The organism is Shinella sp. 20P9.1.1 (assembly GCF_057798995.1).
In genome coordinates, this window is sequence record NZ_JBYOLC010000016.1 from 1 (window position 1) to 82833 (window position 82833).

The 82833-nt window shown below is 63.5% G+C and carries 81 protein-coding genes and 1 riboswitch; of the genes, 55 read left to right on the top strand and 26 right to left on the bottom strand.

Annotation, left to right across the window (positions count from 1 at the left end):
• The 6 genes from AC27VQ_RS22460 to AC27VQ_RS22485 form a co-directional block, all read right to left on the bottom strand.
• A partial coding sequence (locus AC27VQ_RS22460; RefSeq protein ID WP_488718058.1) for a methyltetrahydrofolate cobalamin methyltransferase occupies window positions 1-873 on the bottom strand: 873 nt, incomplete at its 3' end.
• A 91-nt stretch (window positions 874-964) separates the two neighbouring features.
• Window positions 965-2059, bottom strand: coding sequence for a methylenetetrahydrofolate reductase (locus AC27VQ_RS22465; RefSeq protein ID WP_488718059.1), 1095 nt, complete (start codon window positions 2057-2059; stop codon window positions 965-967).
• Window positions 2060-2062: 3 nt separating this feature from the next.
• The gene (locus AC27VQ_RS22470) at window positions 2063-2656 is read right to left on the bottom strand and encodes a methylenetetrahydrofolate reductase C-terminal domain-containing protein (RefSeq protein WP_488718060.1); all 594 of its coding nucleotides are present in this window, start codon (window positions 2654-2656) and stop codon (window positions 2063-2065) included.
• Window positions 2649-2951, bottom strand: a complete 303-nt coding sequence (locus AC27VQ_RS22475) for a virulence factor (RefSeq protein ID WP_488718061.1) — start codon at window positions 2949-2951, stop codon at window positions 2649-2651. The genes AC27VQ_RS22470 and AC27VQ_RS22475 overlap by 8 nt, the downstream gene beginning before the upstream one ends.
• Window positions 2952-3059: 108 nt before the next feature.
• The gene (locus AC27VQ_RS22480; RefSeq protein ID WP_488718062.1) at window positions 3060-3842 is read right to left on the bottom strand and encodes a formyl transferase; all 783 of its coding nucleotides are present in this window, start codon (window positions 3840-3842) and stop codon (window positions 3060-3062) included.
• Between the two features lie 107 nt (window positions 3843-3949).
• Window positions 3950-4585, bottom strand: coding sequence for a DUF1638 domain-containing protein (locus AC27VQ_RS22485; protein WP_488718116.1), 636 nt, complete (start codon window positions 4583-4585; stop codon window positions 3950-3952).
• 23 nt (window positions 4586-4608) lie between these two features.
• On the opposite strand from AC27VQ_RS22485, the gene AC27VQ_RS22490 reads away from it, so the two are divergent.
• Window positions 4609-4767 (top strand): entericidin domain-containing protein, encoded by a 159-nt coding sequence (locus AC27VQ_RS22490; RefSeq protein ID WP_313529611.1) that lies wholly within the window; start codon window positions 4609-4611, stop codon window positions 4765-4767.
• Window positions 4768-4819: 52 nt separating this feature from the next.
• On the opposite strand, the gene AC27VQ_RS22495 is transcribed toward AC27VQ_RS22490, so the two are convergent.
• Window positions 4820-5515 (bottom strand): corrinoid protein, encoded by a 696-nt coding sequence (locus AC27VQ_RS22495; protein ID WP_069058441.1) that lies wholly within the window; start codon window positions 5513-5515, stop codon window positions 4820-4822.
• 370 nt (window positions 5516-5885) lie between these two features.
• On the opposite strand from AC27VQ_RS22495, the gene AC27VQ_RS22500 reads away from it, so the two are divergent.
• The 5 genes from AC27VQ_RS22500 (at window position 5886) to AC27VQ_RS22520 (ending at window position 11750) form a co-directional block, all read left to right on the top strand.
• Window positions 5886-7469, top strand: coding sequence for a trimethylamine methyltransferase family protein (locus tag AC27VQ_RS22500; protein ID WP_488718063.1), 1584 nt, complete (start codon window positions 5886-5888; stop codon window positions 7467-7469).
• A 107-nt stretch (window positions 7470-7576) separates the two neighbouring features.
• Entirely contained in the window at window positions 7577-8269 is a 693-nt protein-coding gene (locus tag AC27VQ_RS22505) for a ferredoxin (RefSeq protein ID WP_488718064.1), read from the top strand.
• A 48-nt stretch (window positions 8270-8317) separates the two neighbouring features.
• Window positions 8318-9070: a phosphodiester glycosidase family protein gene (locus AC27VQ_RS22510; protein ID WP_488718065.1), complete on the top strand. Its 753-nt coding sequence runs from the start codon at window positions 8318-8320 to the stop codon at window positions 9068-9070.
• Between the two features lie 80 nt (window positions 9071-9150).
• Entirely contained in the window at window positions 9151-9672 is a 522-nt protein-coding gene (locus AC27VQ_RS22515) for an RNA polymerase sigma factor (RefSeq protein WP_488718066.1), read from the top strand.
• Between the two features lie 14 nt (window positions 9673-9686).
• Window positions 9687-11750 (top strand): vWA domain-containing protein, encoded by a 2064-nt coding sequence (locus tag AC27VQ_RS22520; protein ID WP_488718067.1) that lies wholly within the window; start codon window positions 9687-9689, stop codon window positions 11748-11750.
• 14 nt (window positions 11751-11764) lie between these two features.
• Here the strand turns inward: AC27VQ_RS22520 and AC27VQ_RS22525 are convergent, their stop codons facing one another.
• Window positions 11765-12046, bottom strand: a complete 282-nt coding sequence (locus AC27VQ_RS22525) for a hypothetical protein (protein ID WP_488718068.1) — start codon at window positions 12044-12046, stop codon at window positions 11765-11767.
• A gap of 67 nt (window positions 12047-12113) precedes the next feature.
• On the opposite strand from AC27VQ_RS22525, the gene AC27VQ_RS22530 reads away from it, so the two are divergent.
• A complete protein-coding gene (locus AC27VQ_RS22530) occupies window positions 12114-13028 on the top strand; it encodes a LysR family transcriptional regulator (protein ID WP_488718069.1) in 915 nt (304 codons plus the stop codon).
• Here AC27VQ_RS22530 and AC27VQ_RS22535 read toward each other — a convergent pair.
• The gene (locus AC27VQ_RS22535; RefSeq protein WP_488718070.1) at window positions 13013-13360 is read right to left on the bottom strand and encodes a hypothetical protein; all 348 of its coding nucleotides are present in this window, start codon (window positions 13358-13360) and stop codon (window positions 13013-13015) included. The two genes, AC27VQ_RS22530 and AC27VQ_RS22535, sit on opposite strands and share 16 nt — an antisense overlap.
• Window positions 13361-13486: 126 nt before the next feature.
• On the opposite strand from AC27VQ_RS22535, the gene AC27VQ_RS22540 reads away from it, so the two are divergent.
• Together AC27VQ_RS22540 and AC27VQ_RS22545 are read left to right on the top strand one after the other, a co-directional pair.
• A complete protein-coding gene (locus tag AC27VQ_RS22540; protein WP_488718071.1) occupies window positions 13487-14134 on the top strand; it encodes a helix-turn-helix transcriptional regulator in 648 nt (215 codons plus the stop codon).
• Window positions 14131-15264: an aminotransferase class I/II-fold pyridoxal phosphate-dependent enzyme gene (locus AC27VQ_RS22545; protein ID WP_488718072.1), complete on the top strand. Its 1134-nt coding sequence runs from the start codon at window positions 14131-14133 to the stop codon at window positions 15262-15264. Before AC27VQ_RS22540 ends, AC27VQ_RS22545 begins: the two co-directional genes overlap by 4 nt.
• A gap of 51 nt (window positions 15265-15315) precedes the next feature.
• Here AC27VQ_RS22545 and bmt read toward each other — a convergent pair whose 3' ends face one another.
• From bmt to AC27VQ_RS22570, 5 genes are all read right to left on the bottom strand, one after another.
• Window positions 15316-16332, bottom strand: coding sequence for a betaine--homocysteine S-methyltransferase (gene bmt, locus AC27VQ_RS22550; RefSeq protein ID WP_488718073.1), 1017 nt, complete (start codon window positions 16330-16332; stop codon window positions 15316-15318).
• A 122-nt stretch (window positions 16333-16454) separates the two neighbouring features.
• Window positions 16455-17498 (bottom strand): quaternary amine ABC transporter ATP-binding protein, encoded by a 1044-nt coding sequence (locus AC27VQ_RS22555; protein ID WP_313529650.1) that lies wholly within the window; start codon window positions 17496-17498, stop codon window positions 16455-16457.
• A complete protein-coding gene (locus AC27VQ_RS22560; RefSeq protein ID WP_313529652.1) occupies window positions 17491-18402 on the bottom strand; it encodes an ABC transporter permease in 912 nt (303 codons plus the stop codon). The genes AC27VQ_RS22555 and AC27VQ_RS22560 overlap by 8 nt, the downstream gene beginning before the upstream one ends.
• A gap of 243 nt (window positions 18403-18645) precedes the next feature.
• Window positions 18646-19644: an ABC transporter substrate-binding protein gene (locus tag AC27VQ_RS22565; protein ID WP_313529655.1), complete on the bottom strand. Its 999-nt coding sequence runs from the start codon at window positions 19642-19644 to the stop codon at window positions 18646-18648.
• A 784-nt stretch (window positions 19645-20428) separates the two neighbouring features.
• Entirely contained in the window at window positions 20429-20572 is a 144-nt protein-coding gene (locus tag AC27VQ_RS22570) for a hypothetical protein (RefSeq protein ID WP_257948558.1), read from the bottom strand.
• A 245-nt stretch (window positions 20573-20817) separates the two neighbouring features.
• On the opposite strand from AC27VQ_RS22570, the gene AC27VQ_RS22575 reads away from it, so the two are divergent.
• From AC27VQ_RS22575 to cobO, 8 genes are all read left to right on the top strand, one after another.
• Complete coding sequence (locus AC27VQ_RS22575) at window positions 20818-22281, top strand: cobyric acid synthase (RefSeq protein WP_488718074.1); 1464 nt, start codon at window positions 20818-20820, stop codon at window positions 22279-22281.
• 162 nt (window positions 22282-22443) lie between these two features.
• Window positions 22444-24378 carry a peptidoglycan-binding domain-containing protein gene (locus tag AC27VQ_RS22580; RefSeq protein WP_488718075.1) on the top strand — a complete coding sequence of 645 codons (1935 nt, stop codon included), beginning with the start codon at window positions 22444-22446 and terminating at the stop codon, window positions 24376-24378.
• Between the two features lie 79 nt (window positions 24379-24457).
• Window positions 24458-24823, top strand: a riboswitch (cobalamin riboswitch).
• A gap of 45 nt (window positions 24824-24868) precedes the next feature.
• The gene (locus tag AC27VQ_RS22585; protein WP_313529664.1) at window positions 24869-25045 is read left to right on the top strand and encodes a CbtB domain-containing protein; all 177 of its coding nucleotides are present in this window, start codon (window positions 24869-24871) and stop codon (window positions 25043-25045) included.
• Window positions 25046-25057: 12 nt separating this feature from the next.
• Window positions 25058-25843 carry a CbtA family protein gene (locus AC27VQ_RS22590; RefSeq protein WP_488718076.1) on the top strand — a complete coding sequence of 262 codons (786 nt, stop codon included), beginning with the start codon at window positions 25058-25060 and terminating at the stop codon, window positions 25841-25843.
• Between the two features lies 1 nt (window position 25844).
• A complete protein-coding gene (gene cobU, locus AC27VQ_RS22595; protein ID WP_488718077.1) occupies window positions 25845-26369 on the top strand; it encodes a bifunctional adenosylcobinamide kinase/adenosylcobinamide-phosphate guanylyltransferase in 525 nt (174 codons plus the stop codon).
• Window positions 26370-26373: 4 nt separating this feature from the next.
• Window positions 26374-27423 (top strand): cobalamin biosynthesis protein CobW, encoded by a 1050-nt coding sequence (gene cobW / locus AC27VQ_RS22600; RefSeq protein ID WP_488718078.1) that lies wholly within the window; start codon window positions 26374-26376, stop codon window positions 27421-27423.
• A gap of 253 nt (window positions 27424-27676) precedes the next feature.
• Window positions 27677-31441 carry a cobaltochelatase subunit CobN gene (cobN, locus tag AC27VQ_RS22605; protein WP_488718079.1) on the top strand — a complete coding sequence of 1255 codons (3765 nt, stop codon included), beginning with the start codon at window positions 27677-27679 and terminating at the stop codon, window positions 31439-31441.
• Between the two features lie 76 nt (window positions 31442-31517).
• Window positions 31518-32159, top strand: coding sequence for a cob(I)yrinic acid a,c-diamide adenosyltransferase (gene cobO / locus AC27VQ_RS22610; RefSeq protein WP_313529676.1), 642 nt, complete (start codon window positions 31518-31520; stop codon window positions 32157-32159).
• Between the two features lie 6 nt (window positions 32160-32165).
• On the opposite strand, the gene AC27VQ_RS22615 is transcribed toward cobO, so the two are convergent.
• Entirely contained in the window at window positions 32166-32969 is an 804-nt protein-coding gene (locus AC27VQ_RS22615) for a TSUP family transporter (protein ID WP_488718080.1), read from the bottom strand.
• A gap of 148 nt (window positions 32970-33117) precedes the next feature.
• On the opposite strand from AC27VQ_RS22615, the gene AC27VQ_RS22620 reads away from it, so the two are divergent.
• From AC27VQ_RS22620 to AC27VQ_RS22650, 7 genes are all read left to right on the top strand, one after another.
• Window positions 33118-34167 (top strand): serine hydrolase domain-containing protein, encoded by a 1050-nt coding sequence (locus tag AC27VQ_RS22620; protein ID WP_488718081.1) that lies wholly within the window; start codon window positions 33118-33120, stop codon window positions 34165-34167.
• A gap of 200 nt (window positions 34168-34367) precedes the next feature.
• Complete coding sequence (locus AC27VQ_RS22625) at window positions 34368-34853, top strand: cobalamin biosynthesis protein (protein ID WP_488718082.1); 486 nt, start codon at window positions 34368-34370, stop codon at window positions 34851-34853.
• Window positions 34853-35695 carry a uroporphyrinogen-III C-methyltransferase gene (cobA, locus tag AC27VQ_RS22630; RefSeq protein WP_488718083.1) on the top strand — a complete coding sequence of 281 codons (843 nt, stop codon included), beginning with the start codon at window positions 34853-34855 and terminating at the stop codon, window positions 35693-35695. The genes AC27VQ_RS22625 and cobA overlap by 1 nt, the downstream gene beginning before the upstream one ends.
• Window positions 35692-36996, top strand: coding sequence for a cobyrinic acid a,c-diamide synthase CobB (locus tag AC27VQ_RS22635; protein ID WP_488718084.1), 1305 nt, complete (start codon window positions 35692-35694; stop codon window positions 36994-36996). Before cobA ends, AC27VQ_RS22635 begins: the two co-directional genes overlap by 4 nt.
• Window positions 36993-38000, top strand: a complete 1008-nt coding sequence (gene cobD / locus AC27VQ_RS22640) for a threonine-phosphate decarboxylase CobD (RefSeq protein WP_488718085.1) — start codon at window positions 36993-36995, stop codon at window positions 37998-38000. The genes AC27VQ_RS22635 and cobD overlap by 4 nt, the downstream gene beginning before the upstream one ends.
• A 3-nt stretch (window positions 38001-38003) precedes the next feature.
• Window positions 38004-38984, top strand: coding sequence for an adenosylcobinamide-phosphate synthase CbiB (gene cbiB / locus AC27VQ_RS22645; protein ID WP_488718086.1), 981 nt, complete (start codon window positions 38004-38006; stop codon window positions 38982-38984).
• A 152-nt stretch (window positions 38985-39136) separates the two neighbouring features.
• Window positions 39137-39565 (top strand): L,D-transpeptidase, encoded by a 429-nt coding sequence (locus AC27VQ_RS22650; RefSeq protein ID WP_488718087.1) that lies wholly within the window; start codon window positions 39137-39139, stop codon window positions 39563-39565.
• A 10-nt stretch (window positions 39566-39575) separates the two neighbouring features.
• Here AC27VQ_RS22650 and AC27VQ_RS22655 read toward each other — a convergent pair whose 3' ends face one another.
• The gene (locus AC27VQ_RS22655; RefSeq protein WP_488718088.1) at window positions 39576-40301 is read right to left on the bottom strand and encodes a Crp/Fnr family transcriptional regulator; all 726 of its coding nucleotides are present in this window, start codon (window positions 40299-40301) and stop codon (window positions 39576-39578) included.
• Between the two features lie 211 nt (window positions 40302-40512).
• Here AC27VQ_RS22655 and hemN point away from each other — a divergent pair, with 211 nt between their 5' ends.
• From hemN to AC27VQ_RS22695, 8 genes are all read left to right on the top strand, one after another.
• Window positions 40513-41862 (top strand): oxygen-independent coproporphyrinogen III oxidase, encoded by a 1350-nt coding sequence (gene hemN, locus AC27VQ_RS22660; protein ID WP_488718089.1) that lies wholly within the window; start codon window positions 40513-40515, stop codon window positions 41860-41862.
• A gap of 130 nt (window positions 41863-41992) precedes the next feature.
• Complete coding sequence (locus tag AC27VQ_RS22665) at window positions 41993-42271, top strand: acyl carrier protein (protein WP_117366351.1); 279 nt, start codon at window positions 41993-41995, stop codon at window positions 42269-42271.
• Window positions 42272-42392: 121 nt separating this feature from the next.
• Window positions 42393-42875, top strand: a complete 483-nt coding sequence (locus tag AC27VQ_RS22670) for a 3-hydroxyacyl-ACP dehydratase FabZ family protein (protein ID WP_313532471.1) — start codon at window positions 42393-42395, stop codon at window positions 42873-42875.
• A 1-nt stretch (window position 42876) separates the two neighbouring features.
• On the top strand, window positions 42877-44067 hold the full coding sequence (locus AC27VQ_RS22675; RefSeq protein WP_488718090.1) for a beta-ketoacyl-ACP synthase: 1191 nt from the start codon (window positions 42877-42879) through the stop codon (window positions 44065-44067).
• Window positions 44068-44077: 10 nt separating this feature from the next.
• On the top strand, window positions 44078-45364 hold the full coding sequence (locus AC27VQ_RS22680) for a beta-ketoacyl-ACP synthase (RefSeq protein WP_488718091.1): 1287 nt from the start codon (window positions 44078-44080) through the stop codon (window positions 45362-45364).
• Window positions 45365-45377: 13 nt separating this feature from the next.
• A complete protein-coding gene (locus AC27VQ_RS22685; RefSeq protein WP_313531889.1) occupies window positions 45378-46406 on the top strand; it encodes a zinc-binding dehydrogenase in 1029 nt (342 codons plus the stop codon).
• Between the two features lie 10 nt (window positions 46407-46416).
• Complete coding sequence (locus AC27VQ_RS22690) at window positions 46417-47346, top strand: lipid A biosynthesis lauroyl acyltransferase (protein ID WP_488718117.1); 930 nt, start codon at window positions 46417-46419, stop codon at window positions 47344-47346.
• Between the two features lie 238 nt (window positions 47347-47584).
• Entirely contained in the window at window positions 47585-48295 is a 711-nt protein-coding gene (locus tag AC27VQ_RS22695) for a PAS domain-containing protein (RefSeq protein WP_488718092.1), read from the top strand.
• 3 nt (window positions 48296-48298) lie between these two features.
• Here the strand turns inward: AC27VQ_RS22695 and AC27VQ_RS22700 are convergent, their stop codons facing one another.
• On the bottom strand, window positions 48299-48781 hold the full coding sequence (locus AC27VQ_RS22700) for a hemerythrin domain-containing protein (protein WP_313531885.1): 483 nt from the start codon (window positions 48779-48781) through the stop codon (window positions 48299-48301).
• Between the two features lie 175 nt (window positions 48782-48956).
• Here AC27VQ_RS22700 and ccoN point away from each other — a divergent pair, with 175 nt between their 5' ends.
• The 4 genes from ccoN to ccoP are packed head-to-tail and all read left to right on the top strand — an operon-like array spanning window position 48957 to window position 52381.
• Window positions 48957-50609, top strand: a complete 1653-nt coding sequence (ccoN, locus tag AC27VQ_RS22705) for a cytochrome-c oxidase, cbb3-type subunit I (protein WP_488718093.1) — start codon at window positions 48957-48959, stop codon at window positions 50607-50609.
• Between the two features lie 11 nt (window positions 50610-50620).
• The gene (gene ccoO / locus AC27VQ_RS22710; RefSeq protein ID WP_488718094.1) at window positions 50621-51352 is read left to right on the top strand and encodes a cytochrome-c oxidase, cbb3-type subunit II; all 732 of its coding nucleotides are present in this window, start codon (window positions 50621-50623) and stop codon (window positions 51350-51352) included.
• 10 nt (window positions 51353-51362) lie between these two features.
• Window positions 51363-51515: a cbb3-type cytochrome c oxidase subunit 3 gene (locus tag AC27VQ_RS22715; RefSeq protein WP_117366343.1), complete on the top strand. Its 153-nt coding sequence runs from the start codon at window positions 51363-51365 to the stop codon at window positions 51513-51515.
• Window positions 51516-51517: 2 nt separating this feature from the next.
• The gene (gene ccoP, locus AC27VQ_RS22720) at window positions 51518-52381 is read left to right on the top strand and encodes a cytochrome-c oxidase, cbb3-type subunit III (protein WP_488718095.1); all 864 of its coding nucleotides are present in this window, start codon (window positions 51518-51520) and stop codon (window positions 52379-52381) included.
• 248 nt (window positions 52382-52629) lie between these two features.
• Here ccoP and AC27VQ_RS22725 read toward each other — a convergent pair whose 3' ends face one another.
• The 4 genes from AC27VQ_RS22725 to AC27VQ_RS22740 form a co-directional block, all read right to left on the bottom strand.
• Complete coding sequence (locus AC27VQ_RS22725; RefSeq protein WP_488718096.1) at window positions 52630-53367, bottom strand: GGDEF domain-containing protein; 738 nt, start codon at window positions 53365-53367, stop codon at window positions 52630-52632.
• Window positions 53368-53484: 117 nt separating this feature from the next.
• The gene (locus AC27VQ_RS22730; RefSeq protein WP_488718097.1) at window positions 53485-53841 is read right to left on the bottom strand and encodes a VOC family protein; all 357 of its coding nucleotides are present in this window, start codon (window positions 53839-53841) and stop codon (window positions 53485-53487) included.
• The gene (locus AC27VQ_RS22735) at window positions 53838-54254 is read right to left on the bottom strand and encodes an SRPBCC family protein (protein ID WP_488718098.1); all 417 of its coding nucleotides are present in this window, start codon (window positions 54252-54254) and stop codon (window positions 53838-53840) included. The genes AC27VQ_RS22730 and AC27VQ_RS22735 overlap by 4 nt, the downstream gene beginning before the upstream one ends.
• Before the next feature lie 64 nt (window positions 54255-54318).
• Window positions 54319-55074, bottom strand: coding sequence for a helix-turn-helix domain-containing protein (locus AC27VQ_RS22740; RefSeq protein WP_488718099.1), 756 nt, complete (start codon window positions 55072-55074; stop codon window positions 54319-54321).
• Between the two features lie 121 nt (window positions 55075-55195).
• Between AC27VQ_RS22740 and ccoG the strand changes: the two genes are divergently transcribed.
• The 5 genes from ccoG to gndA all read left to right on the top strand — a co-directional run bounded on the left by ccoG (window position 55196) and on the right by gndA (window position 61312).
• Window positions 55196-56767, top strand: a complete 1572-nt coding sequence (gene ccoG / locus AC27VQ_RS22745) for a cytochrome c oxidase accessory protein CcoG (RefSeq protein WP_488718100.1) — start codon at window positions 55196-55198, stop codon at window positions 56765-56767.
• Window positions 56767-57267 carry a FixH family protein gene (locus AC27VQ_RS22750; RefSeq protein WP_421593444.1) on the top strand — a complete coding sequence of 167 codons (501 nt, stop codon included), beginning with the start codon at window positions 56767-56769 and terminating at the stop codon, window positions 57265-57267. The genes ccoG and AC27VQ_RS22750 overlap by 1 nt, the downstream gene beginning before the upstream one ends.
• A complete protein-coding gene (locus AC27VQ_RS22755) occupies window positions 57264-59558 on the top strand; it encodes a cation-translocating P-type ATPase (protein ID WP_488718101.1) in 2295 nt (764 codons plus the stop codon). Before AC27VQ_RS22750 ends, AC27VQ_RS22755 begins: the two co-directional genes overlap by 4 nt.
• Complete coding sequence (gene ccoS, locus AC27VQ_RS22760; RefSeq protein WP_244759221.1) at window positions 59555-59710, top strand: cbb3-type cytochrome oxidase assembly protein CcoS; 156 nt, start codon at window positions 59555-59557, stop codon at window positions 59708-59710. Before AC27VQ_RS22755 ends, ccoS begins: the two co-directional genes overlap by 4 nt.
• A 171-nt stretch (window positions 59711-59881) precedes the next feature.
• Window positions 59882-61312, top strand: coding sequence for an NADP-dependent phosphogluconate dehydrogenase (gndA, locus tag AC27VQ_RS22765; protein WP_488718102.1), 1431 nt, complete (start codon window positions 59882-59884; stop codon window positions 61310-61312).
• Window positions 61313-61351: 39 nt separating this feature from the next.
• Here the strand turns inward: gndA and AC27VQ_RS22770 are convergent, their stop codons facing one another.
• Window positions 61352-62395, bottom strand: coding sequence for a LacI family transcriptional regulator (locus AC27VQ_RS22770; RefSeq protein WP_313528432.1), 1044 nt, complete (start codon window positions 62393-62395; stop codon window positions 61352-61354).
• Between the two features lie 412 nt (window positions 62396-62807).
• Here AC27VQ_RS22770 and AC27VQ_RS22775 point away from each other — a divergent pair, with 412 nt between their 5' ends.
• From AC27VQ_RS22775 to AC27VQ_RS22815, 9 genes are all read left to right on the top strand, one after another.
• Window positions 62808-64043 carry an ABC transporter substrate-binding protein gene (locus AC27VQ_RS22775; RefSeq protein WP_313528430.1) on the top strand — a complete coding sequence of 412 codons (1236 nt, stop codon included), beginning with the start codon at window positions 62808-62810 and terminating at the stop codon, window positions 64041-64043.
• A gap of 103 nt (window positions 64044-64146) precedes the next feature.
• Window positions 64147-65049 (top strand): carbohydrate ABC transporter permease, encoded by a 903-nt coding sequence (locus tag AC27VQ_RS22780; protein ID WP_488718103.1) that lies wholly within the window; start codon window positions 64147-64149, stop codon window positions 65047-65049.
• Window positions 65050-65152: 103 nt separating this feature from the next.
• Window positions 65153-65980, top strand: coding sequence for a carbohydrate ABC transporter permease (locus tag AC27VQ_RS22785; RefSeq protein WP_409530378.1), 828 nt, complete (start codon window positions 65153-65155; stop codon window positions 65978-65980).
• A gap of 3 nt (window positions 65981-65983) precedes the next feature.
• Complete coding sequence (locus AC27VQ_RS22790; protein ID WP_488718104.1) at window positions 65984-67072, top strand: ABC transporter ATP-binding protein; 1089 nt, start codon at window positions 65984-65986, stop codon at window positions 67070-67072.
• Window positions 67073-67156: 84 nt separating this feature from the next.
• Window positions 67157-69616 carry a beta-mannosidase gene (locus tag AC27VQ_RS22795; RefSeq protein ID WP_488718105.1) on the top strand — a complete coding sequence of 820 codons (2460 nt, stop codon included), beginning with the start codon at window positions 67157-67159 and terminating at the stop codon, window positions 69614-69616.
• Window positions 69617-69631: 15 nt separating this feature from the next.
• On the top strand, window positions 69632-70393 hold the full coding sequence (locus AC27VQ_RS22800; protein WP_488718106.1) for a sugar phosphate isomerase/epimerase family protein: 762 nt from the start codon (window positions 69632-69634) through the stop codon (window positions 70391-70393).
• A 12-nt stretch (window positions 70394-70405) separates the two neighbouring features.
• Entirely contained in the window at window positions 70406-71539 is a 1134-nt protein-coding gene (locus AC27VQ_RS22805) for a Gfo/Idh/MocA family protein (protein WP_488718107.1), read from the top strand.
• Window positions 71540-71635: 96 nt separating this feature from the next.
• Complete coding sequence (mgrA, locus tag AC27VQ_RS22810) at window positions 71636-72667, top strand: L-glyceraldehyde 3-phosphate reductase (protein ID WP_488718108.1); 1032 nt, start codon at window positions 71636-71638, stop codon at window positions 72665-72667.
• Between the two features lie 78 nt (window positions 72668-72745).
• Window positions 72746-74356: a glycoside hydrolase family 43 protein gene (locus AC27VQ_RS22815; RefSeq protein ID WP_488718109.1), complete on the top strand. Its 1611-nt coding sequence runs from the start codon at window positions 72746-72748 to the stop codon at window positions 74354-74356.
• On the opposite strand, the gene AC27VQ_RS22820 is transcribed toward AC27VQ_RS22815, so the two are convergent.
• Together AC27VQ_RS22820 and znuA are read right to left on the bottom strand one after the other, a co-directional pair.
• Window positions 74357-75562 (bottom strand): GTP-binding protein, encoded by a 1206-nt coding sequence (locus AC27VQ_RS22820; protein ID WP_488718110.1) that lies wholly within the window; start codon window positions 75560-75562, stop codon window positions 74357-74359.
• A gap of 377 nt (window positions 75563-75939) precedes the next feature.
• Entirely contained in the window at window positions 75940-76962 is a 1023-nt protein-coding gene (gene znuA / locus AC27VQ_RS22825) for a zinc ABC transporter substrate-binding protein ZnuA (RefSeq protein ID WP_488718111.1), read from the bottom strand.
• Window positions 76963-77061: 99 nt separating this feature from the next.
• Between znuA and AC27VQ_RS22830 the strand changes: the two genes are divergently transcribed.
• Genes AC27VQ_RS22830 through AC27VQ_RS22840 form a run of 3 tightly spaced genes read left to right on the top strand, consistent with a single transcriptional unit; the run spans window position 77062 to window position 79224 of the window.
• Window positions 77062-78009, top strand: a complete 948-nt coding sequence (locus AC27VQ_RS22830; protein ID WP_488718112.1) for an ATP-binding cassette domain-containing protein — start codon at window positions 77062-77064, stop codon at window positions 78007-78009.
• Window positions 78002-78832: a metal ABC transporter permease gene (locus tag AC27VQ_RS22835; protein WP_244759205.1), complete on the top strand. Its 831-nt coding sequence runs from the start codon at window positions 78002-78004 to the stop codon at window positions 78830-78832. The genes AC27VQ_RS22830 and AC27VQ_RS22835 overlap by 8 nt, the downstream gene beginning before the upstream one ends.
• Complete coding sequence (locus AC27VQ_RS22840) at window positions 78829-79224, top strand: Fur family transcriptional regulator (protein WP_421593426.1); 396 nt, start codon at window positions 78829-78831, stop codon at window positions 79222-79224. The genes AC27VQ_RS22835 and AC27VQ_RS22840 overlap by 4 nt, the downstream gene beginning before the upstream one ends.
• Window positions 79225-79230: 6 nt before the next feature.
• On the opposite strand, the gene AC27VQ_RS22845 is transcribed toward AC27VQ_RS22840, so the two are convergent.
• Complete coding sequence (locus tag AC27VQ_RS22845) at window positions 79231-79761, bottom strand: gamma carbonic anhydrase family protein (protein ID WP_488718113.1); 531 nt, start codon at window positions 79759-79761, stop codon at window positions 79231-79233.
• Between the two features lie 109 nt (window positions 79762-79870).
• Here AC27VQ_RS22845 and dusA point away from each other — a divergent pair, with 109 nt between their 5' ends.
• Both dusA and AC27VQ_RS22855 read left to right on the top strand, forming a co-directional pair.
• Window positions 79871-80947: a tRNA dihydrouridine(20/20a) synthase DusA gene (gene dusA, locus AC27VQ_RS22850; RefSeq protein ID WP_488718114.1), complete on the top strand. Its 1077-nt coding sequence runs from the start codon at window positions 79871-79873 to the stop codon at window positions 80945-80947.
• A 123-nt stretch (window positions 80948-81070) separates the two neighbouring features.
• On the top strand, window positions 81071-81652 hold the full coding sequence (locus tag AC27VQ_RS22855) for a J domain-containing protein (protein WP_488718118.1): 582 nt from the start codon (window positions 81071-81073) through the stop codon (window positions 81650-81652).
• Window positions 81653-81659: 7 nt separating this feature from the next.
• Here the strand turns inward: AC27VQ_RS22855 and AC27VQ_RS22860 are convergent, their stop codons facing one another.
• A complete protein-coding gene (locus AC27VQ_RS22860; protein WP_488718115.1) occupies window positions 81660-82082 on the bottom strand; it encodes a hypothetical protein in 423 nt (140 codons plus the stop codon).
• Window positions 82083-82833 lie beyond the last annotated feature (751 nt).

Below are 82833 nucleotides of genomic sequence, written 5' to 3' on the forward strand. Positions count from 1 at the left end.
GCCGCCTTCGGCGGGCTTGTGGTCGCGGTAGGTCATGATCCAGTTGGTGCAGTTCTGGTCCGTGCCGTTCAGCACGTTGGCGGCGCGCACGGCTTCCATTTCCTGCGGGCGGCAGGGGTTCATGATGGCGGACGTCATGCCGGCGCCAATGACCATCGGAATGAAGCCGGCATTGATGCCGTGGCGGTGCGGCAGGCCGAAGGAGATGTTGGAGAGGCCGCAGGTCGTGTTGACCTTCAGCTCGTTGCGCAGGCGATAGAGCAGCTGGAAGACCTGGCGGCCGGCATCGCCAAGCGCGCCGATCGGCATGACGAGCGGATCGACGACGATGTCATGGGCGGGAATACCGTAGTCGGCGGCGCGCTCGACGATCTTCTTGGCGACGGCGAAGCGTACGTCCGGGTCCATCGAAATGCCGGTTTCGTCGTTAGAGATGGCGACGACGGGCACGTTGTACTTCTTGACGAGCGGGAGGATCGCTTCGAGCTTTTCCTCTTCACCCGTGACGGAGTTGACCAGCGGGCGGCCCTTGGCGACCTTCAGGCCTGCTTCGATGGCGGCCGTCACCGAACTATCGATCGCAAGCGGGATATCGACGAGGCCCTGGACGATTTCCAGCGTCTGGACGAGCAGGCCCGGTTCGGTCTCGTTCGGGTTGACGGAGGTCACGCCCGCATTGATGTCGAGCATCGTCGCACCGGCGGCAACCTGTTCCAGCGCGTCCTTGATGACGGTGTCGAAATTGCCGGCCTGCATTTCCGCGGCCAGCTTCTTGCGGCCGGTCGGGTTGATGCGTTCGCCGATGACGCAGAAGGGCTGGTCGAAACCGATAACGATTTCGCGGGTGGCCGAGGCGATGATGGTGCGGGTCATATAAAGTCCTCTGGGGCGGGGCGCCGGATCAGGTCTAGCGCGCGATTTCCGGTGTTACAAGCTGCCTGCCGGCGGGTGGCCGGCACGCGGATCAATGGGGGTGGTGAGAGGCGATTTCCGCCATCTGCTGCTGGTTCTGCTCGACGCCCTCGCGGGTTCGCTCAATGCGCTCGGCAACCATCTGGTCGACGGGGTTCGGCTCGCGCTTCCAGGGCTGGCGGCCCTTCAGCACGCCGGAATCATGCACCATCTCTGCGACATATTCCTCCTGGCGGTAAGCCATGACGTGAACGCCGGAAACACCCTCGATCTCCTTCACCTCGTTGATGATGTCGATGCAGAGCTGCTTGCCTTCCTTCTTCTGATCCTGCGCGCCTTCGAGGCGCGCGATGATGGAGTCGGGAATGTGGATGCCCGGCACGTTGGAGCGGATCCATTTCGCCGTCTTGGCGGATGCCATCGGGCCGACGCCGACGAGGATATAGCATTTCTCGTGAAGGCCGAGATCGCGCACCTTCTTCATATATTCGCGGAACATCGGCACGTCGAAGCAATACTGGCTCTGCACGAACTGCGCGCCGGCCTCGATCTTCTTGGCAAGGCGGTAGGGGCGGAAGTCGTAAGGCGGCGCAAAGGGGTTGATCGCAGCACCCAGAAAAACCTTCGGCGGCGTCGTCAGCTTGCGGCCGGACAGGAACTTCGCGTTGTCGCGCATGATGCGCACGGTTTCGAGCAGCGACATGCAGTCGAAGTCGAACACGGGCTTGGCGCCCGGCTGGTCGCCCGCCTGCACGCCGTCACCGGTGAGGCACATGACGTTGCACACGCCCATGGCGGCCGCACCGAGGACGTCGCCCTGGATGGCGATGCGGTTCTTGTCGCGGCAGGCGATCTGCATGATCGGCGCATAGCCCATGCGGGTGAGCAGCGCGCAGATGCCGACGGAGGACATGTGGCAGTTGGCGCCGGACGCATCGACCGCGTTGATGCCGTCCACCCAGCCGTCGAAGATCGCTGCGCGCTCGTAGACGTCTTCCGGGTTTGCGCTGTCGGGCGGGTTCAGTTCCGTCGTGACGGCGAATTCGCCGCGGCGCAGCACGCGTTCCAGCCGGCCCATGGAGGAGTGGCCGGGCAGGGGATCGAGCGGCAGGTGCGGGCCGAGCGGGTTTTCATCGATATGCGCCATGGATCAGGCGTCCTTTCCGGCGGCAGCAGCAGCGGCAGCTTCACGGGCCGCGGCGGCTTCGGCCGTCACGCGCAGCCAGGAGGAGGTTTCGCGCAGCGACTGGTTCACCGGCTTCTGCACGTTCATGATCGCATCTCCCTTGGCCATGTTCTGGGAGCCCTTCCAGGCCTGAACCCAGACGCAGGGCATATCCGGTTCGACTTCGCAATTGCCGTTGGCGCGAACGCCGCCGCAGGGGCCGTTGCGCAGCTGCTTGGGACAGTTCATCGGGCAGGACATGCCTGTGGACGACAGCGCGCACTGGCCGCACATGCGACAGTCGAAGAGAAAGCCCTTCACATGCTTTTCGACAAAGGTGATGGGACGCTCGACGCGCTGGTAGCCGAAGAGCTTCCAGACGGGATGGAGGAGAAGAAAGACTTCGGCGAAGCGGTGGTAGAACCACTCGAAGAAGCGGGAGTTGCGCACGGCCCACAGGCGGATCGTGTATTTGTGGCGCGAGCGGCGGTTGGGCGACACACCGGCCGGGGTGAAGGCGCCGGTGGCGGCCTTCTTGGCGGGCGCGGCATTGCCGGGCTTCTGGACGCCGTCAGCCATTGTCGCGGCCTCCGGCTTTCACGAGGGCGACCAGCCGTTCGCGGTCATAGGCCGCTTCGATTTCGGCCGCGGCCTTGTCGGCCTCGGCTTCCAGATCGTCGGAAACCGGCGTCGGCTCGGCCTTGCGCCATTCGGCGAGATAGTCGTCCGTTTCGGCAGCACCCGTGCGCATGGCGCACATGTCGATCGCCTCGGTGAAGCGCAGCGAGAGTTCCCGCTTGGCGTTCGTGCGGCCCTTCTTGATGATGACCTGGGCGGGGATGTCGCGCCAGTAGACGATGATGCGGTCTGCCATGTCAAAATTCTCCTCGCGCTGACAATGCGATCTTGCTGCGTCGCGGGCTTCACCCGCCACGACTGCCCCATGCTTAAAAACGACGCGGGATTTGACTGTCCAGAGGATTTACCAGATGCCGCGGGTCACGCCGTTCCAGAGCCACGTCCAGATCGGCGGATGATACCATTGTCGCGAGGGGGCGGCTATTTTCAAGGGCTTGAGGTTGCCGGTGACGGCATCTTCCATGGCTTTGACGATGATGCCGGTCGAAGCGGCCACCTGAAGCAGCGGATAGGTGTGCATGGTGTCGCGTTTGGAAGGTTTGAGACGCTGCTGGTAGAGCGTGTCGCCGGTATCGACGCCGGCATCGACGAGATGCACCGTGCCGCCGAAATTCTCCTCGTCGCGCTCGATGCGTGACCAGTAGCCGCCTTGCAGGCCGCGATATTGCGGGATGATGCCGGCGTGGAAATTCAGGACGGGGCAGGTGATTCGTGCAAGCGTCTCCGCCTTCACCATGCGGCAGCTGAAGAGCAGCAGTGCCGTGGGGCGGATGTCATCGAGCGCCTTGAACAGCTCGGGGCTGTTGGCCGAGGAAATGTCGATCCGGGGAATTGTCGAGTCGATTATAGCACTTACGCCGAATTCCTCACGGATTTCCGCAGCGCGTTTGGTGGTGAAGCGCTTGCCGTATCGCGAGACGATCATGGTCCCAAGCTGGCCGATCGCCTGCACCCAGCCGAGCTTCTTCGCTCGCCTGCGGATGAACAGCTTTTTCGATTCGGGCTGCTCCACGATGACGACGAGGTTCGGGAAGGTGGCTTTCACGGCGTTGACGATGATTTCCGGATTGTGGCCGGACTGGATCAGCATCGCCACCGGTTCCGTCCGCGTCTTCAAGTCAGTCATTTCTATATAGGCCCCCGCCATTCTTTGGCGCGCATCATGGCGGCGAGGGCTTAGGAAGCCGTAACCGAGGGCAGGGATTTTTCGCGCAAGGCTAAGGATTGGGTAAGTCAGCCCGCCCGCAGCAGTTCGCCCGTCAGGTCGCCATAGCCGGTGAAACGGTATTCATAGGCGAGGCCGAGATAGTCGGCGGCTTCCTTCGCCTTCCGCTGCAGGGCGTCGTCCTCGATCTGCGAGAGATAGACGACCTTGGTATAATTGCCGAAATACATGTCCTTCAGCTGCGGATGCCGGTCGAGGCCGAGCGGTTCGATGACGAAGGCACGGAACTGGCGGGCAAGGAAATCGGTAAGGAAGAAGGAGGTGACGTCGTCGTCCTTTGCCGCAAACGCTTCGTTGCCTGCAAAGAAGGAATAACAGTGCGGCCCGGCAATGCGCTCGACGCCTTCGCGTTCGCAGACCTTGTCGAGCAGGCCGCCCGTGCCGCAATCCGCATAGCCGACGAAGATGCGGGAAAACCCGTCCGCCCGTGCCTCGGCGATCGCCTGCTCGACGCCGGGCGCGATCTTTTCGGGATGGGCGTGCCAGATGGCGGGCAGACACTGGAGATCGATATGGGAAAGGCCGTTCGTGTCGCGGATGGCCAGGACCTCGCGGGCAATGGCGCCGCAGGCGATCACGCGAACTTTTTCGGCTTTCGCGCGTTCAGTGCTTGGACTTCCAAGCCGAAGTTCTGCGTCAACCATATCCATGAAGAGGGACTCCGACCATGACTGGGACACACCTGACCAAGATCAGCATCGTTCTCGCAGCGCTTGTCGCGCTCAGCGCCTGCGGCAATACCATTCGTGGCGTGGGTCGCGATACGGCCAATGCCGTGGATGCGACGCAGGATGCCGGCCGCAGCGTCGAAAAGGCTGCAAACTAAAGGTCGTAAGCCGACGGCGCCGATTCAAGACCGGCGCCGTCGAATGTCATGATCAGCCGGCAAGCATGTTGTGCTTGCGCTTCATGAATTCCTTGGCGGTTTCCACGGCGACGGCCGCGTCGCGGCAGTAGGCGTCGGCGCCGACGGCCTTGCCGAATTCCTCGTTCAGCGGCGCGCCGCCGACCAGAACGACGTAATCGTCGCGCAGGCCCTTTTCCTTCATCGTGTCGATGACGACCTTCATATAGGGCATGGTGGTCGTGAGCAGGGCTGACATGCCGAGGATATCAGGCTGCTCGCGCTCGATGGCTTCCAGGTAGTTTTCGACCGGGTTGTTGATGCCGAGGTCGATGACGTCGAAGCCCGCACCTTCCATCATCATGCCGACGAGGTTCTTGCCGATGTCGTGGATGTCGCCCTTGACGGTGCCGATGACCATCTTGCCCTGCTTCGGCGCGCCGGTGGCGGCGAGCAGCGGACGCAGGATGAACATGCCGGCCTTCATGGCATTGGCCGAGAGCAGAACTTCCGGAACGAAGAGAATGCCGTCGCGGAAGTCGACGCCGACGATGCGCATGCCTTCGACGAGGGCCTGCGTCAGCACGTCATAGGGAGCCCAGCCGCGCTCGAGCAGGATATTGGTGCCCTCTTCGATCTCTTCCTTGAGGCCGTCGTAGAGGTCGTCGTGCATCTGCTGCACAAGCTCTTCGTCGGAGAGATCGGCGAGAATGATTTCGTCGTCAGACATATTGGTTCCTCGTCTCCAGTGGCGCTGCGGCGGCAGGCTCTCACCACAAGGAATAGCCTTCCTCTTGCGCGAACCTGATTTTGAAAGCGACGTCGCATATGGCGAAAAGCGACCCGCTTCCCGCTTCTTGCATCCATAGCCCGTAAAGCCGTGAATTGACAGTGCAAACAAGACAATGCCGTTATGATGTCCGTCGCAATCCCGCTATAGTCTCGGCCACGCCGGTATCCAGCGTGCGCCACCGCTTGGCGCATTGAGAACCGCCCCGTTTCGGCGGCTTGCTAGCATAGAACAAGAGGCGCGGTTCGGGCGCCGCAATAACAAGGCCAAGGGTGTCTTCGGGCACCGGAATAACAAGGAAAGACGGATCATGAGCGACGATATTCAGCAGGTGGCAGGCGAGGGCGCCGGTGAAGGCGGTGGTCGCCGTACACGTGAAGGGCGTGGCGCTGCTGCACGGCGCGCATCGCGCACCGGCGGCGGTCCGGGTCCGTCGCTGCCCTACATCACGCGCAAGATCAGGGAATACGAGGTTCTCGACGAAGAGGGCCTGCAGCTCATCGAAAACAATGCCGACCGCATTCTGGAAGAGATCGGCATCGAATTCCGTGAAGATCCCGAAGCGCTTCAGCTGTGGCGGGAAGCCGGCGCGGATGTGCGCGGCGAACGCGTGCATTTCCCCAAAGGCCTCTGCCGCGAACTCCTGAAGACCGCGCCGTCGCAGTTCACCTGGCATGCGCGCAATCCCGAGCGCAGCGTCCAGATCGGCGGCAAGGCCACCGTCTTCGTGCCGGTCTACGGCCCGCCCTTCGTGCGCGACCTCGAAGGCAACCGCCGCTATGCGACGATCGAGGACTTCCGCAATTTCGTGAAGCTCGCCTATATGGCGCCGTCCATGCATTCGTCCGGCGGCACGGTCTGCGAGCCGGTCGACGTTCCGGTGAACAAGCGTCACCTGGACATGGTCTACAGCCACCTCAAATATTCCGACAAGCCGTTCATGGGCTCCGTCACCGCGCCGGAGCGCGCTGAGGACTCCATCGCCATGGCCAAGCTCGTCTTCGGCGATGAGTTCGTCGAAAACAACACCGTCATGATGAACCTCATCAACGCCAACTCGCCGATGGTCTTCGACGAGACCATGGTGGGCGCGCTGAAGGTCTATGCCCGCCATAACCAGGCCTGCGTCGTCTCTCCGTTCATCCTGTCGGGCGCCATGAGCCCGGTCACGGTCGCCGGCACGCTGACGCAGATCCTCGCTGAAGTTCTCGCCGGTGCCTCCTTCACCCAGCTTATCCGCAAGGGGGCGCCGGTGCTGTTCGGCACGTTCGCCGCCTCGATCTCGATGCAGTCGGGCGCGCCGACCTTCGGTTCGCCGGAGCCGTCGCTCGTCTCCTATGGTGCGGCCCAGCTTGCCCGCCGCCTTGGCATTCCGTTCCGTACCGGCGGTTCGCTCTGCGGCTCGAAGATCCCGGATGCGCAGGCCGCTCATGAATCGGCCAACACGCTGAACATGACGCTGCTTGCCGGCACCAACTTCGTGCTGCACGCCGCCGGCTGGCTCGAAGGCGGCCTCGTCGCCTCCTACGAGAAGTTCATGATCGACCAGGACCAGCTCGGCATGCAGCAGAAGTTCGCCGAGGGCATCGACCTCTCGGAGAACGCGCAGGCGCTGGACGCCATCCGCGAAGTCGGTCCGGGCAGCCACTATCTCGGCTGCGCCCACACCCAGGCCAACTTCCAGACCGCCTTCTACCGCTCGCCGCTTGCCGACAACAACTCGTTCGAGCAGTGGGAAATCGAGGGCCAGAAGCGTATCGAAGACCGCGCCAACGCGCTCTGCCGCACCTGGCTGGAAAGCTACGAGGCGCCTTATCTCGACCCCGCCATCGACGACGCCCTGCTTGCCTATATCAAGGAGCGCAAGGACTCGATGCCGGACGCTTTCACCTGAAAGGGTCCCGATCGCGCCAGGGAGCAAGGCGGAGCAACGCGGGTGGCGGACATGATCCAGAAGGAAGTCTGGCGTCCGCACTATGAACTCAAAGGGGACGTGACCAAGTGAGGCCGCGTCCTCCCGATCTCGAAACGATCCGTGCGGCTCTCCAGCCGCACGGTCTTTTTTTGCGCGGGTTTTTGAATTTTGCGGAAGGCGAGGCGGCTCCGCAACTGACCGGCGGGGTTCCTGCCAAGAGCGTCGCCCTCATCGGCAATATCGGCAGTTCCCTCTGGCCGGCCTTTTCCCGCTGGCGGGACACCGCGCCGGATCGCGGCGGCCGCGACCCGCTCGACACCTGGTCGAAAGCTGTCATTCACCCCATTGCTACGATGGCCGATGCGACAGCGTGGTTTCCTTCCGATCCGCCCTGGCAGCCCTTCCAGCAATGGGCCATGCGCGCCGAGGGCCTGAAGGCCTCGCCGCTCGGCATCCTCATCCACCCGGTCTATGGTCTTTGGCACGGCTACCGGGGGGCTCTCGGTTTCGCGGAACCGATTATGGACGCTCCGCTGGTGCGCGCCGCGCATCCCTGCGACCACTGTCCGGACAAGCCTTGTCGTGCGGCCTGTCCGGTTGACGCGGTGCGGCTGGAAATATTCGATGTGCCTGCCTGCCGTTCGCATTTGCGCACACCGGAGGGGCAGGGCGGCTGCGTGACCGGCGGCTGCCTCGCCCGCGCGGCCTGTCCGGTTGGCCGAGACGTCCGCTACAACGAGGCGCAACTCCGCTTCCACATGGCGGCGCTGTCGCTTTGATGGCTGTCCGTCGCTAAATCCGCCGCATTGCCCCTTGAGCCAGGAGACATGCGCGTACTCCTGTTCTTTTTCATCCTGTCCGTCACCCTCGCCCTTCGGAGCGTTGCCATGGCCGAACCGCCCCATTGCGCCGCGATCGAGCATCTCTCCGGCCGCTACACCGTCTGCACCTTCGATCCCGCCAAGGATGCGATCCGGCTTTTTGGCGCGGGAACGCTGGAGACGCGAGGCGCGACCTACGACCAGCTCAACACCCATCTCCTGCGCAACGGCCAGCATATGAGTTTCGCCATGAACGGCGGCATGTATCATCCGGGTTATGGACCGGTCGGCCTGTTGGTCGAGCAGGGACGGGAGACGGGCAAGCTCAACCATGCCGACGCCTTCGGCAATTTCTTCATGAAGCCGAACGGCGTGTTCTGGGTGGGGGATGGAAAGGCAGGGGTGATGGAGACGGACGCGTTTGTGAAAGCTGGCATCACACCACGCGAGGCGACACAATCGGGGCCGATGCTGGTCATCGATGGACAGATCCATCCGCGTTTCCTGCCCGATGCGACAAGCCTGCAGATCCGCAACGGCGTCGGCATTTTGCCCGATGGACGCGTTGCCTTTGCGATTTCGAAAAATCCGGTGCGCTTCCACGATTTCGCGACGCTCTTCCGCGACCGGCTTCGGAGCAAGAATGCGCTGTTTCTCGACGGCAGCATTTCCAGCCTCTATGCCCCGGAAATCCGGCGGCCTGACCGCGATGCGGTGATGGGCACGATCATCGCCGTCGTAAAAAATCTGCCCTGGTGAGATTTTTTTTCGCGGAGCCACCCAAGGATCGCCATGTGACGCACGTCTGAGAGGATAGTGCACGCAATCGGGATGGACCCGTGGAAACAGACCTCGTCGAAAAGGCGGCTTTGGGAGACAGGCAGGCCTTCGCCGCCCTGATCGAAAGCCGCTATGATTTCATTCATGCCGTCGCCTGGCGATGGTGCGGCGACCGGCAGGATGCCGAGGATGTGGCGCAGGAGGTCTGCGTCCGCCTCGCCAATGCCATCCGCGGCTTCAAGGGCACGAGCCGCTTCGGCACCTGGCTCTATACAGTGACGTTGAATGCCGCGCGCGACCAGATGCGCAAGCGCCGCCGCGCCGAATGGCGCGATGCGGCCTATCTGCGCGAACAGGCGGTGCTGGACGGTGGTCCGACGGACGAGGGCAGCGAGGAGCTTTGGCAGGCTGTGCGGCAACTGCCGGACAAGCAGCGCGATGCCGTGTTGCTGATCTATGGCGAGGGCCTGAGCCACGCTGCGGCGGCCGATGTGCTCGGCTGCGCCGAAACGACGATTTCCTGGCATGTGCACGAAGCCCGCAAGCGCCTGAAGGTGCTTTTGCGCGATGCCGCCGCGTGACGGAAGGATAGGATATGACCGATCTCGACCTCGAAAAACTCGCCCGCCGCACGCCACCGGCCGCCGATGCTTCGGCCCGTGCCGCAGCGCTTGCCGTTGCCATGCAGGCTTTCGACGATGCGGAAAAAAATGCAGGTGCCGCCCAAGGATCGACTGCGGGTGAGCGTCCAAGCTCCATCTTCAACCGGATATGGAGCCCCATCATGAACCGCAAATTTCTGGCCGGCTCGGCACTCGCCACCTTGCTCGTCGTGCCCGTCGCAGGCCTTGTCAGCTATGAAATGGTGCGCAACGGCACGGTGCCGCTGACGACAGAGACGGAGATTGCCGCAAAGCCTGCTGAGGATACTCGCCAATCAAGCGTTGATAAAAAAAAGGCGGAGGAGTTCGACCCTGACGAGATCCAGAAGCTTGTACAAGGCTTGGAAGGGCAGGGTTTGGGCGGTGCCAAGCGCTCGTCATCGCAAGTAGATAAAAAGGCGATCACTGCCGAACCGGCACCCCTTGCCGAAAGCCGTGACGAGGAAATGGCTGAGGTGATGCCGGAATCACTTGCCGTCGGCGGGGCCGCCAATATGCCGGCGCTCAGCCGCACGGTGACGCAGCCCTCGGCCGTCGCGGATTCCATCGCCATGCCCATGCCGGAAGAGAACCGCGAGCGCTTCGCTTCCGCCGATCCGAATCCGGTGAAGAGCGTCGCCACCGATCCGGTCTCGACCTTCTCGGCGGATGTCGATACGGCCTCCTATTCCTATATGCGCGGCGCGCTGCTCGGCGGCAGCCTGCCGGAGCCGGATTCGGTGCGTGTCGAGGAACTGGTCAACTACTTCCCCTATGACTGGAAGGGGCCGGAGACGGCAGAAAGGCCGTTCAATGCCACCGTCACCGTCATGCCGACGCCGTGGAACAAGGACACCGAGCTCCTGCATATCGGCATCAAGGGCTTCGAGACGGTGGCAACGGAGCAGCCTTCGGCCAATCTCGTCTTCCTCATCGATGTCTCCGGCTCGATGGATGAGGACGACAAGCTGCCGCTCCTGAAAAGCGCCTTCCGCCTGCTGGTCGGCAAGCTGAAGGAGACGGATACGGTATCGATCGTCACCTATGCCGGCGATGCCGGCGTGGTGCTGGAACCGACGGCGGCCAGGGAACGTCAGAAGATTCTCGACGCTATCGACAATCTCCAGCCCGGCGGTTCGACGGCCGGTGCACAGGGTATCGAGGCGGCCTACAAGCTGGCGGAAAAGGCCTTCAAGAAGGACGGCGTCAACCGCGTCATGCTGGCGACGGACGGCGATTTCAATGTCGGCCCGGCAAGCGACGAGGACCTGAAGCGCATCATCGAGGAACGCCGCAAGAGTGGCATCTTCCTCTCCGTGCTCGGCTTCGGCCGCGGCAACTACAATGACAACATGATGCAGACGCTGGCGCAGAACGGCAATGGCACGGCCGCCTATATCGACACGCTGGCCGAGGCGCAGAAGACGCTGGTGGAGGAGGCGGGGTCGTCGCTCTTCCCCATCGCCAAGGATGTCAAATTCCAGATCGAGTTCAATCCGGAGCGCGTCGCCGAGTATCGCCTGATCGGCTACGATACCCGCATTCTCAACCGCGAGGATTTCAACAACGACAAGGTCGATGCCGGCGATATCGGCTCCGGCCACCGGGTGACCGCGATTTACGAGGTGACGCCGAAGGGTAGCCCCGCCGTGCTGAACGATCCCCTGCGCTACGGCAAGGCGGACGCCGCCACGACGCAGGCCGCTGGCAGCGGCGAACTCGCCTTCCTGAAGATGCGCTGGAAGAAGCCGGATGGCGACAAGAGCGAACTCGTGACGATGCCGGTGACGGATGCCAATGCGGTTGCCGACGTGAACGCGGCCTCGACGGACATCCGCTTCTCCGTCGCGGTGGCGGCCTTCGGGCAGAAGCTGAAGGGCGTTTCCGCTCTGCAGGACTATGCCTACGGCTCGATCCTCGGCCTTGCCGAAGCCGCCAGGGGCAACGATCCGTTCGGCTACCGCGCGGAATTCGTCAAGCTGGTGCAACTCGCGCAAGGCCTTTCCGGCGGGAAATGAGCGGAGAACACTCCCTACGCGGCCGGTCTGTTGCTTGAGGAAGCCGCCGCACCATCCCCCTCGCTCCGCTTGCGGAGAGAAGGGGCCGGCAGACGGATGAGGGGCGCCGTCCAACGCCTCTCTTTCGTTTGCGGCAAGGGTTCGCAGCTCGGCCGGCCGCCCTCGACAAGATCGAGGCCCACATCGCGCAACAATCGTCGATCGCCGCGCGCGATGAGCATGCGCAACGCCTCCCGCTCCGTCCGTTTCTGGCGATAACGCTCCCAGATACCGTGCAATGTCTCGAGAATATTCATGCCATGCGCCTTTCCTTCTGCGCAGAGCCAAGCAAAGCCATAGACATTTCACAAACGAATAGCGATTATGGCTGACATCAGAAAAAGCGATGGCAGCATGTATCCACCTCTCGAAAGCGATCTGCTCAGGATTTTCGTCGCCGTCGCCCAAGCGGGCAATGTCACCCATGCGGCCGACAAGCTCGCGCGCACGCAATCGGCGATCAGCATGCAGGTGCGCAAGCTGGAGGAGTCGGTCGGGGTGAAACTCTTCGAACGCGGGCCGCGCGGCGTCGGGCTAACGATGGAGGGGCAGCGGCTGCTGCCTTACGCCAAGCGCATTGTCGGACTGGTCGACGAGACGACGGCGGCGATGCGCACGCTGCCGCTGAACGGACCGGTGCGCGTCGGCATCCCCGAGGAATACAACCAGACGGTCCTGCCCAATGCGCTGGCCGGTTTTGCGGAAGCCCATCCCGGCACGGAGGTGACGGTGTTTTGCGGCTATACCGCCCAGCAGATGGAGGCACTGGAGGCGGACGAGCTCGATCTGGCTGTCATCTTCGAATGGGACGGCGGTATTTCCGGTGAGCTTCTGGCGATCGACCCCACGGTCTGGGTCGCGTCAGTCGCGCATAATCTGCACTTGGAGCGGCCGGTACCCGTCGCGTTCTACCGGCGCTCGGTCTGGTGCCGGGAGTTTGCGCAACGCTCTCTGGAGCGCCATGCGATCCCCTACCGCGTTGCCTATACCAGCGACACGAGCAGCGGCCTGCGTTCCGCCATTGAAAGCGGGCTTGCCATCGCCCCGCTCGCCCGCAGCAACATTCCGCCGGGTGCGCGGGAACTGACATCGGCAGACGGCTTTCCGGCGGTCGATTCGTCACGTGTCGTGCTGAAGCGCAATCCACGCAGGGGCGGGCCAGCCATCGACGGCATGGCCAACCTGATCCGCAAATCCTTCGCGCCGCTGGCGGCCAGTGCCGATCAGGCTTTCGGATAAGCCTTTTCAAGGCCGCCGGAACGGGTGAGGCCGGTGCGGAAGGCGGCATAGGCGGCGTGCTGGCTCGAGCGGGCGGTTTCCATCAGGCGAATCTGTAGCCGCACGGGCGCGGTTTCACCGAGCCATTCCCCGAGCTTTTCCAGCTTCAGCGAATTGAGGAAAGAGGCCGCTGCCGCACGGTTCAGACAAACATTAAGACCTGCCAGCAGGTTTTCGTCTTGCTGGGCGTTTTCCATGAGAAGGCGCAGATAGGCTTTCTCGCCATCGTCAAGGACGGCAAGCTTGTCGGCCACGGTGTCCCGGTCTGGAAAAGCGGCAAGATCGGCGCTCATGGTCATCCCCTCAGAATCGTCTTTCCCTTGGATAGGACGCTGCAAAAGACCTCGCAAGCGGATGAATTGGATTTAGACGTAAAATCCAATATTGACAAAATATCCATTTTTGGATTGTGTGTCGCCATGTTCGATTCATCAAACGCCGATCTGCTGCTCCGCCAGCACGCCGCGACGGCCGCGGCCATCTCGACGCTGCTCTATCCCCATGCCGAGGTTGTGCTGCACGATCTCGAAACGGGCCTGATTGCCGGTATCTGGAACGCCTTTTCCGGCCGCAAGCCGGGCATGGCATCGCTGGTCGGCGAGACGCTTTCGGATGTGGGCGAGGGCGGTGTCTACGGTCCCTATGAAAAGATCGGCGAGGATGGCCGGCGCCTGAAATCCGTGACGTCGGTGCTGAAGGACGAGTTTGGCCAGGCGCTGGGCCTGCTCTGCATCAATATGGATGTCTCGCATTTCGAGGCGGCGGCGAAGCTGCTCGCCGCCTTCACCGGTGCCGCCGCGCCGCGCCCGCCGTCGCTGTTTGTCGGCGACTGGCGCGAGGAAATCAACACGGCGCTGCACGACTGGCTCCGCAGCCACGGCCTTGCGCTGTCCGCCCTCAAGAAGGGCGACCGCGTGGCGCTGGTCGCAAGCCTCGATGCGCGCGGCCTCTTCCAGACCCGCAACGCCGTCGATCACCTTGCCGGCCTCATCGGCACTTCGCGCGCCTCGATCTACAACTATCTCGCCGATGCCCGGCGCCAGAGCCACAAGGATATGACGTCATGACCACCCTGCCGGATTTCCGCCTCGAAACCCATTTTTCGCGCTGGGAGTTCAAGGCACGCCATCACATGACGGCAAGCGATGCCGAGACCATGACGATGTCGGACCTCTTGGCGCTGGCCGGTCCCGAGGATCGCGAGGCCTGGGAGCGCTTGTCGCTCGGCTATACCGAGACCTGGGGCGCGCCGGCCCTTCGAGAGACAATCGCCTCGACCTATGAAACGCTCTCGGGCGCTGACATCCTCACCTTCGCGGGCGCGGAGGAGGGGCTTTACTGCGCCATGCTCGCTCTGCTCGGACCTGGCGACCACGCCATCGTCACGGTGCCGAACTATCAGTCGATGGAAACCATGCCGGTCACCATTGCCGGCAAGGTCACCGGTATCGCGCTGCGGCCGGAAAATCGCTGGCAGCTCGATCTCGATGATGTGCGCGCCGCCCTCCGCCCGGAAACCAAGCTCATCGCCGTCAATTTCCCGAACAATCCGACCGGCGTGATCGCCGATCAGGCGATTTTCCGTGATCTCGTCGCGCTTTGCGCCGAGCGCGGCATCCATCTCTTTTCCGACGAGGTCTATCGCGGGCTGGAAATCGAAGATGCCAAGCGCCTGCCGCAGGCGGCCGATCTCTTCGACAAGGGCATTTCGCTCAATGTCATGTCCAAGGCCTATGGCCTGCCGGGCCTGCGCATCGGCTGGATCGCCTGCAGGGACCATGCGCTTCTCGAGCGCATGGAGAAGATGAAGCACTATCTCTCCATCTGCAACGCGCGTCCCTCCGAGGTGCTGGCGGGCATCGCCATCAAGGCGCGCGAGACGATCTTCGCCCGCAACCGCGCGCTCTGCGCGGAAAACATTGCCAAGATCGGTGCCTTCTTCGCCGACTATCCCGATCTCTATGAGTGGACGGCACCCGACGGCGGCTGCGTCGCCTTCACGCGCTATCTCGGTAAGGACGGTGTGGAAGAGCATTGCCGCCGGCTGGTCGAGGAGAAAGGCGTCTTGCTCCTGCCCTCCAGCCTCTTCGTCTCCACTCTTCTGCCTGTGCCGATGGATCGTTTCCGCGTCGGCGTGGGGCGCAAGAACATCGATGCGGGCCTTGCGGCCTGGCGGGCATTTATCGAGCGGGCATGAAAAAGCCGCCCGCGGCGAAGGCCGGGGCGGCGCATCGTTCCAGGCTGGAAGTCAGCTGCGGCGGCGGCTGCCGCGCTCGCGTGTCGGCTGGGCGGCGCTTTCGTCGGCAGTCTTGTTGCGCAGCGGGCCGATCTTTTCGACGATGGCTTCGAGGGTGGGGCGCTCACGCGTCTCGTGGGCATCGAGCGCCACGCGCATGGCGGCGAGGTGTTCGCAGGAGGTGCCGCAGCAGCCGCCGATGATGCGCGCGCCGGCATCGCGGGCGAGGCGGGCATATTCGGCCATCAGCGGCGGCGTGCCGGAATAGTAGATTTCCGAGCCGCGGAATTCCGGGATGCCGCAATTGCCCTTGACGACGACGGTCGCGGACGGATCGGCGCTGGTGATGTCGAGCAGCGAGGAGAGAATATCGGACGCGCCGACGCCGCAGTTCGCGCCAACGGCGAGCGGACCCGCACCGATATCGCCGGCAACGCCGTGGATATCGCGGGGATGCAGGCCCATCATCGTCTTGCCGGCCGTGTCGAAGGAGCCGGTATAGACGAAGGGCATACCGACCTTGGTGGCTCCCTCCGCGGCGGCGCGGATTTCCTCGGGCGAAGACATGGTCTCGATCCAGGCGACATCGGCGCCACCGGCCTTGAGACCCTCGATCTGCTCGACGAAGGCGGAAACGGCGTCGTCATAGGTCAGAGCTCCGAGCGGCACGAGCAACTCGCCCGTCGGGCCGACGGAGCCGGCGACGATCACCTTGCGGTCTGCCTTGTCGGCAACGGTGCGGGCGATCTCGGCAGCCTTCTTGTTGAGGTCGAAGACGCGGTCCTGCGCATGGTGCAGCTTCAGGCGATGGCGCGTGCCACCGAAGGTGTTGGTGAGGATGATATCGGCGCCGGCATCGACGAAATCCTGGTGCAGCTTCGTGATGTTTTCCGGCTTCGCCTCGTTCCACAGTTCCGGTGCTTCACCGGCTTCCAGGCCCATGGCGAAGAGCGAGGTGCCGGTCGCACCGTCGGCGAGCAGGAAGGGCTTTTCGGCAAGCAGGGCGGCAAGCGGGTTCGTGGCGGTCATGGGACGATCCTTCTGTTTGTCGCATCATATAAAGATTTCTTTATGTGATTGCAACGATGCATTGCCGGCAAAAGAAAGGGGCGCCCGAAGGACGCCCCAAAAGATGCAGGTTAAGGATTGGCTCAGGCCGCTTTCGCCTCATGGCTTGTCGGCGTCACCATCGAGGAGATGATCGCGCTGAGGCTGATGGCTCCGACCGGACGGTTGTTCTCGTCCACCACATGGGCGAGCGTCTGGTTGGCTGACGTCATGGCGCGGGCGGCGACTTCCAGCACCGTGCCCTTGGCGATCGGCATGCCCTCGGCATTGCCCGAGAGCGGCGCCATGATCGTCTCGACATTCACCACGCGGCCGCGGTTCACTTCCTTGACGAAGGCCGTGATGTACTCGTCCGCGGGGTTGAGCACGATTTCCTGGCCGGTGCCCTGCTGCACGACCATGCCGTCGCGCAGGATGGCGATCTTGTCGCCGAGGCGCAGCGCCTCGTCGAGATCGTGCGTGATGAAGACGACGGTCTTCTTCAACTCCTTCTGGAGATCAAGAAGCACGGTTTGCATGTCGACGCGGATGAGCGGGTCGAGCGCCGAATAGGCTTCGTCCATCAGGAGAATGTCGGCATCGTTGGTCAAGGCGCGGGCGAGGCCCACACGTTGCTGCATGCCGCCCGACAGCTGGTTCGGATAGTGGTTCTCGAAGCCGGACAGGCCGACACGGGCGATCCACTGCGTTGCGCGCTTCTCGCGTTCCGCCTGACCCACGCCCTGGATTTCCAGACCGTAGACGGTGTTTTCGAGAACGGTGCGATGCGGCAGCAGCGCGAACTTCTGGAACACCATCGCCGTCTTGTGGCGGCGGAATTCGCGAAGGTCGTTCTCGTTCATCTTGCAGACGTCGACGCCGTCATAGAGCACCTCGCCAGCCGTCGGGTCGATCAGCCGGTTGATATGGCGGATCAGCGTCGACTTGCCCGAGCCCGAAAGCCCCATCACCACCATGATGCCGCCGGCGGGCATGGAGATGTTGATATCGCGCAGGCCGAGCACATGGCCGTATTTCTGGTTCAGTTCGGCTTTGCCGAGACCGTTTTTCACGGCATCGACATAGTCGCCACCACGGGGTCCGAAGATCTTGTAGAGATTGCGGACCTCGATTGCATGACTAACCATGAATTACCTCCGAATGCTTCTGCAGCCGCTTGCCATAGGCCTGGCTTGTGCGGTCGAAAATGATGGCGATGGCCACGAGCGCGAACCCGTTGAGGAACCCGACCGTGAAGAACTGGTTGTTGATGGCCTGAAGCACGTTCTTGCCGAGACCGCCGACACCGACCATCGAGGCGACGACGACCATGGCGAGCGACATCATGATGGTCTGGTTGATGCCGGCCATGATGGTGGGCAGTGCGAGCGGCATCTGCACGTTCTTCAGCTTCTGCCAGCCGGAGGAACCAAAGGCGTCAGCCGCCTCCAGAACTTCCTTGTCGACGAGCCGGATGCCGAGATTGGTGAGCCGGATCATCGGCGGCACGGCATAGATGACGACGGCGATGAGGCCCGGCACCTTGCCGATGCCGAAGATCATAACGACGGGGATGAGATAGACGAAGCTCGGCATCGTCTGCATCACGTCGAGGACCGGGTTGATGAAGCCCTGCACCCTGTCGGACCGGGCCATGAGAATGCCGATCGGAATGCCGACCAGGATCGCGATGAAGGTACAGACCGTTACCATCGCAAGGGTCACCATCGTGTCGTTCCAAAGACCGAGCAACCCGATGGCTAGCATCGAGAGGGCAGTGCCGATGGTGATCCTGATGTTGCGACTGCCGAAATAGACGATGCCCAGCATGATCAAAAGGATGATCGGCCAGGGCGAGCTGACGAACAGCCGCTCGAGATAGTTCAGAAACCATTGCAGTGGCTGCACCATCGCGTCGATGGCGTTCACATAGCTTCGAACGAGCGACTTGAAGCCATCGTCGACACTTTTTCGGACTGCACGGATGCTGACGTCACTGAAGGCCGGAAATTTACAAAGAAAGTCTGGCAACGATTCGCATAGACCTGCCATTCCTGTTCCCTCTCTACCGGAATTTATTGTCTCGCAACGCAATGTATTTTTGTTGCATTTGCGAACGAGACGGTGCGCACAGGGATATTCTTGTTCTGTTTCCCGGCTTGCAGTTCGTCATGACACGAACCACTGCATGATACTGTGCTGTTTGCGACCTCTGCCGTTTCTTGATGCGCGACGGATGCCGCTTGTTAAGGTCGTGGAAATGGCCGGCAGCCGGAAAGGCTGCCGGCGATCGGTTTAGAGAGCGGCCTTGACCTTCTCGGCGACCTCGGGGGAAACCCACTTGGTCCACATGTCGGGATAGGTTTCGAGGAAGTACTTCGCAGCATCCTCGTTCGTGCCCTGGTTGGCGTCCATCCAGGCGAGAACCTTGCCGACCGTGCCGTTGTCCCACTGGCGGGTCTTCATATAGTCCATGGCGACGCCGGCCTTTTCGGAGAAGGCCTTGGTCACGACGGTAAAGACGTCTGAGGTCGGGTAGGAGTTGACCTTTGGGTTCGCGCAATCCGGCACGGCGGTGCAGGCATCCCAGTCGGCCTTGTCGTGGTCGACGCCGAAGGAGAGCTTGGTCATCTCGTACTTGCCGAGGATGGCGGTCGGTGCCCAGTAGTAGCCCAGCCAGCCGGACTTCTTTTCGAAGGCATTGGCAATCGAGCCGTCGAGGCCGGCAGCCGAACCCGTGTCGACGAGCGTGAAGCCGTCCTTGTCCGCATCGAGCGCGCGATAGAGATTGTCCGTGGAGACCTGGCAGTTCCAGCCCGACGGGCAATTGTGCACGGCGCCCTTCGACGGGTCTTCCGGCGCCGGGAACAGTTCCGGATGCTTCAGAGCGTCCTGAACCGTCTTGATGTCGGGATGTTCGTCGGCGAGGAATTTCGGGATCCACCAGCCTTCCACGCCGCCTTCCGAGAGAAGGGGAGCGAGCTGGATGAGACGGCCTTCCTTGATGGCGGCGTCGAGCGGCGTGCGCACGGCGTTCACCCACATTTCGGGCGCGACGTCAGGCTCGCCCTTCTCGTTCATGGAGGTGAAGGTCGGCATGGTGTCGCCCGTGACCAGCGTCACGGTGCAGCCGTAGCCGCTTTCGAGAATGATCTTGTCGACATGCGCGGCAACGCCAGCCGATGCCCAGTTCATTTCGGCCATGGAAACTTCGCCGCATTCTGCCGCCTGGGCAGAACCGGCAAAGCCATAAAGGCCGGCAGCGATGATGGTGGAAGCAAGGAGCTTCTTCATTAGGTTAAGACCTCCCAGTCTTGGATGCAGCAATCAACCCGGAAGGCAGCGCAGGCTACTGCGTTGTCCCGTCTGCCCGAAAGTCTATCGACAGCCATGGAGGTTCGATGCCAGTGAGGCGAGCCAATCCCCCTGCTGCAAAAGCGCCGATCCCTGTTTTTTGTTCACCGGAGGAACCCTGTCATCCGAGACGTCTTATCGTGCGCTACAGGGGTAGCCTACGGGTTCTCATTGAGAAATCAACCTCCTGCGCGCCGTCTCGTGACGCGGATAAGCCTTCCGGCTCGTCGAGACGCTGGAAATCCGGCAACCGGACGGTGGAAAATTTGGGCGTTTGCTCGCATTCGGGCAAATGTTCGAGAGGTGCTTGCAGAGGTGATGCGGGATGGTCGTTGAATGCGGACATATCCTGTCTTGTCTGCGCCGCTTTGCCGTCCAAAAAAATATTTCGAATTTTTTCAAAAATAGCTGCGATTCATCTTTGCTTAAGCTCCCGATAACGGTCCGGTAAGGATGTGCCGCTATTGGTTTCCTCACGGCGGGGGACATCGCCGCCCGCTCCGGAAAGGTATTGCGTACCGGGGTGACTGGGCTTCGACGCGTATTTGTCGAAAGCCGCCATGCGTATTTTGGCAAGCCGTGTATCACCGCAAGGGATGCACGGCTTTCGCCGTTTCAGGGCGCTGTTTTCCGATGACGGCCCCGACAACAGGCAAAGAAAAACGCCGCCTCCCGGAGAGAGGCGACGTCGTATGCGAGCGGACCTGACGTCGCGCTCGAAGGATCAGCCGACGTTGCGCGTGCGGATGAAGCCGAGCGGGCCGAACGGCGCGTCCATGACGACGTTGCGCACGCGGGACTGGCTCTGGGGAACGATGCCGTTCCAGGCGATCTGTACGAAGTTCGGCTTGCTGAAGATGAACAGCATGGTCTTTGTCCTAAAAATCCGAAGCCACGCGCCTCGGCTGTCTGATGACGTGGATATAGGCGCAATCAGGCCCGATGTCACGATCGTTCACGGCGCAAAATGTCGCAGAATGAACAGCAGATCAGTCCTGCGGATTTTGCATGACGGGCTGTTGCTGAAATACATCGGATCACGGTGATCGATTGCGGCAAGATTGCGGTAAATCAGGGCTTTTCGGCGGCGGGGCCGAATGCTAGGAGGGCGTCATGGTGAGAACGATCATGCTTCAGGGCACCGGCTCGGATGTCGGAAAAACGGTATTGGTGGCAGGGCTCTGCCGCATCGCCGCCAATCGCGGGCTGAAGGTGCGTCCCTTCAAGCCGCAAAACATGTCCAACAACGCCGCCGTTTCGGCCGATGGCGGCGAGATCGGCCGTGCGCAGTGGCTGCAATCGCTTGCCGCCCGCGTGCCGTCCTCCGTGCATATGAACCCGGTGCTTTTGAAGCCGCAGTCGGATGTCGGCAGCCAGATCATTCTGCAGGGCAACGTATTCGGCCAGGCGAAGGGGCGCGACTACCAGGCGCTGAAGCCGAAGCTGATGGGCGCGGTCTTGGAAAGTTTCGGGATTATCAGCGAAGGTGCGGATCTCGTCGTCGTGGAAGGGGCGGGCTCGCCGGCGGAAATCAACCTGCGTGCCGGCGACATCGCCAATATGGGCTTTGCGACGCGGGCGAATGTGCCGGTCGTGCTGGTCGGCGACATCGATCGCGGCGGCGTCATCGCCTCGCTGGTCGGCACCCATGCGATCCTGCCGGAGGAAGACCGGCGCATGGTGACGGGCTATCTCATCAACAAGTTCCGCGGTGACGTGACGCTGTTCGACAGCGGCATTTCCGAAATCGCCCGCTTCACCGGTTGGCCCTGCTTCGGCGTCGTGCCGTGGCTGAAGCAGGCGGCGCATCTGCCGGCGGAGGATTCCGTCGTGCTGGAGCGGCTTGCCAAGGGCGGAGCAGGGGCGCTGAAGGTGGCCGTGCCCGTCCTGCCGCGCATTGCCAATTTCGACGATCTCGATCCGCTCAAGGCCGAGCCGCAGGTCGATCTGGTCTTCGTGCGGCCGGGCGAGCGGCTTCCGGCCGATGCCGGCCTCGTCGTGCTGCCCGGCTCGAAATCCACCATTTCCGACCTTCGCGACTTCCGCGCTGCCGGCTGGGACAAGGACCTCCAGCTTCATATGCGCCGCGGCGGCCGCGTCATCGGCATCTGCGGCGGCTACCAGATGCTCGGGCAGCGCGTCACCGACCCGCTCGGCATCGAGGGCAGCGAGCGCGAAGTCCAAGGGTTGGGCCTTTTGGCTGTCGAAACCGAGATGGCGCCGGAAAAGACCGTGCGCAACAGCAGTGCCCGCTCCCTGCAATATGATGTGCCGCTGGAGGGCTACGAGATCCATCTCGGCCGTACCACAGGCCCTGACGTCCTTCGTCCGTCCGTCAGCATCAACGGGCGGCCGGATGGCGCGGTCTCCGCCGATGGGCGGGTCATGGGCACTTATCTGCACGGGCTTCTGTCCAGCGACGCGTATCGCGCCCGGCTTCTCGCCGATTTCGGCATCGAGGGTGGTGGCTTCGATTATCGTGCAAGTGTCGATGCCGCGCTCGACGGTGTCGCGGCGGAGCTGGAATCCGTTCTCGATCCCGCCTGGCTCGATAGTCTCCTACAGCCAATCCGATGAAACGGGGCTGATTAAATCAGCGCTCTCAAACGTACAGCCATCAGGTTCCCTGCTGCCGCTCTGCCGCACCAAAGTTGCGCCAGAATTCGGTGCGAGGAGTGATGGAAATCCGCCCGGACGACCGGGCGCAGGCGCCCCGCGCGATCCAAAAGGGTGAGATATATGGGTTCTGGACCTCTCGCACGCTCCGTTCTGGCCGGCCTTCTCGGGCTGTCGCTGGCCGGCATGCCCGCCGTTGCCTTCGCGCAGGCCGCCACCGGCAAGGAAGCCGGCAGCGCCGGCAAGCGCTGGGAGGAGGAGTTTTCGCTCTGGCAGAAGGTCTCGTCCGGCAGCGATGTCGCCCAGTACGAGGGTTATCTGAAGCAATATCCCAACGGCACCTTCGCCTCCATGGCCCGCCTTCGCATCGCCGAATTGCAGGCCGCCGCCAAGGAGAGGCCTGCCAAGAGCGTGACCGCAGAGGCGGAAGCCAAGGCCAAGGCCGAGGAAGCCGCCGCTGCCGAGAAGGCGAAGGCGGACGAAGAAGCGAAGAAGGCGGCCGAGGCCAAGCAGGCGGAAGAGGCGCAGAAAGCCGCTGAGGCTGAAAAGACCAAGGCTGAAGAGGAGACCCGTAAAGCCGCCGAAGCGAAGAAGGCCGCAGACGAAGCCCAGAAGGCGGCCGAAGCCAAAAAAGCCGAAGAGGAAGCCCTGAAGGCGGCCGAGGCGAAGAAGGCTGCGGAAGCGGCGCAGAAGGCTGCCGAGGCGGAAAAGGCCAAGGTCGAGCAGGAGGCCGCGCGCCTGAGGGCTGAAGCCGAGGCCAAGCAGGCCGAGGAAGCCGCCGCCGCCCGCAAGCTTGCCGATGAAAAGGCTGCGGCGGAAGAGAAGGCGAAGACCGAAGCCGCCGCTGCTGAAAAGGCCAAGGCGGAAGCCGCTGCGGCGGAAAAGGCAAAGGCTGAAGAGGCCGCCCGCCTGAAGGCGGAAGCCGAGCAAAAGGAAGCGGAAGCCCGCGCGGTTGTCGAAAAGCAGGCCGCTGAAGCCGAGCGCCTGAAGGCGGAGGCGGATGCCGCCGCTGAGAAGGCCAAGGCTGAAGAGGCCGCACGCTTGAAGGCCGAGGCGGATCGCCAGAAGGCCGAAGAAGCTGCTGCGGCGGAAAAGGCCCGTGCCGAAGAGGAAGCGGCCGCCCGCCAGGAAGCCGAGGCCAAGCGCATCGAGGCGGAAAAGGTTGCCGCCGCCGAGAAGGCCAAGATCGAGGAGGAGGCCGCCGCTGCCCGCAAGCTCGCCGAAGAGAAGGCTGCGGAAGTCGAACGCCTGAAGGCCGAGGCCGCCAAGGCGGCGGCCGATGCCGAAGCCAAGGCCGCGGAAGCCGCGCGTCTTGCCGATGAGGCAGAGAAGCGCGCCGAAGAGGCCGCCGCTGCCCAGAAGCCCGCGGATAGCCAGGAACCGGCCGATAGCGCAGATGATGCGACGGCTGCGCGTGAAAACGCGCCGCAGGACGCCGACAGCGACAATGGCGCGCGCGCCGTCGAAGAGGCGGCGGCCGCAAAACGTGCGGAAGACAAGACGTTCCAAGGCGCTGTCGCCGATGGTTCGGAGAAGGCTTACAAGGACTATCTCTACCAATATCCCCAGGGTCGCTATGTCGATGACGCCCGCAAGCGCATCGCCGCCCTGAGCGCCAAGCCGGAAACGCAGATGGACGAGGACGCGGCAACCGCCGACGCTACGCGCAAGGCCGAGCCGGTCGTCGATCCGCGCGAGACCTATATGGACCGCTCCGTTCGCGCCCAGGCCCAGCGCTACCTGAGCCTGCTCGGCTACAACACCTATGGTGCCGACGGCGTCTTCGGCCCGCGCTCTCGCGCGGCGATCGCCGCCTGGCAGGGCGCGTCCGGCTATCGCGCAGACGGTTACCTGCCGCGCCAGCAATTCCGCGCGCTGCGCGAGGCCGCGCAATATGCCGAGACCCGGCAGGCACGGCAGAATCGCCAGCGCCGCTACCAGCAGCGCGACTACGACGTGCTGGAAGGCCCCGTCGATGGCTACTATGACGGCCCCTATTACCGCGACGACGGCTATTACAACGATGGCGGCGGCGTGGTGATCATCCCCGGCTATTGAGTTTGCGACGGCCGGACGGCGGTTTTGGCACAGGCCATGCCGCTGCCGGTCGATTGACTTCCCGGGGCGGGAAGCATAATCATCAGCGATATTGGATGGTTCCTTGGTCCGGAAACGGACCGGGGAGTAAATGGGAATGTGACGCGGTGGACCCAATCAGGGCGCTGCAATCACGGCCGACCCCGCGACTGTAGAGTAGCGAGGGACGCCCATCCGGAGGGGAGGATGTTCGCGGCGAAGGGCAATGGTGCCTGAAATCGCGAAACGAGAACCAGCCGGAAAAGCCACTGGGTGGCATCACGATAGCCGGGGTTGGACGCCTCTTTTTCTACGAATCGTCCGCCTCTCGTGATTGCCGGAAAACCTGGGAAGGCGAGGGTGACCCGGAGGCGCTGACGCGCCGGACGCTGCGAGCCAGGAGACCTGCCAGACAATGAGGGCATATCGCCCGCCCAGGGGAATTTTCCCCGCTGCCTGCACGGAGGTTGTCATGGCTGTTTCTACCACGTCTTCTGTTGTTCTTTCCGCAAACGATCGTCTCGTTGCCGGCGTTTTCGCCCTGCTGCTCGGCGCCTTCCTCGTCTTCGGCGCCGGCCTTGCGAATTCGGCCGTGCTGCACGACACGGCACACGACACGCGTCACTCCTACGGCTTTCCCTGCCACTAAGGAGTTCTCGACATGATCGTTCGTTATCTCCTGGCTGCCCTGGTGGCCGGGTTGTTCTCCGGCGTGCTCATGACGGCCGCCCAGGAGGCCCGAGTCGTGCCGTTGATTCTGCACGCCGAAGAGTTCGAGGGTGAAGCCGCCCCGGCCGGCGACGGCACCACGCCCGCGACATCAGATGGTGCTGCCACGACGCAGGAGCATTCCTCGCTCGGTGCCGTGATCCTCGATGTCGCCTCGGCGCTCTCGCCTATCTCGGTCGCCTATGCCCATGAGGGCGAGGACCACGAGGACGGCGGCATCATGTTCGGCATGAGCCGCTTCTCCGGCACGCTTCTGGCAAACCTCGTCACGGGCACCGGCTTTGCTCTGCTGCTCGCCGGCTTCAGCCTCGTTTCCGGCAATCCCATCACCGTTGCCAACGGTGCGCTGTGGGGGGCTGCCGGCTGGCTTGCCGTGCATATGCTGCCGGCCATAGGCCTGCCGCCGGAGCTTCCGGGCTTCCCGGCTGCCGATCTGACCCAGCGCCAGATCTGGTGGGTTGCGACGGTCGCGCTTTCGGCGGCGGGTCTCTACCTGCTGTTCCTGAAGCCGGGCATCGTCTCCAAGGTTGCCGGTGTCGTGCTTCTAGCCGCCCCGCAGGTCTATGGCGCGCCGCAGCCGTCCGACATTTCCAGCAACGTTCCGGCCGTTCTCGGCGCGGAATTTGCCGTCGCGGCGCTCGCTACTACGCTGTTCTTCTGGATCGTGCTCGGCCTCTCGCTCGGCTTTGCCAACGAGAAGATCGCCAGGGCAGCCTGACATGAAACAGACATCGCCCGGAGCCGTCCTGGTTCTGGGCGGTGCGCGTTCCGGAAAATCCGCTTTTGCCGAAAGGCTGGTCGCCGAGACCGGCCTTTCGCGTCATTATATCGCCACCGGCCGCGCCTGGGATGACGAGATGCGCGAACGCATCGCCAAACACCGGGAAGATCGCGGAAAAGGCTGGGAAACACACGAGGAGCCGATTGCGCTCGCGGCCTGCATCAAGGATGTGGCGCGCGAGGACCGGACGGTCCTCATCGATTGCCTGACGCTCTGGCTCACCAATCTAATGCTGGAGGAGCGGGATATCACACAGGAATTCGCCGGCCTTTTGTCGGCCATCAACGACGCGCCGGGTCGTCTTGTCTTCGTATCGAACGAAGTCGGCCTTGGCATCGTGCCGGAAAATCGCATGGCGCGTGACTTTCGCGACCATGCCGGGCGGCTGCACCAGCAGGTCGCGGCCCTCGTACCGGAAGTCTATTTTATCGCGGCCGGACTGCCGCTGAAAATGAAGGGTTGAGCCTATGCTGCAACAGAAGATCCCCGCCACCGTCATCACCGGCTTCCTCGGGGCTGGCAAGACCACGATGATCCGCAACCTGCTGCAGAATGCCGGCGGCAAGCGCATCGCGCTCATCATCAACGAGTTCGGCGATCTCGGCGTCGATGGCGACGTGCTGAAGGGCTGCGGCGCTGAGGCCTGCACCGAGGACGACATCATCGAACTCACCAACGGCTGCATCTGCTGCACCGTCGCCGATGACTTCATCCCCACCATGACGAAGCTCCTGGAGCGCGAAAACCGTCCCGATCATATCGTCATCGAGACCTCGGGCCTTGCGCTGCCGCAGCCGCTGATCGCCGCCTTCAACTGGCCGGAAATCAAGACGCAGGTGACGGTCGATGGCGTCATTACCGTGGTCGACAGCGCTGCCGTCGCCGCCGGCCGTTTTGCCGACGACCATGACAAAGTGGACGCGCTGCGTGTCGAGGACGACAATCTCGACCACGAAAGCCCGCTGGAAGAACTCTTCGAAGACCAGCTCACCGCCGCCGATCTCATCGTCCTCAACAAGACGGATCTTCTCGACGCCGCCGGTGTGCTTGCCGTGCGTGACGAGGTCGCCTCGCGTATCGCCCGCAAGCCGTCGATGATCGAGGCGAAGAACGGCGAAGTCGCCGCCGCTGTCCTGCTCGGCCTCGGCGTCGGCACGGAAGACGATATCGCCAACCGAAAGTCGCACCACGAGCTGGAGCACGAGAACGGCGAGGAGCACGATCACGACGAGTTCGACAGTTTTGTTGTGGAATTGCCGGCGATTGCCGAGCCTGCCGCCTTCATCGAGCGCCTGAAGGGCGTGATCGCCGAACATGACGTGCTGCGCGTCAAGGGTTTTGCCGATGTTCCCGGCAAGCCGCTGCGCCTGCTCATCCAGGCCGTCGGCACGCGTATCGACAATTACTTCGAACGCGCGTGGGCCGCCGGTGAGACCCGCGGCACCCGCCTCGTCGTGATCGGCCTGCATGACATGGACGAGCAAGCCGTGCGCGCTGCCATCGCCGCGGCGGTGTGATTTTCGACATGAGCGTGCAGCAGTCCCCTTCGTCCTCGTTTCCGGTGCGGCCCGGCTATGTCTGGCTTGCCGTGCCGGTGGGTCCTCGGGTCAAGCCCGAGGATGACGGTGGGGAGGGGAGGTTTCGGTCTGCATCGATCGGTGCAGCAGAGGTAACCGTCGCTGCTGTGCGTCGTCCTCCTCTTCTTTCGTTGTGTCAGGGCTTGACCCGAGGATCCACCCGCACGGCACGCCGGCAAAGGGGAGGCACCGCATGCATCTCCTGCTAGCCCAGAAGGGCACCATCGCCGATGGCAAGGAGGCGATCGACCTTGGCCAGACGCCGGGCGATATCCTTTTCCTCACCGCCGCCGATACCGAACTCGCCGCTATCGCCGCAGCCCACCGAGCGCGCGGCACGGATACGCGCCTGCGCCTCGCCAGCCTCGCGACGCTGTCGCATCCGATGTCGGTCGATACCTATATCGAGCGCACGGCGCGTCACGCCAAGCTCATCGTCATCCGCGCCCTCGGCGGCGCCAGCTATTTTCGCTACGTGCTGGAGGCCTTGCTGGCGACATCCGTCGCCAACGATATCAAGCTCGTGGCATTGCCCGGCGATGACCGGCCGGACGACGGCCTGGTTCCCTTCAACCGCATCGACGACACCGACCGCCAGAACCTCTGGGCCTATCTCAACGAGGGCGGTGCCGACAATGCGGATCGTTTCCTTGCCTATGCGGAGGCCGTTGCCTTCGGTGGCGATAAGCCGGAGCCTGCGATGCCGCTCGAAAAGGCCGGCATCTGGTGGCCGGGGCGGGGTGTTGTGGATGTGGAGATGTGGCGGGAAGAGGCCACGGGTAGAATGGTAGCGGGGGAGGGATTCGAACCGCCGACGGCCGCGATCTCTTTCTACCGCGCCTATATCCAAAGCGGCGAAACCCGCCCGGTTGAAATGCTGATCGAGGCGCTGGCGGCCGAGGGCATCCGCGCCCTGCCGCTTTTCGTCTCCAGCCTCAAGGAACCCGTTTCCATCGAAACGGTCCGCGCAGCCTTCGCGGAGATCCGGCCCGAAGTCGTGCTCAATGCCACGAGCTTCGCCGTCTCCGCCCCCGGCGCCGGCCGCAAGCCGACGGTGCTGGACGAGACCGGTGCGCCGGTGTTGCAGGTCGTGTTCTCCGGTTCCTCGCGCGAGGCGTGGGAAGCATCCGGACAGGGGCTGACGGCGCGCGATCTCGGCATGAACGTCTCGCTGCCGGAGGTCGATGGCCGCGTGCTCTCCCGTGCCGTCTCCTTCAAGGCCGCCGCGCGTTACGACGAGCGCGTCGAAACCAACATCGTCAGCCTCGACCCCGTCGAGGACCGCATCCGCTTCGTGGCGAAACTTGCCGCCGGCTGGGCGCGGCTCAGGCGGGCAAAGCCGGCCGAACGCCGCATCGCGCTGGTCATGGCGAACTATCCGAACCGCGACGGCCGGCTTGGAAACGGCGTCGGCCTCGATACGCCGGCCGGTACGATGGAAGTGCTGCGCGCTATGGCTGCGGAAGGCTATGCGATCGCCGATCTGCCGGAGGATGGCGACGCGCTGATCGCCCACCTGATGGCAGGCCCGACCAATGCGGCAAACGACGGCCGTGAAATCCGCGAAACGCTTTCGCTGAATCATTACAAGGCGTTCTTCGCGTCGCTTCCGAAGTCGATTCAGGACGAGATGACCGCCCGCTGGGGTGCGCCGGAAGATGATCCCTTCGTCACCGGAGACGTCTTTGCCCTGCCGCTCGCTCGTTTCGGCGAGACGCTGGTCGGTATCCAGCCGGCGCGTGGCTACAATATCGATCCGAAGGACACCTATCACTCGCCGGATCTCGTGCCGCCGCATGGCTATCTTGCCTTCTATGCCTTCCTGCGCCAGCACTATGGCGCGCATGCCATCGTGCATATGGGTAAACACGGCAATCTCGAATGGCTGCCCGGCAAGGCGCTGGCACTGTCGGAGGCCTGTTATCCGGAGGCCGTGCTCGGCCCCGTGCCGCATCTCTATCCCTTCATCGTCAACGATCCCGGCGAGGGCACCCAGGCCAAGCGCCGCTCCGCCGCCGTCATCATCGACCACCTGACGCCGCCCTTGACACGCGCCGAGACCTACGGCCCGCTGAAGGACCTCGAAGCGCTCGTCGACGAATATTACGATGCCTCCGGTGGCGACCCGCGGCGCATCAAGCTCCTGACGAAGCAGATCCTCGATCTGGTGCGCGATATCGGCCTCGACAGCGATGCCGGCATCGGCAAGTCGGACGGCGAAGAGGCGGCGCTGCAAAAGCTCGACGCCTATCTCTGCGACCTGAAGGAAATGCAGATCCGCGACGGCCTGCATGTCTTCGGCGTGTCGCCGGAGGGGCGGCTTCTCACCGATCTGACGGTGGCGCTCGCCCGCGTGCCGCGTGGTCTGGGCGAGGGCGGCGAGGCGAGCCTGCAGCGGGCGATCGCGTTGGATGCTTTGGGCGGCACGACGTTCGATCCGCTCGACTGCATCAGTTCCGATGCGTGGAGTGGGCCGCGCCCCGATATGCTTGCTGAGCAGCTCGATGCGCCGTGGCGTAGCAATGGCGACACGGTGGAACGCATCGAGTTTCTCGCCGCAAAGCTGGTGGAGGGCACGTTGGCCTGCCCGGATGAGTGGGCGGCCACCCGCGCCGTGCTCGACACGATCGAGACGTCCATCCGCCCCGCCATCGCCGCCTGCGGCCCGGCCGAAATCTCGGCGCTGATGCGCGGCCTCGATGGCCGCTTCATCGAGCCCGGTCCCTCCGGCGCGCCGACGCGCGGCCGGCCGGATGTGCTGCCCACGGGCCGTAATTTCTACTCCGTCGACAGCCGCGCCGTGCCGACGCCGGCCGCCTGGGAACTCGGCAGGAAATCCGCGGAACTCATCGTCACGCGCTATGCGCAGGACCACGGCGAATGGCCGACCTCCTTCGGCATCACCGCCTGGGGCACCTCCAACATGCGCACCGGCGGCGATGATATCGCGCAGGCCATGGCGCTGATCGGCGTCAAGCCGGCCTGGGACATGGCATCGCGCCGCGTCACCGGCTTCGAGATCATCCCGCCCGCCATGCTGCGCCATCCGCGCGTCGACGTGACGCTGCGCATTTCCGGCTTCTTTCGCGATGCCTTCCCCGAGCAGATTGCGCTCTTCGACCGCGCCGTGCGTACCGTCGGAGCCCTCGATGAGGACGACGCGGACAATCCCATCGCCGCCCGCATGCGGGCCGAAGCGGCAGCGCTTGCGGCAAGGGGGGCTTCCGAAGCGGACGCCGCCAAACAGGCCGGCTTCCGCATCTTCGGCGCGAAGACCGGTGGCTATGGCGCCGGCTTGCAAACCATGATGGACGAGGGGCTTTGGACGGATCGTGGGGATCTCGCTGAAGCCTGGCTCGAATGGGGGGCGCACGCCTATGACGGCGAGGGCGACAGCGTGCCGATGCGCGAGCGACTGGAGGCGCGCATGAAGAGCCTGCAAGCCGTGATCCAGAACCAGGACAGCCGCGAGCACGACCTGCTCGACAGCGACGAATATTACCAGTTCGAGGGCGGCATGGCGGCCGCCGTGCAGCATCTCTCCGGCCAGCAGCCGGTCATCTATCATAACGACCTGTCGCGCCCGGAAAAGCCTGTCGTGCGCACGCTGGAAGACGAGATCGGCCGCGTCGTGCGCGCCCGCGTCGTCAATCCCAAATGGATCGATGGCGTCATGCGCCATGGCTACAAGGGTGCCTTCGAGATCGCCGCGACGGTCGATTTCATGTTTGCCTTCGCCGCCACGACGGGCGCGGTGAAGGACCATCATTTCGAAGCCGCCTATCAGGCCTATGTGCTGGATGAGCGCGTGCGCGATTTCCTGATGCAGAAGAACCCGGCGGCGCTTGCCGAAATGGCGGCGCGTTTTGCCGAGGCGATCGACCGGGGCCTGTGGACGCCGCGCTCCAATTCCGCGCGTTTCGAACTGGACATGCTGGGCGCCCGCAAGGCGTCCTAAAGCAATCCCAGCAAAAATGCGAAGCGGTTTTGCGTCCGGAATTGCGCCCACAAAAAGAGTAGGGAAGGAAACTAAAATGACCGAGAACCACGACGAAACCGCCGGTATGACCGAGGCCGAGCTCGCCCGCCATTCGGAGAAGATGGCGAAGAAGAAGAACGCCCGGGAAAAGATCATGGCGACGAAGACCGACGAAAAGGGTCTCATCGTCGTCCACACCGGCAAGGGCAAGGGCAAGTCGACCGCCGGCTTCGGCATGATCTTTCGCCACATCGCCCACAAGATGCCCTGCGCCGTCGTGCAGTTCATCAAGGGGGCGTGGGCCACAGGAGAACGCGACCTGATCGAGGCGCATTTTGCAGATATCTGCCAGTTCTATACGCTCGGCGAAGGTTTTACCTGGGAAACGCAGGACCGCGCCCGCGACGTCGCGATGGCGGAAAAGGCCTGGGAAAAGGCCAAGGAACTGATCCGCGACGAGCGCAATTCCATGGTGCTGCTCGACGAGATCAACATCGCCCTGCGCTACGACTATCTCGACGTCAACGCGGTCATCGACTTCCTGAAAACGGAAAAGCCCTACATGACCCATGTCGTGCTGACGGGCCGCAACGCCAAGGAAGAGCTGATCGAGATTGCCGATCTCGCCACCGAGATGGAACTGCTCAAGCACCCGTTCCGCTCGGGCATCAAGGCCCAGCAGGGCGTTGAGTTCTGATGCCTTTTACCAGTCGAGCCAGACGCGCAGCGGGTGGCTCGGATCGGCCATCAGGCGGATGGCGAGCGCAATCGAGGTAACGACGAGCAGCGGCTTGATGATTTTCGCGCCGCTTCTCATCGCGACACGCGAGCCCGCCTGCGCGCCGAGGAACTGCCCGGCGCCCATGACGAGGCCGACCTTCCACAGGATGACGCCGTAGAACAGGAAGACGGCGAAGGCGCCGACATTCGAGCCGAAATTCAGGAGCTTGGTGTGCGCCGTCGCCTTGAGCACGCCGAAGCCGGCGAGCGTCACGAAGGCCAGCATGAAGAACGAGCCGGTACCGGGGCCGAACACGCCGTCATAGAAGCCGATGGCCGGCACGATGGTGACGGTGAAGAGGAAGACACTCATGCGGCGGTGTTTGTCGACATCGCCGATATTCGGCTTCAGGCCGAAATAGACGGCGATCGCCACCAGCAGGAAGGGCAGGATCGCCTTCAGCACATCGCCGGGGACGATGGTGGCGAGCAGCGCGCCGAAGACGGCGCCGAGCGCCGAAAGGGCCGCCATCGGCAATTGCTCCGACAGCCGCACATGGCCGGCGCGCGCATAGGCAAGCGTCGCCGAGCCCGAGCCGAACAGCGATTGCAGCTTGTTGGTGCCCAACGTTTCCAGTGGCGGGATGCCGGCGATCAGCATGGCGGGAATGGTGATCATGCCGCCGCCGCCGGCGATGGAATCGATGAAGCCCGCGAGAAAGGCCGCGAGAAACAGGAAGACGAGGATGTGGAGGGCGATATCGGCCAAGGCGGGACTCGGGGACATTGGGAAACGGTGTTTCCCGATTTCTGTCAGACTGCGGGGGTAAAAGCAAAGCCCGCCTGCTTCAACACTCTTGTGCTCCATGCGCAACGCGGATCAAACGGAAGGCGAGCGGCATTGTAGGGTGATCCTGCAACGAAGAGGTGAGGCGATGGTGGAAACGGAGTGGACGAAGGGTGCGGCGGAGGCGGCGGGCTTCGATGCCGGTCTTGAACGCAAGCTGCTCGCCGGCATCGAATCGGGCCTGATCCGCGATGTGCATGCGGTGTTGATCAACCGCGGCGACAGGCTGGTGCTGGAGCATTATCGCGCCGGGCCGGATGAGAGCTGGGGCAGGTCGCTCGGCACCGTCGCCTTCGATGCGCAGACGCTGCACGATCTCCGCTCGATGACGAAGAGCGTCACCAGCCTGCTTTACGGCATTGCGCTCGACCGTGGCCTGGTTCCGCCCCCCGAAGCGCCGCTTCTGGCGCAATTCCCCGAATATGCCGATCTCGCCGCCGATCCGGCCCGTGCGGGCCAGACGATCGGCCATGCGCTTTCCATGACGCTCGGCCTCGCCTGGGACGAGTACCGGTCCTATGCCGATCCCCTCAACAGCGAGATCGCCATGGAGAATGCTCCGGATCGTTATCGCTTCGCGCTCGAACAGGCGGTCTTGCACGCGCCTGGCACGCATTGGACCTATTCGGGCGGTGCGACGGCGCTTGTCGGGGCGATCATCGAACGTGGTACGGGGCAGCGTATCGATGACTTTGCCCGAGAGGCGCTGTTTGCGCCGCTCGGTATCACGCATTTCGAGTGGCTAAGCGGGGCGGATGGTATTGCCTCGCCGGCATCGGGCCTACGCCTCACGGCCCGTGATCTCCTGCGCATCGGCCGCCTCGTGCTGGACGGCGGGTGTGTCGGCGAGCGGCAAGTCGTGTCGCGAGCATGGATCGAAACTTCGCTGGCGCCGAAAGCCACGACGGATGACGGTCTCGGCTACGGCTATTTCTGGTTTCTCGGCGAGGCGCCGGTTCTGGGTGTGCCAAAACCCTGGATGGCCGGTTTCGGCAATGGCGGCCAGCGGCTCTGGCTGATGCCGGAGGCGGATATCGCCTGCGTCATCTTCTCCGGCAATTACAATGCGCCGGATGCCTGGGTGTCGCCGACACGTCTCTGGCGAGAAATCATTCTCGCCAATCTGACGAACCTCTAGCGCATGCCGTTTCCGGCGTCCCGGATGCCGCAAACCGGTTTGACCGAGCTTACGCCCTCCGGTACTAAGAAAGCTGCGACGGTGCCCGCTGGGCGGGCCGAGCGGTGTCCGGTGCGGCCGACCCAGACGGGGCCAGAACCGGAACTGTCGGAAGACGGCGAGGCCGGGCTCTTTCGCGTGGAATTTTGCGAGAGACCGCCATGCGCGCTGAGGCCCCATCCACCGGAACCGGACGTTTCCTCGTCCTCGGCCTCGGCTGCGAACGCGGCACCCCGCCATCGGAACTTCTCGACCTTTCTCTTGCGACGCTCGCGCGCCTTGGCGCCGCCCCGGAAACGGTCGCCTTCGTCGCCTCGCTGGATGTGCGGGCGGAAGAGCCTGCCATGCATGCAGTCGCCCGGCATTTTTCCGTGCCGCTGGTGACATTCTCGGCAGCACGCCTCGAAGCCGAGACGCCACGTCTCGCCAATCCCTCGGATATCGTCTTTGCCCATACCGGTTGCCACGGCGTTGCCGAGGCGGCGGCACTTGCGCAGGCGGGGCGTGGTGGGCGGCTGGTTGTGGAGAAAACCAAGTCAGCGCATGCGACCGTCGCAATCGCCGAATCTTTCCAGTCGCTTGCCGTCCTTTCTTCGGTAAGCGATTCCGCTCCTTCGCATAGTGATTCAAGCCGGGAGCATGCGTGATGCAGACCCTTTTCTCCGCCCTCCCGTCGATGGAAAAAGGCAGCGTCTGGCTCGTCGGCGCCGGCCCCGGCGATCCCGGCCTCTTGACGCTGCATGCGGCCAATGCCCTGCAACAGGCCGATATCATCGTGCATGACGCACTGGTCAATGCCGAGTGCCTGTCGCTTGCGCGCCCCGGTGTCCAGCTTGAATTTGCCGGAAAACGCGGCGGCAAACCCTCGCATAAGCAACGGGATATTTCGCTGCGGCTCGTGGAGCTGGCGCGCGCCGGACATCGCGTGCTGCGCCTCAAGGGCGGCGATCCCTTCGTCTTCGGGCGTGGCGGTGAAGAAGCCCTGACATTGATCGAGCACGGCGTTCCCTTCCGCATCGTGCCGGGCATCACCGCCGGCATCGGGGGCCTGGCCTATGCCGGCATTCCGGTAACGCATCGGGAGGTCAACCACGCCGTCACCTTCCTCACCGGCCACGATTCGTCCGGCCTTGTGCCCGACCGCATCAACTGGGAGGGCATCGCCAAGGGCTCGCCGGTCATCGTCATGTATATGGCGATGAAACATATCGGTCAGATCGCGCAAAACCTCATCGCCAGCGGGCGCTCGGCGGAGGAGCCGGTCGCGTTCGTCTGCAATGCCGCGACACCCGAACAGCAGGTGCTGGAAACCACGCTCGGCCGCGCCGAGGCCGATGTCGAGGCCGCCGGAATTGAGCCGCCGGCCATCGTCGTCGTCGGCGAGGTGGTGCGGCTTCGGGCCTCGCTCGATTGGCTCGGCGCGCTTACCGAGGGCCGCAAGCTTGCGCCGGACCCCTTCGGTTCGCGTGACTTCAAGGATCAGGCATGAGTGGTCTGCTCATTGCCGCGCCCGCGTCCGGCTCCGGCAAGACGACGGTGACGCTCGGGCTGGCGCGGGCGCTGGCCGATGCCGGTGTGCCGCTTGTTTCCGGCAAGGCCGGGCCTGACTATATCGATCCCGCCTTCCACGCGGCCGCCAGCCGCCGCGCCTGCCTGAACTACGATCCCTGGGCCATGCGGCCCGAACTCATCCGCGCCAATGCCGCGATGCAGGCGGGTGCTGGGGATTTCCTGCTGGTCGAGGCGATGATGGGGCTGTTCGACGGCGCGGCCGACGGGACCGGCTCGCCGGCCGATCTTGCCGCGACACTCGGCCTGCCGGTCGTCCTCGTTGTCGATTGCAGCCGCCTGTCGCAGTCGGTCGCGGCCATGGTGAAGGGCTATGCCGATTTCCGCAGCGATATCCGCGTGGCGGGCGTCATCCTCAACAAGGTCGGCAGCCCGAAACACGAAATGATGTTGCGTGGCGCGCTGGATGCCAGCGGTATCGAGATTTTCGGCGTGCTGGAAAGGGATGCCGGGCTTGCATTACCGGAGCGTCATCTCGGTCTCGTGCAGGCTGCCGAACATGGCGGCCTGGAAAGTTTTATCGCCCGCGCGGCGGAGGCTGTTGCGGCGCGCTGCAACATCGAGCGCCTTATTGCCGTGGCTGCACGCCATGCCTTGCCGTCCCTGCCGGCCATCTCGCTTCTGCCGCCGCTCGGCCAGCATATCGCGATTGCACGCGATACCGCCTTCGCTTTCGCCTACGAGCATCTGCTGCTGGGCTGGCGTGCGGCGGGTGCCAGCCTCTCCTTCTTCTCGCCGCTCGCCGACGAGGCGCCGGCTGCGGATGCCGATGCCGTCTATCTGCCCGGCGGCTATCCCGAACTGCATGCGGAGACCCTTGCCAATGCCGGCCGTTTCCGCCTAGGCATGCAGGATGCGGCGCGCGGGAACGCGCGCATCTATGGCGAATGCGGGGGCTACATGACGCTGGGGGAAGGACTGGTTGCCGCCGATGGCTCGCGCTACGGCATGCTCGGCCTTTTGCCGCTTGTAACGAGCTTTGCCGAACGCCGCCGCCATCTCGGCTATCGTTTGGTCGCCCCGCTCGCCGGCTCCGGCTTTTCGAAGCCCATGACGGCGCATGAATTCCACTATTCGACGGTGGCGCATGAAGGTGAGGCGGATCGCCTCTTCGCCGTCACCGATGCCATAGGCGACGATCTCGGCACGGCCGGCCTGCGCAGAGGCACCGTCAGCGGCTCCTATATGCATCTCATCGACCTTGCGCCGGAGGCGGCATGACCGCACCGCGCATCGTCCATGGCGGCGGCATCGCGGCGGCCGCCGCACGTTTCGGTGGCCGTCCCGAGGATTGGCTGGACCTCTCCACCGGCATCAACCCGACCCCCGTCGCGCTTCCTGAAATCGACGTCGCCGCGTGGCACCGTCTGCCGGATCGCCACCGGCAGAATGAGGCACGCGCCGCCGCCGCCCGCTATTACGGAACGCCGAATGCCTTGCCGCTGCCCGTGCCCGGCACGCAATCGGTCATCCAACTCCTGCCGCGTCTCATGCCCGACGACCGCCGCGCCGCGGTGCTGTCGCCGACCTACGGCGAATATGCCCGCGTGCTGGACAATGCCGGTATTGCCGTGGATCGCGTCGATAGCCTCGATGCCGTCACCGACGCCCATGGCCTCGTCGTCGTCGTCAATCCGAACAATCCCACCGGCCGCCTGTTCGATCGGGAAACGCTGCTCGCTCTTCATGCGCGCGTCTCGGCCGGAGGCGGCCTGCTTATCGTGGACGAGGCCTTCGGCGACATGCGGCCGGAAACCTGCATCGCGCCGCTTGCCGGCAATGCAATGTCCGGCCTTCTAGTCTTCCGCTCCTTCGGCAAATTCTTCGGCCTCGCCGGCCTGCGCCTCGGTTTCGTTATTGGCGAAAGCGCCGTGCTTGATCGCATCGAGGATGGGCTTGGTCCCTGGTCGGTCTCGGGACCAGCACTGACCATCGCGACGAAGCTGATGGCATCGGATACCGGCGCCATCCACGAAACGATCGTGGCACGCAAGGCCGCGCTCGATGCCGCGCTTGCCGAGGGCGGCCTTAATGTCATCGGTGGCACCGGCCTCTTCTCGCTGGTCGAGCACCCGGAGGCCGCGGCCATCCACCGCCATCTCTGCCGCAATCACATCCTCGTGCGTCCCTTCGATTACAATCCGCACTGGCTGCGCTTCGGTCTGGCACCCGACAGTGCCGGCGACGAGCGCCTTGCCGAAACCCTTGCCGACGGGGCAGGGTAGGCGATGACCGCGACGCTGCTCATCCTGTTCCTGGCGCTGATTCTCGACCGCCTCGTCGGCGATCCGGACAAGCTGTGGCGGCGCGTGCCGCATCCGGTCGTGCTGTTCGGGCGGGCGATCGGCTTGATCGACAAGCTGTTCAACGGCAAGCGGCTTTCGGCCGATACGAAACGTTTCAACGGCGCCGCCGGCATCGCCGCGCTGCTGGCAGCCAGCCTGTTCTTCGGCTTCGCCCTGCATGCCTTGCTGGGGCGTCTGGGTCCGCTCGGCTTCGTGCTGGAAGTGATCATCGTCGCGATCTTTCTCGCCCAGAAGAGCCTGCACGATCACGTGCGTGCTGTCTCCCGAGGCCTCAAGCGCGGCGGCCTCGATGGTGGGCGCCAGGCGGTGTCGATGATCGTCGGGCGCGATCCGGCAACGCTCGACGAGCCGGCAATCTGTCGCGCCGGTATCGAAAGCCTTGCGGAGAATTTTTCCGATGGCGTCATGGCGCCGGCACTCTGGTATGCCTTGCTCGGTCTGCCGGGCCTCTTCGCCTACAAGATGCTGAACACCGCCGATTCCATGATCGGTCACAAGAACGCGAAATATCTCGATTTCGGCTGGGCCTCCGCGCGTCTGGACGACCTCGCCAACTGGCCCGCCGCGCGCCTGTCCATCCTCTTCATCGCGGCCGGCGCCTGGGTGCATAAAAGCAAGGCGGCGGCGCGGGCGGCCATCGGCACGGCGCTGCGTGATGCAGGCCTTCACCGTTCACCCAATTCCGGCTGGCCCGAAGCGGCCATGGCGGGCGCCGTCGGCATCGGTCTTGCCGGCCCGCGCATTTATGGCGGCGTGCGGGTCGACGAACCCATGATGAATGCCAGCGGCCGCACGGTCGCAACCGTCGCCGATATCGATCTTTCCTTGCGGATTTTCTACGGCGCCTGCGCCGCACTGGTCGTTTTTGTATTGCTCGCAGCACTGCTGGCAGCTTTGCTTTGAACCTCGCCGCTGCCGATCGATAAAATTTTACGCCTTAACTTCGTTTTCTTTTCCCCACTTCCGTCAATATTGCGGAAGGTTGAAACGTCTATATTCTGTCTCGTCGTGAGACATGGCGTGCAAGCCATGCAAAAACGTTTTGAGGGGAAGTCATGCGTACCTTGTTTGCGACTGCTGTCGCGTTCCTTCTTGTCTTGTTCCAGGCCGAGGCTGCCCTTTCTGCCAATCTCGTCGCGCAGGTCAGTCTTTCTTCGCAAACCATGGTCGTTACTCAGAACGGCATGGTGAAATATCGCTGGCGCGTCTCGACGGGCCGCAAGGGTTACGGCACGCCGACGGGCAGCTGGTCGGCGAAATGGGCCTCGCGCAACCACCGTTCGCGCAAATACAATATGGCGCCGATGCCGTTCGCGGTGTTCTTTAAGGGCGGTTATGCCGTGCATGCGACCTATGAGACGAAGCGCCTGGGGCGCCCCGCCTCGCATGGCTGCGTGCGCCTGCATCCGGACAATGCGGCGACCTTCTTCCAGATGGCCAACCGCAACGGGCTGTCCAACACGAAGATCGTGATTACCCGTTGAGACGAAGGCGTTAGTCGTTGCCGGCGTAGCGCATCAGCCGATCCATGTCGGGAACGGTGACATGCCGGTTGTTCTCGATGCGGATGACGTTTTCCTTGCGCAGCTTGGTAAACTGGCGGCTGACCGTCTCGATGGTCAGCCCGAGGAAATCGGCGATATCGGCGCGGGACAGCGGCAGGTCGAAGGACGACATGTCGACGCTTTCGGGATCGATATGGGTGGCGATCAGGTAGAGGAAGCTTGCGACCTTCTCCTGCGCCGTCTTGCGGCCCAGCGTCAGCATCCAGTCGCGCGCCTCGTCCAGCTCCTTCAGGGCCTGCTGGTGCAGCATATGCTCCAGCTCCGGCGTCCTCTTGACGAGCCGGTCGAGCACGTTGCGCGGGAAGTTGCAGACTTCGCTGTCGGTGGCTGCTTCCGCCGTGATTGCGCTTTCTGTGAGGAAGGGGCGGCCGAGGAAATCGGGCGCGAACTGCAGGCCGACGATCTGCTGGCGGCCATCCGCCATCACCTTGGTCAGCTTCACCACGCCGCGCATGATGTTGGAATAGTTCACCACCGTCTCGCCCTGGCCGATCACTTCGGCGCCCGTTTCCAGGCGGTGGCGGAAGGAGTGCTTGTTAAGTTCGGTCAGCTGCTCGGTCGTCAATGCGCCGCACACACCGCCGTGGCGCGCCTCGCAGGCCCGGCAGACGACGGGAATATCGGAATTGTGAATATCCTGGCGGCGAACTTCCATAGCGGCTTTTCCTTTCGCCCGGCGGCTAAGCGGCGCAATATTGCCGTGCTACCGCACGCAGCCATGAACATAAAGCGTACCGTCTCGCGGCAAAATAGCGCTTCCTGACTATTGTCAAATCCTAGCGCAACCAATCCGGTTTGCACTTGATCAAAATCAAATGGCACGCGGGTTCTTCGGGTTATTTGCCTTGCGAGCAAGGAGAGACCCCATGCAGGATGCCCTCGTCGAACGCCTTTCATCGCCGGTTCCGCGCTATACAAGCTATCCGACCGCACCGCATTTCAACGAAAGTATCGGGCCGGAGGTCTATGCCGACTGGCTGTCGTCCCTGACGGTGGCGAATCGCCTCTCGCTCTATGCGCATATCCCCTATTGCGACCGTCTCTGCTGGTTCTGTGCCTGCCACACCAAGCAGACGCTTCGTTATGAGCCGGTGGAAGCCTATCTCAGGGGTCTTCATGCCGAGATCGCGGCCATCGGCGCGCGTGTCGACCGCGCAACTCTCGTCACCGCACTGCATTTCGGCGGCGGTTCCCCGACGCTTCTGCGGCCGGATGACATGCGGGCGCTGAAAACCTGTCTCGAGGCAAATTTCACCTTTGCCGACGATGCGGAAATTTCCGTCGAGATGGATCCGAACGATCTCGATGACGAAAGACATGACGCGCTTGCCGCAATCGGCATAACGCGCGCCAGCCTCGGCATTCAGGATTTTGATCCCAGAGTGCAGAAGGCGATCAACCGTATCCAGACCTTCGAGCAGACGCGCGGCGTGGTGGAGGCGGCGCGGGCGCGGGGCGTGCGCTCGGTCAATTGCGACATTCTTTATGGGCTGCCGTTCCAGACGATGGAAACGCTCGCCGAAACCGTCCGTGCCGTCATCTCGCTGGCGCCCGATCGTATCGCCCTCTTCGGCTATGCGCATGTGCCGTGGATGAAGAAGCACCAGACGATGATCGACGAGGCGGCTTTGCCTGGCATTCTCGCGCGGTTCGAGCAGATGCGGATGGCGGGGGAGATGCTAGTGGCGGCGGGCTACGAGGCTGTTGGGATCGACCATTTCGCTTTGCTCGCCGACCGCTTAGCGGTTGCAGCCCGCAATGGCACGCTGCGCCGCAATTTCCAGGGCTATACGGATGACCAGGCCGATGCCCTGATCGGGCTCGGCGCGTCGGCCATCGGCCAGCTGCCGCAGGGCTATATCCAGAACATGCCGGCGACGGGCGAATATCTGCGCCGGGCGGAGGAGGGCGGCATCGCCGCCGTACGCGGCTATGCCCTGACTGACGAAGACCGCGCCCGCGCCTATGTCATCGAGCGTGTCATGTGCGATTTCGGCTTTTCCTTCGCGGATGTCGCCGATCGATTTCCGGCATTTGCTGGGGTCATCGGGGGCGAGGCGAAGGCCTTCGCCGCGTCCGACAAAGATGGTCTTTGCCGCATCGAGGAGGGGCGCTTCCGGTTGACGGCAGCTGGACGGCCCTTTGCCCGTACCGTGGCTGCGGTCTTCGATGCGCATCTGGCAAGCGGTCGCGGTCGGCATTCCGTCGCCGTTTGAGGCCGGAAGCGGCCATGTTGTTTGCGCAACACAGCCGTGTGCACTACGCTGGTCCCTCATCAACCCCATTGGCAATCGCGTCTGTTTTCCCTATAGGATCGGCCCAACTATAGATTCATGAGGTACGGGCGTGACTGCTACATTCGACAAGGTTGCCGACATCATTGCTGAGACGAGCGAGATCGATCGCGAGACGATCACGCCCGAGAGCCACACCATCGACGATCTCGGCATCGACAGCCTTGACTTCCTCGACATCGTTTTTGCGATCGACAAGGAATTCGGCATCAAGATCCCGCTGGAAAAATGGACGCAGGACGTCAACGAAGGCAAGGTCGCGACGGAAGAGTATTTCGTCCTGAAGAACCTCTGCGCGAAGATCGACGAACTGCGGGCCGCCAAGGCCTGAGGCGAGACCGCCCGGCCGCGCTAAGCGGCTCTGTTCCGGACGATCCCGGTGCACAGGACACATGGCCTGCCGTTTTCGGCAGGCCTTTCGATTTCCGGAGCCCGCCAGGGACGACAATCCGATGTTGCTTGAATATTTCCAGATGATCGACCGCGTGGAGGCCGTTGACGGCGCGCGCCGCGTGCTGAAAGCCCGCTCGGTCGTTCCTTCCAAGAGCCCTGTCTTCGAAGGGCATTTTCCCGGCATGCCGCTCGTTCCGGGCGTGCTGCTCATCGAAACGATGGCGCAGGCCTCCGGCTTCCTCGTGCTCGCCGCCACCGATTTCGCGGCCATGCCCTTCCTGATGAGCGTCGACGGCGCCAAGATGCGCACGTTCGTCGAGCCGGATGCCGTGCTCGACATCGAGGCCGTGCTGGAGCATGACGGTTCGGGGTATGCCGTGACCAAGACGCGGATTACATCGGCCGGCAAGAAGGTCTGCGATGCGCAATTGAAGCTGCGCACCATGCCCTTTGCCGAAGTGCCGCTGGCGGACATCGTTCGCAAGCGGGCGGGCGAGGTGGGTTTGTTCGAGGCGCTCGCAGCGTCGGCGGAAGGAAAGTAAGATGGCCAACAACGATGTGGTGATCACGGGCGTCGGCATCGTCACCTGTCAGGGTGTCGGGGCGCAGGCGCATGTGGCGATCCTCGGTGCCGCGAACGCGCCGGACACTAAGATCGAGACGGAGCGCTTCGCGCCCTATCCGGTGCATCCGATGCCGGAAATCGACTGGAACCAGCAGATCGCCAAGCGCGGCGACCAGCGCCAGATGGAAAACTGGCAGCGCCTCGGCGTCTTCACCGCCGGTCTGGCACTCGACGATGCCGGTTTCAAGGACAATGCCGAAGCCTGCGGTACCATGGACATGATCGTCGCGGCCGGCGGCGGCGAGCGCGATATCACGGTCGACTCGCTGATCGTCGACGAGGGCCTGAAGCGCAACGACCGCGAACGCCTGCTCAACGAGAAGCTGACGACGGAATTGCGCCCGACGCTCTTCCTCGCCCAGCTCTCCAATCTGCTCGCCGGCAACATTTCCATCGTGCACAAGGTCACCGGTTCCTCGCGCACCTTCATGGGCGAGGAAGCGGCCGGCATCAGCGCCGTCGAGACCGCTTTCCACCGCATCCGTGCCGGCCAGTCGACGCACACACTTGTCGGCAGCGCGCTGGTGGCCGAGCGGCAGGACGTCATCCTGCTTTATGAGGCCATCGGCGCCCATGCGACCGGCGGCTGGACGCCGCTCTGGTCGCGGGATGAAAACGCCGGTGGCGGCATCATTACCGGAACGGCCTCGGCCTTCCTCATCCTCGAATCCCGCGAACATGCGCAAGCCCGCAACGCGCGCATCTATGCGACGATCGACGCCATCGGCGGCGACCGTGGTTCGCGCGACGAAGGCCGGCTGGAAGCCCGGCTCGATCGTCTCGCCGAAGGTGCAGATACCGAGGGAACCGTCGTGTTCTCCGGTGCATCGGGCGCGCATGAGACGACGGCCCGTGAAAGGGCATGGCTTGGCCAGCGTTTTGCCGGCAGCGCGGTGCGCGGTTACAGTGCCGTGACGGGGCAGGCGCTCGAAGCGCAGTTCCCGCTGGGTCTTGCGCTCGCGGCGTTGACCCTTGGTGCGGGTGTGAAGGTCGCGCCGTTCGATGCCAAGGCCGAGACCGCCATGGCGGGGGCCGCGAAGACGGCCGTCGTCACGACGGTCGGCCATTCGCGCGGCGAGGGCGTCGCAATTCTTAGCGCAGAGAAGTGAGGGTCCGGCCATGACGAACGCCGCTTACAGGGATCATCTGGGTCGCCCCATCGTCGCCGTCACCGGCATGGGTGTCGTCACCTCGCTCGGGCAAGGTCTCAAGGACAACTGGACCGCGCTGACGGGCGGCGTCTCCGGCATCCACGGCATCACCCGCTTCCCGGTCGATGGGCTGAACACCCGCATTTCCGGCACGGTCGATTTCATCACGGTGCCGACCGAAAACCCGGTCGAGCGCTCCTATGCCTATGCTCGCGAGACGACGGATGAAGCCCTGGCGCAAGCCGGCATCTCCGGCGACTTCGGCGGCCCGCTGTTTCTCGCCGCCCCGCCGATCGAGCCCGATTGGCGCGACCGCTTCGCGCTCGCCGACCGTGCGCCGGCCTCGCAGCGTCCGGGCGATGCCTATGACCGCTTCCTCGCCGTTCTGCGCGACAAGCCGGAACCGGCGCTGCACGAAGCCTGGGCCTTCGGCTCGATCTCCGAGCGCCTTTCCGACCGCTACGGCACGAGCGGCCTGCCGGTGACGCTCTCGACCGCCTGCGCCTCGGGCGCCACGGCCATCCAGCTCGGTGTCGAGGCGATCCGCCAGGGCCGCACCGACCGTGCGCTGACCGTCGGCACCGATGGTTCTGTGACGGCCGAGGCTCTCATCCGCTTCGCGTTGCTCTCCGCGCTTTCGACCCAGAATGACCCGCCGACCAAGGCCTCCAAGCCGTTCAGCAAGGACCGCGACGGCTTCGTCATCGCCGAGGGTGCGGCGACGCTCGTGCTGGAATCGCTGGAATCAGCCGTTGCCCGCGGCGCCAAGGTGCTCGGCATCCTCAAGGGCTGCGGCGAGAAGGCCGACCATTTCCACCGCACGCGCTCCTCGCCGGACGGTGGCCCGGCGATTGCGACGATCCGTGCAGCTTTGGAAGACGCCGGCATCGATGAAAGCGGCATCGGCTATATCAATGCCCATGGCACCTCGACGCCCGAGAACGACAAGATGGAGTATCTCTCCATGTCGACCGTCTTCGGCGACAAGCTCGCCGGCATTGCAGTCTCGTCCAACAAGTCGATGATCGGCCACACGCTGACGGCGGCTGGTGCGGTCGAGGCGGTGTTCTCGATCCAGACCATGCTGACCGGGACGCTCCCGCCGACGATCAACTACACGAACCCCGACCCGACGATCCAGCTGGATGTGGTGCCGAACGTGAAGCGCGACAAGCAGGTTTCGGCGGTTCTCTCCAACTCCTTCGGCTTTGGCGGCCAGAACGCCAGCCTCGTGATGACGGCCGAGCCGGCCTGATAGGAACAAGACAATGCGTGCCCTCCAGCTTCTCGACGACCGCAAGCTCGAACTGACCGACATCCCGGAACCCGAGGCCCCCGGCCCGGGTGAAGTGACCTTGCGCGTCAAGGCCGTCGCGCTCAACCATATCGACGTCTGGGGCTGGCGCGGCATGGCCTTCGCCAAGCGCAAGATGCCGCTGGTCATCGGCGCGGAAGCCGCCGGCGTCGTCGAAACGCTCGGTCCGGGCGTCTCCAGCGTGCTGCCCGGCCAGCTCGTCTCGATTTATGGCGCGCGCACCTGCGGTCTTTGCAAGCCTTGCCGTGAGAAGCGCGATAATCTCTGCGAACATGTCGGCGGCGTGCACGGTTTCCATCTCGATGGTTTCGCGCAGGAGAAGGTGAACCTTCCTGCCCGCCTGCTGGTGCCGGCACCGCCCGGCGTGGATGCAGTCGCCGCGGCACTTGCACCCGTCACCTTCGGCACGGTCGAGCACATGCTGTTCGACAATGCCAAGCTTCAGCCCGGTGAAACGATCCTCGTCCACGCTGGCGGCTCCGGCATCGGCTCGGCGGCGATCCAGCTCGCCAAGAAGACCGGCTGCACCGTCATCACCACCGTCGGCTCGAACGACAAGATCGAGAAGGCCAAGGCGTTGGGCGCCGACCACGTCATCAATTATCGCGAAGACCGTTTCGAGGGTGTGGTGCGCAAGCTGACCAAGAAGAAGGGCGTCGACGTCGTCTTCGAACATGTCGGCAAGGACACCTGGGCGGGTTCCATGCTCTGCATGAAGCGCGGCGGCCGCCTCGTCACCTGCGGCTCCACCTCGGGCGTCTCGACCGACATGAACCTGATGATGCTGTTCCAGCAGCAGCTGAAGCTGCTCGGCTCCTTCGGCTGCCGCATGGAGAACATGGCGGATGCCATGCAGAAGATGGCGCGCGGCGTCGTGCATCCGGTCATCGATACGGAAGTGACCTTCGATGGGATCGCCACCGCGCTGGAGCGCATGGAATCGCGCCAGATCTTCGGCAAGATCGTCCTCAGACTGGATTGATCCTATGAAGATGCTCGTCACACGCCTCGTCCTGGCGCTGCGCAACACCAAGGACTGGCTGGTGGCGCAGTTCGCCTTCGGCCTGCTCAATCTTCTCAAACTGTTTCCGGCTGACGGGGCGATCAATTTCGCCGACCGTCTGGTGCGCTGGATCGGGCCGAAGACGAGCCGGCACAAGCTGACGCTGACCAACCTGCGCAACGCCTTCCCGGAAAAATCCGAGGCGGAAATTCAGGCGATCGCGCTCGACGCCTGGGGCAATATGGGGCGTCTGGCCGCCGAATATGTCTTCCTCGACAAGCTGTTCGACTTCGACCCGGAAAGGACGACGCCGGGCCGCATCGAAGTGTCGGGCATCCCGCTCTTCGTGGACCTGCGCGACAATCCGCGCCCGTTCATCGTCTTCACCGCTCATAGCGGTAATTTCGAGCTGCTGCCGGTCGCCGGCGCCGCTTTCGGGCTGGATGTGACGGTGCTCTTCCGCCCGCCGAACAACCCATATGTCGCCGACAAGGTGTTCGAATTCCGCCGTGCACGCATGGGCCATCTCGTGCCGTCGCATGCCGGGTCCTCCTTCACGCTGGCGCGCAAGCTCGATGCCGGCGGGCCGGTCGGCGTGCTCGTCGACCAGAAGTTCACCAGAGGCCTGCCGACGAAATTCTTTGGGCGCGACGTGCAGACCAACCCGCTGCTGGCCAAGCTTGTGCGCCAGTTCAATTGCGAGGTCTATCCGGCGCGCTGCATCCGCCTGCCTGATAATCGCTACCGGCTGGAACTGGAGCCGGCAATGGACATCCCGCGCAAGGAAAACGGCGCCGTGGATGTCGAGGCGACGGCGCAGATGCTGAATGACAAGGTCGAGCAATGGGTGCGTGAATATCCCGGCCAATGGCTTTGGTATCACGACCGCTGGAATATCAAGCGCACCCTTATTACTTGAGTGCTTATGATTTCTTTCTTTGCGCTCATTTTTGAACGCGTTCATTATTCGCAAAACACGTCATTTTATCAAATATGGGTTTGACATCCTCCCCCGCGCTGTTACCATTTTGCTAATGTAAGCGCTTTGGACAGCGGAATTCGGGAGGTGACGGTCAAAATCCTATCTTATTTCCGGACAGATTAAATAATGTAAGTGATCAAATTGCTGTAGATTTCAGCAATTCAGGGAGCATGAATTGAAAGCTCTTGTAGAGTTGTTCTGGTTTAAGTATTCGCAACTCCAGCATGCCGTAAAGATTGGAAATGAGAGACTCATTTCCATGCTGGACAGGGAAATCGAACCGGCTCTGGCAGCCGTGCTGCACAAGGAGGCCGCAGACGCTTCCGAACTCAAGATCCAGTTCCAGTTCGTGGTGGATTTGCTTCGCGAAGAGGCGGAGGACAAGGCCTGCGTGCTCCGGCAGGCGCATAATTTTAAACTTCTGCTGGACCGCTATTTCGGCACCGAGGAGGCCGCGCAGCCCTTCCGCATGGAATTGCCTGAAACGGGCCGCCCCGTCATGTCACCGCGTGTGGTGGAAGACGGCCTGATCAACGAGGCGATCCTTGACAGTCTGCCGGACCGCGTGGCGGTCATCACGACGGACTACCGTTATCTCTACTCCAACCCGCTCAATGCGGGGAGTTTCAGTGAGAAGCCCATCGATCTCGTCGGCCGGCACATCGTCGAATTTATCGGCGTGCAGCGTTTCGAGGGCCGTGTGAAGCGGCATCTGGACCGTTGCTTTGCCGGCGAGATCGTCGAATACGATTATCTGTCCCCGCGGCGTGGCTCTGCGATCACGCGTTGCCGCATGACGCCGTGCATGTCGGCTGCTGGAAACGTGTTGGGCGCCATCCTTGTGCTGCAGGAAGTGCTTGAGGCGCGCGGGCCGATCGCGGCCTGAGCGCTATGAGGCCAGCCGGTCGGCGCGCAGCATGAACTGCTGTTCGAAGGCGATATGACGCCGGATCGATTCGAAGAAGCCGCGGAGCATATAGCCCGCGGCTTCTGCGTTGACGGTGCCGTCGCCGCTGCCGAGTCGCGTCAGCGTGTCGGTCAACTCTTCCGCGAAGCACTCGTCCTCGACATGCTCGAACTTCAGCCGGGCAATGGAGGAGGCGAGTTCGTTGTTGCCGGAAGCCTGCCGTTCCAGCAACGGAAACACGGCTTCCTCCTCATAGCGATGCACGCCGTTGACCAGGGGAATCAGTGACTTGGCCGCATACATGCATTTCTGCCGGTTGATGTTGGCCGGCAGGCTGTCGGCGATCTCCTCGAGCGCCGTGCAGAGCGTCAATTGCGCGTCATGGGCCTTTTTCAGCCAGTCCAGCGAAGCGGCGTCTGTCGGGCGATCCGAAAGCAACCGGGCAATACCGTTGTAATCCGTCATCTCTTTTCCCTCGTTGGGGGAGGGCCGCGGCATCCGACGACGCGCGGCTGCGTCAACCTGTCCTTTGATGCCGCCGGCTTCCTTTCTCCGCCTTGATCCATGTCAAGGATGCTTCCTTGCGCATCTGCGAAGGCTCAATCGAGCGCAAAGGCCGATTCCGCTCGGGAGCCGGTCGATGCGGGACCTTGACGAGTTGGGGGATGCCAACGTGAAATACATGACCGAAACGATTGTCCTGGCCGTCGGCGCGTTTCTCGCGCTGCTCGGTGCCGCCTTTGCCCAGGACAGGCTCTTCGAGGCCCATATGTGGGTCCTCTTCTTTGTGCTGCTCGCCAGCACGCTCGTGATGGTGCGGCGCGTCTCTTTCGCGCCCGCCGTCGCCGCTTCGTCCAACGCGGATGACGGCTATTTCGACGACGTCATCAAATACGGCGTCATCGCCACGGTGTTCTGGGGCGTCGTCGGCTTCCTGGTCGGCGTCGTTATCGCGCTCCAGCTGGCCTTTCCCGATCTTAATATCGAGCCGTGGCTGAATTTCGGCCGTGTGCGCCCGTTGCACACGTCTGCCGTCATCTTCGCCTTCGGCGGCAACGCGCTGATCGCCACCTCGTTCTATGTCGTACAGCGCACCTCGCGCGCCCGCCTGTTCGGCGGCAATCTCGGCTGGTTCGTGTTCTGGGGCTATCAGCTCTTCATCATCATGGCCGCCACCGGCTATCTGCTCGGCATCACGCAGGGCAGGGAATATGCCGAGCCGGAATGGTATGTCGACCTCTGGCTGACCGTCGTCTGGGTCGCCTACCTGATCGCCTTCCTCGGCACGATCATGACGCGCAAGGAACCCCACATCTATGTGGCCAACTGGTTCTATCTCGGCTTCATCGTCACCGTCGCCATGCTGCACATCGTCAACAACCTGGCCATTCCCGTCTCGTTCCTCGGCGTGAAGAGCTATTCGGCCTTCTCCGGCGTGCAGGATGCGCTGACCCAGTGGTGGTACGGCCACAATGCCGTGGGCTTCTTCCTGACGGCCGGCTTCCTCGGCATGATGTACTATTTCGTACCCAAGCAGGTGAACCGTCCGGTCTATTCCTACCGCCTGTCGATCATCCACTTCTGGGCCCTTATCTTCATGTATATCTGGGCCGGCCCGCACCACCTGCACTACACGGCGCTACCGGACTGGGCGCAGACGCTCGGCATGGTCTTCTCCATCATGCTCTGGATGCCCTCGTGGGGCGGCATGATCAACGGCCTGATGACGCTTCAGGGCGCCTGGGACAAGATCCGCACCGACCCGATCGTGCGCATGATGGTCATGGCCATCGCCTTCTACGGCATGGCGACCTTTGAAGGCCCGATGATGTCGATCAAGTCGGTCAATTCGCTCAGCCACTATACGGACTGGACGATCGGTCACGTTCACTCGGGTGCGCTCGGCTGGAACGGCCTCATCACCTTCGGCGCGATCTACTTCCTCGTTCCGAAACTCTGGAAGCGCGAGCGGCTCTATTCGATCCGCATGGTCAACTGGCACTTCTGGCTCGCCACGCTCGGCATCGTCGTCTACGCGGCCGTCATGTGGGTCGCCGGCATCCAGCAGGGCCTGATGTGGCGCGAATACGACGAGCAGGGCTTCCTGGTCTACTCTTTCGCCGAAACGGTGGCCGCCATGTTCCCCTACTACGTGCTGCGTGCCGTCGGCGGTGGGCTGTTCCTCCTGGGGGCGCTCATCATGGCCTACAACGTGACCATGACAATCCTCGGCTATCAGCGTGATGAGGCCCCGATTCCGGGTGCTGTGCCCGCGCTTCAGCCGGCCGAATAGGAGGGGACACGATGTCCATTCTTGATAAACACGCCATCCTCGAACGCAACGCGACGCTCCTTCTCGTCGGCTCGCTCCTCGTGGTCTCCATCGGCGGCATCGTCGAGATCGCCCCGCTGTTCTACCTGGAAAACACCATCGAGAAGGTGGAGGGCATGCGGCCTTACTCGCCGCTTGAACTCGCCGGCCGCGATATCTATGTCCGCGAGGGCTGCTACGTCTGTCATAGCCAAATGATCCGCCCCTTCCGCGACGAGGTGGAGCGCTACGGGCATTATTCGCTGGCGGCGGAGTCGATGTACGACCATCCGTTCCAGTGGGGCTCGAAGCGCACGGGGCCGGATCTCGCCCGCGTCGGCGACCGCTACTCGAACGAATGGCACGTCCAGCACCTGGTCGAGCCGCGATCGGTCGTGCCGGAATCGGTGATGCCGAGCTACGCTTTCCTCAAGGAGACGCCGCTCGAGGTGAAGAACGTCTCGATGCACCTGTCGGCCAGCCGCGCCGTCGGCGTGCCCTATACGGACGAAATGCTCGAAAACGCCGAGGCCGACATGAAGGCGCAGGCCGATCCGAATGCCGATACGTCAGGCATCGAGGGCCGCTACCCGAAGGCCAAGCTCGGCGATTTCGACGGCGATCTGGCGAAGCTCACCGAAATGGATGCGCTCGTCGCCTATCTGCAAATGCTCGGCACGCTGGTGGATTTCTCCACCTATGACGATGCCGCCGGTTATCGCTGAGGAGGACCCCATGGAAACCTATACCGCCATGCGCCACTTCGCCGACAGCTGGGGCCTTCTCGGCATGACGCTGTTCTTCCTGGCCGTCGTCGTCTTCACCCTTCGCCCCGGTGGCCGCAAGGCCGCCGAACGGGCCGCTGAAATCCCTCTCAAGGAGGACTGATCATGGCCGAGAAACATATTGACGATATCTCGGGCGTCGAAACCACCGGCCACGAATGGGACGGCATCCGCGAACTGAACAACCCTATGCCGCGCTGGTGGGTCTGGACGTTCTACATGACGATCCTCTGGGCCATCGGCTACACCATCGCCTTTCCGGCCTGGCCGCTGATCTCGGATACCACGAAGGGCATGCTCGGCTGGTCGAGCCGTGCCAACATCGCGACGGAACTCGCCGAGGCCAAGCAGGCGCAATCGGCCTTCACTGACCGCATCGCCAAATCCTCGTTGCAGGAGATCATGGCCGATGCGCAGCTCTCGCAGTTCGCGATCTCGGGCGGCGCCTCGGCCTTCAAGGTCAACTGTGCGCAGTGCCATGGCTCGGGTGCGGCCGGCGGTCCAGGCTTCCCGAACCTTAACGACGACGACTGGGTCTGGGGCGGCACGGTGGATGACATCTACCAGACCATCGCGCACGGCATCCGTCATCCCGGCGACGACGAGACCCGCACCTCGGAAATGCCGGCCTTCGGCGACATCCTCGAGCCCGACCAGATCAAGCAGGTCGCCGCCTATGTCGTCAGCCTGACCGGCACGCCGTCGGATGTCGCCCTCGTCGAGCCCGGCAAACAGGTCTTCGCCGACAATTGCGCGGCCTGCCATGGCGAGGATGCCAAGGGCAACCGCGAGATGGGCGCACCCGACCTTGCCGATGCCATCTGGCTGAAGGGCGAGGGCGAGGCCGCCATCGCCGCGCAGGTCCGCTCGCCCAAACACGGCGTCATGCCCGCCTGGCTGCCCCGCCTCGGCGACCGCGCCGTCAAACAGCTCGCCGTCTTCGTCCACTCGCTGGGTGGCGGCGAGTAAGGGCTGTCGCAAGGCGCAAGTTTAGAGAGGCCGCGGGTAACCGCGGCCTTTTGCGTTTTGGGAGAGTGTTCGTTTATGCACGGGCTCTCCTCCGTTATCCTCGGGCTTGACCCGAGGATCCATACATCCGCACTGCCTCACTTGTGGCGTGGATCCTCGGGTCAAGCCCGAGGATGACGGAGGAGAGTGGGGAGAGGAAGACGCGAAACGTGAGGGCGGACAAGAGAAGAGAGGGAGCCGTAGGGTGGCTAAGCAACCACCATGTTCCTGCCCGCCGACTTCGCCCGGTAGAGATTGCGGTCGGAGGCGGCGAGGGCTTCTGCGGGATTGAAGCGGGGTGCGCAATGGAAGGCACCGATGCTGATGCCGAGGGGGATGCGCTGGCCGGAAGGCGCGAACAGGTCGATGGCCTCCACCGCCTCGCGCACCATCTGGGAATGGTCGAGCATGCGGTCGAGCGAGGCGGCATGCAGGAAGATCGCAAACTCCTCCCCGCCAAGCCGCCCAACAATGTCACCGTCTTGCGCAAGTTCCGAGAGCAGGGCGCCGACAAGGCCAAGCGCCTCGTCACCCGTCGCATGGCCGAACCGGTCGTTGACCGACTTGAAATGATCGACGTCGAGGAACAGCAGGCCGCCATGCGTGCCGGCCTGGCTCAGCGCCTCCAGTTCGGCCATGAAGGTCGCGCGGTTGAGAAGGCCGGTGAGCGCATCGCGCCGTGCCTGATGTTGCAGGCGGGCATAGGCGTCGGCCAGTTCGTCGCGGGCGGCCGCGAGCGCCCGATTGGCCGAGCGCAGTTTGTCGCCGAGATAGAAATGCGCGAAGGAGGCGGGGATGGAAATGACGATCGGGCAGACGATCGTCATGACGAGCCCGGCGCCGGCGACCTGGCCGCCCATCAACGGCACGAAGGCGAAGCTGATGACGAGCGACGCCAATGTGGAGAGTACGGCGACCGCCAGGGTCTTGCCGATGATTGTGTACATGAAACAGGCCCGCGTTCGGTTGATCGCAGGCCTGCCATAGGAGTGTCCGATTGAAAAAGCCTGAATTCCTTCGTTAAAAGGCGTCAGGGCGATCACATTGACGTTAGGAGAGGCGACTTACCGGTCGGACCAGACCGCGAGTTCGTAGCCATCGGGGTCGGCGAACTGGAAACGCCGGCCGCCGGGGAAGGAGAAGATCGGCTTTTCGATCGTCCCGCCAGCCTGTTCGACGCGGCTAAGCGCGTCTTCCAGATCATCGGCAAACAGGATGACGAGCGGTCCACCCTTGGCGGAAACGGGCGCCAGCGTCGTGAACCCACCGGTGAGCCGGCCGTCCTGGAATTCGCAGTATTCGGGGCCGTAGTCCGTGAAGGTCCAGCCGAAGGCGCTGCCGTAGAAGGCCTTGCTCCTGGCGATATCAGTGACGTTGAATTCGATATAGTCGATCTTGCGATCGGCATCCTTGCCACTCATCGCGGGCTCTCCTTGTCTTCCATCACTCTTTTCAGCGTCTCGAGGTCGCGGGCGATATGCGCCGCATCCGACTCGAAGGCTGTATCGTCCATATCCGGCTGGCGCAGCAGCGTGAACATCACTTCCGCCCCGTCGCCGTTCGGCACGACGCGCAGTGCGTTGTCGACCACGCGGCCATCCGGCAGCGTCACCCGGTGATCGATGACGCCGAAATCATTCGGCGGCGCAAACCGCACGCGCACATTACCGATCGGGCCGCCATCGGCGATCCAGTCCTCGCCGTCGCGCGTCAGGCCGGCAGCAAGGCCGGAGGCCCAGAGCGACATGTTTTCCGGCCGGGCGGCAAAGGCATAGACCGCGCGCCAGTCGCGCTCGATGGTCCGGTGGATGATGCGGGCGGTGGAGGTGGTCATTGATCGTCTCCTGTTGGCGTGATCCTACGCGATCGGGAGCCGAAGTCTTGAACGAAACGGACAATCAGCCGCGCATCTGCCGCAGAATTTCGCCGGGCGTCAGGCTGGTCAGGGAAAGCACGTCGCGGTTCATATGCGCTTGGTCGGCGAAGCCGGTCTCGGCCGCAAGATCGGCAAGCGTGGTATCGTGCCTGCCCATCCGGCCTAGCAGTTTTTGAAGCCTTAGGATGCGTGCCAGCGTCTTGGGGCCATAGCCGAATTCGGCGGTGCTGATGCGCCGCAGGGTGCGTTCGGTTACGGCGAGGGCTGCGGCAAGGCCTTCCGCCGGCAGGCGCATGCACAGCGCTTCCAGCGCGGCGGCATCGTGGCGCATCGCCGGCAGATCGCCCATCTCCGCCACGAAAATGTCTTGCAGCAGCCGAAGCCGCTTCATCGGACCGTCCGTGCCCAGCAGACGGCCATGGTGGGCGTTGAAACCACCCGGCCGCAGATCGTCGAAAGCCACGACCTTGTCGGTGAGGGCATCGAGATCGCAGCGCAGCAGGTGGCGCGCAATGCCCGACTTGAAGCGCAGGCCGAGGATGGTCGCGCCGGGGTGCATCGGTGGAAAGGCGGCCGTGCGGTCCGGCCCGGCGATCATGAAGCCATTTTCCGTCCACAGCAGATCGACGCAGCCATCCGGCACCACGGCGACGCGCGCGGCAAAGCCATCGACCGGTGCGCTGTGCAGCCAGGCACAGCGAACGGCGCCGGAAAGGGCACCGCCGACCGCGAATTCGCGGTAGTCACCGTAGCGTTTGGCCAGGATCGTGCCCGTCATCCGTGTCCTTCCGTGCGGCAACCCGCCACGCCGCTCCCTGCTTAAAACTTGACGTAGATCAACGATAGCGCGGGCCGTTGGCGTCATTGTGGTGGCATAACGACAGGTGCGGCCGAATCCCATGCAGAAAAACACCACCACGATCTACAATTCCATCGAACGCCACGATGCCGAGCCCGTCAACTCGGCAAAGGTGAGGAAGCCGCTTTACGAGAAGCGCAAGAAGATCTTTCCCAAGCGTGCGGAGGGCCGTTTCCGGCAGTTCAAGTGGCTGGTGATGCTGGTCACGCTCGGCATCTACTATCTCACGCCGTGGATCCGCTGGGATCGCGGCCCGCATGCGCCGGATCAGGCCGTGCTCGTCGATCTCGCCGGCCGTCGCTTCTATTTCTTCTTCATCGAGATATGGCCGCAGGAGTTCTTCTTCGTCGCGGGCCTGCTCGTCATGGCGGGCTTCGGGCTCTTTCTCGTCACCTCGGCGGTCGGCCGCGCCTGGTGCGGTTATGCCTGTCCGCAAACCGTCTGGGTCGATCTCTTCCTCGTCGTCGAGCGTGCCATCGAGGGCGATCGCAATGCCCGCATCAAACTCGATGCCAGCCCGTGGACGGTCGACAAGGTCTGGAAGCGGGTCAGCAAACATGTCATCTGGCTGGCCATCGCGGTCGCGACCGGCGGCGCGTGGATATTCTATTTCGCCGATGCCCCGACGCTGCTCGTCAATTTCGTGACCCTCAAGGCGCCGCCCGTCGCCTATATCACCGTCGCCATCCTGACCGCGACGACCTATGTGCTTGGCGGCCTGATGCGCGAGCAGGTCTGCACCTATATGTGCCCCTGGCCGCGCATCCAGGCGGCGATGCTCGATGAAAGCTCGCTCGTCGTCACCTATAACGACTGGCGCGGCGAACCGCGCACCCGCCATGCCAAGAAGGCCGTGGCGTCAGGCGAAAGCGTCGGCGATTGCGTGGATTGCAATGCCTGCGTCGTCGTCTGTCCCATGGGCATCGACATCCGCGATGGCCAGCAGATGGAATGCATCACCTGCGCGCTCTGCATCGATGCCTGCGATAATGTCATGGACAAGATCGGCAAGGAGCGCGGCCTGATCGCCTATGCGACCCTGTCGGATTATGCCGCCAACATGGCGCTGGCGACATCGGGCGGCAGCGCGCCGATCGACCCCAGGCGCGTGCGCGATGCCGAAGGCAGGTTCAGCGAGAGGATCAAGCATTTCGATTGGCGCATCATCTTCCGGCCGCGCACGCTGCTCTATTTCGGCATCTGGTCGCTGGCCGGTCTTGCCCTGCTCTTCGCGCTTCTGTCGCGCGATCGGCTGGACCTCAACGTCATCCATGACCGCAACCCGCAATTCGTCGTCGAATCGGACGGTTCGATCCGCAACGGTTATGCCGTGAAGCTGCTCAACATGATCCCCGAGCCGCGCGTCATCACCGTCTCGATCGAAGGCATGCCCGGCGCTACCATGAAAATCGTCGGCCACGACGGCGCCGACGCTCGCAGCGTCGACGTGCCCGTCGATCCGGACAAGGTGACGGCGCTGCGCGTCTTCGTCACCCTGCCGAAGGAGAAGCTTGCCGAGGCCGCGGAAGGGTTCCAGATCATCGCCGAGGACCGTCAGGGCCACGAGCGCGACGTCTATTCCGCCAATTTCAACACGCCGGGAGCAAAGTGATGGCCACGCAGCAGAAACAACAGCAGGGCTTCGTCTTCACCGGCTGGCACATGCTCGGCGTCATGGCGCTGTTCTTCGGAACGATCATCACCGTCAACCTCATCATGGCCTGGAACGCCTCGCACAGCTGGAGCGGCCTTGTCGTGCAGAACACCTATGTCGCCAGCCAGCAGTTCAACGGCAAGGTCGCCGAGGCCAAGGCTTTTGCCGCAAGCGGCATCGAGGGCAATCTGGTGATCGAGGGTGGGCACATCACCTATCACGTCGCCGATGCCAAGGGCGAACCCGTCGTCGCCAACGACATCGCCGCGACCTTCAAGCGCCCGGTCGATGAGCGCGAGGACTTCACGCTGGCACTTACGCCGAAAGGGCCGGGGCTGTTCGTCGCCGAACGCGACATCATGCCCGGCCAGTGGATCGTCGATATCAGCACGAAGCGCGACGGCACGAAGGTCTTTCACCAGACCGTGCGCACTCTCGTTGCGGGAGGCGTGAAATGAGCTGCTGCGCGCCCGGCACGGAAGGCATTCTGGAGGCGGAGCGCGCCAATCATGCGCTACCGTCGTCCGAGGAACTGATGCTGGCCAGCCGCCCGCTTGGCGAGGGGCTGCGCCAGAGCGATCTCAGCGTGCCCGGCGTGCATTGCGGCACCTGCATCATGACCGTCGAGGGCGCGGTGAATGCGCTGCCGGAAGTGGTTCGTTCACGCGTCAACCTCTCCACGCGCCGCGTTTCGGTGGTCTGGAAGGAAGAGGTCGCGGGGCGTCGCACCGATCCGCAGGCCATCGCCGCCGCCATCGCCGCAACGGGCTATGACACGCATCTCTTCGCGCTCGGCGCAGAAGGCGACGACCGCCTGCGCAACCAGCTGATCCGTGCCGTCGCCGTCGCCGGCTTCGCGGCGACCAATATCATGCTGCTCTCGGTCTCCGTCTGGTCGGGCGCCGAGGATGCGACGCGCGACCTCTTCCACTGGATTTCCGCCTTCATCGCCGGCCCGACGCTGATCTATTCCGGCCGCTTCTTCTACCAGTCGGCCTGGAATGCGCTGCGCCACGGCCGCACCAATATGGACGTGCCGATCGCGCTCGCCATCACGCTGTCCTATGCCGTCTCGCTGTGGGAGACGCTGCACAGTGCCGAACATGTCTGGTTCGACGCCACCGTCAGCCTGCTGTTCTTCCTGCTCATCGGTCGTACGCTCGATCACGTCATGCGCGATCGCGCCCGTTCAGCCATAACGGGCCTTGCCCGCCTTTCGCCGCGCGGCGCCATGGTCGTGCGTCCGGATGGCAGCCGCGATTATCGCCCCGTCGAGGAGATCGCCGTCGGCGAGCACCTTTCAATCGCCGCAGGCGAGCGTATCCCCGTCGATTGCCGCGTGCTCTCGGGCGTCAGCGATGTCGATCGCTCCATCGTCAATGGTGAGAGCGATCCGCTGGCCGCGCAGCCCGGCACGCGTCTGGAGGCCGGGGCGATGAACCTCACCGGCTCGCTGCTGGTGGAGGCGGTCGCGACCGCGCGCAATTCCTTCCTGTCGGAGGTCATCGGCCTGATGGAGGCTGCCGAAGGGGGCAGGGCACGTTACCGACGCATCGCCGACCGCGCCGCCCAGATCTATTCACCGGCTGTGCATCTGCTCGCGCTCGTCTCCTTCCTCGGCTGGGGCTTTTATGACGGCGACTGGAAGCATGCCATGCTGGTCGCCATCGCAGTCCTCATCATCACCTGCCCCTGCGCGCTCGGCCTTGCCGTGCCCGTCGTGCAGGTCGTGGCGGCCGGCCGGCTGTTTGCCGGCGGCGTGATGGTGAAGGACGGCTCGGCCATGGAGCGCCTTGCCGAAATCGACACCGCCGTCTTCGACAAGACCGGCACGCTGACCCTCGGCAAGCCGCGCCTCGTCGATCGCGACAAGGTCAATCGCGCCAACCTCGCGTTGGCCGCTGCCCTTGCCGCCCATTCGCGCCACCCGCTCTCGCTTGCTTTGGCCGGTGCCGTCAGTGGCCCGACGCCGGTCATCGACGCCGTCAGGGAAGTCGCCGGCGGCGGCCTTGAGGCGGAGACCCCGCAGGGCCTGCTGCGCCTCGGCAACCGCGCCTTCGCCGCCGGCAAGGCCGTGGAAGGCGAGGAGGGGCATGGGCTTTCGGAAGTCGTCCTGTCGCGCGACGACGTGGTGCTGGAAACCTTCCGTTTCGAGGACGCCGTGCGCACCGGAGCAGGTGAGGCGATCGACGCGCTCAAGCAGCAGGGTATCGCCATGGCGATCCTCTCCGGCGACCGTGCACCTGCCGTCGGCCGCATTGCCGGCGCGCTCGGCATCGCCCGCTGGCGTGCTGCGCTCTCGCCGCGGGAAAAGACCGAGGCCGTTGCCGAGCGCGCCGCCAGCGGTCACCGCGTCCTGATGGTCGGCGACGGCATCAACGATGCGCCGGCGCTGGCTGTCGCCCATGTCTCGATGGCACCCGCGACGGCTGCGGATGTCGGCCGGCAGGCCGCCGATTTTGTCTTCCTGCATGAAAGCCTGGAGGCCATACCCTTCGCCTATGAGACCGCGCGCCGGGCCGGTAATCTCATCCGCCAGAATTTCGCGCTCGCCGTCGGTTACAATGTCATCGCCGTGCCGATCGCCATTCTCGGCCATGCCACGCCGCTGATCGCCGCCATCGCCATGTCCACATCGTCGATCATCGTGGTGGTCAACTCGCTTCGCCTGCGCGGCCGGCTGCCGGCCTTCGCAGCACGCGCGGCGGACGAGGCCCGTCCGGTCAAACCCCTGGTGCAAGCCGCATGAATACGCTGATCTTCCTCATCCCCATCGCGCTCTTTCTCGGCGCGCTTGGCCTCGGGGCTTTTCTCTGGTCGCTGAAGAGCGGCCAGTACGACGATGTCGAAGGGGCAGCATGGCGGGTGCTCGACGATGGTGACGACCGGCCCGGCCGGTGATTTCAAACCATTCTAAAAACGCTGTTTCACCAAACATTTGCTTGTCGTAAATCGATTTGAATGCCAAAACACCAGCGCTGGAGCACAGCTCCCAAATGCTCTTTTAGCGCGGCGTTTTCGGCATTGAGCCGGAAAACTTCCCCCGCCGCGCCATCCTACGGAGGTATGAACGTGGCACAGGCGGAAATCGGGCTTATCGGTCTCGGTGTTATGGGATCGAACCTTGCGCTCAACATTGCCGAGAAAGGCAACAAGATCGCGGTCTTCAACCGCACGGTCGCGCGCACCAAGGAATTCTACGAGGAGGCCGGCGACCTCAAGGGCCAGATCGTGCCCTGCGAGACGATCGAAGAGTTCGTCGCCGCCATCCGCCCGCCGCGCCCGATCATCATCATGATCCAGGCCGGTGCGGCCGTGGACCAGCAGATGGAACTGCTGCGCCCCTATCTCGAAGACAACGACATCATGATCGATGCCGGCAATGCCAATTTCCGCGACACGATGCGCCGCTTCGACGCGCTGAAGGATTCGGGCCTGACCTTCATCGGCATGGGTGTTTCCGGCGGTGAAGAGGGCGCGCGCCACGGCCCGTCCATCATGGTCGGCGGCACGGAAGCCTCCTGGAAACGCGTCGAAAAGGTGCTGACCTCGATCTCCGCCAAGTACAACGACGACCCGTGCGTCGCCTGGCTCGGCGAAAACGGCGCCGGCCATTTCGTCAAGACGATCCACAACGGCATCGAATATGCCGACATGCAGATGATCGCCGAAATCTACGGCATCCTGCGCGACGGCCTGAAGATGAGCGCGCCCGAGATTGCCGATGTCTTTGCCGCGTGGAACAAGGGCCGCCTCGAATCCTACCTCATCGAGATTTCTGCAAAGGTGCTGGCCGCCAAGGACCCGATCGCCGGTGGCCCGATGGTCGACATGATCCTCGACAAGGCCGGCCAGAAGGGCACGGGAAAATGGTCCGCTATCGAAGCCCAGAACATGGGCGTGCCGGCCACCGGCATCGAGGCCGCCGTCGCCGCCCGCTCCATCTCCTCCTTCAAGAGCGAGCGTGAAGCCGCCGAAAAGATCCTTGGCCTGCCGGATGTGCCGGCGCTCTCGGTTGCTGACAAGGCCGCCTTCATCAAGGACCTTGAAAGCGCGCTTCTCGCCGGCAAGATCGGCGCCTATGCGCAGGGCTTTGCCGTGATGGCCGCCGCTTCGAAGGAATACAACTGGAATCTGCCGATGCCGACGATTGCTAAAATCTGGCGCGCCGGCTGCATCATCCGTTCGCAGTTCCTCGACGAGATCACCAGCGCCTTCACCAAGGCACCGGACGCAGCAAACCTCATCGTCACCCCGGCCTTCGCTACGATGGTCAAGGACACGGACGCGGCGCTGCGCCGCGTCGTCTCGGCCGCCGCGCTGCATGGCCTGCCGGTCCCGGCACTCGCCTCGGCGCTCGGCTATTTCGACAGCTACCGCCGCGGCCGTGGCACCGCGAACATCATCCAGGCCCAGCGCGACTTCTTCGGCGCCCACGGCTTCGACCGTCTCGACAGTGCCGACAGCCATCATGGCCCGTGGGGCTCCGGCCTTAACGGCTGAGAATGAAAAGGCCCGGTCGAGAGACCGGGCCTTTTGCTATCAAATGTGCTCCGTCGGGATCGGGTAGCTCAGCGTCTGAAGCTCTTCGGGAGGGATGCCCTCGATGCGGGCGATGACGGCTTTTGCCAGTTCCCGGCCGGCGAGGCGGATATCCTCGCGCATGGTCGCGACCTCGGGCCTCAGCCATTGCAGGAACATGTGCGGTTCCTTGGAGACCATGTCGACGTCGTGGCCGAGCTTTTTGCCCGTTGCCTCCAGCGCCGCGATGAGCGCCACCGCGCCGCCACCGCTGCCGGCGACGATGCCGTCAGGGGCATCCGGACCGCTGAACAGGGTTTCGGCGGCCTTGCGGATATCGACGAGATTGTTGTCGAGATTGACGGTGTTGAACGGAATGGCCGTCGCGCCGAAATCGCGAACGCCGCGTTCGAAGCCGCCGTGCATGTGCAGGTAGAAGGTCAGGTAGGGCGGCGGCTGAAGTAGCACGAGCCGTTTGCGGCCCATTTCGGTGAGCTTGCGCACGGCCTCATAGGCAAAACGCTCGTTGTCGAAGTCGTGATAGGGGTGGATGAGCCCCATTTCCGTGCGGCCATGCGTCACGAAGGGGAAGTTGCGCTCCATCATCAGCGCGACGCGCGGATCCTTCGGCTCTGTGCGGGAGATGATCACGCCGTCAGCGGCGCCCGTCTCCAGCACGTAGCGCACGGGATCGAGGGCATTACCCTGGGTGCGGTAGGGCGTCACGACCAGATGATACTGCGTCGAGGCGAGGATTTCCGAGATGCCGATCACCATCGGGCTCGTCAGGCCCATGATCTCTTCCTCGAGGCTGAGGATCAGGCTGATGACATTGGTCTTGCCGGTGCGAAGACGCACGCCGGCGCGGTTCGGCTGATAGCCGATCTGGCGGGCGACGAGGCGCACGCGCTCCTTCGTCTCGGCGCTGATGTCTGATGCATCTTTCAGGGCACGGGAGACGGTGGTGATGCCGAGGCCGGTCATGAAGGCGATCGTCTTCAGCGTCGGCCGTTCATTGGGGTGCGGAAGCGCTGCCGCCTGGCCCTCGCTCTTCTTGTTGTCCATCCCCTGCCTGCACCTCTCCATATGAGCGGCCGGTTATACATCTTTTAACCCGGGCCGCTACTCCCTCCCGAAGGTTGCTACAAATCTGTAACGATACAGATGTTTTGTCGAGGTGAAATTTCCTGAAATTTGCAGGTGTGGATGTTTGAGCAAAGTGTTGCGCCGCAAACCGATAATTTATGCGGCTGCGAAGGTTGCGTCGTTGGTCTGGTTAGTGATCATGAATTATTTCGTTGAAATTCAGTTATTTAAGTGTAATGCCTTGCGCTTTCGGAGGTCGAGTTTCGGTTGGTAAATTGCTTTTAAAATAGGCGTTTGAAAGAAATCTCGCATTTATTGTCCGGGCCTGTTGCACGATTAAATCGATTGGACTAGGTTTTTCCGGCAACGTTTCAGTGAGGGAGGAGAACTCATGAAAATTCGCTCTATGGCTGCTGTTCTGGCAGCGACCGTGGTCCTGCCGTTCGCCGCAGCCAATGCGACCGATCTGGAAGTGACCCATTGGTGGACGTCCGGCGGGGAGGCCGCGGCGGTCGCAGAACTCGCAAAGGCATTCGACGCGACGGGCAACAAGTGGGTCGACGGCGCTATCGCCGGCTCCGGCGGTACGGCCCGGCCGATCATGGTCAGCCGCATCACCGGCGGCGACCCGATGGGAGCCACGCAGTTCAACCACGGCCGTCAGGCCGAGGAACTGGTCGAGGCCGGCCTGATGCGCGACCTCACCGATGTCGCGACCAAGGAAAAGTGGAAAGAGATCATCAAGCCGGCGAGCCTGCTCGACAGCTGCACGATCGACGGCAAGATCTATTGCGCGCCGGTCAACATTCATTCCTGGCAGTGGCTGTGGCTGTCCAACGCCGCCTTCGAGAAGGCGGGCGTGGCGGTTCCGAAGAACTGGGACGAGTTCGTCGCGGCCTCTCCGGCGCTGGAAAAGGCCGGCATCGTTCCGCTCGCCGTCGGTGGCCAGCCCTGGCAGGCGGCCGGTGCGTTCGATGTGCTGATGGTCGCCATCGCCGGCAAGGACACCTACTACAAGGTCTTCAAGGACAAGGACGAGGAGGTCGCCGCCGGCGCCGATATCGGCAAGGTCTTCAAGGCCGCCGACGATGCCCGCCGCATGTCCAAGGGCACCAATGTGCAGGACTGGAACCAGGCGACCAACATGGTCATCACCGGCAAAGCCGGCGGCCAGATCATGGGCGACTGGGCGCAGGGCGAGTTCGCACTGGCCGGCCAGACCGCCGGCAAGGACTATACCTGCCTTCCCGGGCTGGGCGTGAACGAGGTCATCTCGACGGGCGGCGATGCCTTCTACTTCCCGCTGCTCAAGGATGAAGAGAAGTCCAAGGCCCAGGAAGTGCTGGCCTCGACGCTCCTGGCGCCGGCCACCCAGGTCGCCTTCAACCTGAAGAAGGGCTCGCTGCCGGTGCGCGGCGACGTCGACCTCGCCGCCGCCAACGACTGCATGAAGAAGGGCCTCGACATCCTTGCCAAGGGCAATGTGATCGAAGGCACCGACCAACTGCTTTCGGCCGATAGCCAGAAGCAGAAGGAAGACCTGTTCTCCGAATTCTTCGCCAACCCGTCCATGACGCCGGAAGACGCCCAGAAGCGTTTCGCCGACATCATCGCTTCGGCGGAGTGATCAGACTTCAGTGACATCGGCCGGCAGTGATCTGCCGGCCGGTTCCGGCGCCCGATGAGGAGCGGCGTCGCCATCTCTGATCGAGACCAAGGAGGAGTGACCCATGACGGGCCAGGCACACACCGGTCGCCCCAGTAAATTGCTGCGCAATCTCAGTTCGAAGATTGCGTCCATTCCCATGATGCTGACCGCCGTCGTCATTTTTCTCGGCGGCACGGTCTGGACGGTCGTTTACTCGTTCACCAATTCAAAACTGCTGCCGCGTGCGAAATTCGTCGGTCTCGACCAGTACGAACGTCTGTGGAGCGCGCCGCGCTGGATCATCTCGATCGAGAATCTGGCGATCTACGGCTTCTTCACGCTGGTTTTCAGCCTGGTGATGGGCTTCCTGCTGGCGGCGCTGATGGACCAGAAGATCCGCTTCGAAAACACCTTCCGGACGATCTTCCTCTATCCATTCGCGCTGTCCTTCATCGTCACCGGCCTCGTCTGGCAATGGATTCTCAATCCGGAATTCGGCGTGCAGTCCGTCGTGCGCTCGCTCGGCTGGACGAGCTTCACCTTCGATCCGCTCTACAATTCCGACATCGTCATCTACGGCGTGCTGATCGCAGGGCTATGGCAGGGCACCGGGCTCGTCATGTGCTTGTTGCTCGCGGGTCTGCGCGGCATCGACGAGGACATCTGGAAGGCCTCGCGCGTCGACGGCATCCCGATGTGGAAGACCTATCTCTTCATCGTCATCCCCATGATGCGCCCGGTCTTCATCACGACGCTGGTCATCATCGCGAGCGGCATCGTCAAGGTCTATGACCTCGTGGTGGCGCAGACGAGCGGCGGCCCGGGCATCTCGTCCGAAGTGCCGGCGAAATATGTCTATGACTACATGTTCCAGGCCCAGAACCTCGGCCAGGGCTTTGCCGCCTCCACCATGATGCTCGTCACCGTCGCCATCATCATCGTGCCATGGGCCTATCTCGAATTCGGAGGACGCAAGCGTGGCTGAGACCGTTTCCATCAAGCCCGGCCCGGCGCTCGCCGCCGCCACCAGAGCCGGCATCGAGCCGCGTGGCGCCAAACCGCGCCGCACCTTTTCCGGCCGCAACATCATGCTCTACGGCACGCTCACTGTCGCCGCGCTCTATTACCTGCTGCCGCTCTACGTGATGGTGGTGACCTCGCTCAAGGGCATGCCGGAAATCCGGCTTGGCAACATCTTCTCGCCGCCGCTGGAAGTGACCTTCGAGCCCTGGGCCAAGGCCTGGGCAACGGCCTGTACCGGCCTCAACTGCGACGGCCTGTCGCGCGGCTTCTGGAACTCGGTGCGCATCACCGTGCCCTCGACGCTGATCTCGATCCTCGTCGCCTCGGTCAACGGCTATGCGCTCGCCAACTGGAAGTTCAAGGGCGCGGACCTGTTCTTCACCATCCTCATCGTCGGCGCCTTCATTCCCTATCAGGTGATGATCTATCCGATCGTCATCGTGCTCAGGGAACTCGGCATCTACGGCACGCTGACCGGCCTCGTCATCGTGCACACCATCTTCGGCATGCCGATCCTGACGCTGCTCTTCCGCAACTACTTCTCGTCCCTGCCGGAAGAGCTGTTCAAGGCGGCGCGCATCGATGGCGCCGGGTTCTGGCAGATCTATTTCCGCATCATGCTGCCCATGTCGCTGCCGATCTTCGTCGTGGCGATGATCCTGCAGATCACCGGCATCTGGAACGACTTCCTGTTCGGCGTCGTGTTCACGCGGCCGGAATATTACCCGATGACCGTGCAGCTCAACAACATCGTCAACTCCGTGCAGGGGGTGAAGGAATACAACGTCAACATGGCCGCGACTTTGCTCACTGGCGCGGTTCCGCTCTTCGTTTACTTTGTGTCGGGACGCTTGTTCGTCCGCGGCATCGCCGCCGGCGCAGTCAAGGGTTAAGCCATGCAGAAATCCGTCTCCATCAAGGACCTTTCGTTGAGCTTCGGTGCGGTCAACGTGCTGGAAAACCTCAATCTCGATATCGGGGAGGGCGAGTTCCTCGTGCTTCTCGGCTCGTCCGGCTGCGGTAAGTCGACCCTTCTGAACTGCATTGCCGGCCTGCTCGAGCCGACCGGTGGGCAGATCTTCATCAAGAACAAGAACGTCACCTGGGAAGAGCCCAAGGACCGCGGCATCGGCATGGTGTTCCAGTCCTATGCCCTCTATCCGCAGATGACGGTCGAGAAGAACCTCTCCTTCGGCCTGCAGGTCGCCAAAATGCCGAAGGCGGAAATCGACAAGCGTGTCGCCCGCGCGTCCGAAATCCTGCAGATCGGCCCGCTCCTGAAGCGCAAGCCGTCGGAGCTTTCCGGCGGCCAGCGCCAGCGCGTGGCGATCGGCCGAGCGCTGGTGCGCGACGTCGATGTCTTCCTGTTCGATGAGCCGCTGTCCAACCTCGACGCGAAACTGCGCTCGGAGTTGCGCGTGGAAATCAAGCGGCTGCACCAGTCGCTGAAGAACACGATGATCTATGTCACGCATGACCAGATCGAGGCGCTGACGCTTGCCGATCGCATCGCCATCATGAAGAGCGGCGTTATCCAGCAGCTCGCCGATCCGAATACGATCTACAATGCGCCGAGAAACATGTTCGTCGCCGGCTTCATCGGGTCGCCGTCGATGAATTTTCTGCGTGGCGAGATCGTCGAGAAGGCTGGCAAGCCGGCTCTTTCGGCGAACGGCGTCGAATTCTCGCTCGACGGCTATGTGGCCTCCGAACCTCTCCAGGCCGGCCGCAAGGTCGTGCTCGGCGTGCGTCCGGAGCATGTGAAGGTCGATGAGGGCAGTCCGGGTGCCGAGACCCATCAGGCGACCGTCGATATCGAAGAGCCGATGGGCGCCGATAATCTGCTCTGGCTGAAACATGCCGGTCACACCCTATCCGTCCGCGTTGCCGGCGCCCGGCGCTTCAAGCCCGGCACGGCGGTGGCGCTCTCCTTCGACATGGGGCTGGCGTCGCTGTTCGATGCGGGCACGGAGGAGCGGATCTAAGCCTGACTTCTGCGAAAAACCCTCTGGCGATGCGGCTGGAGGGGCATATTTTCCCGCGGCTAGAGAAACCGCCGAGACACTGCCATGACCCACACATCCGACATCACCTCCATCGATCTTTCCGGCCTCTGGACCGTCACCAGCACTGATGCGGAGAAGACCGCGCCGATGCGGGTGCCCGGCGACGTGCACAGCGCGCTTCTCGCCGCCGGCCTCATTCCCGATCCCTATGCCGGCCGCAATGAGCGCGATATCCAATGGGTGGCGGAGAAGGACTGGGCGATCGAGCGGACCTTCGAGATCGCGCCCGAAATGCTGGAGGGCGATTGGTATCTCGATATCGGCAGCGTTGACACGGTCGCCTCTGTCTATGTCAACGGCGTGCTGGTGCTTGACACCGACAATTGCTTCCGCCGCTATCGGCCCGATGTCACCGATGCGCTGAAGATCGGTGAAAACACGCTGAAGGTGCTGATCCATTCGAGTGTCACGGCTGGCGCGCTGCGGCAGTCGGAACAGCCCTTCTTCATCCCGTGGTCCACAGGTAACTCGCCGATCCCGAACGGCAACATGCTGCGCAAGCCGCAGTGCCATTTCGGCTGGGACTGGAACATCGCGATTGCGCCGCTCGGCATCTATGGCGAGATCGTCCTGCGCAAGCTGGAGGCCGCGCGCATCGAGCATGTCACGACGCGGCAGTTCCACCATGCGGATGGTGCCGTCGATCTCTATGTCACCGCCACCTTCCATGCCGAACAGCCGGGCATCCTGCCGGTGCATTTCGCGCTCGGCGAGGAGCGGGTGCGGCTCGATATCGGCGTCAATGCCGGCGAGACGCAGCTCACCCACATGTTCCGCATCGAGAAGCCGGCGCTCTGGTGGCCGAAGGGCCATGGCGAGCAGGCGATCTATGCCGTGCGCGTCGAAACGCCGACGGAGACGGTGGTGCGCCGGATCGGCCTGCGTCAGGTCGAACTCCTGATCGACAAGGATGAGCCGGGCAGCCGCTTTGCGCTCAAGGTCAACGGCCGCGAAATCTTCTGCCGTGGCGCGAACTGGATCCCCGCCGATGCGCTTCCGTCGCGCATCAACCCCGTCGCGGTGCGCGATCTGCTGCAATCGGCCGTCGACGCCAACATGAATATGCTGCGCGTCTGGGGCGGCGGTTTCTACGAGCCGGACTGGTTCTACGATCTCTGCGACGAGCTCGGCCTGATGGTTTGGCAAGACTTCATGTTCGCCTGCAACCTCTATCCCTCGACCGTCGATTTCCTCGACAATGTCACCGCCGAGGTCGAGTATCAGGTCAAGCGCCTCGCCTCGCATCCCTCTATCGTTCTGTGGTGCGGCGACAACGAGTTGGTCGGCGCGCTGACCTGGTTTGACGTCAGCCGCGAGAACCGCGACCGTTACCTCGTTTCTTACGATCGTCTCAACCGCACCATCGAAGTTGCGATGAAGAAGGCCGCACCGGGTGCGATCTGGTGGCCGTCGAGCCCGGCCTCCGGTTATCTCGATTTCGGTGACGCCTGGCATGCCGATGGATCCGGCGATATGCACTACTGGTCCGTCTGGCACGAGAACAAATCGTTCGACAACTATCGCACGGTGCGCCCACGCTTCTGCTCGGAATTCGGCTTCCAGTCCTACACCTCCATGCCGGTCATGAAGACCTTCGCGGACACGAAGGACATGAACATCGCGTCGCCGGTGATGGAGAGCCACCAGAAGAATGCCGGCGGCAACGAGCGCATTGCCGGCACGATGTTCCGCTATTTCCGCTTTCCCAAGGATTTTCCGAGCTTCGTTTATCTCAGCCAGATCCAGCAGGGCCTCGCCATCCGCACCGCCGTCGAATACTGGCGTTCGCTGAAGCCCCATTGCATGGGCACGCTCTATTGGCAGCTCAACGACACTTGGCCGGTCGCCTCTTGGTCGAGCCTCGATTACGGCGGCAACTGGAAGGCCATGCACTATATGGTGCGCCGCTTCTTCCAGCCCGTCGCCGTTGCCGCGATCCCGTCGAAGGACGGCGAGACCATCGGCTTCTCCGTCGTCAACGACACGGCCGAGGCCGTCACGGTGAAGCTCGACACCTGGCTCGTCTCGCTTACCGGTGAACGGCGCCCGCACCGCAGCGCCGAGGGTGTCTGCGGCCCGGACAAGGCGGAAATGCTGTTTTCCGTCTTCGCCGCCGATCTTCCCGAGGACACGCTGTTGTTCTGGTCCTTCGAGGCTTCGAACGGCATGAAAGGTGAGGGGCACCATGTCTCCGGCACCTACAAGGCGCTCGATCTCGAGGCTTCCGGTCTGACGCTTGATGTTCCGCCGCGCGACGATGGCCGCTTTGCCGTCACCGCCGCGGCAAGCGGTCTTGCGCTGCATGTCATGCTGGAGGCCGACATCGCCGGCCGCTGGTCGGACAACGCCTTCGACCTCACCGCCGGAGAGCGCAGGACCGTGATCTTCACGCCCGCCGAAAGCGGTGCCGTTCCGAAATTCCATTGGCTCGACCTTCATTCCTGCCAGACTTCCCAAGACTGATACGAGGAGACAACAATGCAGACCGTCAGCTTCCAGCTTTACAGCGCCCGCAATTTTCAGCCCTTCGCCGAAGTTTTCCGCATCCTCGGCGATGCCGGTTATAAGGAAGTCGAGGGCTATGGCGCGCTCTATGCCGCGCTCGATGATGCCGCGATCCAGCAAGTGAAGGCCGATCTCGATAAGAACGGCCTCACTATGCCGACGGCCCATTTCGGCCTCGACATGATCGAGGGCGAGCCGGACCGCGTCATCGAGATTTGCCGCACGCTCGGCATCGAGGCGGTCTATTGCCCCTATCTTCTGCCCGAACACCGTCCAACGGATGCCGCCGGCTGGCACGCGTTTGGCGCACGCCTCCAGAAGGCCGGCGAGCCGCTGCGCAAGGCGGGTCTGACCTTCGGCTGGCACAACCACGATTTCGAATTCTTCGCCCTGCCGGACGGGTCCATGCCGCAGGATCACATCTTTGCCGGTGGCCCGGACCTTACCTGGGAAGCGGATATCGCCTGGGTCATCCGCGGCGGCGCCGATCCTTTCGCCTGGATCCAGAAATACGGCAGCCGCATCACCGCCGTGCATGTCAAGGACATCGCACCGAAGGGCGAGGCCACGGACGAGGACGGCTGGGCGGATGTCGGCCACGGCACCGTCGCCTGGGGCGATCTGGCCAAGGCGCTCGCCGGCACGCCGGCAAAACACTTCATCGTCGAGCATGACAATCCCAAGGACATCACGCGCCTTGCCACCCGCTCGATTGCAACCATCAAGGCATTCTGAGGACTGACCGCCATGAGCAAGGAATACGGAGTCGGCATCATCGGCTGCGGCAACATTTCGGGCGCTTATTTCAAGCTGATCCCGATGTTCAGGAACCTGAAGCTTGTCGCCTGCGCCGATATCAACCCCGCGGCCTCGAAGGCCCGGTCGGAAGAGTTCGGCGTCGCGGCGCAGGAGATCGATGCGCTGCTCGCCAATCCGGCGGTCGACGTCGTCGTCAACCTGACGATCCCTGAGGCGCACTATCCCGTCTCGAAGGCGGCGCTTGAGGCGGGCAAACACGTCTATTCGGAAAAGCCGTTCGTTCTCTCCATCGAACAGGGCGAGGACCTGCGCCGCATCGCCGACGCCAAGGGTCTCAAGGTCGGTTCGGCGCCGGATACCTATCTCGGCGGCTCGCACCAGTTCGCACGCCATCTGATCGATAGTGGCAAGGTCGGCAAGATCATGTCGGGCACGGCGCATGTGCTTTCGCCCGGCATGGAGAGCTGGCATCCGAACCCGGACTTCTTCTTCGCGCCGGGCGGCGGGCCGATCCTCGATCTCGGTCCCTACTACGTCAACAATCTCGTCAACCTCGTCGGCCCGGTGAAGCGCGTCGTGGCGCTCGCCAACAAGGCGCGCGAGCAGCGCATCATCGGCAATGGTCCGCGGCTTGGCCAGGCCGTGCCGGTCATCGTCGCCACCAATATCCATGCCATCCTCGAATTCGAGAACGGCGCACAGATCGCGCTGATGGCGAGCTGGGACGTCTGGGCGCATCGCCACCAGAACATGGAGCTCTACGGCACCGACGGCGCGCTCTTCGTGCCGGACCCGAACTTCTTCGGCGGCAAGGTGGAAGTGGCCGGCAATGACCGCGAGCCCAAGGAAGTGGAGGTCTGGGATCATCCGCTGACGGCGCAGAACTACCAGTTCGACTGGGGCACGCAGGCCAACTACCGCGGCATCGGCCTTGCCGACATGATGGAAGCGGTGACGACCGGCCGCGACTACCGCTGCTCGCTCGACCGTTCGCTGCACACGATCGACGTCCTGACCGCGATCCTGCGCTCGGCGGAGGAGCGCAAGGCCGTCGATATCGTGACGACCTGCACCCAGCCGGAAGCGCTCGGCATCGAGGAAGCGCGTTCACTGCTGCGCTAGCTTGCGAACAAGCGGCCGGCGAGGGCGGATGTCCCTTGCCGGCTGGCATATCGGGGCTGTACGAAACACATCCTGATTCAGATAAGGAATTTGACCATGGCCTGGCAGCCGGCGGACAACCGTTACGACAAGATGATCTACAACCGCGTTGGGCGCTCCGGCCTGAAGCTGCCGGCGGTTTCGCTCGGCCTGTGGCACAATTTCGGCGGTGACACGCCGCATGACCGCAAGGTTGACATGTGCCGCACCGCCTTCGACCTCGGTATCACGCATTTCGATCTCGCCAACAATTACGGCCCGCCGCCCGGTTCGGCCGAAACCGCCTTCGGCGAAATCCTGCGCACCGATTTCAAGCACCTGCGCGACGAGCTGATCGTCTCCTCCAAGGCGGGCTACGACATGTGGCCGGGTCCCTATGGCGAGTGGGGCAGCCGCAAGTACCTGATCGCTTCCTGCGACCAGAGCCTGAAGCGCATGGGCCTCGACTATGTCGATATCTTCTATTCGCACCGCTTCGACCCCGATACGCCGCTGGAAGAGACCTGCGGAGCGCTCGACCACATCGTGCGCTCCGGCCGCGCACTCTATGTCGGCATCTCCTCCTACAATTCGCAGCGCACCCGCGAGGCCGCCGCGATCCTTAAGGCGCTTGGCACGCCCTGCATCATCCACCAGCCGAGCTATTCCATGCTCAACCGCTGGATCGAAGAGGACGGTCTCGTCGACACGCTCGACGAACTCGGCATGGGCTCCATCGTCTTCACGCCGCTGGCGCAGGGCCTTTTGACGGCAAAGTATCTCGGCGGCATCCCGAGCGACAGCCGCGCGGCGCTGAACCACTTCCTGAAGTCGGATTCCATCCGCCCTGAAATCCTCGACAATATCCGCAAGCTCAACGGCATTGCCGAAAAGCGCGGCCAGACGCTGGCGCAGATGGCGATCGCCTGGGTACTGCGCGGTGGACGCATCACCTCCGCGCTGATCGGCGCGAGCCGCTCGTCGCAGATCGTCGATTGCGTCAAGGCGCTGGACAATCTCGACTTCTCGGCCGCCGAACTGGCCGAGATCGAGACCCTTTCGAATGGCGCCGACGTCAATCTCTGGAAGAGCTCCGCCGAGATCGACTGACCTTACGGGCCGCCCGGCAAAACCGGGCGGCCTTTTTCGACTGCGATATGACGTACGTGCATCATCTGGGAGGAAACGATGATCCGCAACCCGATCCTGCCGGGCTTCAACCCGGACCCCTCGATCTGCCGCGTGGGGGAGGACTATTACATCGCGACATCCACCTTCGAATGGTATCCGGGCGTGCAGATCCATCATTCGCGCGACCTCGTGAACTGGACCCTGGTCAGGCGGCCGCTGGAGCGCAAGAGCCAGCTCGACATGCGCGGCAATCCCGACAGCTGCGGCGTCTGGGCGCCGTGCCTGTCCTATGCCGACGGGCTGTTCTGGCTTGTTTATACCGACGTCAAACGTTTCGACGGCAGCTTCAAGGATGCGCACAACTACATCGTCAAGGCTTCGTGCGTGGAGGGGGAGTGGTCCGATCCGGCCTATGTCAATTCGTCCGGCTTCGACCCCTCGCTGTTCCATGACGAGGACGGGCGGAAATGGTTCGTCAACATGCAGTGGAACCACCGGCCGGAAAACCATACGGGCGCGGCACACAACGCTTTCGACGGCATTCTGCTTCAGGAATGGGATGCCGGGACGAAGCGCCTGGTCGGGCCGGTGAAGAACATCTTTCCCGGCACAAGGCAGGGCCTGGTGGAGGCGCCGCATCTCTTCCGGCGCAACGGCTGGTATTATCTCACGACGGCGGAAGGCGGCACGGGCTATGACCACACCGTCACCATGGCGCGATCCCGGACGATCGACGGACCCTATGTGATGCATCCGGATCTTTACCTGATTACCGCGAAGGATTATCCCGAGGCGCCGCTCCAGCGGGCCGGGCATGGGCAATATGTCGAGACGCCCGATGGGCAGGCCTATCACACCCATCTCTGCGGTCGCCCTCTCGCACCGCAACGTCGCTGCACGCTGGGGCGCGAGACGGCGCTGCAGAAATGCGTCTGGCGCGACGATGACTGGTTGTATCTGGAGCATGGCGGACCTGTGCCGGCCGTCGAGGTGCCGGCGCCCCATGAAGCCGTCGCAATCGAGAAGCCAGCGAGCGTTTCCTATGATTTTTCCGAAGGCGCCTTGCCGGCGGATTTCCAGTGGCTGCGCACGCCTGAACCGGAGCGGATCTTCTCGCTGTCCGCGCGACCGGGGCATCTGCGGCTGTTCGGGCGTGAAAGCATCGGCAGCTGGTTCGAGCAGGCGCTGGTGGCGCGCCGGCAGGAGCATCACGACTTTCATGCCGAGACGGTGATCGAGGCGGAGCCGGAGGTCTATCAGCAGGTCGCCGGGCTCACCTACTATTACAACCGCTACAAGTTCCATGCGCTCGGATTGACCCGGCACGAGGTGCTGGGCCGCACGCTGACGATCCTGTCCTGCCCGGGGGATTACCCGAACGGAAACCTGACCTTCCCGGCCGGCAGCGGCGTCGCGGTGGGCGAGGGGCCGCTGGAGCTGGCGGCGGAGGTGCACGGCAACGATCTCCAGTTCTTCTGGCGCCCGGCCGGGGCCGATGCCTGGCAGGCGATCGGCCCGGTGCTGGACGCCGGCGTGATCTCCGACGAGGGCGGGCGGGGCGAGCATGGCTCGTTCACCGGCGCCTTCATCGGCCTGTTCGCCTTCGATATTACCGGACGCGGGCGCGGCGGGGATTTTGCCGGCTTCCGCTACACCGCCCTCTCCTGATCAGCCGACCTGCCGGATCCAGGCCGGGAACGGGTCGGGCAGGTTCGCCCAGCGGGCGGGTTCGAACGTCTCTTCCGGGACCAGGCAGGCGTCCAGCCGGCGGCGGATATCGGCTTCATCCATAGGGTCCGCGCCGATGAAGACGAGTTCCTGCCGCCGGTCGCCCCAGACGGGATCGGTGTAGGTCGCAATGGCGTCGAGCGCCGCCTCGTCCTCCGGCCAATGCCGGCGCGGCACCGAGGCCCACCACAGGCCGAGCCGGCCGCTCCTGACCAGCGCACCCGCCTGGCTCATCTCGCCGACATGGTGCGGCCGCGTCGCCAGCCAGAAAAAGCCCTTAGCGCGGATGACGCCCGGCCAGCCTTCATCGAGAAACGCCTTGAACCGCGCCGGGTTGAACGGTTTTTGAGCGCGGTAGACGAAGGAACGGATGCCGTATTCCTCCGTCTCCGGCACATGGTCATTGAAGCCGTGCAGTTCCTTGAACCACAGCGGATGTTCGCTCGCCTTGGCGAAATCGAACAGCCCGGTGCCGAGGATATCGGTAAGCGCGACCCGCCCGAAATCCGTCTCGATAATGCGGGCGACGGCGTTGAGGCCGCCGACGATCTGGCGGGCGGCGATGAGATTATCGGGGCTTGCCGCACCCGTCTTGTTGAGCACGACCACATCGGCGAACTCGATCTGCTCGACGAGCAGTTCCACCAGCGTGCGCGTATCGCCTTCGCCGGCCGTCTCGCCGCGCTGGGCGAGAAAATCTTCGGAGCCGTAGTCCTTGAGGAGGTTTGCGGCATCCACCACCGTCACCATCGTATCGAGCCGGGCGACATCAGACAGGCTCCAGCCGCTTTCATCGCGGAAATCGAAGGTGGTGGCGACAGGCAGGGGTTCGGAGATGCCGCTCGATTCGATCAGCAGGTAGTCGAAGCGGTTCATCTCCGCCAGCCGCCGCACCTCCGCCAACAGGTCATCGCGTAATGTGCAACAGATGCAGCCATTGGTCATTTCCACCAGCTGTTCGTCCGTGCGGGAAAACTCGGCCCCGCCCTCGCGGATGAGGGCTGCGTCGATGTTCACCTCGCTCATGTCGTTGACGATGACCGCAACGCGCAGGCCGCTGCGGTTGTTCAGGACATGGTTGAGCAGCGTCGTCTTGCCGGCGCCGAGAAAGCCGGAGAGCACGGTAACGGGAAGGCGGTTGTCCATCGTTTCTTGCCTCTAATGTTATATAATTACATAGTTTGGGCTGAAAAAAGCGGGATGATCCCGCCGTTTGTGCTGTGCTTTCTCCGGTCTGGTTGAGGCACCTCGCTGGTCGCGTCTGCGCGTCTATTAGGTCAATGCCGGCTTTCCTGCGGTTCGGCTGCGTAGGAAGTTCATGGGGTGCCCATGGTTGTGGATGCTCGGGTCAAGCCCGAGCATGACGAAGGAGAGGTAGGGCAGGGAGGCATAACCTCTTCGCGTGCGATGATTTTTGCCTTTCCGTCCTCATGCGCTCACGTTTCTCGCGTCGCCTGAGCATCCCCACCACGTCATCCTCGGGCCTGACCCGAGGATCCACGCGGCTACCATTGCCCCTCAAATCAGCTCGGCTGCCCCAGGCAATCGCGCAGCGACATGGCGATGCTGCGCATCAGCGTGAAGTAGAGCTCCGGCCCCGGCTCCAGCGTGGCGGCTTCCGGGTCGAGCACGCCGGATTTGGCGGCGGTGCCTTCGATCACCACGTTGACCAGCTTCGGCTCGAACTGCGGCTCGGCGAAGACGCAGGTGGCGCCGAGGGTTTTGACCTTGTCGCGGATCTGCGTCAGGCGCTCGGCGCCCGGCAGGGTTTCCGGGCTGACGGTAATGGAGCCGGCGGCATGCACACCGTAGTGATGCTCGAAATACTGATAGGCATCGTGGAAGACGATGAAGGGTTTTTCCTTCACGGGGGCGACCGTCTCGGTGATTTCGGTGTTGAGCGCAGCGAGCTTGTCGTTCAGCGCCGCAAGGTTCTTGTTGTAGGTCTCGGTATTGGCCGGGTCCTTCTCCGAGAGCGCGCGGGCGGCCTCGGTGGCGATGGCGCGGGCATTGTCCGGGCTCAGCCACAGATGCATGTCGAATTCGCCATGCTCCTCATGCTGATGGCCGGCTTCCTCTTCGTGGTCTTGGCCGGCGTCTGCCGCCTTGGCGTGGTCGTGCCCTTCTTCCTCATGGGCATGATCGTGCCCTTCCTCGCCCTCATGCGTATGCGCCTCGAACGGGCCGCCCTCGCGGAATTGCAGCTTTTCCAGGCCGGGCGCATCGTCGAGCTCGACAATCGTCGCCTTGCCGCCGAGCGATTCCAGCGGCTTTTCAAGGAAGGCCTCCAGTCCTTGGCCGACCCAGAAGACGAGGTCCGCATTCTGAAGGGCGGCGGCATTGGACGGTTTCAGCGAATAGGTATGCGGCGAGGCGGCACCTTCGACGATCAGCTTCGGCTCGCCCACGCCCTGCATGACGGCGGCGACGAGCGAGTGGATCGGCTTGATCGACACCACCACGTCAGGCGCCTCGGCGCGTGCGGCTAGCGTGCCGGCGGCAAGGAGGGCGGTGGAGAGAAGGAGGGTGCGCACGGTCTTTTGCATGGGATACTCCGCTTGAATTGAAATGTAATGTTATTACATCAATTGCGTTATGCTATAACGTGTGCCATATCCTCACGCAACAGGCATTTTGGAAAAATCATGCTGCAGACCCCAACCCAGACCGTCCAGCCGCTCGTCTCGCTTGCGGGCGTCGGCGTGCGCCGCCAGGGCCGCTGGCTCGTGCGCGGCGTGGAGTTTTCCATCGCACCGGGCGAGATCGTCACGCTGATTGGTCCGAATGGCTCGGGCAAATCGACGACCGCCAAGACGGCGATCGGTGTCTTGAAGGCCGACGAGGGCAGGGTGGAGCGAAAGGCCGGTCTCAAGGTCGGCTATGTGCCGCAGAAGCTGGCGGTCGACTGGACCATGCCGCTCACCGTCGACCGGCTGATGACGCTGACCTCCTCGCTCAAGGGCGCCGAGATCGACGCCGCGCTCGAAGCGACTGGCATCCGCCATCTTGCCCGTGCCGAGGTGCAGCACCTCTCCGGCGGCGAATTCCAGCGCGCACTGCTCGCCCGCGCCATCGCCCGCAAGCCCGACCTGCTGGTGCTCGACGAGCCGGTGCAGGGCGTCGATTTTTCCGGCGAGATCGCGCTCTACGATCTCATCAAGACCATCCGCAACACGACCGGCTGCGGCATCCTGCTGATTTCGCACGACCTGCATGTCGTGATGGCCGAGACGGACACCGTCATCTGCCTCAATGGCCATGTCTGCTGCCGCGGCACGCCCGATATCGTCAGCCAGAGCCCGGAATACCAGCGCCTGTTCGGCGTTCGCGGCGGCCAGACGCTGGCCTTCTACAATCATAACCACGACCACACGCATCTGCCCGACGGCCGCGTGCAGCATGCCGACGGCTCGATCACCGACGACTGCCGGCCTGACGACGGCCATCATAGCGATATCCTGCCGACCGGCGGCCGTGCGGGGCCGATGCGCCTCGGGCTGGGCAGCGGACACGTTCACGGGCCGAATTGCGGCTGTCGTCACGACGTCGCGCCCCGCTCGGCAGACAGCAAGGGAGCGCGCCGCGATGCTTGACGACTTTTTCATGCGCGCGCTGGTCGCCGGTGTGGGGCTCGCGCTCACCGCCGGACCGCTCGGCTGCTTCGTCGTCTGGCGCCGCATGGCGTATTTCGGTGACACGATGGCCCATTCGGCGCTGCTCGGCGTGGCGCTGTCGCTGCTGATGGATTTCAATCTGCTGATCAGCGTCTTCATCGTCGCCGCCACCGTCTCGATCCTGCTGCTGCTGCTCCAGAAGCGCGGCACGCTCTCCACCGATGCGCTGCTCGGCATTCTCTCGCATGCCACGCTGGCGATCGGCCTCGTCATGGTCTCCTTCATGACCTGGGTGCGCATCGATCTCGTCGGCTTCCTGTTCGGCGATATTCTCGCGGTCTCGCGCGCCGACGTCGATCTCGTCTGGGGCGGCGGCATCCTCGTCACCTTCGCCATCGTCTGGATGTGGCGCCCGCTGATCGCCTCGACGGTCAATCCGGAACTCGCCGAAGCCGAGGGCATGGAGCCGGAAAAGACGCGGCTCGCCTTCATGCTCCTGATGGCGCTCGTCATCGCCATCGCCATGAAGATCGTCGGCATCCTGCTGATCACCTCGCTGCTGATCATCCCCGCCGCCACGGCCCGGCGCTTTTCGACGAGCCCGGAGATCATGGCGGTGCTCGCCTCGGTCATTGGGGCGCTTGCCGTTGTCGGCGGGCTGTTCGGCTCCCTGAAATTCGACACGCCCTCCGGCCCTTCGATTGTCGTTGCAGCGCTTGGCCTGTTCATTCTAAGCCTGCTGACCAAGCCGAGGACGAGCGGTGTCGATTCCGCAACCGCCAGCCAGGGAGGCCAGGCATGACGACCCAGACTTTGACGCGCAACCAGGGCCTCGTGCTCGACGTGCTCTCGCATTCGCAAGGCCCGCTCAGCGCCTATACGATCCTCGATAAGCTGCGCGACAGCGGGTTTCGCGCGCCGTTGCAGGTCTATCGCGCGCTGGACAAGCTCTTGGAATTCGGCCTCGTGCATCGCCTCGAAAGCATCAACGCCTTCGTCGCCTGCGCCCATCCCGACGAGGGCTGCCACGCCCACGGCATCACCGCCTTCACGATCTGCGAGACCTGCGGCAAGGTGACGGAGTTCCACGACCATGTGATCGAGGACCGGCTGAAAAGCTTTGCGAAGGATCGCAATTTCAAGACCGGCAAGACGACGATCGAAATCCGCGGCACCTGCGCGGGCTGCGCCTGATCGCTTCTAGCCGATGGGTTTCAGACCCTTCTTGAATCGCTGCCAGTTGCGCACATAGCTTTCGGCGGAGCGCTTCAGGCCCTCGATGGCCTCCGCATCCAGCGTGCGGATGGCCTTTGCCGGCGAACCGACGATCAGCGAATTGTCCGGAAAGACCTTGCCTTCCGTCACCAGCGCATTGGCGCCGACGAGGCAATTGTTGCCAATGACGGCGCCGTTCAGCACCGTCGCGCCCATGCCAATCAGCGAATTGTTGCCGATCGTGCAGCCGTGGATGATGGCGCTGTGGCCGATCGTGCAGCCTTCGCCGATGATGACGGGCTTCCCCGGATCCGTATGCACCACCACGCCCTCCTGGATATTGGAGCGCGCGCCGAGGATGATCGGCTCGTTGTCGCCGCGCAGCGTGGCGCCGAACCAGATGCCGACATCCTCGCCGACGATGACCTTGCCGATGACATTGGCATCCGGCGCCACCCAGTAGCGGTCGTCGGCGGGCAGTGTCGGGGCGCGGTCGTCGAGGGCGTAAAGCGGCATGGTTTCCTCCGGCGTTTTGATTCCTCGACCCTACTCTAGCACCCGCCCGCTGCGCCGGGGAAAGGGCGGAGGGTGGTTTTTGAAGACTGGATGGAGTATGAGCCCGGCCATGACGAACGCAGCGACATTCTACCAACAGGCCGTGACCGCGGGGACGAAGATTTTCGCCACCGCGCCGATGATCGACTGGAGTGATCGGCACTATCGCGTGTTTGCGCGGCAGCTCACCAAGCATGCGCTGCTGTTCACCGAGATGATCGTCGCCGATGCCATCCTGCGCGGCAACCGGGAGCGGCTGCTCGGCTTCGACGCCGTGGAGCATCCGGTGGCCTTGCAGCTCGGTGGCAACGATCCACGCAAGCTTGCGGAGGCGGCGCGGATCGGCGCGGAATTCGGCTATGCCGAGATCAATCTTAATGTCGGCTGCCCCTCGGACCGTGTGCAATCCGGTACCTTCGGCGCCTGCCTGATGCGCGAGCCGGATCTGGTGGCGGATTGCGTGGCGGCGATGAAGGCGGCGGTGGCCATTCCCGTCACGGTGAAATGCCGCATCGGCGTCGATGATCAGGACCCCGAAGTGGCGCTGCGTGATCTCGTCTCCCGCTTGAAGGCCGCAGGCACGGATGCCGTCTGGGTCCATGCGCGCAAGGCGTGGCTGCAAGGCCTGTCGCCGAAGGAGAACCGCGATATTCCGCCGCTGGACTACGGTCTGGTGCGCCGGCTGAAAAGTGAAAACCCCGGTCTTTTCATCGGTCTCAACGGCGGGCTTCATACATTGAGTCAGGCTATCGAAGAGATGGACGGGCTTGACGGTGTCATGCTTGGAAGAGCCGCTTATCAGGATAGTGGTGTTCTCACAGGCGTGGATGAACTTTTTACGCATCCCCTGTCAGGAGGCGCGCTGTCCGGTGCTTTCTCCAATCCACAGGCGCTTCCCGTCGAGCGGTGGGAGGCGGTGCGGGATGCGATGGTTGCCTATGCGGCCGAGGTGATCGCCCGGGGTGGGCGGGTGGCGCATGTCACGCGGCATATGGTCGGGCTGTTCCAGGGCTTTCCGGGTGTCCGGCGCTACCGGCAGATCCTCTCCACCGATGCCACCAAGCCGGGGGCAGGACCGGAAGTGATCGCCAATGCCTTCGCGGCGGTGCTGTCGGCGCGGGGCGAAGCGCGGGACGCGGCGGAGTAGCGCTTTCTGTGCATCGCCGCGGCGTCACCACAATTTCGTCCCCTCGCGGGCGGAAAACGGCGTAAAGAACAAACGACGCAAGAGAATAGACGGACAGGTGCCTGCGTGATCGATCCCTACGCCATGCTCGGACTGGAGCGCGATGCAGACGACAACGCGGTGAAGGCTGCCTATCGCAAGGCCGCCAAGGGCATGCATCCCGATTCGGGCGGCGATGCCGACCAGTTCGCCCGCCTGCAGACCTGCTACGACCTGCTGCGCGACCCCGTGCGCCGCAAGGTGTTCGACGACACCGGCTTCGACCCGCAGCTGGCCGATCCGCGCGATCTCAAGGGCCTGATGCTGCTCGAACCGCTGGTCAACGACGTCATTCTCGACGAGCGCGAGCCCGGCAGCTTCGATCCGCTGGCGGCGATGCGCCGCAAACTCTCCGACGACATCGTCAAGAGCCGCTTCCACATCTTGGAGCTGGAACGCCACCGCAACCGCGTGCGCCAGCATATCGACCGCCTCGGCCGCAAGGCCGGCACGGATTTTTTGGGCTCCATGCTGCGCGCCCGCTCGCAATCGATCGCCGAGGCGATCCGCAATGCCGAGACCCAGATCCAATCCATCGAGCAGGCCTATGCCATGCTGGAAGGCTATTCCTACGAGCTGGCCGCCGCGCTCGAGCCCGTGCTCGTCAAGGGCGAGGCGGCCGAATAGGCCCGTCTTACCAGTGCTTCGGCAGCGGCGGCTCCGCGCCCTCGTATTTCGGCGCGGGCTGCGCGGCGCGCATCTTTTCGAAGGCGCGATAGGCTTTTCGCTTGCGACTGGTAACGAGCGCACGGGCGGCCTCGACGGCGGCGTCCTGAAGGGCGCGCGTCTCGCGGTAGGACGAGCTCATCCTGATCTTGCTCGCCAGATAGCCGAAATGCTCGGCATCCGCCACGCTCCGCGCCAGCTCGTCGAGCAGGCGGCGCTGGTCGGCGTCGAGATTGGCAAGGCAGCAGGGCTGCTGCGTCGCACGGAAGAACCAGATGCAGCGATGCCGGCGCCGGCAGTCGCGACGGCGGCAGATGCGCTCCGGCACAGCCAGCATCTCGGCGGTGCGGGCGAGCTGGTGACAGGTGGGCGGGGGCGGTTCGTAGGGCATGGGGGCTCCTGTTTTCGGGAAGCGAAGGCGGGCGATGCGCCCTGCGCGCGGCATCTGGTCCGGTTTTCGCGGGGGCACGTCAGCCGGATCGCCGTCGTCGGGCTCCGCGTTTGCGACCTGTCCCTCGGCCGGCCACGCCAAAGCCGTCCCGCGCGTGAAAAAAAAAGCCACGCCGGGGTCTGGATCAGGCTTCGGACGGGGCGCTCAAAGCTGTCTCGTCAAAAGTATGGAAGTGACACCTTTCAGCGCCCCGTTCAGCGGTTTTTGCCTGCGACTCCGGTCTCTCTGCAAAGGCTGGTTCGGCGGTGTTTGCCGTCGGTTTCCGGGGCGGGTTGTGAACCGGTTTTGACATCCGCGCAGAACTCTCCATCGAGCCCGGCCCGGACGGAAAGACTTTCGCCTTTCCCAGGAAAACACCGCTCCGGCGGACGATGCCGACGCATCCGCCAGTCCCAGCCCCCTTGTGTGCCGCACAGGCACATCCGACGCGCCGTCAGGGGATGAAACCACGGGACCGGTCCGACGCCCCGCCGCTTCCCCCATGTCGCCGGAGGGAGACCACTTTCCGCAGACCCCTTTGGAGAGGACTTACGTCCGTCCCTCCCCAAAAGCGCCGACCCCGCCTCGCCGCAACGCCTTGCGGTGTATCCGCGGTGGGATGAGGGGAGTATGGCATGGCCGTGTGAGGCGGGGAAAACGTGTGAAAATTTGGCGACTGCTTGAACTTGGGCAAATGGGTGCGAAGGTCGAT

Bases quoted from the DNA above. Each gene is read 5' to 3' on its own strand.
- AC27VQ_RS22465 (WP_488718059.1), bottom strand. From the start codon at position 2,059: ATGGCGCATATCGATGAAAACCCGCTCGGCCCGCACCTGCCGCTCGAT.
- AC27VQ_RS22470 (WP_488718060.1), bottom strand. From the start codon at position 2,656: ATGGCTGACGGCGTCCAGAAGCCCGGCAATGCCGCGCCCGCCAAGAAG.
- AC27VQ_RS22475 (WP_488718061.1), bottom strand. From the start codon at position 2,951: ATGGCAGACCGCATCATCGTCTACTGGCGCGACATCCCCGCCCAGGTC.
- AC27VQ_RS22480 (WP_488718062.1), bottom strand. From the start codon at position 3,842: ATGACTGACTTGAAGACGCGGACGGAACCGGTGGCGATGCTGATCCAG.
- AC27VQ_RS22485 (WP_488718116.1), bottom strand. From the start codon at position 4,585: ATGGTTGACGCAGAACTTCGGCTTGGAAGTCCAAGCACTGAACGCGCG.
- AC27VQ_RS22490 (WP_313529611.1), top strand. From the start codon at position 4,609: ATGACTGGGACACACCTGACCAAGATCAGCATCGTTCTCGCAGCGCTT.
- AC27VQ_RS22495 (WP_069058441.1), bottom strand. From the start codon at position 5,515: ATGTCTGACGACGAAATCATTCTCGCCGATCTCTCCGACGAAGAGCTT.
- AC27VQ_RS22500 (WP_488718063.1), top strand. From the start codon at position 5,886: ATGAGCGACGATATTCAGCAGGTGGCAGGCGAGGGCGCCGGTGAAGGC.
- AC27VQ_RS22510 (WP_488718065.1), top strand. From the start codon at position 8,318: ATGCGCGTACTCCTGTTCTTTTTCATCCTGTCCGTCACCCTCGCCCTT.
- AC27VQ_RS22520 (WP_488718067.1), top strand. From the start codon at position 9,687: ATGACCGATCTCGACCTCGAAAAACTCGCCCGCCGCACGCCACCGGCC.
- AC27VQ_RS22525 (WP_488718068.1), bottom strand. From the start codon at position 12,046: ATGAATATTCTCGAGACATTGCACGGTATCTGGGAGCGTTATCGCCAG.
- AC27VQ_RS22530 (WP_488718069.1), top strand. From the start codon at position 12,114: ATGGCTGACATCAGAAAAAGCGATGGCAGCATGTATCCACCTCTCGAA.
- AC27VQ_RS22535 (WP_488718070.1), bottom strand. From the start codon at position 13,360: ATGAGCGCCGATCTTGCCGCTTTTCCAGACCGGGACACCGTGGCCGAC.
- AC27VQ_RS22540 (WP_488718071.1), top strand. From the start codon at position 13,487: ATGTTCGATTCATCAAACGCCGATCTGCTGCTCCGCCAGCACGCCGCG.
- AC27VQ_RS22545 (WP_488718072.1), top strand. From the start codon at position 14,131: ATGACCACCCTGCCGGATTTCCGCCTCGAAACCCATTTTTCGCGCTGG.
- bmt (WP_488718073.1), bottom strand. From the start codon at position 16,332: ATGACCGCCACGAACCCGCTTGCCGCCCTGCTTGCCGAAAAGCCCTTC.
- AC27VQ_RS22555 (WP_313529650.1), bottom strand. From the start codon at position 17,498: ATGGTTAGTCATGCAATCGAGGTCCGCAATCTCTACAAGATCTTCGGA.
- AC27VQ_RS22560 (WP_313529652.1), bottom strand. From the start codon at position 18,402: ATGGCAGGTCTATGCGAATCGTTGCCAGACTTTCTTTGTAAATTTCCG.
- AC27VQ_RS22565 (WP_313529655.1), bottom strand. From the start codon at position 19,644: ATGAAGAAGCTCCTTGCTTCCACCATCATCGCTGCCGGCCTTTATGGC.
- AC27VQ_RS22570 (WP_257948558.1), bottom strand. From the start codon at position 20,572: ATGCTGTTCATCTTCAGCAAGCCGAACTTCGTACAGATCGCCTGGAAC.
- AC27VQ_RS22575 (WP_488718074.1), top strand. From the start codon at position 20,818: ATGGTGAGAACGATCATGCTTCAGGGCACCGGCTCGGATGTCGGAAAA.
- AC27VQ_RS22580 (WP_488718075.1), top strand. From the start codon at position 22,444: ATGGGTTCTGGACCTCTCGCACGCTCCGTTCTGGCCGGCCTTCTCGGG.
- AC27VQ_RS22585 (WP_313529664.1), top strand. From the start codon at position 24,869: ATGGCTGTTTCTACCACGTCTTCTGTTGTTCTTTCCGCAAACGATCGT.
- AC27VQ_RS22590 (WP_488718076.1), top strand. From the start codon at position 25,058: ATGATCGTTCGTTATCTCCTGGCTGCCCTGGTGGCCGGGTTGTTCTCC.
- cobU (WP_488718077.1), top strand. From the start codon at position 25,845: ATGAAACAGACATCGCCCGGAGCCGTCCTGGTTCTGGGCGGTGCGCGT.
- cobW (WP_488718078.1), top strand. From the start codon at position 26,374: ATGCTGCAACAGAAGATCCCCGCCACCGTCATCACCGGCTTCCTCGGG.
- cobN (WP_488718079.1), top strand. From the start codon at position 27,677: ATGCATCTCCTGCTAGCCCAGAAGGGCACCATCGCCGATGGCAAGGAG.
- cobO (WP_313529676.1), top strand. From the start codon at position 31,518: ATGACCGAGAACCACGACGAAACCGCCGGTATGACCGAGGCCGAGCTC.
- AC27VQ_RS22615 (WP_488718080.1), bottom strand. From the start codon at position 32,969: ATGTCCCCGAGTCCCGCCTTGGCCGATATCGCCCTCCACATCCTCGTC.
- AC27VQ_RS22620 (WP_488718081.1), top strand. From the start codon at position 33,118: ATGGTGGAAACGGAGTGGACGAAGGGTGCGGCGGAGGCGGCGGGCTTC.
- AC27VQ_RS22625 (WP_488718082.1), top strand. From the start codon at position 34,368: ATGCGCGCTGAGGCCCCATCCACCGGAACCGGACGTTTCCTCGTCCTC.
- cobA (WP_488718083.1), top strand. From the start codon at position 34,853: ATGCAGACCCTTTTCTCCGCCCTCCCGTCGATGGAAAAAGGCAGCGTC.
- AC27VQ_RS22635 (WP_488718084.1), top strand. From the start codon at position 35,692: ATGAGTGGTCTGCTCATTGCCGCGCCCGCGTCCGGCTCCGGCAAGACG.
- cobD (WP_488718085.1), top strand. From the start codon at position 36,993: ATGACCGCACCGCGCATCGTCCATGGCGGCGGCATCGCGGCGGCCGCC.
- cbiB (WP_488718086.1), top strand. From the start codon at position 38,004: ATGACCGCGACGCTGCTCATCCTGTTCCTGGCGCTGATTCTCGACCGC.
- AC27VQ_RS22650 (WP_488718087.1), top strand. From the start codon at position 39,137: ATGCGTACCTTGTTTGCGACTGCTGTCGCGTTCCTTCTTGTCTTGTTC.
- AC27VQ_RS22655 (WP_488718088.1), bottom strand. From the start codon at position 40,301: ATGGAAGTTCGCCGCCAGGATATTCACAATTCCGATATTCCCGTCGTC.
- hemN (WP_488718089.1), top strand. From the start codon at position 40,513: ATGCAGGATGCCCTCGTCGAACGCCTTTCATCGCCGGTTCCGCGCTAT.
- AC27VQ_RS22670 (WP_313532471.1), top strand. From the start codon at position 42,393: ATGTTGCTTGAATATTTCCAGATGATCGACCGCGTGGAGGCCGTTGAC.
- AC27VQ_RS22675 (WP_488718090.1), top strand. From the start codon at position 42,877: ATGGCCAACAACGATGTGGTGATCACGGGCGTCGGCATCGTCACCTGT.
- AC27VQ_RS22680 (WP_488718091.1), top strand. From the start codon at position 44,078: ATGACGAACGCCGCTTACAGGGATCATCTGGGTCGCCCCATCGTCGCC.
- AC27VQ_RS22685 (WP_313531889.1), top strand. From the start codon at position 45,378: ATGCGTGCCCTCCAGCTTCTCGACGACCGCAAGCTCGAACTGACCGAC.
- AC27VQ_RS22690 (WP_488718117.1), top strand. From the start codon at position 46,417: ATGCTCGTCACACGCCTCGTCCTGGCGCTGCGCAACACCAAGGACTGG.
- AC27VQ_RS22700 (WP_313531885.1), bottom strand. From the start codon at position 48,781: ATGACGGATTACAACGGTATTGCCCGGTTGCTTTCGGATCGCCCGACA.
- ccoN (WP_488718093.1), top strand. From the start codon at position 48,957: ATGCGGGACCTTGACGAGTTGGGGGATGCCAACGTGAAATACATGACC.
- ccoO (WP_488718094.1), top strand. From the start codon at position 50,621: ATGTCCATTCTTGATAAACACGCCATCCTCGAACGCAACGCGACGCTC.
- AC27VQ_RS22715 (WP_117366343.1), top strand. From the start codon at position 51,363: ATGGAAACCTATACCGCCATGCGCCACTTCGCCGACAGCTGGGGCCTT.
- ccoP (WP_488718095.1), top strand. From the start codon at position 51,518: ATGGCCGAGAAACATATTGACGATATCTCGGGCGTCGAAACCACCGGC.
- AC27VQ_RS22725 (WP_488718096.1), bottom strand. From the start codon at position 53,367: ATGTACACAATCATCGGCAAGACCCTGGCGGTCGCCGTACTCTCCACA.
- AC27VQ_RS22730 (WP_488718097.1), bottom strand. From the start codon at position 53,841: ATGAGTGGCAAGGATGCCGATCGCAAGATCGACTATATCGAATTCAAC.
- AC27VQ_RS22735 (WP_488718098.1), bottom strand. From the start codon at position 54,254: ATGACCACCTCCACCGCCCGCATCATCCACCGGACCATCGAGCGCGAC.
- AC27VQ_RS22740 (WP_488718099.1), bottom strand. From the start codon at position 55,074: ATGACGGGCACGATCCTGGCCAAACGCTACGGTGACTACCGCGAATTC.
- ccoG (WP_488718100.1), top strand. From the start codon at position 55,196: ATGCAGAAAAACACCACCACGATCTACAATTCCATCGAACGCCACGAT.
- AC27VQ_RS22750 (WP_421593444.1), top strand. From the start codon at position 56,767: ATGGCCACGCAGCAGAAACAACAGCAGGGCTTCGTCTTCACCGGCTGG.
- AC27VQ_RS22755 (WP_488718101.1), top strand. From the start codon at position 57,264: ATGAGCTGCTGCGCGCCCGGCACGGAAGGCATTCTGGAGGCGGAGCGC.
- ccoS (WP_244759221.1), top strand. From the start codon at position 59,555: ATGAATACGCTGATCTTCCTCATCCCCATCGCGCTCTTTCTCGGCGCG.
- AC27VQ_RS22770 (WP_313528432.1), bottom strand. From the start codon at position 62,395: ATGGACAACAAGAAGAGCGAGGGCCAGGCGGCAGCGCTTCCGCACCCC.
- AC27VQ_RS22775 (WP_313528430.1), top strand. From the start codon at position 62,808: ATGAAAATTCGCTCTATGGCTGCTGTTCTGGCAGCGACCGTGGTCCTG.
- AC27VQ_RS22780 (WP_488718103.1), top strand. From the start codon at position 64,147: ATGACGGGCCAGGCACACACCGGTCGCCCCAGTAAATTGCTGCGCAAT.
- AC27VQ_RS22785 (WP_409530378.1), top strand. From the start codon at position 65,153: ATGCTCTACGGCACGCTCACTGTCGCCGCGCTCTATTACCTGCTGCCG.
- AC27VQ_RS22790 (WP_488718104.1), top strand. From the start codon at position 65,984: ATGCAGAAATCCGTCTCCATCAAGGACCTTTCGTTGAGCTTCGGTGCG.
- AC27VQ_RS22795 (WP_488718105.1), top strand. From the start codon at position 67,157: ATGACCCACACATCCGACATCACCTCCATCGATCTTTCCGGCCTCTGG.
- AC27VQ_RS22800 (WP_488718106.1), top strand. From the start codon at position 69,632: ATGCAGACCGTCAGCTTCCAGCTTTACAGCGCCCGCAATTTTCAGCCC.
- AC27VQ_RS22805 (WP_488718107.1), top strand. From the start codon at position 70,406: ATGAGCAAGGAATACGGAGTCGGCATCATCGGCTGCGGCAACATTTCG.
- mgrA (WP_488718108.1), top strand. From the start codon at position 71,636: ATGGCCTGGCAGCCGGCGGACAACCGTTACGACAAGATGATCTACAAC.
- AC27VQ_RS22815 (WP_488718109.1), top strand. From the start codon at position 72,746: ATGATCCGCAACCCGATCCTGCCGGGCTTCAACCCGGACCCCTCGATC.
- AC27VQ_RS22820 (WP_488718110.1), bottom strand. From the start codon at position 75,562: ATGGACAACCGCCTTCCCGTTACCGTGCTCTCCGGCTTTCTCGGCGCC.
- znuA (WP_488718111.1), bottom strand. From the start codon at position 76,962: ATGCAAAAGACCGTGCGCACCCTCCTTCTCTCCACCGCCCTCCTTGCC.
- AC27VQ_RS22830 (WP_488718112.1), top strand. From the start codon at position 77,062: ATGCTGCAGACCCCAACCCAGACCGTCCAGCCGCTCGTCTCGCTTGCG.
- AC27VQ_RS22835 (WP_244759205.1), top strand. From the start codon at position 78,002: ATGCTTGACGACTTTTTCATGCGCGCGCTGGTCGCCGGTGTGGGGCTC.
- AC27VQ_RS22840 (WP_421593426.1), top strand. From the start codon at position 78,829: ATGACGACCCAGACTTTGACGCGCAACCAGGGCCTCGTGCTCGACGTG.
- AC27VQ_RS22845 (WP_488718113.1), bottom strand. From the start codon at position 79,761: ATGCCGCTTTACGCCCTCGACGACCGCGCCCCGACACTGCCCGCCGAC.
- dusA (WP_488718114.1), top strand. From the start codon at position 79,871: ATGACGAACGCAGCGACATTCTACCAACAGGCCGTGACCGCGGGGACG.
- AC27VQ_RS22855 (WP_488718118.1), top strand. From the start codon at position 81,071: ATGCTCGGACTGGAGCGCGATGCAGACGACAACGCGGTGAAGGCTGCC.
- AC27VQ_RS22860 (WP_488718115.1), bottom strand. From the start codon at position 82,082: ATGCCCTACGAACCGCCCCCGCCCACCTGTCACCAGCTCGCCCGCACC.